The organism is Flavobacterium sp. 2755 (assembly GCF_031455715.1).
In the GTDB taxonomy this organism is placed as follows: Bacteria; Bacteroidota; Bacteroidia; order Flavobacteriales; family Flavobacteriaceae; genus Flavobacterium.
Map to the genome: position 1 here is coordinate 173,015 of NZ_JAVDTG010000003.1, position 115,343 is coordinate 288,357.

Below are 115,343 nucleotides of genomic sequence, written 5' to 3' on the forward strand. Positions count from 1 at the left end.
AGTTTTCCGTCCTCATACCATTGTCTTCCTAAATCTTCTCCTCCTCTAATGTGCGCAATTGCATAAACAAAACCGCGGTCTAATAACGAAAGTCTTGTTGAAGAAAAATAAGTATCCATCGTAATTCCGTATGAACCGTACGCATACAGCAATAACGGGTTTTTCCCATTTTTATTCAACCCTTTTTTATAAATCATCGAAATTGGCACTTTTACACCATCTCTTGCTGTTGCCCAAACGCGTTCTTCGACATAATTTTCTTTATCAAACTTTCCGCCTAAAACCTGTTGTTCTTTTAGAATTTCTTTGGTTTTAGTTTTCATATTAAAATCAATTACAGAGGACGGCGTAGCAAGCGATTGATAGCTGTAACGCAGAATATCGGTATCAAAATCAATATTTGTTGTCGTAAAAGCATTGTAAGTTTCGCTTCCAAAAGGCAGATAATAATCCGGCTCGTCGTTCCATGGCATAATTCTGATATGGTTTAAACCATTCGAGCGCTCTTCTACCACTAAAAAGTTTTTAAAGATCTCAATATCTTCTAATAAAACATCTTCTCTATGTGGAATTACATCAACCCAATTTTTTTTGCCTGTTTTATTTTCAGGCGTTTTCATTAACTTGAAATTGGTTGCTTTGTCTTTATTTGTTAAGATATAAAATGAATCTTCATAATGAGAAATGCTGTATTCTAAACCACGAACACGAGGTTGAAAAACTTCAAATTCTCCATCCGGATTATCTGAATTCAGTATTCTATATTCTGTAGTTAAAGTACTCGATGAACCAATTACAATATATTTTCTTGATTTTTCTTTGCTTATTGAAACATTAAAAGTGTCATCTATTTCGTCATAAACTAAAACATCATTTTTAGAATCTGTGTTTAATTTATGTCTGAAAATTTTATCAGCTCTTAAAGTTACTTCATCCTGTTTGGTATAAAAAATAGTTTTATTATCATTTGCCCAGACAGATCCTCCTGTTGCATTTTCGATTTTATCTGATAAAATTTCTCCTGTTTCAAGATTTTTGATTTGGATGGTATAAATTCTTCTACCCACAATATCAGTCCCAAAGCTGGCAAATTTATTATCAGGGCTTATGCTTAAACCTCCTAATTTAAAATAAGCGTGGCCTACTGCTAATTCATTACAATTAAACAGAATTTCTTCTTCTGCCGAAAGGCTTCCTTTTTTTCTGGAGAAAATTGGATAATCCTTACCTGTTTCAAAACGTGTAATATAATAATATCCGTTGTAGAAATAAGGAACTGACGAATCATCTTCTTTAATTCTGCCTTTCATTTCTTCATACAAAGATTCCTGAAAATCTTTAGTATGAGAGGTCATTTGCTGGTAGTATTCGTTTTCTTTATTCAGGTAATCAATAACTTCCGGGTTTTCTCTGTCATTCAGCCAAAAATAATTATCGATTCGGGTTTCTTTATGTTTTTTTAGTGTTTTTGGAATTTCCTTGGCTTTTGGAGCCTGTATATTTTCTTGCATTGATTGAGCATTTGTTTTTAAATACGAAGGAGCAAAAGTAGTACAAACGCAACAGAACAAAATTAATTTTTTCATAAAATATTCTATTGATTTAATACAGCAATATACTAATTTTGTATGAAATAATTTCAAAATCAACAAAAAATGGATTTAATGGGAATGATGGGTAAACTTAAAGAAACCCAGCAAAAAATTGAAGATACTAAGAAACGCCTTGATACTGTTTTAATTGACGAACAAAGCGCTGACGGATTATTAAAAATTACAATTACTGCCAATAGAAAAATAAAATCAATCTCTGTTGATGATTCTCTTTTAGAAGATAAAGAACAACTGGAAGATTATTTAATTGTAACGCTAAATAAAGCCATCGAAAGAGCAACAAGTGTAAACGAAAGTGAACTTGACGCCGTTGCGAAAATGGATATGCCAATGATTCCTGGGATGGATAATTTGTTTAAGTAAAGGTACAAAGATTCAGAGTTGCAAAGGTTCAAAGGTTTTTCTTTGTTGTAACTAAAAAAAAGACGCACAATTGTGCATCTTTTTTTTAAACCTTTGTCCCTCTGAACCTTTGCAACTTTGAACCTCTTTTCCTAAATTTTCGAAAACATCTCCAAAACATACGTATGCATTACTTCTTTGTAATCTAAATGCGTAACGATTCTTAGTTTGTTGTGTCCTAAGGAACTTATTAAAATATTTTTCTGTTTTAATTTTTCGATTAAAAGCTGGTCGCTGTAACCTTCGGCTAATGAAAAAATCAAAATATTTGTTTCTACGGGTTCTACAGATGCGATCCAGGATTTTGTGCTTAAAATTGCGCCTATTTCTTTTGCTCTGCGATGATCTTCTGCAAGACGTTCAATATTATTCGCCAATGCATATAATCCTGCTGCGGCTAAATAACCCACCTGACGCATTCCGCCGCCTAATATTTTTCTGATTCTTAGTGCTCTGTGAATATCTGCTTTGGTTCCTAATAAAACCGAACCAATTGGCGCGCCTAACCCTTTTGATAAACACACCGAAATCGTATCGAAAATAGCTCCAAATTCCTTCGGGTTTTGTCTTTTGGCAACCAATGCATTCCAAATTCTGGCTCCATCTAAATGGAATTTTAAATTATTGGCATCGCACACTTTTTTTATTTCTCTTAAATCTTCTAATTCGTAACAAGCTCCGCCGCCTTTATTAGTTGTATTTTCAACACAAACTAAACTCGTTAGCGGACTATGATAAAATTCGGGATCATTAATTGCGGCTGCCACTTGTGCAGCATTTATCATTCCGCGGTCTCCATCTAATAAGCAGCAGGAAACACCGCTGTTAAATGAGACCCCTCCTCCTTCATAATTATAAACGTGAGCATATTTATCGGCAATTAATTGTTCTCCGGGTTGAGTATGCAGTTTAATTGCGGTTTGATTCGCCATAGTTCCCGACGGAAAAAAAAGTCCAGCTTCCATACCAAAAAATTCGGCTATTCTTGTCTCTAATTCGATAACCGTAGGATCTTGTTTGTATACGTCGTCGCCAACCTGAGCGTTAAACATATACTGCAGCATCTCATAAGAAGGCTTGGTAATGGTATCGCTAATTAAATTTATTTCCATATAAAAACTATATCTATTTTGGACAGCAAAATTACGTATTACTGTTTGTTATTAATCCCAAGTTTTAATAAATTTTAACTTGTGAATTACTTAGAACCAAATTAACGTAATATTTATAAAAAACATATAAAACTAGCATTAATAATTTCAAAAATTGATCTCTGGTTTTCAAAAACAATTCTGTCTCCTTAAAAAGGCTTTTAGAGTTTATCTTATTTTGTATCATAATTTAATGCTGTATTCTAAAAACTAAATCTTATTTTTGTAGAACGAAATTACGCATTGGTTTTTTGAATAAACCAACGTAAAATCTGCAAAAAACAAATAAAACTACTTATTAATTTATGACAACAGCCGAACAAGTAAAAGGTATTGTGGAGCGCCTTGGTGCGTTGAGGAGGTATCTTTGACGTTGATGCCAAGCTAATCGAAATTGCAAACGAAGAAGAAAAAACTTTTGCGCCTGATTTTTGGAATAATGCCAAAGAAGCAGAAAACATCGTAAAAAATCTTCGAAACAAGAAAAAATGGATTGAGGATTATGACAAAGCTGTAACGCTTACAGATGAACTACAGCTTGCTTATGATTTTTATAAAGAAGGGGAACTTTCTGCAGATGAATTAGACGAACAATATGATACTACGCAAAGTCATATAGAAAACATCGAATTCAAAAACATGCTTTCTGACGAGGGCGACAGTTTAAGTGCTGTTGTGCAGATTACTGCCGGCGCCGGCGGAACTGAAAGCTGCGACTGGGCAGGAATGCTTATGCGTATGTACATGATGTGGGGCGAAAGTTATGGCTATAAAATAAAAGAACTTAACTTTCAGGAAGGTGATGTTGCGGGTATAAAAACAGTAACTTTAGAATTTGAAGGCGATTATTCTTTTGGATATTTAAAAGGAGAAAATGGTGTTCACCGTTTGGTTAGAATCTCTCCTTTTGACAGTAATGCTAAACGTCATACTTCGTTTGTATCTGTGTATGTTTATCCGCTTGTTGATGATAGTATCGAAATTGACATTAATCCTGCCGATATCGAAATTACAACGTCACGATCAAGTGGTGCCGGAGGACAGAACGTAAATAAGGTTGAAACGAAAGTTCAGTTAGTTCACAAACCAACCGGAATCCAGATTCAGTGTTCTGAGACAAGATCACAACAAGATAACAGACAGCGTGCTATGCAGATGCTTCGTTCTCAATTATACGAAATTGAGTTAAAAAAACAACAAGCGCAGCGTGCTGATATTGAAGCCGGAAAAATGAAAATCGAATGGGGTTCGCAGATTCGTAATTACGTAATGCAGCCTTATAAATTAGTAAAAGACGTTCGTACAGGTTATGAAACCAGCGATGTCGATGGCGTAATGAACGGTAATATCGATCCTTTCCTAAAAGCATTTTTAATGATGATGGGACAGAAGGAGGAAGAATAGTCACAGTGTTCAGTTTTTAGTATTCAGTCTCAGTTTACGGTCAAAGTAAACTTGAAACATGAAACATGAAACCTCAAACTAAAAAGAAAAGATCATGATAAAATGGGCAGATGTAATTCATTTTACAAATAAAGGAAATCCGGCTCCGGAAAAAAGAGTGGAGAAAACGGAAGAAGAATGGAAACAGCTTTTAACTCCGGAAGAATATCAGGTAACACGTTTAAAAGGAACTGAAAGATCTTTTAGCTCTGAACTATGCAGTTTATTTGATCCGGGAATTTACGAGTGTAAATGCTGTGGAACTGTTCTATTTGATGCAAGCGAAAAGTTTGAATCTGGAACGGGCTGGCCTTCTTTTACACAGCCAATTAAAGAAAATGCAATTGGTTATCATGCTGATAAATCATACGGAATGATTCGTGTTGAAGTTGTCTGCAATGTGTGCGATGCACATTTAGGGCACGTTTTCCCAGACGGACCAGAACCAAGCGGTTTACGATACTGCATTAACGCAGTTTCTCTATCGAAAATCAAAGAATAAATTCAAAAAGCGATTCCTTTTAAAGTGAATCGCTTTTTTTTTAATACCCACAAAGAGAAACAATTAACAAAAGAAATGTAAGCTGCTACTTACCAATTAAATATTTTATTTTTTATTAAAAAAAACTAAGATTATTCACCCAAAAATTCAGCACCGACAAACCTAGACATTAAAAAACCTGCAAAAAATTAATAGTTAAAATGTTAATTTTGTAATATTTAGACTTCTATTTTAAATAATTATTAAGAAACATAAAAATTTTATTAGGTAATTAAAATCTATTTTATTTTATTTGACGAAAATTAACCCTAAGTCGAATAAAATTTGTCAATGAGATCCTATTCAATTCAAGAAATTAATGAAGTAATTAATGGTGTAATTTACGGCACTACTTCACAGAGCGTTACCGCAACAGAGCAATTAGAAAAAGCTACAACTTCAGAAATTTCTTTTATAGGAAATAAAAAATATGAAAAGTACTGGTCGACCTCAAATGCTTCAATTGCTGTTGTAAACGAAGACATTTCGATTGAACCTGGAGAAAATCGCGCTTTTATTAAAGTAAAAAATGCAGATTTAGCTATGTCGCAGATCCTTGCGCTTTTTGCTCCGCCTACTCCAATTTTTCATAATAACATCCATAGAACCGCTACTATAGACGAAACAGCAATTATTGGCGAAGGTGCTAAAATTGGTGCCGGCTGTTATATTGGACCAAAAGTTGAAATTGGTGCCAATGCAGTAATTTATCCAAATGTTACTATTCTGGATGAATGTACGATTGGAAAAAACACCATTATTTGGTCTGGAACAGTTGTTCGTGAACGTTGCCATATTGGGAGTGATTGTATTATTCACCCAAATGCTACAATTGGTGCTGACGGTTTTGGATTTCGTCCTTGTTCTGAAAAAGGCTTAGTGAAAATTCCACAAATTGGAAATGTAATCATCGGAAACGGTGTTGAAATTGGAGCAAACTCTTGCGTTGACCGCGGAAAATTCAGCTCGACAATTCTTGGAGACGGCTGTAAAATTGATAATTTAGTTCAAATTGGACATAACAGTAAATTAGGCCGATTCTGTATTATGGCTGGAAACAGTGGTTTAGCAGGTTCTGTAACTTTAGGAAATGGTGTTATTATTGGCGGAAGTGCTTCTATAAAAGACCATACTACTATTGGCGACGGAGCTGTAATTGGAGCCGGATCTGGTGTTACCGGAGATGTTCCTGCAGGAAAAACAATGTTAGGTTATCCGGCTGTTGAAGCACGTGACGCTTTAAAACAATGGGCAATGCTAAAACGAATGGTTTGCGCCCCTAAAAAATAATTATACTTTGTTTTATATAAAAAAACATCCGCTGCAACGGATGTTTTTTGTTTTTATAAAGCTTCACATTCAAAGCCAATCACTTTCATTAAAAAAATTACCTTTTCGATAATATCATCTTTACATTCAAATCTTAGAATATTATCGCAATCCTCAAGATCAAAATTCCACTTTGAGTTAGGAAATAACCGATTTAGTTTTGGTGCAACCTTTTCCACTTTCGAAATATTATCAACATTTGTTTTGAATACAAAAATCATAACTAATGGTTTTGAATTTTACTTAAAATTTTAGAATCAATGTAAAAAGTACCAAACGGAATCACGCAGGCTAAAAGCACTTTCCATGTTGTCGTTGCAAATTTCCAGTTCTGCTCTACTCCAACGCTCAATGTATTAAAAATAAAAAGCAGAAATAAAGCACCATGAACTGTTCCAACTGGTCTGGTTAAAAATGGCATTTCAAAAATATATTTCATTGGCATTGCTATAAAAAGCAAAATCAAAAGTGAAGTTCCTTCCAGAAATCCAATAATTCGTAATCTTCCGGTATTTGTGTTCAATAAATTTTTCATAATTATCTAAAATAAGGTCGGTTTGCAAGAGGTGAAAATGGCCACGGAATGGCAATAAAAATGATTAATAAAGCAATAGAAAACCACATTAGCATGGTTCTGAATTTTTGATCATCAGAAAGTTTTCTTTTGGCTAAAGCCGAACCAATTGTAATAAAAACTATGGCGATTAACATTAAAGCAATGTGAATAATTCCGAAGAAAGAAGCATCTAAATTTTGAACTGCTTCTTTAAAATTTTTCCAGAAATACTTCACAATCGGACTTTGCACATAAACTAATATCCCGAAAATAAGCTGAATATGGGCAATTGTAGCCGTCCAATGCCGGATGAGGTTATCTTTCTTGGTAAAAGGAAGTTTTTGAGAATAACCTTTGTAAGCTGTATAAATAGAATATAACAAGCTTACCAATACGAGCCACCTTATAAATGAATGGCATACTAAAAGAGTTTGATACATTGTTTTTTGATTAAGACAATGCAAATATATTTAAAAACATACTAAGTAGTATGTTTTTGAAAAATAATTTTATTTCAAGCCATTTAAATAACCTCTAAGTTCTTTTAAATAAACAAGATATGATGAATTGTCATTTTGAAGTTTTCCGAAATTTCGTATTCCCCAATAGCCCGATAAGATAAAAAAGGCAACTTGTTCTCCCACTACATCTTTGCGAATCAAACCAGATTCTTTCCCTTTTTCGATTGAATCTATGATTGTTTTTTTCCATAAATCGACCAATTCTGCCAAAGCTTCACTAAACCTGTTATTCCACGGTGTCATTTCCTGCGTAAGATTTCCAACCGGACAGCCGTATTTAACCTGTAAAAAAGGATCTTCGAGCAATAAATACGAAATCATATTATAAAAATCCTCAACTGGGTTTTGTGAAGCCTCGGTCGGTTTTATAAAATTTTCCTGCATTGTCGGTTTTAGAATTTCTTCTATAATTGCAATTCCCATTTCATCTTTAGTTTTAAAATGGTAATAAAAAGCACCTTTTGTAACTTGGGTTGTTGCAATAATTTCATCAATACTAGTGGTTTGATAACCTTTAGTATAGATCAGTTCAAATGCTTTGTGAAGAATCGTAAGTCGGGTATTTGCAGCTTTAGACATAAAAAATACTAGTTAGTATGAAAAAGCAAATTAAAGAAAAATAATTGGTGTAATTAGTTTTAACACATAGAAACATAGATTTAGCAAGCCTAAAAAGACGTTTCACTTCCTTAAAACAAACATAGTCAAGCTATGTGTTAGAAACTATTTTCTTTTTACTCCCTTCTTTAAACTATAAATCCTATGTTTCTATGTGTTTAAATAAAAAACAGGACAACATAAACTTTTTCTTAATTCACAAAGCAATCGGTTTATTTCAATGGATTTTGTAAATTAGCCAACACTATTTTGTAAAATCAATATTATATCATGGATTTAAACTTCAATAAAAACGAAGATCACAATAAACTATTACTTTCAGAACTAAAACAAAAATTTGCCAAAGTAAAACTAGGCGGAGGCGAAAAACGAATTGAAAAACTACATGCCGAAGGAAAAATGACGGCTCGTGAACGTATCGCTTATTTATTAGATGAAAATTCAGAAAATATTGAAATTGGCGGTTTTGCCGGAGAAGGAATGTACGCTGAACACGGCGGATGCCCTTCTGGCGGAGTTGTTATTAAAATAGGATACATTAAAGGCAAACAATGCATTGTTGTTGCCAATGATGCAACGGTAAAAGCTGGTGCCTGGTTCCCTATTACAGGCAAAAAAAACCTGCGTGCACAGGAAATTGCAATGGAAAACAGACTTCCTATTATTTATTTAGTAGACAGCGCCGGGGTTTATCTGCCAATGCAGGATGAAATTTTTCCTGATAAAGAACATTTCGGACGCATCTTTAGAAACAACGCTCAAATGAGCAGTATGGGAATAACGCAAATCGCTGCCGTTATGGGAAGCTGCGTTGCGGGAGGTGCTTATCTTCCAATCATGAGCGATGAAGCTTTAATTGTAGACAAAACAGGGAGTATTTTCCTTGCAGGAAGTTATTTGGTTAAAGCCGCAATTGGCGAAACTATCGATAATGAAACTTTAGGCGGAGCAACAACCCATTGCGAAATTTCCGGAGTTACAGATTATAAAGCTAAAGATGATAAAGATGCCTTGGATAAAATCAAAAATATCGTTGATAAAATTGGCGATTTTGATAAAGCCGGATACAGCAGAATCAAAGCTGAAAAACCTGCTTTAGACCAAAAAGACATTTACGGAATTTTACCAAAAGCCAGAAACGAACAGTACGACATGATGGAAATCATCAATCGTTTGGTCGATAATTCAGAATTTGAAGCTTATAAAGACGGTTACGGTCAATCGTTAATTACAGGTTATGCACGAATTGACGGCTGGGCAGTTGGTATTGTAGCCAATCAGCGTAAAGTAGTAAAAACCAAAAAAGGCGAAATGCAGTTTGGCGGTGTAATTTATTCTGACAGTGCTGATAAAGCAACTCGTTTTATTGCTAACTGTAATCAAAAGAAAATTCCATTAGTATTTTTACAAGACGTTACCGGATTTATGGTTGGTTCAAAATCAGAACATGGCGGAATTATTAAAGACGGCGCCAAAATGGTAAATGCCGTAAGTAATTCGGTTGTACCAAAATTTACTGTAATTGTAGGGAATTCTTATGGAGCAGGAAACTACGCAATGTGCGGAAAGGCATACGACCCAAGATTAATATTTGCCTGGCCAAGTGCAGAACTTGCTGTTATGGGAGGAACACAGGCCGCAAAAGTTTTAGCACAAATCGAAGCTTCTTCGCTTAAAGCAAAAGGAGAAGTTGTTGACGAAGCCAAAGAAACAGAATTATTCAACAAAATAAAAGCGCGTTACGACGAGCAGACTTCGCCTTATTATGCTGCATCGAGATTGTGGACAGATGCCATTATTGATCCGCTTGATACCCGCAAATGGATTTCAATGGGAATCGAAGCTGCCAACCACGCCCCTATTCAAAAACCATTTAATCTGGGCGTAATTCAGGTATAATATTTCAGAATTACAGATAACGTGTTAAATAAATAGTAAAAAACTTATTTTCAGATACTTAAATTAAATATATCATTAAAAATTAGTAACTTTATATATGTAATTTTTAATCACGTAGTATCATGGAAAATGTCAAAAGCTTAAATAAGTGGGCAAATGCCCATACTTATTTACCAGTAGATTTAGTACGTATAATATTGGGTGTTTTTTTATTTATGAAAGGAGTTTCTTTTGTAACAAACGTTCAATATTTACATGATTTAATATCTCCAATTGATCGGTTCGGCGGCGGAATGTTTCTTCTGCATTATATCGCACCGGCACACATGATTGGAGGCATAATGATTGTTTTTGGGCTACTTACCCGCTGGGCAATTGCAGCTCAATTACCAATACTATTTGGAGCTGTTCTCGTAAACTTTATGGGACACATGCATTCTGAAAGCTTAATTCTTGCAATTGTAGTTTTACTCATTTGCATCTTCTTCTTATTTTACGGAGGAGGAAAACACTCTGCCGACTATTATTTTAAAATGCAGCAATAAAAATATTTTATCCTCAACTATTAAAAGTTGAGGATAAAATATTAAAGCCATTTTTAAGAAGTAATTAGCACTTAAAATTTTATTTATTGTGTTTTATGAACTAAATTCGCCACCATGAATTGGATTCGTAAAATCATACTTTTTGTATCACTTTTGATGATAGGACTTTTTGCCGCTCAGGCAAACGAATTTCCTGTGCAAAAAGTGGAAACTCAAAAAACGGATACCAATTTCTCTAAAGAAACTGCAGATTCATCTGCCTTTATTCAGCCTCAGGGAAGCTATCACTTTGCGGCAAATATCAAAACAGATCATCTCGCATCCATTAAATGGTTTGATTCCTTACTTATTGTTATTCCGCAGCATAAAGTAATACAATCAGCCTTTAACTTTACAAATCCATTTCCTGCACAGAGCAAAAAAATCTCATTAATGCTCTACGCCTTCCATTTTTTCTGGTAAATAAACCTTGAAATTTTAATTTGATGAAGCAATTCTTCATCAGCAATTAAACCGTTTTCTGTCCTAAAACTGTTTACTATTTCATATTATTTACCAAATTTAAAAAAAGAAACATGGAAACAAGTGTAACCATAATTGGTATTGTGATTGCGGTCATAGTAGCCATTCCAATATATTTTTCAGCACGATCGAGCAAAGCAAACAAAACAAAAATTTTAGATATCAAGAAGAAATTCAATCCAAATAATCCTCAGGAATTTGATTTGACGGAATCTCAAAGCAATAAAACGTTAACGATCGATCAAAAAAACAGAAAGTTTATTTTGATGAATTTCAATCCAAATCAACAAGAATCAACTTATGTCGATTTGAGAAGTGTTTCGTCTTGCAAATTAGTTTTAACTACAGAAGGAAACTCAGATACCATTGTAAAAATTGATTATGAATTTCAGGATAGGGAAACTTCTAAAAAAATTATAATTCCATTCTATGATTTTGATGACGACCGCATTAAACAAATAAGTGCGTATCAGGATCATATGTTTGCGAAAAAATGGCTTAAAATCATTCAGGATTCTATTTAGTGTTAATTATTTAATTCAGTAAAAAGAGGCTCATTTTGAGTCTCTTTTTTTTGTCTCATACATGATATTTGTCATTTTATGTCTGTAGTCCAAATAGTAATTTTGATGTAAACTAAATCCGTCTTTATGAAAATTTCATTGACCCAGAAATACAATGTACCTGGCCCAAGATACACAAGTTATCCTACGGTTCCTTATTGGAATGAAACCGCTTTCACAGTCGAAGAATGGAAAACATCTTTTCAAAAAGCATTCTCTGAAAGCAATTCAAAAAACGGAATTAGTCTTTATATTCATCTTCCTTTTTGCGAAAGTATGTGCACCTTTTGCGGATGCAACAAGCGAATTACAAAAAATCATTCTGTAGAAGAAAAATACATTCAGGCTCTTTTAAAAGAATGGAGTTTGTACTGCAAACAACTGCCCGAAAAACCTTTTATTAAAGAAATACATTTAGGCGGAGGAACTCCTACTTTTTTTTCAACTAACAATTTAGAACATCTTATTAATGGTATTTTCAGCTTCGCAAATAAAGCTGAAAATCATGAATTTAGTTTTGAAGGGCATCCCAATAATACAACTTACGAACAGCTAAAAAAATTATATGATTTGGGCTTTCGCCGAGTGAGTTTTGGCGTTCAGGATTATTCCGAAAAAGTGCAGAAAGCCATTAATCGAATTCAGCCATTTCATAATGTTGCCAAAGTTACTTTTTGGGCAAAAGAAATTGGTTATAAATCTATTGGACACGATATTATATTCGGTTTACCTTTTCAAACTTTAGATGATGTTGTAGATACGGTTGAAAAAACAAACTCTTTAAAACCAGACAGATTAGCTTTTTACAGCTACGCTCACGTTCCGTGGATTAAAGGAAATGGACAACGCGGATTCAACGATGAAAATCTTCCAAAAGATGCTGAAAAGAGACAGCTTTATGAAACAGGCAAACAATTGCTTTCAACAAATGGTTATCATGAAATTGGCATGGATCATTTCGCTTTATCTTCTGACAGTTTATTTCATGCTGCTCATAACAAAAAAATGCATCGAAATTTTATGGGCTACAGCGCTTCAAAAACACAGCTTATGATTGGCTTAGGAGTTTCTTCGATTAGTGACAGCTGGTACGGTTTTGCTCAAAATACTAAAAATCTGGAAGATTATTATCAGTTATTAGAATGGGATCAGCTTCCGGTTGTAAAAGGTCATATTTTAACTAATGAAGACCTTATCATTAGAAAACACATTCTAAATTTAACCTGCGATCTTGAAACTTCCTGGAGTAAAGATTCTTTATATTTTAAAGAATTGCCACAAGTTTTAATGGCTTTAAAAGAAATAGAAAACGATCAGTTAATTGTAATTGAAGAAAACAGAATCAAAATTACAGAAGCCGGAAGACCATTTGTCCGCAATATTTGTATGGCTTTTGATTTACATTTAAAAAGAAAATCACCGGAAACGAACTTGTTTTCGATGACAGTTTAATGACAATTAGGAGTTCCCTGAACAAACAAACTCATATTTGAAGGAGATAAATAGGGAATTCCTAATCCTAAACCTCTTAGAATAAATAATACTCCAATAATTACAGCAACATAAGGAATTGCTTTTTGAATTTTATTCCGAAACGGTAATTTTAATAATGAGTTGACGTACACTACAACGGTCATTAACGGAATAGTTCCTATTCCATACAATAACATATACAAAACTCCAAAGCCAGCACTCTGCATGGCAATTGCTCCAAACAAGGCAACATAGACCATTCCGCATGGCAGAAATCCGTTTAATAAGCCAATTGTAAAAAGAGATTTGTAGCTTTTCTTTTTAAACTGACTTCCTAGGCTTGATTTTATATTTGAAATTACTTTGTAAACGGGTTTCGAGAAATTGTATTTAGCGAATATTTTTTCGGGTATTAAAGCAATTAAAATCATGGCAATACCAATAAAAATTGACATTCTTTGCTGCATTCCTGCTAAGAAAAGTCCTCTTCCCATTAATCCGAAGATTAGACCAATTGTTGAGTAAGCGGTTAATCTTCCTAAATGATAGGTTATAATCTGCGTTATTTTTTTAGCTTCATTTTTATGATCAACAGGAAGCATCATAGCAATTGGCCCACACATGCCAACACAATGCAGACTGCTGATAAGACCTAATATGAATGCAGAAAATAACATTTTTATTAATTTACGTAGATAACTTCTTTTGTCAGGTATTTTTTACCCTCATACTGCCATTCCATATTAACATCCCAACGACCTTTGATTAGTTTTTTATGCGGAATCACTATTGAAGAATTAGTCAAAGCAATTTCAGTATTAAAATCAAACTTTTTGTTTGAAGGTCGGTACAACAAAATATTTCCTTTTATTTTATCACTTTCAAAAGTGGCAGGAAAAGTAACTTTTACACCATCTTCTTCAAGCTTTACTGAAGGTTTATGCTGTAAATCATGCGCGTTTTGAATTCTGGCCATTTCCTCCTGAAAATGTGTGTCATGTTTGTAATATTCTTCTACAACCAGTTCGTTATCGTATTTACTATTTGATTGTACTTCAAAAACAAAGTATAATATAAATGTCATAAACAAAGCAAATGCAATGACAATTCCGGTTCCCCAATTAATTTTCATAATACTGTATATTTTAATTAAAACTTCGTGGCCCTAAGAAATTTGTTGTAGTGGTTTCGAGCAGTTCTTTGCCATTATAAACCCCAATTTTCACATTGGTTTTGTCACTTTCCAGTAAAACTTCATCTATTTCTATAAATAAAGTTCCTTGCGAAATCGCTTCTTTTGCCACTTTAAAATGCTCTTGCCCTACATTGTTAATTTCACCTTTTTGATCGATTAATTCAAAATGAATATCGTTATAATCTTTCATGGTTTTATTGACAATTTTATAAGTATAAACATTGCTTATTTTATCTCCTTTATGCTGATAAAGCTGTCCGGGCAAACGCAGAATAACAGCCTGAACATCGGTTCGTAAAAACAACATCCCAATAAAAATGCCCATCAAAATAAAAAGAACAGCACTGTAACCTTTCATTCTGGCAGTAAACCTAAAAGGCTCTTTTTTAACGATTTCATCTTCTGATGCGTAACGAATAAGACCTTTTGGCAATCCTACACTTTCCATTATATGATCACATTCGTCAATACATGCGGTGCAGTTGGTACATTCTAACTGCGTTCCGTTTCTAATATCAATTCCCATTGGGCAGACGTGAACACATTGAAGACAATCAATACAATCTCCTTTTCCGGTTAAAGCTCTGTCTTCTTTTTTGTTGAATTTTGCTCTTCCTTCTTCTTTTTCTCCTCTCACAAAATCATACGCGACGTTTATAGATTTATTATCTAAAAGAACACCTTGCAGCCTTCCGTATGGACAGGCAATTATACAAACCTGTTCGCGGAACCAGACAAAAACAAAATAGAAAACTCCTGTAAAAATAAGTAGCGCAATAAAATTACTTCCCTGCTGAATTGGGCCTTGCTCCACCATTAATAGTAAAGAATCACTTCCTACTAAATAAGCCAGAAATACGTTTGCAATTCCAAAAGAGATCAAAAAGAAAATTGCCCATTTAGTCAATCTTTTTCTGATTTTTTCAGCATTCCATTCCATTCTTGCCAAGCGTGATTGTGAACCGCGGTCGCCGTCAATCCAATATTCGATTCGGCGAAAAACCAATTCGAGGAAAATGGTCTGCGGACAAATCCATCCGCAAAATATTCGGCCAAAAACAACGGTAAATAAAAGTACAAAGACAACGCCAATAAGCATTGAAATTACAAAGAGGTAAAAATCCTGCGGCCAAAAAGGAAAGCCGAAGATATTAAAACGACGTTCAATGATATTGAACATCATAAACTGGTTTCCGTTTACTTTTATAAACGGATTTATTATCAAAATTGCCAATAAAATATAACTGACCATTTTGCGGTAATCATAAAATTTACCAGACGGTTTCTTCGGAAAAATAAATTTCCTTTTACCACCTTCATCTATAGTTCCAATGGTATCTCTAAAAGCTTCGTCTGGTAAATTTGACATAATATTCTAATTATTTTTTAACTGCTGTGGTATCTTTTTTTGTAGCTGCTGCATCTGTTTTAGGCGCACTTTCGTCTACCCAAACATCTCCTTCCGGCGCTTTTGGATCTTTTGGATTCGATCCTTGCAGCGATAAAATGTAACTCGCCACTTTTTGAATCTCTTTTGGTTTCATACCATTTGTTTTCCAGGAAACCATCCCTTTTCCATCACGTCCACCATTGGTAATAGTGTGAAATACATTTTTAATTCCTCCACCTAAAATCCAATGATCATCTGTTAAGTTAGGTCCAATTTGTCCTCCTGCATCTGCTCTGTGACAAGCCGCACAATTCATTGCGAAAATTTCTTTTCCTGCAGCTAAACTTGCATCATCTGTCAACAGAACAACCGTTTTTTCATCCATTAAATCCGGAGCGGTTTTTAAGTATTCTTCGACATCAATTTTAGCTTGTGCCATTTCTTTTTTAAGTTCCATTTCCTGATCATCGGCTCCTAAAACATCGTAACGGACTACATAGATTACTCCAAAAATGATACAGATGTAGAATAAGTAAACCCACCATGGCGGTAAATTATTATCAAGCTCTTTGATTCCGTCATAATCATGATCCATCAATAAATCAGCTTCTTTAGACATTGGTTCTGTCTTAGTAAGCTTATGCATTAGTTCTTTAAACCAAGTGCTTTCCTGAAGACTCAAACTATTTTCGTAATCTAATTTTGCTTTTTCTTCTGGTGACAGTAATTGATACATTACTCGATTTACAGCACTAAGCGTAACTTCGATCGCTATCAAAATAAACAGAAAAGCAAGTAAAAAGACAGATAACATTGGGTATTTTATAAAAGCAGGTCTGTCGCCTGAATCTATACAATATTCCATCAAAGCGAATACGATGAAGAAAATCAACGGTACTCTAACATATACTGGGAAAAACTTTTTCATTTTATCTATCTTTTGAGATTATAACTTGTCCTTCTTCTAAAGGTATATTACTCATTTCCTGAATTTTATCTTTTTTATAAGAGAACACCCAAATGCCTAATCCTACGAAAAAGAAAAAGAAGATCAAGAGGGAAAGAATCGGGTAAATTTCTACACCCGATATCGTTTCCATATTGTGTTTTATTTGTTCAAACATAATGCTGTTATTTGGAAGTTTCTTTTACTTTAATATCAGTACCAAGTCTTTGAATATATGCAATCAAAGCAACAATTTCCCTTTCATTCATAGGAATGAATTTTTCACCTTTTGCAGCAGCTTTTTTACGGCTGTCTTCATAACTTTTTACAAAGTCAGGATCATTTTCAAGGCTTTTCTCTATTTTAACTGCCTGTTCTCTTAATGTTTTTTGTGCATTTGCAACTTCTTCTGCAGAATAAGGAACTCCAAGAGAAATCATTACGTTCATTTTCTTTTGAGTCAATGAAATATCTAAAGGCTTATTATCAAATAACCATTTATAACCCGGCATAATTGATCCTGCAGATGTACTTTGCGGATTCCACATATGGTTAAAGTGCCAGTTATCATTGTACTTACCACCTACTCTTAATAAGTCAGGGCCTGTACGTTTTGATCCCCATAAAAATGGATGATCGTAAACAAATTCTCCTGCTTTTGACTGAGGTCCATAACGCTCAACTTCACTTCTAAATGGGCGAACTGATTGTGAGTGACAGCCTACGCAGCCTTCTCTGATGTATAAATCACGTCCTTCAAGTTCTAACGGCGTATATGGTTTTACACTTGAAATAGTTGGAATATTTGATTTTACCATAATCGTTGGTACGATCTGAATAACTCCTCCAATTAAAATAGCGATTGTAGCTAAAATGGTTAACTGAATTGGTTTTCTTTCTAACCATGAATGGAATTTTTCTCCACTTAATCTATTGCTACTTATTTTTTGTAATGCCGGAGCTTGTGCTAATTCATCTTCAATTGTTTCACCAACACGAACTGTCATGATAATGTTGTAAACCAATGTCAGCATTCCTATTAGATACAAACTACCTCCAATTGCTCTCATCCAATACATTGGCATAATTGCAGTTACTGTTTCAAGGAAGTTACCGTAAGTTAAAGTTCCGTCTGGATTAAACTGTTTCCACATAGAAGCTTGTTGAAAACCTGCAACGTATAATGGAATTGTATAGACAATAATACCAAGAGTACCAATCCAGAAATGGAAATTTGCTAATTTCTTAGAGAATAATGCTGTTTTTGTCATTCGTGGAATCAACCAGTAAATAATAGCAAATGACATAAACCCGTTCCATGCTAATGCACCTACGTGTACGTGTGCAACGATCCAGTCTGTATAATGCGCAATAGCATTTACATTTTTAAGAGATAACATTGGCCCTTCAAAAGTTGCCATTCCGTAACCTGTAATTGCTACTACGAAGAATTTTAAAACTGGTTCTTCACGAACTTTATCCCACGCACCTCTTAAAGTTAAAAGTCCGTTGATCATACCTCCCCAAGATGGAGCAATAAGCATTATTGAAAATGCAACACCTAAATTTTGAGCCCAGTTTGGTAAAGCTGAATATAATAAGTGGTGCGGTCCTGCCCAGATATAGATAAAAATTAAAGACCAAAAGTGAATAATCGATAATCTATAAGAGTAAATAGGACGATTTGCAATTTTAGGAACGAAGTAATACATCAATCCTAAAAATGGCGTTGTTAAGAAAAATGCAACTGCATTATGTCCGTACCACCATTGTACCAATGCATCCTGAACACCGGCGTATACTGAGTAACTTTTTAATCCTGAAACAGGAATTTCGATATTATTGAAGATATGTAATACGGCAACCGTTACAAATGTTGCCAGATAAAACCAAATTGCTACATATAAATGACGCTCTCTACGGCGCAGCATGGTTCCTATCATATTAATTCCCATCACAACCCAAATTAACGCTATAGCAATATCAATAGGCCATTCAAGTTCTGCATATTCCTTCGAAGAAGTATATCCTAATGGTAATGTAATAGCTGCAGCGACAATGATTAACTGCCAGCCCCAAAAATGCAGATTACTTAAAAAGTCACTAAACATTCTGGCTTTCAGCAATCTTTGCATTGAATAATACATTCCTGCAAAAAAAGCATTCCCAACAAAGGCAAAAATAACGGCATTTGTGTGTAAAGGTCTTAAACGACCATAACTAAGCCATGAAATCCCATCTGTAATATTGGGAAAAAGGTACATAACCGCTAAGGTCAGCCCCACTAACATACCCACAACACCAAAAAGAATAGTGGCGTAAATGAATTTTTTTACAATTTTGTTGTCGTAATAAAACTGTTCCATTTCCATAATTTATACTTGTTTTTCTTCGATTGGTGAATTATTATTTGGGGAAATAATTTTGGTCTCGTCGTCAAAAAGAATTCTGACCGAGGGCGTATAATCGTCATCGTATTGACCTGATTTGACAGCAACGATAAAGGCAATAAAAAAGCCGATTGCCACGAAAATACTCACTGAAATTAAAAGATAAATAACACTCATACCGTAAATTTATGTTAACAAAATTACTAGGTCAGTGGCGTTTAAAATATGATAATTATCATGCTTGTAGAAGAATGTTAAAATTAAGTAAAATAATCTTACAAATTATTTAAAATAATTCTAAATTCTTACAACTGAAGTAGTTAGACATAAAAGTAACGAAGCTTACAATCGTAATTGTACTTAAAGGCATTATGATTGCAGCAACTATAGGAAGCAGATTTCCAGTAACAGCAAATGTAAGTCCTACAATATTATATAGAAGTGAGAGTCCAAAACTCATTTTAATAATCAAGATCGAATTATGAGAAAGTTTTAAGAAATAGTTTAATCTTGAAAATTCACCTGCATCGAGAATTGCATCGCAGGCCGGAGAAAATACATTTACGTTTTCGGATACAGAAATGCCTACATTACTTTGCGCCAGGGCTCCCGCATCATTCAGACCGTCTCCAACCATCATAACGTTCTTTCCTGTTTCTTGCAGTTTTTTAATAAATTCTAATTTCTGCTCTGGTTTTTGGTTAAAAACCAATTCGGTATTTTTGGGTAAAATAGCTTCGAGATTTTCTCTTTCGCCATCATTATCTCCAGAAAGTACTTTTATATTATATTCTTTGTTCAATGTTGCAAACAACTTTTCAAGTCCTTCTCTATATTGATTTTGGAAAATAAATTTTCCGTAGTATGTATTGTCGATTTTAATATGGAGCGAAGTTTTTTCTATTTCTGAAGAGTCTAAAACGGGGCTTTCAACAAATGAGGATGAACCTATTTTTACTTCTTTTTCTTCGGCGAAAGCCAAAATTCCTTTTCCGGTAATTTCCTGAAAATCATCAATTTTTATTCTGTCATATTCCGGTAAAAAGTCATACAGCATTCTGCTTAAAGGATGATTGGATCCTCGAAGCACGTTTTTTATTAATTGTAAATTTTCATCTGAAAAATCAATTCCTTCGTATAAAATATTAGATTTTTTATTGGTTGTAATGGTTCCGGTTTTATCAAAAACAATGGTATCAACTTTAGCCAATTGTTCGATTACTAAGGCATTTTTTAGATACATTTTTTGTTTTCCCATTATTCTGAGAATATTTCCAAAAGTAAACGGAGCTGTAAGGGCAAGCGCGCAGGGACAAGCCACAATTAATACTGCTGTAAAAACATTAAAAGCAATATTAGTATCGATAAATATCCAGTAACCAAATCCTGCAAAGGCAATTAGCAGTAAAATTGGTGTAAAATAGCGGCTTAAGGCATCTGTAATTGTTTTGTGTTTTTGTTCTACTTTTTTCTGAAAAATTTCGTTGCTCCATAATTGCGTCAGATAACTTTGTGAAACCGAATGCAGTACTTCCATTTCGATTACTTTTCCAATTTGTTTTCCGCCGGCGAATATTTTGTCTCCTGATTTTTTTGTAATTGGAACAGCTTCCCCGGTAACGAAACTATAATCAATTTCGGCCTTTTCGCTCATTAAAATCCCGTCTACCGGAATTAATTCCTGATTTCGAATCAACAGTCTGTTTCCTTTTAAAACATCATAAATTGGAACGCTTTCTTCTGAAAAATCAACATTGATTCTGGTTACTGCAATTGGAAAATAGGATTTAAAATCTCTTTCGAAACTTAAAAAACTATAGGTTTTTGTTTGAAACATTTTCCCCAGCAGCATAAAGAAAACCAAACTGGCCAAACTGTCAAAAAATCCCGGTCCGTGATCCATCAGCATATCATAAGTACTTCGGATGAACATTACAATAATTCCTAAAGCAATAGGAATATCAATGTTTAACATTCTGGTTCGAATGCTGTGATAAGCAGAAACGTAATATCCGCTTGCTGAATATAAAAAACTCGGTAAGGCTAAAAGAAAAATTAAAATCCTGAAAAACGGTTTATAGCTATCTAACCAGAATTCTTTGATTTCGAAATATTCAGGAAAAGAAAGCAGCATTATATTTCCGAAACAGAAAAAAGCAACGCCTACTTTATAAGTTAAACTTCTGTCTACTTTATTTTTGCCTGTTTCGTAATTTTCTAAACTAATATACGGTTCGTAACCTATTGAACTTAATAAGTATACAATTGATTTGAGAGAAACAGTTTCTGAATTGAAGGTAATTCGAACCTTTTTTTCGGGGAAATTAACTTGTGAAGCACTGATTCCGGGTTGTAAACGATTTAGGTTTTCAAGAATCCAAATACATGAACTGCAGTGAATATGCGGAATATTTAGTGAAACTATCGAAGTATTTCCTTCCTGAAATTCGAGAACTTTAGCTAAAATTGCTTCGTTGTCTAAAAAGTCATATTTGCCCTGAATGTCTTGTGGAGTAGCTCCAGGCGATTTTTCAAAATCATAATAGCAGGTTAAATCATTTTGGCTAAAAATTTCGTAAACTGTTTTACAACCAGTACAACAAAACTTTTTTTCATCAAAATTGATCTCTTCATTTTTAGGAATAGTCAGCCCGCAATGAAAACAACTCTGCTCGCTCATAATTTGTTTTTTAATTTGCAAAATTCAAAAAAGGCAGTGACTATAACTATGACATTTATCATGTTATAATGAAATCTAATCCTAAATTAATGAAATAATTTGTCAAATTGAAATAATACCTTTTTCTACGCATTTTTAGCCGTAAAAGTACTTTTAAACCGCAGGAATTGGTTAATTTTGCACCAAATTACTCCTGCTATGAATAAATGTGATCAATGTATTGTTCGTCAGCTTTCTTCTTTAAAAGCCCTGAATAAAGAGGAAGTTGTAAAATTGGCTAATAGCAAAACCACCTACACAATTAAAAAAGGCGAAGCTATTTTTGAAGAGGGCGAAGTTACGAATGGCGTTTTTTGCGTTAAAGACGGAGTTGGAAAACTTTCAAAATTAAGTGCCAACGGAAAGGATCAAATCGTTAAGCTTGTAAAATCCGGAGAACTTTTAGGACAGCGTTCGATGATTAGCAATGAACCTGCAAATTTATCGGCGAAAGCCATTGCTGATATGGAAGTTTGTTTTATTCCGAAATCTGAAATCATACATTTCTTTAATAACAACAATCAGTTTTCTTTGAATTTGATGCAGTCTGTATGCGAGGATTTGAAAGAATCTGAAAATGATAAAATTGCTTTAGTTCAAAAAACGGTAAAACAACGTTTAGCAGAAACTTTATTGCATTTGCATAATGAGTTTGGGGAGAATGAAGATAAAACTCTAAAAGTACAGCTTACCAGAGAAGAACTTGCCGGAATAATAGGAACAGCAACTGAAAGCTGCATCCGTTTATTATCTGACTTTAATAAACTGGAATTAATTGAATTAGTGGGTAAAAAAATAATGCTTAAAAATGTAAAGGCATTAAAACGAATGGCGGAATAAATTACTGTTTTTTAGCTTCGTTCCAAAAAACATCCATTTCTGCCAAAGTCATATCCATTAAAGGTTTTCCTAATTCACCTGCTTTACTTTCCAGATATTGAAAACGCTTGATAAATTTTTTATTTGTGCGTTCTAAAGCATCTTCCGGATTAACATTTAAAAATCTGGCATAGTTGATCATTGAGAATAAAACATCTCCAAATTCGGCTTCAATTTTATCCTGATCACCGGCTTCAACTTCAACCTGTAATTCGTTTAGTTCTTCCTGAACTTTATCCCAAACCTGATGCGGTTCTTCCCAGTCAAACCCTACTCCTTTTACTTTATCTTGGATTCTGCTTGCTTTTACTAATGCCGGTAAACTTCTTGGAACTCCTTCTAAAACAGATTTTTTACCTTCTTTAAGCTTTAATTTTTCCCAGTTTTGTTTTACTTCTTCTTCATCTTTTACAACAGTATCAGAATAAATATGCGGATGGCGGTGAATTAATTTATCGCAGATTTCGTTGCAGACATCTGCAATATCAAAATCATTGGTTTCTGAGCCTATTTTAGCATAAAAAACAATGTGAAGCAGTAAGTCTCCAAGTTCTTTTTTTACTTCGTTTAAATCGTTGTCTAAAATGGCATCGCCTAACTCGTAGGTTTCTTCAATCGTTAAATGCCTTAATGTCTGCAAGGTCTGTTTTTTATCCCACGGACACTGCTCACGAAGTTCATCCATGATAATTAATAATCTTTCGAAGGCTTTGAGTTGAAGTTCTTTGCTCATTTTTTTATTTTAAGATACCAAAATTAAAACAATTTGCGGATTAAATGACTCTTTCATAAACTAAAAAAGAAGACAAAATACCTTCTTTTAGTTTATATCGATTCTTTAATTTTTCTGCCATTTAATTCCTGAACGCTCCTAAAATTATTCAGTGGCATTATCTTTTTCAAATCTGTTATCATTTTAATAGAAACTTCTATTGGGGTTTTAAAAATAAACCATTGTACGCTTTCTGTACAAGGCGGTGTAGTCAATGAACCAGCATAAGTGTAATAGGATCTATTTTGAGGAAGAACTTTATTGATATTAAAATCGTTATTAACCTTTACAGTATCGTTAGCTTTTTTAGGCAGATACTTGTCAAGAAATTCAAAAGTTTCATTGCTTTTCTTGTCTTCCTGCGCCATAATAGAAACTACGGCAAATTTTCCGTCCTTATTTTTATGAACCATGTGAATTTCTAACGGATACCGCACGCCTTTTATAGTATGTTCTGCCGATTCATGAAAATGAAATTGTTTGAGTTCGTATTGCTCTCCGTTAATCACGATATAATCTCCGGGCTCAAAATCAAATTGAATGGTGTGCCCGTTATTGACAACATCGTGAATTTTTGTTTTTTGATTGTAATGAAAATCAATAGGTTTTATTGTTTTATCTTTTTCTGTTTCTACTATATCAATTGGAGATTGTGTTTTTCCTCCGCAATCATTCTGATCCATTTCTGACCAATGATCCGGTCCTGTTTCTCCTTCATAATTCCAATGTTTATGATGTTCTAAAGTTGTGGTTGTATCAGAGGAAGTTACAGATTGTTCTGTTTCTTTTGATTTGTTATTGCAGGCTATCGCCAATACTATAGCGGTTATTACAGCAAAATTTTTCATCTTCTTTTTCATTTTTCCTATCATTTAAAATTTGTTTTCAAACTCAAAATCATTCCAAAACAATATAAAAACACACATATTACACTTGCGTACAAACAGTTACAATTAAATCATAAATTATAAGCTGAATTTTTAGATTATTTTAAAATATTATTTTTCTTACAAAATTATATTTTAAAACTTAAATAGCAAGTGATTTTAAATAAAAAATCCCGTTAAGAAATATCTTAACGGGATTAATGTATTTGAATTCAGAAAAATTATTTTTCTTCTTTTTTAGCTTTTGGCTTTTTAGCAGCTGGTGCTTTTTTTGGTTTTTCTTCAACAGCTGGAGTTTCTTCCGGAGCTTCAGCAGCAGCCGGAGCTAAATCAGTAACTAAACCTTTAGCCTGAAGTGTGTTGTACCAGTTTAATACTTTTTTAATATCTGAAGGATAAACTCTTTCTTCATCATAATCCGGTAAAATTTCTTTAAAATAAGCAGCTAAAGTTGCATTATCTTCTTTGTGAGAAATCGCCTGACCTTTGTTTTCTTTAGCAGCAATTTTCTGCATTACTTCAGTCAATGGTTTTTCTCCTTCGTGTGTATAAATTGAAATTTCTGATAGTAAACTTACATTACTTTTTAAGTTTACTGTAATTTTTTTTCCGTCTAATAATGATTCTGCCACAAAACCTGTACGAGTCTGCACTTTCAATACATATAAACCTGGTTTCCCAGAAATGGCTAAAATTTTGTCTAAATTCATGTTTATTAAAATTAGTATTAAGAATTTTTGTCTTTTATTAATGTTCTAATTATTTAGAACTTTTTATCTCCCTTTCTTTGCTGCAGCAAATTTCATTCTGTACTCCTGAAAAGTCTTGCCTTCGGTGATGTTTTTTAATTTCTTTTGAATCAAACGCTTTTTTAAAGAAGATATTTTATCCGTAAATAAAATGCCTTCAATATGATCGTACTCGTGTTGAATAACTCTCGCAATTAAACCGTCAAAAACCTCTGTTTTTACTACGAAATCTTCTTCGCAATATTCAATCGTAACAGTTGGTTTTCTGTAAACATCTTCTCTAACGTCAGGAATACTCAAACATCCTTCATTAAAACTCCACTCTTCACCTTCTTCTTTAACGATTTTAGCATTGATAAAAGTTTTTTTGAAACCTTCTAAGTCTTTCTGTTCATTTTCTGGTAAATCCTCATCGTCGCTAAAAGGAGTTGTATCAATAACAAATATGCGAATAGGAAGGCCAACCTGCGGTGCTGCAAGTCCAACTCCTAAAGCATTATACATGGTTTCGTACATGTTTGCTATTGTCTCTTTTAAGTTTGGATAATCTGGCGTAACTGCCGTTCCTACTTTTCTTAAAACAGGATCACCATATCCTACAATTGGTAAAATCATTTGTAATTATTTAATGTTTTATCTAATGAAAACCTTATATTAGGGTTAACATATTTCAGCTGGCAAAAATAGTAAAAAATACTCAACGATTAGCTGTAAAGCCACATTATAACAATTTTTTATATGCTTTGGAAAACTCCGCTATAATTATGCCAAAATATTTCGTACAATTCTTAACTTTGCTAGTAAACCTCACGATATGCTTGATCGAATCTCAAAATTCACAAACAGTACTTCTTTTTTAAATGCATCAAAAGTTACTATTGCTTCGGTTGTACCTGTTATAATTTTGAATTTTTTGGGGCATTTTGAAATAGGTTTTACTATTGCGCTTGGTGCTTTTTATACCTATCCAAGTGATATTCCGAGCTCATTAAGCCACAAAATCAAAGGATTAATTGTTGCTTCTTTAATTGTTTCGGGTGTAAATTTATTAGTAAATCTCGCTTATCCCTTTCCTCTTTTATTTTATCCTTTTTTGGGATTTTTATTGTTTTTATGTTCGATGATTTCGGTTTACGGACAGCGTGCTACTTTGGTTTCGTTTTCTGCTTTATTATCGATTTCTTTATCATTTGGGCATTTGCACACCGGCTGGGAAGCTTTTCAATATGCAGGATTTATTTTTGCAGGAGGGATTTTATACCTTATAGTTTCGCTGGTTTTTCATTTTGTACAACCTTATAAATATGTAGAATTACAAATTGCTGAGGGCATAAAACTAACGGCAAAGTATTTAAAACTAAGAGGTGATTTATGGAGCCCGGCTGCTGATCGTCAAAAAATTATAGAAAAACAATTAGCGATACAAGTTGACCTGAATTTGATTCATGAGGATTTACGTAAAATGTTGATTGGGAATCAAAATACTTCAGCAACTACAACTCAGAATCGAAAAATGCTTTTGGTGTTTATTACTTTAGTTGAAATTCAGGAATTGGCGCTTTATACGTCATTTGACCACAGTAAACTTCATGAAAAGTTTGCTAAACATCCAGAAGTGCTGCGAACGTATCAAAATGTTGCTTACAAACTGGCTTCTACTCTTAAAAAACTTTCAAAAAACGTACATCATATTGCAGTTTATGTAGATAAAGATGATTTAAAAAATGAATTAGATGCGCTTGAATTTGCCATTTTTGATTACGAAAAAACTTTAGGTAAAGAAGAAGCTGCAGAAGGCGTTTTGATGCTGACCAATATGCTGAAATATGCCAAAAATCAGGTTGGGAAAATTAAAATTATTCAGCGTGCTTTTTCGCTTGCGATGCAGTCTTATAAATTAAAAGATAAGGACAAGGAATTAGAAAAATTCTTAACGCCGCAATATTATCCTATAAGAACTCTGATTGAAAATTTAAGTTATTCTTCGTCCATATTCAGGCATTCGCTTAGATTAACCATTACCATTTTAATTGGTTTTATAATTGGGAAATTTTTGCCGTTTCAAAATGTATATTGGATTTTATTGACCATTGTAGTAATCATGCGTCCGGGTTATGGTTTAACCAAAGAACGTTCTTACAACAGAATCTTCGGAACTATTTTGGGAGGTCTTCTCGCGTTTGGGATTGTTTCTGTAATTCAAAATCATGTTGCTTTGAGTATTTTCTCGATTGTGTGTATGCTTTTGGGAATTTCGTTTACACAGATTAACTATAAAATAAGTGCCACTTTTGTAACGATGTATGTGGTTTTTATTTACGGAATTTTAACGCCTAATGTGGTCGAAGTTATTCAGTTTAGAATATTAGATTCGCTTGCGGGAGCAACTCTGGCTTTTATTGCGAATCAGTTTTTATGGCCGGCTTGGGAGTTTATTAATACGCCAATTCATATCGAAAATTCGATTCGGGCAAATCGAAATTATCTTAAAGAAATTGCTGATTTTTATAATAAAAAAGGGGAAATACCAACGTCTTATAGATTGTCCAGAAAGAATGCTTTTGTTGAAATAGGAAATTTAATGACTTCTTTTCAACGCATGATGCAGGAACCAAAATCGAAACAGAAAACAATGCCTTTGGTTAATAAATTGGTGGTTTTAAATCATTCTCTTTTATCTGCTTTAGCTTCTTTATCGACTTATATTCAGTCGCATCAAACAACATCAGCATCAGAATCTTTCAATTACATTATAAAAACTATTTTACAAAATCTGGAACATTCGATTTCTATTTTAAGAAATGAAACAATTATAACGGATACTTTTTTTGATAAAGAAGATGTAACACTTCAATTTGAAGAGCTCAAACGTAAAAATTTCACTCGTCTTGCAACAGATGATGAACTGGATAAAGAAACGCGTCAGGCAAAAATGCAGGAGGCTTCGATGGTTATTGAGCAATTGATCTGGATGAGTAATCTTGCGGAGAAAATTTTAAAAATAACAAAAGAATTAAAAGCGGTAAACAACGATTAATATATTTTTTAGCCATAAAAAAAGGACTTAGATAACTAAGTCCTTTTTTATTTTAATGGAAGTTTTATTTAATTTTTAAAACTTCTGCTGTATGTTTTCTCATTTCTGCTAAAAGCTCTGGTTTATCATTCAGCGTTTTACCATAAGATGGAATCATTGTTTTCATTTTCGCTTCCCATTCAGGTGTTTTAATTTGATTTGTAAAACATCTGCTGATTAAATCAACCATAATGGCAACTGCAGTTGATGCTCCCGGAGAAGCTCCTAATAATACTGCTAAAGTTCCGTCGTGTGTTGTAATTACTTCTGTTCCAAACTCCAAAACTCCGCCGCCATTTTCACCTTTTTTAATTACCTGCACACGCTGACCTGCTTTTTCTAATTTCCAGTCTTTAGAACGTGCACTTGGCAAATATTCACGAAGTGCTTTCATTCTGTCTTTTGGAGACTGACGAACCTGCTCAATTAAATATTTTGTTAGTGGAATATTATGAAATCCGGCAGAAAGCATCGGAATCAAATTGTTTGCTTTTATTGATAATGGCAAATCTAAATAAGACCCATTTTTTAGGAAACGTGTTGAGAATCCTGCGAATGGTCCAAAAAGAAGTGCTTTTTCGCCATCAATTACACGTGTATCAATATGCGGAACAGACATTGGAGGTGCACCTACGCTTGCTTTTCCGTACACTTTTGCCTGATGTTTTGCAATAACTTCCGGGTTTGTACATTTTAACCATTGACCGCTTACCGGGAAACCTCCGTAACCGTCACCTTCGGGAACATTTGCTTTTTCTAATAAAGGCAATGAACCACCTCCTGCTCCAATAAATACAAATTGGGTATAGGCTTTTCTTTTTTGACCTGTAGCTAAATCGGTGATTTTAATTCTCCATGATTTATCCTCACGCTGTCTTAATTTTTGAACTTCGTGATTAAAATATAAAGTTACCCCGTCTAATTTTTCAAGATAATTAAACATGCTTCTGGTTAAGGCTCCGAAGTTAACATCGGTACCAATTTCCATGTGGGTTGCTGCTAATTTTTCTCCTTCTTCTCTGCCTTCCATTACAAGAGGCATCCATTCTTTCAGTTGATTAAAATCTGTACTGAAAGTCATTTCAGAAAAAATTGGATTACTTTGAAGTGCTTCGAATCTCGTTTTAAGATATTCTACGTTTTTTTCTCCCCAAACGAAACTCATGTGAGGAACACTTTTAATAAAATTTTCAGGAGAAGGAACTTTATTTTCCTGTACTAAATACGACCAGAACTGGCGTGAAATTTCAAAAGATTCTGCTATGCTGATTGCTTTTTTAGGATCGATACTTCCATCTGCTTTTTCTGGAGTATAATTTAATTCACAAAAGGCAGAGTGTCCGGTTCCTGCATTATTCCAGGCGTCTGAACTTTCGGCAGCTGCCACATCTAATCTTTCGTAAATTTCAATTTTTATATCGGGCTGCAGCTCTTTCAAAATTAATCCAAGAGTTGCACTCATAATTCCAGCTCCAATAAGCACTACTTCACTATTGGAACGTATTGTATTGTCAGGCATAACAGTAATTTGTTTTAAAATGCAAAGGTACTTTTTTCAATCGCAAAAAAAAACTAATTTTTACATGATAAAAGTTAGAAAATTATAAATTTTTCTAAAAAAGAAGATTTAGTCAGAAATAAACTTAAAAACGCTTAGACGAAAGGTAATCCTGCAGCATAATTGTTGCGGAAATTTCATCGATCAAGCCTTTATTTTGGCGTTGTTTTTTACTTAGTCCGCTGTCAATCATAGTTTGAAAAGCCATTTTTGAAGTAAAACGTTCGTCTCCGCGGATTACTTTCATTTCAGGAAAAATATTCGAGAAATGAGTTACAAAACCATTAATCACAGATGCACTTTCTGATGGCTGACCGTTCATTTGTTTTGGTTCGCCAATTAAAACTGCTTCTACTTTTTCTTTAGCAAAATAATCTTTTAGAAAATCAACTAAAGTATGAGTAGGAATTGTAGTTAAACCAGATGCTATAATCTGCATTTCGTCTGTAACAGCAATTCCAGTGCGTTTTTGTCCGTAGTCTATGGAGAGGATTCTTGGCATTTTATTTAAATTAACAATACAAATATAAACTTATTTAAATTTATACTTTTAAATTAAAAACAAAAGGCCCGTCTTGAAAACTCAAAACGGACCCGAACCTAAATATTTAAAACTAAAAATTATTCTCTTTTATCGGTTAAATAATCTGCCGAAAAAACCTCTGTGCTCCTCTTCTTCTTGCTCTTCTTCATAATGAGCAAACTTTGCCTGATTTTTTTCATGATCGTAAATCAACTCCTTTATATATTCAACATAAGATTTCTTTTTTTCTTCTAAAAAACCAATCAAATATTTCTCGCTAAACTCTACGCCGCTTGCCGCCTCAATTTGAAGCAACTTTTTATATAATGGCTCAATATGCATCGCAATCACTTCTTGCGGAACAGCTTGTCTTCTTCCAAAATAATTTACAATAACACCGTTTTCATCTCTTGCAATATCAAAATCTGTAATGACCCAATAATATCTTCCTGATTTTGCCAGATTTTTTACGATTGCATGAAAGTTTTTTCCGTTTTTAAGATTTTCCCAAAGCACTTTAAAAATAACTTTTGGCATATCGGGATGACGTATAATATTATGCGGCTGTCCCATTAATTCATAATCTTCGTAACCACAAACATCAACAAAAACTTCATTGGCATATTCAATAATACCAAAAGCATTTGTTTTACTCATAATTACCTGCGTTTTATCCCACGTAACTTCTTTATCGATTATTGTAACTGGGGTTCGAAGTTGATTTTCCTGATTCATGTTTAGTAGATTTTATATGTTTTGGATTGGATTTTTAATCCTGATTTCTCAGAATTAATCCGGCAAAAGTAGATGGAAGAAAAAGCAAAGAATCTGACATTTGTCATATTTTGATATAAAAAAAACTTTTAGCGGTATATTATTTAAATCGAAATTATATTCAGAAAACGTAATTTATCAAATTAAAAACAAAAAGTTATATTTATAACACTTTCAGCTCCGTTTACTTTTTTGCTTTTCCGTAAATACGTTATCTTTGCCAAAAATTTAAACTATGAATTCTTTACAGACTATAATTGAACAAGCTTGGGAAAACAGAGCTTTATTACAAGAAAAAACTACAACTGACGCTATTAGAGAAGTTATCGAATTAGTTGATGCAGGAAAATTACGTGTTGCTGAACCAGTTGGTGATGCTTGGCAGGTAAACGAATGGGTTAAGAAAGCGGTTGTAATGTATTTCCCAATTCAAAAAATGGAAACATGGGAATCTGGTATTTTCGAATATCACGATAAAATGTTGCTAAAAAGAGGTTATGCTGCAAAAGGAATTCGTGTAGTACCAAATGCTGTGGCACGTTACGGAGCTTACATTTCAAGCGGTGTTATTTTAATGCCGAGTTATGTAAATATTGGTGCTTATGTTGACGAAGGAACTATGGTTGATACTTGGGCAACTGTTGGCAGCTGTGCACAAATTGGTAAAAACGTTCACTTAAGCGGTGGTGTTGGTATTGGTGGTGTTTTAGAACCATTACAAGCTGCTCCGGTAATTATTGAAGACGGTGCTTTTATTGGTTCTCGTTGTATTGTTGTAGAAGGAGTTCACGTTGGTAAAGAGGCTGTTCTTGGTGCTAACGTTTGTTTGACTGCTTCAACAAAAATTATTGACGTTACGGGCGACGAACCAGTTGAAATGAAAGGTTTTGTTCCTGCACGTTCAGTGGTAATTCCTGGAAGTTACACTAAAAAATTCGCTGCTGGTGAATTTCAAGTTCCATGTGCTTTAATTATTGGTACTCGTAAACCATCTACAGATTTGAAAACTTCATTAAATAATGCACTTCGCGAATACGACGTTGCGGTATAATTTATAAAGAACAAATAAATTAAAAAATCCAAATTCCAATTGATTATGATTGGAATTTGGATTTTTTTTGCTTCAATTTGTAACCAATTAAAAGATTCCCTTTTTAGATGAAGATACTTGTTATTCAACAAAAAATGATTGGAGACGTTTTAGTCAGCAGTATTATTTGCAATAATCTGCGTACTGCTTATCCAGATGCTCAAATAGATTATTTGGTTTATGCTTCGACAACTCCGGTTTTAGAAGGTAATTCAAGCATTGACAACATCATTTTATTTGAAGAAAAACATCGAAAAAGCAAAAAAGAATTATTGAAACTTGGTTTTCAAATTCGAAATGAAAAATACGATCTGGTTATTGATGCGTATTCAAAATTAGAAAGCTGGATATTAGTATTTTTAAGCAACGCCAAAAGAAAAATCTCTTATAAAAAACCCGGAAGAAATTTTCTTTACACAGATAATGTTCCTTTTGCACCTTTTCCTAAAACCAATTTAGGTTTGGCAATTGAAAGAAGACTTTCATTAATTGAGCCTTTAGATTTAAAAGTTGAAATAGATCCAATTCCGAAATTATTTGTTTCCGAAAAAGAAAATCAGGAAGCTATATCGGTTTTTGAAAAACATAATGTTCGCAAAGACAGAAAAACAGTAATGATCAGTCTTTTAGGAAGCGAGAAATTAAAAACGTATCCGCTTGAATTCATGTCGAAAGTAGTGGATTATATTGCAGATAATGCCGATGTAAATATTCTTTTTAATTATTTCCCGAAGCAGATTGAAGATGCAAAAACTGTTTTTAACGCCTGCAAACCTTCCACTCAGGAAAAAATATATTTTGATTTATTAGGCGGCGATTTACGTTCGTTTATTGCGATTATGAATCAATGTGATTTAATTATCGGAAATGACGGCGGCGCCATAAATATGGCTAAAGCGCTTGAAAAACCATCGTTTATAATTTTCTCTCCTTGGATTGAAAAGAAAATCTGGGCTACATTTGAAGACGAAATCCACCATTTATCTGTGCATTTAAAAGATTATCGTTCGGATTTATTTGAGCAGAAATCTGAAAAAATGCTTAAAAAAGAAGCTTTGTCTTTGTATCAGGAATTTAACCCTGAATTTTTTAAAGACAAAATTGAATCATTTCTAGAAAAAAATATCCGCTAAAAATGATTTCGTCTCCAAAACAACTTTTATCGGCTTTACTAATCACTTATAACGAAGAATCTAACATACGTGAGGTTCTTGATAATCTGGCTTTCGCCGATGAAATAATTATAGTTGATTCTTTTAGTACCGACAAAACTTTCGAAATTGCATCGACGTACAAAAATGTAAAAATTGTACAGCGTGCTTTTGATAATTTTGCGATTCAGCGAAACTATACAATAGATTTAGCTTCCAATTCATGGATTCTTTTTATCGATGCCGACGAGCGAATAAGCCCTGAATTGCAGCAAGAAATTAGTACAGAAATAAATCAGCCAAAAAGTGCTTCAGCTTATTTTTTCCGTAGAGATTTTATCTTCGAAAACAAGAAATTATACTTTAGCGGCTGGCAGAATGATAAAATTATTCGTCTTTTTAGAAAAGAAAATGCACGTTATAACAACAATAAAATTGTACACGAAAAACTAATCGTAAAGGGAGAAACTAAAAAATTAAAGCACAAATTAACGCACCATTCTTATTCTAATTACGAGGATTATAAGCAAAAAATGATTTTCTACGGACAGTTAAAGGCGCAGGAAGAGTTAATAAAGAATACTAACCCTAACTTTTTTCATTTCTGTATTCGACCTGTTTATCAGTTTTTAAACCAATATTTATTGAGACTCGGATTTTTAGACGGAAGAAAGGGAATTATTATCTGTTACTTAAATGCTTTAAGTGTAGCGGTTCGTTTTAAGGAACTTAAAAAAATCCAGAGACAAATTAAGATTTCTTCCAGAACTTAAGTTTCTTTTTCAATCTTTTCTTTCTTGCAAATTCTTCCTGAAAAGTAGAAGTTGCCTGCCACATTTTTTCGAAAATTTCTTTTTCAGATTTATCCGTATAGAATTTAGAATATTCATTACTCATTACAGCGATCATTTCTTTTTTAGGCGTTAAACGGCTAAAATTGTTCATGCGCTGTTCAAAACTCATATTATCATGAAAATTCATTCGGTTTAAATCGACCAAAAAGAAACTATAAGTATTGTTTTCGTTCTTTTTAATCAATGTATTTCCCGGCGAATGATCAAGAAACTCTACTCCTTTTTCATGAAGATCAAAAGTGAATTTTATAAACTGTCTTAGAATATTATCATTATCAGGATATTCAGGAATTTCTACCAATTCTCTATAAGTCAACTCTGTAATTAAATGTTCGCTAGCATAATAACTGTCTTTTAAACCCACAAAATTAAAATTTTCAAGAAATGCAATTGGTTCTGGAGTTCCAATTCCTTTTTCTAATAAAATCGTGGCATATTCAAACGAACGTCTGGCTTTTGATTTTCTAAAGTATCGGTAAGCAATTTTGTTAACTATATTCGGAATTTTAAATGATTTGATATTGATTGTTTTTCCATCTAAATCAAACAATTTTATCTTATTACGATCTCCGTTTCCAAAAAGTTCGCCAGACGAGCCAAACGTTTTGATGGTATCCAGAATTGACGGAGCATTATTTTCGAAAGAAGGATTTACTTTAAAATTCATCAGTAGCTTTTTATAAGGGGACAAAAATACGGATACGATTTAAGACTTCAAATTATTATTGTACTTTCGTAAAAAAAGAAAATAATGTCCCAAAAAAGTATTTTTCTAGAAACGCATAATATCAACAACAGAGCATCGGGTTTAGGAACTTTTAATTATGAATTAATTAAAGGATTGTCTACGTTAGATTTTAATAATTATGAACTAACGCTGAACAGTGCAAAACCAGAACTTTTAAAAGACGAATTTAAGGATAAATTTAAATACCATAAATACAGCAGTCTTTCAAGACATCCGTTGTTTAGAATTCGAAAAAAATACGATTTATGGCATTCTGTAAATCAAAACATTAAAGTTGAGCCTTTTCACAAAATAAATTATCTGCTTACTGTTCACGATATTCATTTTGTAGAAGAAGTTTCAAACGATAAAAGCCCTAAATTAAAGAGGCTTTTTGCAGAAAAATTAGAAAGATCTAATGCAATTACTTATATCTCAGAATTTGCAAAAACACACACGCACGAACATTTTAATGTTCCAAATGTTCCCGAATATGTAATTTATAACGGAAACCCAATTTCGACGCTTTTAGATACTTCTGCTTTTGTTTCAAATGTTCCTGTTGACAAACCTTTCTTTTATTCTATTGGAGATTTTATAGAAAGAAAAAATTATGTTTCGATCATTAACATGATGAAATTAATTAAGGATTTTAATTTAATTATTTCCGGAAATAACAATAAAAAATACGGTGAAGAAATCAAGAAACTTATTTCTGATAATAATTTAGAAAATCAGGTTTTTTTAACCGGAAAAGTGTCTGATGAAGGAAAGCAGTTTTACATGAAAAACTGTACTGCGTTCCTTTTCCCTTCAATTCGAGAAGGTTTCGGACTTCCGCCAATTGAAGCGATGAGTTTTGGTAAACCTGTATTTTTATCTGATAAAACTTCGCTCCCTGAAATTGGAGGCGATGTATCTAATTATTGGAACAATTTTGATCCTGAATACATGAAAGATATTCTTTTTAACGGATTAACCAATTTTGACAATAACAAAACCGAAATCGAAAATCAGCTTAAAAAAAGAGCTGCAAGTTTCGATTGGAAAGTTGCAGCTGCTGAATATTTTAATGTTTACAAAGAGATCGTAAAATAAATTCTATTTATTTAAATGCTTAAACCACTGCCCGACATTTTTTTTCCAAATGAAAAAATCTGAGGGCAGAACTTTAAAAAAGTCAAGGTTATTTTTGATTTCATTAAAAGTTGAACCTTTAACAAACGCCAGCTTTTTCCATTTTTCTGGTTCCATATAAAAGAAGTTTCGCATGCTTTTATAGTTGCACTCGTTTACGGTTTCCCATTTATTCAGAAACTCTTCTTTATTGATATCGGTATCGTGTCCCCAATTGTTAAACTTCATTTCCAGTTCTTCTTTTGTTCTGGATATACATTCGTGTAAAATTGGTCCTTTAAAATAAATGATTCTTTTACGGGTTTGTCTTCCTATTTTATAACTAGGATAGTTTGTAGCCACCATAATTTTGGTTGGCTTTTTAACATACAAAACTCCCTTATCTAATCTTTTATAAAGATTTATAAGGCATGGAGAAATCTGAACCTGATTTTTTTCGGGATTATTCAAAAAATGATTTTTTGACTTCAAGAATTTTACAAATCCTTTGAAATCCAAAAAATATTCGTCTGCATCTAATTGAATGAGCCAGTTTCCTATTCCCATTTTTTCAGCAAGAATTTTTCTTTCCAAAACTTCGCATTGCATACTGGTCAGTTCCGGATGATAAAAATTATCTTCTAGTATTTCTATTTTAGAATCGACATCAATCGTCCTCAACCATTGAAAAAAATCATCTTCTATAACAAAAGATTCTCCTTTCCAGGTCTTTCTTTCCTTATCAATTGCTAAAAAAATTGAGTCAGATTCTTTATATACTTGTGGAATAGCAATTTTAAGCAATTCATAATCATACGAAACTAAAAATCCGACCTGAATTTTTTTCATTTATTTAAATTTGTTAGGGGCAAAGATAAAAACATTCCGAAATTATCTACGAAAATTGCTTTCGAATTTTTAAGATAATTTTAACTTAAACATTATCTTTGCCTTATAAAACAAAAACCATGCAAATTCTTCAATTTCCTGAAATTTCTGTGATAATTCCTGTGTTTAATGCTGCTTCATTTTTGCATGAAAGCATAGAAAGTATCTTAAATCAAACATTCTCAGACTTTGAACTTATCATATTAAACGATAAATCTACTGATGAAAGTTTAGAGATAATTAAAAAATTTCAAGCTAAAGATAATCGAATAATTATTATAGACAAAGAACAGAATGTTGGACCTGCAAACCTTAGGAATGAAGGTATTAACGCTGCAAAAGGCACTTATATTGCATTGATGGATGCTGATGATATTGCTTTACCAACACGTTTTGAGAAACAAATTGAAGTATTAAAAAACAATTCGGAAATTGGAGTTTGCGGAACATGGTTCACCTTTTTTGGATCAAAAAAAGATAAAATCATAAAGCATAATACAAATCCTGATGCTATAAAAGTATCTTTTTTACACAGTTGTAACATCGGAAATCCAACTGTAATGTTTAAGAAAGAGGTTTTAGGAGATTTAAAATTCGATAACGATTATGTTCCTGTTGAGGATTATGATTTATGGAGCAGATTATTGGCTAAAACTAACTTTTATAATATCCCTGAATCTTTATTAAATTACAGACAGCACAATAACAATATCAGTAAAACAAAAATTGATAATGTAAACCGATCTGTAAAAAGAGTAAAAGTAAATCAATTGGCTGCGCTTGAAATTGATCCTGCAAATCCAAAAATTGATTTTTACCTAAATGCTGTTTCGTTTAAAAAAGGGCTTTCGCCAGAAGAAATTATCGAAACTATTAATGCATCTAAATTTCTGCTTTCTCAAAATGAAAAGTTAGGCTATTTTAATCCTGAAATTTTTCAAAAACATATTACTAAAAATTTAATCCGCATTATTAGAAATGCGGAATCGTATAAACTTTCATTCTATAAACACTTGAAAAATAACGAAGACACATTATTCCAAAAAATAAACTTCGTTGATAAAGTGCTTCTTTATTTTAAATCCTTAACCGGGAAGTAATAATTAGATATTTGTTTTAATATATCGCCACAGATATTTTATTTTTAATGATAAACTGGCTTTGTCTAAAAATTCACTTATAGCTTTCTCCAGTTCTTCAATAGTTTTATATTGATCCGTTTTACGTAATTTTAAAGCTTCAAATGCTGAGGCTTTTAATAAAGTTGCCATAACTTTTTTCATGTTATTAGTTCTGGCCTGCGGAATATTATCAAGTATTTCTTTTATATTTAAATAAGAAGAATAACGCTGGAAAAAAGGTGTTTTTAAGGAATAAACTCCGCCCGGATGCCATCTGTAAACTGCGCCTTGAAAATTTAGAAACGCTCCTTTTCCATTGCAAAGTGCTAATGCATAAAGTGTGTTATCTTTTCCGTACTTGAATTTTTTATAATCTAAAGGATCAACGGCTTCTTTTCTAAAAAGACTTGTTAAGGTATAAGTGCAATAAGGTTGAAAAAGGGTATTAAAATCAATTGTGTAAACAGCTGGCAAAGTGCTACTGAAATCATTAGGAATTAATTCGTTTTCTTTTTTGGTAAGGAAATCTGTCCATGTAATTGCATAATCAAGATTGCTTTCTAAAAAGTCTACTTGTTTTTGCAGTTTTAATTCATCTATCCAATAATCATCTCCTTCACATAAAGCAATGTATTTTCCCTGCGCCATTGGAAACGTAATATCACTCCAAAAATTAATCTTTTGAGAATATTGATTTTCTTTCTGTAAAACGGTTTTAATAATTAAGGGATATTTTTTGGCAAATTCAGTAACAATACTGGCTGTATTATCTGTTGAAGCATCATCATGTACAATGATCTCAAATGGAAATGTCGTTTTCTGACTTAAAAAACCTTTTAAAGTTTCTGTAATAAATTTTTCATGATTAAAAGTATCGCATAAAATACTAACGATTGGTTTTTGTATATCGCCAGTCCAATTTAAAATAATGCTGTTTTGATCTCTCATGAAATATTATTTCGTTTTTTAAATTAATTTTGATTGTATTCTAAAAGTCTAATTTCTTTGCAGGAATACCAAAAACGGTAGTATTTTCTTTTACATTTTTAATCACAAGACTGCAGGCACCAACTGTCGCACCTTTGCGGACAGTTACATGCGGAAGCACAGTTGCACGAGTATTAAGAGTTGTTTCTTCTTCAAGAACAACAAAACCTCCTGTAAAAGAATACGAACTTAAATGTGCCCATTTACGAATTTTGGTATCGTGGCCCAGACCAACATATCCTTGTATCGTCACAAAATCTTCGATAATACAATCATTGCTGATGTTTGCATACATAAAAACCAGCAAACCGATACCAACAACAGCATTTGTATTCAATTTTGTAGAGGGGTGAATTAAATTAATAAAACTGCCTCCTTTTGACATAATCAGCTCGGCGTAATGTTTTTTCCATTTAACGGTTCCTAATGCGCAGACAAAAACATCGTTCTCCTGAATTACATAATCTTCTACAGAAGAAATAATTGAAGGATAATTTTCAAAACCATCAAGCGCATCTGCCTTATCGTCCAAAAAACCTTTGATTACATATTCGAGATTGTAACCTGAACATTGTGTCGCAAGGTCATAAACTTCACGTCCAAATCCTCTTGCACCAACTATTATTAAATTTTTCATTACTCTATAATTAAGTTACAGGCAGCCCAGGAATATCCTACTCCAAAACCTGCTAATATTAAATTTTTAATATCAGTTAGTTTTTCTTGTTTTTGAGCTTCGTATAAAGCGATTGGAATGGTTGATGAAACGGTATTACCACAATGTTCCATTGCAATAAAAAACTTTTCTTCAGGGATTTTTATCTTTTTTCTTAAGTGATTCAGCATGTATTTATTTGCCTGATGAAAAATAAATAAGTCTATATCCTCTTTTGATAAGTTTGATTTATCTAAAATTGCTTCTGTAAGTTTCGGAACAAACTCACCTGTGAAATTGAAAATTTCGGTTCCGTTCATGAACAAATTTTTATCGTTTCGAACGTTTCCAAATTCATCCTGAATATCTTCATTTTCATTGGAAACCGGAAAACGCATTCCGCCTTGTTTTACAATTAGGTTTTCTGCCCCTGTTCCATCAGTACCAAAAATAAAATTGCCTATTGAACAAAAACCTTTTTCACTGGTTATTAAAGTTGCCGCGGCGGCATCCCCAAATATGGTTTTGTTGCTTTTGTCTTTTGGATGAATGAATTTTGAATAGGTTTCTGAAGTAATCAGCAAAACATTTTTTGCCATTTCACCCGCAATTAAACCTTTTGCTAAACTTAATCCGTAAACAAAACCAGAACATCCTAAATTAAAATCTAAAGCTCCAATTGAAGTATTTAATCCTAATTTATCCTGAATAATACAAGCCGTTGTAGGCAAAAAGTAGTCAGGGCTTTGCGTACAAAACAATAAATAATCAATTGTAGACCGATCAATATTATGTTCTGCAAATAATTTTTCTGCAGCTTTAACCGCCATGTCTGATGAAAATTCATCACCAGCACTTATATGTCGGGAATTAATCCCCGTTTTTGAACTTATCTTTTCAATATCCCATTCTGGAAATGCCTGATTAATTAAATCGTTCGATAAAATTTCTTCAGGTAAATAATATGATATGGCTTTAATATTTGCTTTCATCTTCAAATTATATGGTTGAAGTCCTTCCGCCGTCTAATACCAAATTTTGTCCGGTAATCCAGCTGCTTGCATCAGATAACAAAAATACAATTGGGTTGGCAACCTGAACGGGATCTCCGTATCCTAAAGGATATTTTTTTTCGTCTTGCTGAATTACTTCTAAAGATAAATCTTCAATAGATTTTGACGTAATTTCCGTTTTTACCATTCCTGGTGAAACGCAGTTTACACGAGTTTTGCTTGATGCAAATTCGTTTGCCCAAACTTTAGAAATTGCAATTAATGCGCCTTTACTTGCCGCATAAATTCCATTTCCTTTCATACCAAATAAACCGGCAATTGAAGAAACTAAAACAATAGAACTTCCTTTATTAATTTTCTTCTTTTTAAAAACTAAATTAACCAAGTAAGCAATTGAATCAAAATTGATGCTTCGCATTTCATTCATTAATTCTTCTGAATAAAATTTAACAGGCGCCAAAGACACAATTCCTGCCGAATGTACAATTCCGTCAACATTTTCGATTGTATCAACAATAGATTTAATATCTTCCATTTGAGATAAATCTGCCGTTATGAAACTATTTTCATTTCCGCATTCTTCTATTAATTTTTCCAAAAAATCTTTACGTCTTGCAATTGCTATAAAACTTCCGCCCTGCCTTGCAATGGCCAAACAAGTTTCATAACCAATTCCCGAAGATGCTCCGGTTACTAAAATTTTTTTTCCTGATAAATCAAATGGATTCATTATATCTGTTTTTGTTCTTTTGTTTATTAAAATATTCATAAAACTTCAAAATTCTAAATTCTTCATTGCCAAATATTGGAGAATGGTCTTTAAAATTTTTTAAGTTAGACTGAATATTTTCTACAATTTTTTTATCTTCATTTAAAACTAAATCCAGAGAATCGTTTGAACTTGTATTTATAAAATCAATAATATTTTGTTCTGATTCGCTTAACTCTTTTTCAAATTTTGGAGCAAAATAGCGTACTCTTAAATTTGTTTTTGAAGGAGATTCCGGAAGCATAAATCCTAAATAAAACCCTTTTCCTTCAACTGAACTTACAAATGCATTTGGATACAGATAAAAATGTAAATATCCCTGCGTTTTAAAAGTTCTTCCTGCCAAGGATTTTTCGATAATTTTATTTGGTTTTACATCTTCACCTTTTGGAAATTCGCACCAGCTGTGTGCATCAAAAAAATCAAATTTCTCTGGTGGAACAGATCCAAATCCCATTTTTGCAAATGAATTTTCATGAACTGATGTACAGTGATAGCATTCCAGAACATTTTCTATTAAAAGTTTCCAGTTTACTTTGTGCTCAATTGTATAATCGATTGTTTTTGAACCAAAATGCTGGCTTATTTCTTCAAGCGGTGTAAAAATATTGCCTAAATACTGCTCTAAAGTTTTATCGAACTTATCATTAAGTTTTAAAAAGATAAAATCACCGCAAAAGGCAACTTCATATTCTTTAAGTCTTAACTCGTTTATGTGATCTCTTTCAAAAGAATTTCGGCACATTAATCCCACAACATTTCCTTTTTTGCCGTAAGTCCAGTTATGATACAAACAGGAAGAAACCCTGTTTCCAAAAGGTTCTTCGTGTATCGTATTAAATCTGTGAAGACAAACGTTTTGAAAAGACTTTATGGTGCCATTAAAATTTTGAATAAAAATTTTATCGCCGTAGTATTCAAAAGTTACAAAATCGTTGTTGTTTAAGAGTTCATTTTTGTGAGCTGCTAAAATCCAGGATTCATTAAAAAACAAGGATTTTTCTTTTAAATAAACTTCATCGTCTATATAATCCAGATTCTTTATCATATTTCTATTAAATCAGAAATCACAACATTATCCAGCTTAATTCTCGCTGTTCCCCAAGATAAACCAACTCCAAATCCGCAAACTATTAAATCTTTAGAAGCGTTTGTTAAACTCTCCTTCAATTCGGCAGCAATAGTTAAAGGAATTGTGGCAGAAGAGGTATTTCCAAATTCTTTTAATGAGTAAGGAACTTTTTCAACCGGTAGTTTTAATTTTTTGACAATCATTTTATTCATCATCAAATTAGCCTGATGAAATACGAAATGATCTATTTTATCAATATCAATCTCAAATTTTTCAACAAGTTTTTTTACGGTTTTAGGAGCTTGTGAAATTCCGAAACCAAAGACATCCATTCCGTCAAGAACCAAATTGCAGGCATTACGGCTGATTCCTTCTTCAATATCTTTTACAATAAGGGAATCTTCATTTATTCTGTTTCTTGACCCTCCGTCAGGAACAATAATAGCTTTATATCCAGAACCATCTGTACCTAAGTCAAAAAGTAAATTTTCTGCTTTTTCATCAAATTCAAATGCAGTGGCACTTCCTCCATCACCAAAAAGCGGAACTGTACTTTTATCTTTTTTAGACAATAGTTTACTGCTTGTATCTCCGGCTAAAAGCAAACCTTTTTTTAAACCAGCAGCTTTCATCATTCCCGCAATAATCGACATTCCGTAAACATAACCAGAACATCCCAGCGGAACATCAAAAGCAATACAATTAGTAGATAATCCTAATCTGTCCTGAAGTATTGCGGCAGAAACAGGTAAAATATAATCGGCAGTCTGAGAAACAAAAACCAGAATTTCAATTTCGTCTTTCTGCCAATTTAAATCTTTAATAAGCTTTTCGGCGGCTTCACAGCATAAATCAGATGTGCAAATTTCTTTTGTAGCAATACGTCGTTCTTCAACTCCGGTTGCTTCAATAAATTTTTGAATTTCTTCTGATGTTAATATATCTAAATCGACATTTAGTTCCTTATTTTTAGGAACGCAGCAGGAAATACCTTTTATTGCAATATCATTTACTGAAAAAGCTGCCATTTAATTATGCTTTATTTTTAATTATTTTGAAGATGTCATTTAATGAATTAGAAGATTTAATTTCATCTCCTGTTAATTTTACATCGTATTCTTCATCTGCCATTGCAATTAATGATAATGCAGTTAGCGAATTCCATTCGTCTAAATCTCTAAAAACAGTTTCCTGTGTGATTAAAGCTGCATCTGTATCATCTAAAATATCTGCAAAATTTTTCAAAAAAGCGTTGATTTCCATAGTAATCTTAAATTTATTTTGTGTTCATTTTTTACATTAATCATACCAAATATCAAAAACACATCCTTATTAATCGGATTAAAAACTTTAACTTCCTGTTTACCAATCAGGTTAACCAAAAGTTTTACTTCTTAAAATGTTATAATATTCAGTTATGTCAAAAATTAAGGTTTCTTTTCCTAATTTTACCCCGCAAATATAACAATAGTTTATCCGTAATGATAAATTAAACTCATTAAATCCATAATTAAATGATTCCTGTAACCAAAACTTTTTTGCCCCCGCAAGAAGAATATAATTCTTATGTAAAACGTGCATGGGATAAAGTTTGGCTAACAAATAGAGGCGAACTTACTTTAGAATTAGAAGATAAGCTTAAAAATCTTCTTGACGTTTCTAATTTGATAATTACTAATAACGGTACAATTCCTATCCAAATTGCCTTAAAACTTTTTGGAGAAGGCGGTGAAATTATCACTACACCATTTTCATATGTTGCCACATCTGCGGCAATTGTATGGGAAAACTGCAAACCTGTATTTGTAGATATCAATCCGGATTATTTAACAATTGACGAAACCAAAATTGAAGCTGCAATAACACCAAAAACAACTGCAATATTAGCAACACATGTTTTTGGAAATCCGTGTGATGTTATTGCTATCGAAAATATTGCAAAAAAACACAATCTAAAAGTTATTTATGATGCCGCACATTGTTTTGGAGTTAAATTCAACAATCAGTCTGTATTTAATTTTGGCGATGTAAGTACTTGTAGTTTTCACGCCACTAAATTATTCCATACGGGAGAAGGCGGTGCTATGTTTTGCAACGATGCTGCTATTTTTCATCAACTTTATTACAGTCATAATTTTGGTCATAATGGTCCTTTAGCTTTTCATGGTTTAGGAATAAATGCTAAAATTTCTGAACTGCAGTCGGCAATGGGGCTAGCGGTACTTCCTTATATGGATCATATCGTTTCTGAAAGAAAAAAAGTGGTTGATTTTTATAATAACAATTTAAATTTCAATACTGTAAAAACTTTAAAAATAAGAGAAAACACAGAATGGAATTATAGTTATTATCCAGTAATTTTAGATTCGGAAGAAACTTTATTACGCGTTTCAGAAGCTTTAGCAAAAGATGATATAATTCCTAGACGTTATTTTTATCCTTCTTTGAATACTATAGAATATACAAAAGGAGAAAAAATGCCTGTTTCTGAATCTATTGCATCAAGAATTTTATGTTTACCGTTATATGTGGGAATTTCTGAAGCCGATTTAAAAAATATAACTCAAATTATAAATACACAAACATCATAATTAACAGCTTTATGCTGTTACTATTTAAAAATATTTTAGGTCATGAATCAAGATATAAATACAGAAGTTCACAATGCTTATGAAGTGATTAAAGAAGGCGGCATTATTCTTTACCCTACAGATACTGTTTGGGGAATAGGTTGTGACGCTACTAATCCTGAAGCTGTTGCCAAAATCTACAAACTAAAACAACGCGCCGAAACACAAAGCATGATTGTTTTAATGAATGGAGAAAAAATGATGTACAACGTTTTTAAGAACATTCCGGAAGTGGCCTGGCAGATTATGGATTTATCTGAAAAACCAACCACTTTAATTTTAGATGATGCCAGAAATGTAGCTCATAATGTTATTTCAGCCGATAAATCTCTTGGAGTTCGATTGGTAAAAGAACCTTTTTGTTTCAAATTAATGGAAAGAATGAAAAAACCATTGGTTTCGACTTCTGCAAATATTTCAGGACAGCCTACTCCTATTTCTTTCAAAGACATTAGTCCCGAAATTATTAAAGGTGTTGATTATGTTGTAAAACTAAATCAGGATAAAATTGCCGGAAAACCATCAACAATCATCAAATTAACAAACGACTCGCAGGTAAAAGTTATTCGTAAGTAATTTTAGATTTTAGAGTGTAGATTTTAGAGTGTAGATTTTTTAAATAAAGAACCTAGAATCAAAGGCTTCGACTTCGATTAGCCTGACAGACCTATAATGTCATCCTGAGCGAAGTCGAAGGATATTTCAATTAGAACTTAGAATCTTAGCAACTCAGAACCTTAGCAACTTAACTCTGAACCTTTGCACCTAAAAACTAAACAACTTTTAAACTCTCAATCAACCAGTCGATATCTTCTTTTGTATTGTAATGACTAAATGAAATTCGGAGATTTGGTAATTTTAAATCATCCTCTGAGAGCATTTCTTTTAAAACATGCGAAGGTTTTATACTTCCGGACTGGCAGGCACTTCCTCTTGAAACTGCAATTCCTTTCATGTCTAAGCTAAATAAAAGCATTGAAGTTTTATCTGAAGAAAAAGGTAACGTGATATTTATGATATTATAAAAATCATCTTTCTTTCCGTTAATTTTAAAACCAGGGAAATTAAGTTCCAATTGTTCTATTAGATATTTTTTCAGGTCAGAAATATGATTTCTTTCTGCCTCTAAATTTTCATACGAAAGAGACAAAGCTTTTGCCATTCCTGCAATTTGATGCACAGCTTCTGTTCCGGCACGAAGACCTTTTTCTTGTTCTCCGCCAAAAATTAAAGGCTGCAAACCGGAGTTTTTTCGAATAAAAGCAAAACCAACACCTTTTGGTCCGTGGAATTTATGAGCACTTGCCAGAATAAAATCTACAGGAGCTTTTTGAAGATCGATTTCTGTTTTTCCAATTGATTGAACAGTGTCTGAATGAAATAAAGCATTGTATTGTTTACAGATCACACCAACTCTATCCAGATCTAAAACAGTTCCTGTTTCGTTGTTTACGTGCATTAAACTAACAATGGTTTTCTTTTCATCAGAAAGTAAATTAGAAAGATGCGTTAAATCAATACTTCCGTCTTGATTAACATTTACGTAATCAACCTGAATATTGTAATCAGACTGCAAGGCCAAAACACTGTATAAAACAGCATGATGCTCAATTTTTGTAGTTATGATACGCTCAACTTTAAGATCTTCAACTGTCGATCTTAAAATCCAGTTATTTGCTTCTGTTCCGCCAGAAGTAAAAATAATTTCCTGTGCTGAGCAGTTTAAATGTTTGGCAATACTTTTTCTTGAGAGTTCTAAAACTGTTTTTGCATTTCGCCCAAAACTATGCGTAGAAGACGGGTTACCAAAATCTTCTGCCATAATTTTAGTCATTTCCTGAATGACTTCAGGTCGCATAGCAGTTGTTGAGGCGTTATCGAGGTATACTTTTTTCATTGATGCAAAGTTATGAAATATCAATTGTCTAATCTAAAAGTTCATTTGCCAAATTTTTCACTATTTTTGACCCAAATAAAATTACGATGAAAAAATATGTAAGCCTTTTAATATTGGCTCTTTTGTTAAACGGATGCGACGACGGCGATTTAACTGTAGATACAATTAATTTTGAAGATATTCAGACTTCGGCAAGCTGTCCTAATTCAAGTACTGATGAGACTGCTCCAACTCTAATTTATAAATTAAAAACTCAGGAATCATTAGTAATCCAGATGCCGGCAAACAGTATTAAAACTGATGCCACACCAGTTGGCGATCCGCTTATTTACGATATTAACAATTCAACTTATCGTGTCCTTTACAGAGCTTACGACGGCAAAGTTGAAGTTAATAATATTTGTGGTACAATACCGCCAAGAACACCAAATGTAACAGAAGAATGGCAGGCTAAAGCAGGTATAATTGAAATTACATCGACACAGGTTACAGGTGATAAAAGTGCAACTGACGGAAGCACAAGAATTACAGGTTATAATCATCAAATTGTTTTTAGAAACATTACTTTCTTAAAACCTGCAGGTCCTCAAACAGAAGAAGAATTTGTTTTTGGAAATTATACTACTTCGGCAGATCCGATAAATTTAACTTTTACAAATGTACCAACGCAATGTACAGATAAGAAACAAGTTTTTAATTTTAACCCAACTTCTTATATGCAGGTTAATAATCTGGATCAGGATCTTATTAAACAAGTACCAGGTACAAGATCTAAAGCAATAACAGCAACAGCAAACAATATAAATTATACTACTTTTAAATCTAATACAGGGACTTTAACCAGCAATTATTTTTGTATAAGCCCTGCACCTTCAGCACCAGCTGTAAGCACAGTTTGGAATAGCGTAGCAGATAATAATGGTATCGTTGAAGTTACAACAACAGCAACAGGAACAACAAGTGTTGTTTACAAGCATACTATTACCATAAAAAATGTTACCCTTAAGAAAGGGAACAGCAGTTTTTATTTAGCAGATAATTTTGTTCTTGGTACAATAACTGATGCGCCGGTAACAGCGCCTACAGCTAAAAAATAGCAAAAAAATATTCTTACAAAAAACGCCTGTTTTTTGATCCGGTTTTTTTGTAAATCAGATTCAAAAAGCAGACGTTTTTTTATGCTTAAAAATAAAGGATTTCAAGTCTTAAAAATTCTTTTATTTATTGTTTTGGCGAATATAAACTTCGGTTGCACCTAAACCGTATTTTTGATAATTGGCATCCTGAAAATCAATTCCGTCATAACGGCCTAATAAAAAATCAAGTTCGGCTTTTAAAATTCCTTCACCGACACCGTGAATAAAAACGATTTTTGGAATGCGGTTTTTAATTGCAAATTCGATATGTCTTTTTGCAGTTTCTGTCTGCAGCGTCAGGATATCATAATTTGACATTCCGCGTTTATTAGGAACCAGTTTTTCGATATGCAAATCAAATTCCGGAGCCGAAATTTCGCGTTTATCTTTCTTTTCTTTCACAAAACTCCTCGGTTTTGGCTCTGTTTTCTCTTTCGTAACTTCATCTAAATCAATTCTTTTAATAGAATTCATTAAATTACTGGAATCCTGAATTTTAAGTAATTCATTGACAAAAAATGTCATCATAAATCCGTCTTCCGTTTCAATTAAAACTTCTTTATTTTTAACCGAAACCACTGTTCCGTTTATCGCTTCGTCTAATACCGAAACCTTATCTCCTTTAATCAACATCCTGCTCCTCTTTTTCTTGATTTTTACTTGGCGTTTTTGCACTTAACTGCATCATTCCATACATAAAAACGGCAATAGCAATTACCATTATATAGATATTTTTGTCATCAGAAACCTGCTCATATAATGCAACTGAAATGGCAAGAATCATAATTAAAATTTTAAAAGCTTTCATTTTCTAAAGTTTAAGAATCCAAAAGTATAAAACTTTAAAATAGAAGTTTCTTTCTTCTGAAATGTTATCGAATATTTTTTTGTAAAATTGTAAAAAATTACGCTGTGAATTTAGAGAAATATATGATCCCCTGCCTCTTCAAAAAACTCTTCGGAATTGAATGTCTGGGCTGTGGTTTTCAACGTTCTTTATTCTTACTTTTTCAAGGTGAATTTTCGGCCGCTTTTAAAATGTATCCGGCCATCTACACTACGCTGTTATTTTTAATTTTATTGGCTTTATATTTTTTGGATAAATCCAGAAACTATCAAAAAATCATCTGGAAAGCTGCCGGCATAAATATCATTTTTATGTGTTTGGGTTATTACTACAAACACTTTTATCTTTGATATTTTAAGTCCGTTTTACTTCTTAATCTGATTTAAAATATCATTCATCATCTCGATTTGTACTTTCTGAATTTCGATTAATTCCTGCTGTTGATGCATAATTAAATGATCAATTTTATCATGAATCATTCTTATTTCTAATTCAGATTTCAGGTTAATCATATAATCTTTTTTGGCACGGTTTCTATCTTTTTCTTCCTGACGGTTTTGGCTCATCATAATTACGGGCGCCTGAAGTGCGGCTATACAGGATAAAATCAAATTCAATAAAATAAACGGATACGGATCAAAACCTTTATCCAGTAAAAAATAAACATTGGAACCAATCCAAACGACGATAAAAGCTATAAACGAAATAATAAAAGTCCAGCTTCCGCCAAAATCTGCTACTTTATCGGCTATTTTTTGACCGAAACTTCTCTTTTCATCTTCATCTTCAACAATACTTACGATGGATTTATCTTCTTTTAAAGAAGAAATAACACTTTTTTCAAGGTCAGAAAGTGTTCCAATTTCAGCTGATAAATAATTAGATATATATTTTTGGCGGTATTCGTTTAATTCCTGAACCGAAATAGAGTCATCATCACAAAATGAAGGATGATCTTTTAAAATAAGGCCTAAAATGGGATCATGAATAGAATTACCGCTAATTTTCTCACTTTCAGGAAAAGAAATATCAGAAATCGAACTTTTAAAAGTTGAATTATTTTTCATTTTTGTAGATTTTATCCGCTAATTTACACAATTAACTTCTTAAGAATCATATAAAACAGAAGCATTTATTAACCTTTTATTTATCACAAATACAATTCTGAAACCAAAATTTCTTTCGTTAAATCGTGTCCTTATTTACAAAAAACGCCTTACTTTTAACGTTTTAAAATATCCACTCAATTTTACTATTGTGACTAAAGACAATATCATACAAAATATTAAGGCTTTAAAAAGCCATTCTAATATAAACTACGGTATCAAAACCAAAACTGAAGATTTTACCGAGAAGCTTTTTTACACTCTTTTTGATTCAAATGCACCTCTCGACGAAAGTATTGATGAACTTGAAATCCGTTTTAAGGAAATAGCAGTTTTAGCCTGCAAAAAACCTCAAAATTTATGCGAATCAATCTGGGACAGATTTGTGGCTAAACTTCCGGGCGTTTTAGAAAAATTAAATCAGGATGCCGAATATATTCTTGAAAATGATCCTGCATCAAACAGCATTGATGAAGTCTATTTAGCTTATCCGGGCTTTTACGCTATCGCTATTTACAGATTAAGCCACGAATTGTATCATTTAGATTTATTGCTTTTTTCGAGATTAATGAGCGAATATGCGCATAGAATTACCGGAACTGATATTCACGCCGGTGCCGATATTGCTTCGCCATTTTTTATAGATCACGCCACGGGAATTGTTATTGGTGAAACCAGTGTTATTAAAAAACATGTTAAGATTTATCAGGGTGTTACTCTGGGAGCTTTAAGCGTAAGTAAAGACATGAAAAATGCAAAAAGACATCCAACCGTTGAAGCAAATGTGTGCATTTATGCCAATGCAACGATTTTGGGAGGAGAAACCATCATTGGAAAAAACAGTATTATTGGCGGTAATTCATGGATTACGAAATCAATTCCCGAAGATTCGATTGTACTTAATACCACCACAACAGAAGTTAAAATAAAAGAAAAAAAATAAAATGGGTCCACAGAAGTTACTAAACCTAATTGGAAATACTCCATTAATGGAAACCGTCAATTTGGTTAAGAATAAAAACGTTAAGCTTTTACTGAAACTGGAAGGAAATAATCCAGGCGGAAGTGTAAAAGACAGAGCGGCATATAACATGATTGCCGCTGCTCTTGAAAGAGGAGAAATTAAAAAAGGAGATAAATTAATTGAGGCAACAAGCGGCAATACCGGAATTGCGCTTGCGATGATTGCACAATTATTTCAAATAGAGATAGAATTAATTTTACCGGAAGATTCTACAAAAGAAAGAACACAAACTATGCGTGCGTATGGCGCTACGGTTATTTTAACGCCTGCAGAAGAAGGAATTATTGGCTCAAGGGATTATGCCGGCAAAAAAGTCGCTGAAGGCGGTTATATCATGCTAAATCAGTTTGCGAATGATGACAACTGGAAAGCGCATTATAAAACTACAGGTCCGGAAATTTGGAATGATACTGATGGAACTGTAACACATTTTGTTTCGGCAATGGGAACAACTGGGACCATCATTGGAACTTCTACTTATTTAAAAGAAAAAAATCCTGCTGTTCAAATTATTGGCGCACAGCCAAGCGACGGATCTCAAATTCCGGGAATTCGTAAATGGCCTCAGGAATATTTACCTAAAATTTTTGATGCTTCAAAAGTCGATACAGTTATAGATGTAAGCGAAGAAGAAGCTCGAGAAATGACAAAAAGATTAGCGCTCGAAGAAGGTATTTTTGCCGGAATGAGCAGCGGCGGCTCTGTTGCCGTAGCACTAAAAATAGCAGAACAATTAGAATCTGGAGTTATAGTAGCCGTTATCTGCGATCGCGGTGATAGATATTTGTCTTCGGATTTATTTGACTAAAAAAGATGCTAAGGTTCTGAGTTGCTAAGATTCTAAGTTTAAAAAACTAAATATAAAAGCTTAACAACTTAGAACCTTAGTATCTCAGCAACTAAAAAAAACTTAGCATCTCAGAAACTTAGAAACTTAGTACCTTAAAAAAAATGCTCTACAGAAAACTAGGAAAAACAAACTTTAATATATCTGAAATCTCACTTGGAACCTGGCAGGTTGGAGGAAAATGGGGTTCTGGATTTAATGATAAAACTGCTGATGAACTTATCAATACAGCAATTGACAACGGCGTAAATTTTATTGATACTGCCGATGTTTATGAAAACGGATTAAGCGAAACTGCTGTTGGACGAGTGATTCGTTCACGCTCTGAACGTATTTATGTTGCAACAAAATGCGGACGTCAGATTAATCCGCATGTGAATGATGGTTATCAGCCAAAAGTACTTCAGAAATTTGTTGAAGACAGCCTTAAAAGAACCGGACTAGAAACTTTAGATTTGATTCAGCTGCACTGCCCGCCAACGGAAGTGTATTACCGACCTGAAATTTTCGAAATGTTTGACCGATTGAAAGATCAGGGAAAAATTTTGAATTTGGGCGTGAGTGTCGAAAAAGTCGAAGAAGCTTTAAAAGCAATCGAATATTCGAATGTAACGACTGTTCAAATTATTTTCAATTTATTTCGCCAGCGTCCGTCGCAATTATTTTTCTCAGAAGCCAAAAAGAAAGATATCGGGATCATTGCGAGAGTTCCTCTTGCAAGCGGACTTTTAACGGGCAAATTTGATGCAAAAACCACTTTTGACGCACAAGATCACAGGAATTTCAACAGAAACGGAGATGCGTTTGATAAAGGCGAAACTTTTTCTGGAATTGACTATGACTTAGGTTTAAAAGCCGTTGAGGAATTAAAAGCCTTATTTCCTGAAACTGCAAACCTTGCTCCTATTGCTTTGCAATGGATTTTGAGTTTTAACGAAATTAGCTGTATTATTCCCGGAGCTTCAAAAGAAAGTCATGTACTTTCTAATTTATCAGTATATGATTTACCAAAATTAAGCTCGGAAAAGATTTCGGAAATGAATAAAATTTACGAAAAGTATATAAAACAAGACGTACATCATCTTTGGTAAAACATAAATGAATAATCTCAAAAAAGGGAAGTTTTATTTAAATAAAACTTCCCTTTTTTTATACATCTACCCTATTTTATTGCTTAAATATCTTTAAACGGCTTTTGTAAAAGCTTAAAGTTCTCTTCTTTGCATAAAATATTATATAGTAGAATATTTTTTTCGTTTATTCGCGCAACCTTTTTAAAAAACAAACATCTTCATAACATAAAACTAACCAAATCATAACCATGAAAAATATAAGTTTCTATTTAAAAGTTGTATGCCTTTTAATTCTTTCCCGCGAAAGAGATGATGAAGAATTAATGGATGAGCAAATAAAAAATTAAGTTCAAAAAGAAAAAGCTTAGCACCTCAGAGCCTCAGTATCTCAGAACCTTAGAAACTTAGACCTCAAATTCAATTCTAAACTCAGCACCTTTATTTTTGCCTTCACTTATGGCAGTTAATCGGCCTTTATTTTTTTCGATAATTTTTTTGCACAAATAAAGTCCGATTCCGGTTGAGGATTCATTAGCAGTTCCTAAACGGCTCATTTTGGTGAATTTTTTAAATAATTCTTCCATCTGATTTTTATCAAAACCAATTCCCCTGTCTGCAACGGTAATAACAAGATTGGAATCTTCTTTATAAATCCTAACTTTAATATCACTGTCAAAATAAGAAAACTTAATTGCGTTACTAATTAAATTTACCAAAACCTGAACCAGCAAACCTTCATCAATCCAAAGTTTAGCTTCGTAGGTTTCGACACTTAAATTCAATACTATATTTTTATCTATTAATCGCTGTTCAACCTGTTCATTTATAAAAGGAAGAATATTTTCAAAATAAATGGTTTTGGTTTCCTGATTTACTTTTAGAACCTGATCTTGCTCTTTTAATAGTTTGATGAAGTTTTCGATGTATCGGAATTGCAGATTAGTCGATTCACAAATTAAATCGGCCAGATGTTTGACAGATTCCGAGGGATTTTCGCTTAAGATTAGTTTTGCCAAACCTTGCGGATTTCCGGCAAAGTTTTTTAAATCATGTGAAAGCATATAAATTAAATCCTGCTTTTCATTTATAAAACTTTCAGCCTCATAAATCGATTCCTGAATATTGCACATTAAAAGCCCTGCTTCATCGATATATTCTGTTGGGAGAATTGATAATCTTCTTTTGTTTCTATAATCGTCTAATGATCTTGAGGCAATAGAAATAGGTTTTATCAGCTGTTTTAAAACTAAAAGGGTTACAGCAGTTGCCAATAATGTCATTACTAATGAAAAAATCAGGATCGATGTGGGTGAAATAGTCTGTTCGAAAAAAAGAACAAAAAATAAAATTCCAATTAATGGAATATGTATTCCTATAAAAGCGACAAATAAAAATTTTAACGCATAACTTTTTTTCAAAAAGCTAATTTGTGAAAGATTATGATACAACTTCATAAAAACATAACAAAACTATTGATAATATATTGTAGCTTGGGGCTGAATATCAGGAACAAAGTTAACTTTTAAAGTTTATTAAACTAGTAAATTACACAATTTGATAAAATATTATGAAAATAAAATTTGTAAAAGTTTACAAACCCTTATTTTTGCGCTATGGGAAGAAAAAATACAGACAAAGTTGTCTTTCATCAAATTCAGGTTCTTGATGCCGGAGCAAAGGGAGTCTCAGTAGCAAAAGCTCCTGACGGAAAAGTAATCTTTATTCCGAATGTCGTTCCTGGCGATGTTGTTGATGTACAAACATTCAAAAAAAGAAAAGCATACTACGAAGGAAAAGCCGTGAAATTTCACGAATTATCGGAGCATCGTATTGATCCAATCTGCGATCATTTTGGTGTTTGCGGCGGATGTAAATGGCAAAACATGAAATACAGCCAGCAGCTGTATTACAAACAAAACGAGGTAAAAAATCATTTACAGCGTATTGGAAAAGTTGAATTACCGGAATTTGAAACTATTTTGGGTTCAGATAAACAATTTTTCTACAGAAATAAAATGGAATTTTCGTTTTCAAACAGCCGTTGGTTAACCGAAAAAGAAATTGGAAGTACAGAAGATTTAGGAAATAGAAATGCTTTAGGATTTCATATTCCGAAAATGTGGGATAAAATTCTTGATATCGAAAAATGTCATTTACAGGAAGATCCTTCAAATGCTATCAGAAACGAAATTAGAGCCTTTGCAAACGAGCATAATTTAGCCTTTTTTAATCCAAGAGAACATTCTGGGTTATTAAGAACTTTAATGATTCGTACGGCTTCGACAGGCGAAATCATGGTTTTAATTCAGTTTTTTGAAGATGATAAAGCAAATCGTGAATTGGTTTTAGATCATCTATATGAAAAATTTCCGCAGATTACTTCTTTACAATATGTGGTAAATGCGAAACCAAACGATACAATTTACGATCAGGATATTAAACTTTATAAAGGAAGAGATTATATCTTAGAAGAAATGGAAGGTTTAAAATTTAGCATTAACGCTAAATCTTTCTACCAGACTAACTCAGATCAGGCTTACGAATTATACAAAATAACTCGTGATTATGCCGGATTAACGGGAGAAGAAACTGTTTATGATTTATATACAGGAACGGGAACTATTGCACAATTCGTTTCTAAAAAAGCAAAAAAAGTAATTGGTGTTGAGAGTGTTCCTGAAGCAATTTTAGATGCTAAGGCAAATGCAGAACGCAATAATATTACGAATTGTGAGTTTTTTGTTGGAGACATGAAAGTGGTATTCAACGAAGCTTTTATTGCACAACACGGAAAACCTGATGTTATTATTACAGACCCGCCGAGAGATGGAATGCATGCTGCTGTAATTGATCAGATTTTAAAGATTGCTCCAAAAAAAGTAGTTTATGTAAGTTGTAACTCTGCAACACAAGCACGTGATTTAGCCTTAATGGACGAAAAATACAAGGTAACCCGCGTACGTCCGGTTGATATGTTTCCGCAGACGCATCATGTTGAAAATGTTGTACTTTTAGAACTTCGATAATTATAAAACACTAGATGAAAAAAATAATTTCTCTTTTATTAGTCTTTACATTTGGTTTATCCAGCTGTGAGAAAGATGATATCTGCGACGCAAACACACCTACTACTCCAAGATTAGTAATTAAATTTTACAGCAGTGCAGATCCGTCTACACCAAGAAGTGTAACCAATTTAAGAGTTGTTGGTATTGGCCCGGGTGCTGATCCTAACGGAATTGTTTTTAATGAAAGCGGTACATCTACAACAAAATATCTGGCAAACGGAAATACTATTTCTATACCGCTAAAAGTAGATGAAGACATAACAAGTTATAGATTTATATTAGATTCTGATGATCCAAATCCGGATGTAACGAACAGCGATATAATAACATTTAATTATGCGCGTCAAACCTCATATGTATCCAGAGCCTGCGGTTTTAAGACTATTTTTATGCTTAATGAGCAAAGTACTGCACAACCTGCTACTTCTGGCTACATACGTACAGATGATCCTGATACAGGAGATGGCGTTTGGATGAAGACTTTAAATTTAAAAACCCGTAACATTGAACTGGAAAATGAAACACACCTTGAAATATTATTTTAGTCTTTGTTTCGTTTTTGCAATGCTTTTGGGACATGCTCAGGAAATAAAAGATTCGACAGCAATAAAACCAATAGTTACCGAAAAACCAAAAGCCAAAACTGCAAAACCTGCTGTTCAGGAAGCTAAGACAGACACTATTGTTCCACCAAAAACAGATCGCTACGGTTTGCGTGTGGGTGTTGATTTATACAAATTAACGAGAGGTTTTTATGATAAGGATTATAAAGGTGTAGAATTTACCGGTGACTGGCGTTTAACAAAAAGATACTATTTAGCTGCCGAACTGGGTTTTGAAGACAAAACCACAGATGACGACAGATTAAACTCTACAGCTACAGGAACTTATATTAAAGGAGGTTTCGATTACAATTTGTACGACAACTGGCTTGATATGGAAAACCTTATAACAATTGGTATGCGAGGTGGTTTCAGTTCTTTCAGCCAAGATTTAAACAGTTATAAAATTTACAATTCAAATCCGTATTGGGGTGAAAAACCAGCAATTGAAGCAAATCAAAAAAACAGCGGTTTAAGTGCTGCCTGGATTGAAGTTGCAGGAGGAATTAAAGCGGAAGTTTTCGATAATCTATTCGTAGGTTTTGGTGTTCAGTTGAAACTTTTGGTGATGAACAATAAACCTTCTGGTTTTGACAACCTTTATATTCCGGGTTTTAACAGAACTTACGACGGAAGTTTTGGTGTAGGTTTTAACTATACCGTTTCATATTTCATTCCTATTTATAAGAAAAAGGTAATCGTGCCTGAAATTCAAAAACAAGCACCTAAAAAGAAATAGTTTTTACAAAAAAATAAAAGCCACAAATTCGTGGCTTTTTTTTATGCTTATTTTATTTAAGACAACTGAAATTCAACAGCTGCTTTTGCGTGTATTAAAGTTGTATCAAAAATAGGAACCGATAAATCTCCCTCTTTTATTACCAAAGGAATTTCGGTACATCCTAAAATAATTCCTTCTGCACCGTTTTTAATCAGTTCATTAGCAATTTCTATATAACGTTTTTTCATTTCATCGGTTACAATTCCTCTTCCTAACTCTTCGAAAATCGTATAATGAATAAAATCTTTATCATCTTCGCTGGTTGGAATTATGGCTTCGATACCTTGTGCAGCCAGTTTATCTTTAAAGAAATCAAGTTCCATTGTAAACTTAGTTCCCAATAAACCAACCTTTTTTAATTGCTGCTTTTGAATTTCAACTGCCGTTTCAACCGCAATATGAATAACAGGTAAATCGATCGCTTCCTGAAGTTTATCAGCAATTAAGTGCATCGTATTGGCACATAAAATAATAGCTTCTGCCCCGCCCGATTTTAAAAATTCACAGCCTTTAAAAAGCATCTTAAAAGTCGAATCCCAATCGTTATTATCATTATTCTTCTTAATATCAGCATAATTAAAAGAATAAACCAAACATTCAGAGAAGTTTAAACCTCCCAGCTTTTCGTTAATTCCAAGATTTATAAGTTTGTAATAATCTGTGGTCGAAACCCAGCTTATACCGCCAATAAGTCCAATTTTCCTCATATTGCTGATTTTAAAAATTTATCCAATAACTCTAATGCCTTTTATAAAAATCCATTTCATAAAAAGTTTTTCGCCGTCTTTTGTTTTTACAGCCTGAAATTTAGGCGCAATAATAGTCGCTGCCACAAACGATGTCATCGGAATCCATATTCCGGTTAATCCTGTATATTCAGCAATTATAAATCTGCCTAAAATAAATAGAATCGCGAAACTTCCTAATTGGTATAGAAACGCTCTTACTTGTAGTTTTGTCATTTTTTTTAAAGTTGCTAAGGTTCTGAGATTCTAAGATGCTAAGTTTTTTGCTTCTTAAACTCTTAAAAGCTTAATATTATTTTCGGTTAGGTTTTTGAGTAATTTTCACTAAAATTCTTAGCATCTTAGAATCTTAGCAATTCAGAACCTTAGACTTGAAATTTCGTTCTCTTACTTCCTTCATACATTTCGTATTTTACCAAACGTGCTTCAAGACTTCCGTTAAAAAGTTTGATTTTTCTTGACGGTTTTAATCCAACAAATTTTAAGGCTTCAAGATTTGCAGTAATAAACCAGGCGTTTGTTCCCGGATAATTTTTCTTTAAAGTATCACCTATGTTTTTGTAGAATTCTTCCATATGAATATCTAAACGTTCATCATACGGCGGGTTAAAAACAATATGAAGTTTTCCTTCAACCGCTTTTTCACTGTCAAAAAAGTTATTATCCTCAACAGTTACGTAATCTTCCAGATTCGCATTTCTAATATTATCTTTGGCTTTGCTTACCGCACTTGGCGCTTTATCAAAACCTTTTATAGTGTAATGAAACTCTTTTGTTTTCTTCATTAAACTGTTTACAATCTGATCAAATAAATCATTGTCCCAGTCTTTCCATTTTTCAAATGCAAACTCTTTACGATTAATGTTTGCCGGAATATTGCAGGCAATCATCGCCGCTTCTGCAAGGAAAGTTCCAGAACCACACATTGGATCTAAAAAGTGACTTTGTCCTTCCCAGCCCGATAATAATAAAATTCCCGCTGCTAAAACCTCGTTTATAGGCGCAATATTCGTTGCCGTTCTGTAACCACGCTGATGCAGCGAATTTCCTGAAGTATCTAACGCAACCGAAACCTGATCTTTATCGATATGAATATTGATTCTTAAATCCGGATATTGTTTATCAATGCTTGGTCTTTGTCCTGTTCTTTCTCTAAACTGATCCACAACAGCATCTTTACATTTTTGAGAGACAAATTCAGAATGGTTAAAATAAGTCGAATGCACTGTAGCATCAATCACAAAAGTTTGATTGGCATTCAATAATTTAGACCAGTTTATTCCCGAAATTCCTTTATATAGTGCCTGTTCGTTATTAGCTCTAAAAGAGTAAATAGGTTTTAGAACTTTTAGTGCCGTTCTAAGCGATAAATTAGCTTTGTACATAAAACCTTTATCCCCTTTAAAACTTACCATTCGTACCCCTTTTTCAACATCCTGAGCCCCAAGTGTACGCAATTCCTGTTCTAATATCTCCTCAAAGCCAAAAAAACATTTGGCTATCATTCTAAAATTTTCTTCCATCTTTATTTTTGTATTAAAAAACAACTCCAATCGCAGGCAGATGCCAACGTTTATTTAGGTATCGACGCGAAATAGTTATTTTTCGGCAAAAATACACTAAATTTGCGGGACTTTATATTAATTGAAATAGAATAAATGTCTGACGCACCCAACTCATCAACACCAAATCAGGATAGAAATACCGAAAACTGGTTTACATCATGGTTTGATACTCCATATTATCACATTCTGTACAAGGATAGAAACTATAGAGAAGCTCAGATTTTCATGGACAACTTAACGCATTATCTAAACCTGCCTGAAAAAGCAAAAGTGCTTGATTTAGCCTGCGGAAAAGGACGTCATTCTATCTACCTGAATCAATTAGGTTTTAATGTTTTAGGCGCTGATTTATCTGAAAACAGCATTGCCGAAGCCAATAAAAACAGCAACGAGCATCTTCATTTTAAAGTACACGATATGCGTGAACCTTTTGAAGAAAAATTCGATGCTATTTTTAACCTTTTTACTAGTTTTGGCTACTTCGAAAGTGACGATGATAACCTGACAACCCTTAAAGCCATCAGAGAAAGTTTATCTGAATACGGATTCGCCGTTATTGACTTTATGAACGTAAATCAGGTAATTGAAACTTTGGTTCCTCAAGAGGTTAAAACCGTTGACGGAATTGATTTTCACATCAAAAGATACGTTGAAGACGGTCATATTTTTAAAGAAATTGATTTTGAAGACCAAGGCAGAAAATTTCATTTTACCGAAAAAGTAAAAGCCCTGACTTTAAAAGATTTTCAGGATTTAATGGATGAAGCAGGAATTTATCTTTTAGATATTTTTGGAGATTACAAACTCAAAAAATTCCATAAAACCGAAAGCGAAAGATTAATCATGATTTTTAAATAGGTTTAATCGTTTAACTGTTAATTTGTTTAATCGCTTGGACAAATTGACCCCAAAAAACCGATTAAACGATTAAACAAAAAACCGATTAAACAACAAAATGAACTATTTACTACCCTTATTTTCTGTACTTTTAGGATATAGTGTGGCTTTGTTTTTAAAACCAACCAACAAAACCAATTTAAAATTACTGCTCGCATTTAGCGGTTCATTTTTGTTATCGCTAACCGTAATGCATCTGCTTCCAGAAGTTTACAGTTCTCACAATCATAAAATTGGTTTGTTTATAATGGTTGGAATTTTGTTTCAGATCGTTTTGGAGTTTTTCTCCAAAGGTGCTGAACACGGACATGTTCACGGCCATGCAAAAATGTCACAAATTCCCTGGCTTTTATTTATAAGCCTTTGTATTCATGCCTTTTTAGAAGGTTTTCCGGTAAGTCATCATCATGATTTAGCCGTAGGAATTGCAATTCATCATTTGCCAATTGCCGTGATTTTAACGACATTTTTCATTAATGCCGATTTAAACAAAAAAGCCATTTTTGCTTTCATGCTGACTTTTGCCATCATGACGCCGCTTGGAACTGTTGCATCTGAATATCTACCAATTTTAAACGATTATTATACCGAAATAACAGCAATAGTAATTGGTATTTTATTCCATATTTCATCAACTATAATCTTTGAAAGCAGCGAAGGACATAAATTTAATGTAGCCAAAATTTCCATGATTGTTTTGGGGATTTTATTGGCATTCTTTTTATAATCAGGGCGTGTCAGTATTTAAAAAAAGGCCCAATCAACTTTGCGTTCATTGGGCCTTTTCTTAAATACTGCCGGGCTATCCGCGCTACTTCGGTAGCCTGCTCCTATCCCTCACGCGAAAGGAAGTTTCAGGTTTCAGGTTTGAAGTTTCACGTTTCAAGTTTCACGTTTCAAGTTTACAACATCAACATTCACAATTCACAATTCATAATTCATAATTAACAATTAATTCCCCGTTCTCTTTTTCTCATCCTGATTTCCAAAAGCACGCTCTTTTATATTTATCTTCTTGTTTCCAAAATTATAAACAACAGACAAACGAACAAATCTGTTACTCTCATTTTGGCTGTAAACTTGTTTTACACCATTTACAACCGAAGTAAAATCTTTTAAATAAGACGTATTAAAAATATCATTTGCTAAAAATGTAATCTGCATTGTTTTATTAAACAAATCCTGTTTAAAACCAATATCAAAACTCGACGCATAACCTATTTCATACAAACCACTTTTAAAAGGCGAACTATAACTAAAATCAACTTGCAGTTTTGTTGTTTTACCTAATACAAAAGTATTATTTGTCGAAAAATCAATTTGTAAACTATTTGACGGAGTGGCATTAATATTCTTTATAAACTCTGTTTTTGCACCTAAAAAGTACAATGAATTTTCACTTGACCACCATTCTGCAAAATTGGCCGAATAACTTTCACCAATACCATAATTTAAGTTTTTAAAATAATTCTCACGCGTAACAATTTGTGTATTCGTTTCAGGATTTGAAGTAAACAAAACTCCGTAGCCGTTTGTAATTACATTTACAAAAACACTTGTTCTTAAGACTTCTTTATACGAATGAGCAAATTCAAAATTATCACTAAATGAAGGTCTTAAAAACGGATTCCCTTCAGAATAACTATTGCTGTTAATATAAACCTTAAACGGATTCAATAAGTCAAAACGAGGTCTGTTGATTCTTTTTCCATAATTTAAACTAAAAGTATTGTTTTCATTTTTCTTGTACGAAGCGTAAACTGTTGGAAATAATTTCAAATAATTATTTACTGTTTCCTGATTCATTGTTTCAGAAAATCCGTTTGTCTGTGTATTTTCTAATCTTAAACCCATTTGAAAATTCCATTTTGCACCCATTTTTTTATCTGCATTAATATAAACCGCCTGATTATTTTCAGTATATTTAAATCGGTTCGACTGCGCTGGATCTAATTCTGGAGTTCCGGTAATTGTATTATAATAAAGTACATCACTTATACTATTTGTAAAACTCATTTTGGCACCATAAGATAAATTTAAAGCTTGAAGCGGATGTTCCATATCGGCCTTAAAACTCCAGTTGTCGATATCCTGATTCGAGATATTTCTTCCCGACTGATTTACATCAACAAAAGTCATATCTGGTGTATAATTATTAGCAATAAAACTTCTATCGAATTTTGAATTGTAGTTAAAATAATCCACATCAAAAGATAACTTTCTATTTAAAGAATCTAATTTAGTAATCAAATGCGCATTATAAGTTTGATTCCCAGAGCCTTTATCTGTATAACTATCATTCAGCGTAACATTGTCTAATTGATTTTGAGTATTATACTTTTCAATTCTAATATCTGAACCAAAATCCGGATTATTCCTGTCATTCAAAAATTGAAAACCAACAGTTGTACGTTCCGAAAAATCATAATCTAAAGCCAATTTTCCAGAAAGATTTTCATTTTTTACTTTCGTTTCACTTTTCATAACCGAAAGTCCGTCGGGGAAATACATTTCCAAAGATTCATCTGCATTTTTGTAACCTGTTTTTCCATTTACACTGCCAGAAAATCTAAATTTATTTTTGTTATAATAGAAATTATCTCTCAAAGTATAAATTCCGTATTTATTCTGATCGTAAGAAACCGTCGTTGTATTTTTCCAGGAATCACGCATTCCTTTTTTCATAATAATATTGATTAATCCTCCCGTACCTTCCGCTTCATATTTTGCTGGCGGATTACTTATAATTTCAATATTTTTAATATCACTTGCCGAGATTGATTTCAAAAAATTATTCAATTCCTCGCCCGATAATTCAATCATTCTACCGTCAATCATAACTCTGGAAGTTCCTTTTCCTAAAATTGTAATCATGTCATTTTTTACCACAACTCCGGGCGCCGTATTAATAGCACTTAAAGCATCGCCGCCAACCGTTGTAACATTATTTTCAGGATTGTAAACCAAACGATCTGTTTTCTGCTCTACTGTTTTCTTTTTTGATTGAATAACAACCTCTACTAAATTAGTTGCACTTTCTTTCAAAATAATTATTCCTAAATCAGTATCCTTTTCAATTAAAAGTTCTTTTTCGTAATCTGTAAATCCCAAAAGATTAATTCCTATTTTATAAAAACCTTTTTTAAGATTAAACTCAAAATAGCCGTCTTGTTTAGTTGTCATTCCGTCAATAATTTTTCCTTCAGAATTTAAGATGGAAACATCTGCCCATTCTAATGAAGTTGTTTCATTAGTTATTTTCCCTTTCAATTTAAATGATGCTTGTGCTAAACAAAATAAAGGCAATAATAAAAAGATAAGGAGGTTTGTTTTTTTCATGATTTCTAATTTTTAAACTTGTTTCGATTAATTTGAAGCAAAGTTGCCTTAGAAAATCTCCATACGCGACCGACAAAAAAAAGTCGAACCAATTTCCTGAATAGAAATTGGTTCGACTTTATTAAGCTCGAAGTACGACTTTTCACAAACTGCTTATTATAAAGCGTTTCTGTAAGCCGTAGGCGTTAAATTTGTATATTTTTTGAAAGAAGTATTAAACGAAGATTTGGAGTTAAAACCAACTTCATATAAAATTTCTAAAACTGTCAAATTGCTTTTTAAAGGATTTTTTAAAATACTCATTGCTTTTTGAATGCGATATTCATTCACAAAATCAAAAAAATGCTGATCCATTTGATGATTAATCAAAATTGATAAATCCCGAACCGGAATATCAATTTGGTTTGCCAATTCCTGAATGGTAAGCGACGGATCCAGAAAGGGTTCTTTCTCCGTCATATATTCTTTCAAAGTCGTTATTTGAGTATTTATCAAATCATTTTGAGCATTTGCTAATTCTGGTTTTTCTTCAATTTCCGGCAGAATGTCTTTAGTTAATTTCAGTTTTGAATTAACCCCTCTAAAAAGTTCAGGATGATTTAAAGCTTTCATTATAAACCAACAAGTGATAAATAAAGCAATGGTCCCCACAAGAACATTTGCCCACAGAAATATTTCACTGAAACCACTGTAACGCAATAAATTTTTTAATGCTACAATAATATGTGCTGTTAGAAATACGCATGTAATTTGAAAAAGCCATTTATAAGTCGCTGAGCTTGCATTTGCATAGTTTTCTAAATAGATTTCTCTGTACTTTTTCACAATCAAAAAGACAGATACAATATAAAATGCATATTGACATTCAACTAAAATCTGGATAAAGTAAATTTCCGGCATTAAATTAAGTCCCGAAGCGAAAGTATCTTTGTCTACATCTACGCTTAGATAAATTCTCGGAATAAAAACTAAATTGACAATTATAAAAGGCAGTAAATGAAGTAAATGTTTCCATTTTAATCTAAAATCTGAATAACAGACAGCGAGTACAAAAAGGTAAAACAAAGGCATTTCAAACAAACAAGTTGTCGATCTAAAAATCTCAAAATTTAGTTCTCTACGAGTAGTCGCTTCAATGAAAAAGCCGCTAAGATCTACCGCAGAAAAAATAAAAAACCATGCAAATAAGCGGTTAGCCAATTTATTCTCTGTTTTGACTGTAAATAAAAAAAAGGCGAGCAATAAAGACACAAAAACCGAGATTCTGCCAATCCCCTGCAATAAATCTAATTTATCCATTTAACTTTCATTATTTAACAAATATAATATTTTAGTTCTTTTAACAAGATTTATAAATTGGTTTGATCTAAAACAAAATCACCTGAAAAAGTTTTTAAAACTTAGCGGCTTTACCGTCTAATTTTTTACCGATTTGCGATAAAAAAGTTTAATTTTGGAGGATAACTATTTCGACAAAAAATGACCTTTACAAAAACAACCGAACAATCTTCAAAATACGAACATTTAGAGAAAATGTCAGTTCACGAATTACTGACTAATATTAATAATGAAGACAAAACTGTTCCTAATGCTGTAGAAAAAGCGATTCCGCAAATTGAAGCTTTGGTAGCGCAAGTTGTTGCGAAACTAAAATTAGGCGGTAAAATATTTTATATTGGCGCGGGAACATCTGGACGTTTAGGCGTTGTTGATGCTTCAGAATGTCCTCCTACTTTTGGAGTTCCGTTTGATTTGGTTAACGGAATTATTGCCGGCGGCGACACTGCAATTCGCCGTGCCGTAGAAAATGCCGAAGACAACGCAACACAAGCCTGGATTGATTTACAAGCACATAATATTGATGCAAATGATGTCGTAATAGGAATTGCTGCTTCCGGAACTACTCCGTATGTTATTGGCGGTTTAGAAACTTGTAATCAAAATAATATTTTAACGGGATGTATTACAAATAATGCGGGAAGTCCATTAGCGCTGACAGCAAAATTCCCAATTGAAGTTGTGGTTGGACCAGAATTTGTTACCGGAAGTTCGAGAATGAAAGCCGGAACTGCTCAGAAACTCGTTTTAAACATGATTTCGACAGCAGCGATGATTCAGCTTGGAAAAGTAAAAGGAAACAAAATGGTCGATATGCAGTTGAGTAATATCAAACTGGTTGATCGCGGCGTGAAAATGATTATGGGAGAAATTCCGGTTTCATATGAAGAGGCATCAGAATTATTGAAGAAATACGGCAGCGTTAGGAATGCTGTTGATAATTATAAAGCTTAATTGCCGTATAATTTTACCGCAAAGATCGCAAAGGTTTTTTCGCAAAGTTCGCGAAGTTTAATAAGTATAAAAAAGGCTGAGTTCGCTAAGATAAAGTCAGAATGTTTTTAACTTGAAACTAAAAGAACTTGAAACCTGACACGAGGCTTTAGCCGAATTGGCGAAGCAAACAAAAAAAAGACTTGAAACAAAACAAATGAGTACAAACAAACAATTATTAGGAAAAGGAATTAAGTATTTAACAGGCGCTTTGCCTTTGATGTTTCTTGGTCCGTCATTGATTTATAATGCATTTATGAATCAGCATACTAATTGGCATTATTTAGTTCTTGGAATTGGGATTGTGGCTTGTTTGAGTTCTATGCTTTTGATTTTTTTAGGATTGAGAATCATTATGAAAGCTTTGTTTAATGACTAAAAAATCTTCTAAATAAACCAGTCGGGTTTGATCATCTCTACAATTTTAATCTTTATCCAAACAAAAAATGGAAGAAATAATCCACATTCAAAAAACATTCGAGAAAGTTATTTATATCGATAAAAAAATAAACAATCGGGAGTTTGAAGATTGTGTTTTTAAAAACTGTGATTTTTCGAACAGCAATTTTAATCAGAATAGTTTTTTAGACTGTGAGTTTATTGATTGCAATCTCTCCATGACAAGTTTGGCAGGAACGAGTTTGAAAAATGTAACTTTCAAAAACTGTAAACTTCTCGGAATCGCTTTCCACGAATGTGATGATTTTTTATTTCAGGTTCATTTTGAAGAATGTACATTGGATTATGCTATATTTTCAAACAAAAAAATGCCAAAAACTAAGTTTATAAATTCGTCTCTTCGCGAAGTAACTTTTGTTGGAACAAATCTAACAAGTTCTGTTTTTGATGATTGCAATTTAGATGGCGCTATTTTTAATGAAACGCAATTAGCAGCGGTCGATTTTAGAACAGCTTACAATTATAAAATTGATCCTGAATTTAATGCCATGCGAAAAGCGCAATTTTCGACTCAGGGAATTGTGGGGCTTTTAGATAAATATGATATTAAAATTGTTTAAAAAGAAGCCACGAATTCCACAAATTTACACGAATTAAAATTTAAACATTTTCTATAAAAAAATTTGTGACAATTCGTGAAATTCGTGGCAAAAAACCAAATAATTCCAGCTTATGAAAATTGATGAATCTTATTTAGAAAGTGTTAAAAAGCAGTTTTTGTATTATAAAATGCTTGGCGAAAAAGCAATTGAGCAATTAGAACAAGATCAGCTTTTTGTTTCTGTTAATGAAGATACCAACAGCATTGCAACAATTATAAAACATATTTCTGGTAATATGCTTTCACGATGGACTGATTTTTTAACTTCTGATGGTGAAAAAGAATGGAGAAACCGCGACTCTGAGTTTGAAAATGATTTACAGACAAAAGAAGAAGTTCTGGAAGTTTGGAACAAAGGCTGGGATTGTTTAGAAAATGCTTTGAACAGTTTAAAACCTGAGCAGCTTTCAGACATTATTTATATTCGAAATGAAGGTCACACTGTTATTGAAGCCATAAATCGTCAATTGGCACATTATCCTTATCATGTTGGGCAGATTGTTTTTTATGCCAAACAATTAAAAAAGAATTCTTGGGAAAGCTTATCAATTCCGAAGAATAAATCAGCAAATTATAACGCCGAAAAGTTTGCCAAAGAAAAAGAAATCAAGAACTTTACGGATGATGAATTAAAAAGATTGAAATGATAGAATATTATGCAAATTTTGGCGGGACATGTTGGTGGATCTTAATTAAATTCTGTAAAACAAATTTAACTGAAGAGCAGAGTTCTAAAAACAAAAAACGGAATTTGCTTTTTCTAACTTCTATAACACTTGTTATTTTCTTTTTATTCTTTAATTAAAAAACGGCTTCTGAAAACAAAAGCCCTAGCCCTGATGGAAGCGGTATCCTTTTGTGGCGGGGTTCGCCACAAAAGATATAGCGAACAGCAGGATTAGCTCCTAAAAAAACAACTTATTTAAAATGAAAAAAATACTATTCTTATTTCCGGTACTGGCTTTGGTATCCTGTTATAACGCTGAACACAATTGTAAAGATTTTAAAAATGGAAAATTCAAATTTGAGTTTGAAGTAAACGGTGTTAAAAAAACGACTTTTTTTGAACGTAAAGACAGTATCGAAATTGAAACTTTTGAAGGAAAAACAGATACCGCTACAATACGCTGGGTGAGTGATTGTGAATATATTCTACAGAAAAAGCATCCAAAAAATATGGCCGAAGAAAAAGCAATCAGCATGAAAATTTTAACGACTGCAAAAGACTCTTATACGTTCGAATTTGGAATGGTAGGCTCTGAAGAAAAACAACGAGGTAAGGTTTTCAAAGTTGAATAAAAAGTTAAAGTCCCACAGTTGGGGCTTTTTTTATGCCACAAAGACGCTAAGACACAAAGTTATTTATTTTCACAGTAAAAAACCTTTGTCTCTTTGAACCTATGTCTCTTTGTACCTTTTTCACAAAATAAACTTTAGTGTTTGTTTCACGTTTATATTTTTAAATAGTATTTTAGAACTCTAATCTAACCAAATGAAAAATACCATTTCGCAAAGAGTTGCCGACTTTTTAAAAAACTATCCGCCTTTTAATTTCCTGCATCCAAAGGATCTTGAGAAACTATCGGAGCAAATTTCTATTGTTTATAAAGATAAAGACGCTGTTATTTTTGCTGAAAATGATCAAACACACGATTCTTTTTATGTGGTACACAAAGGCGCAGTGGCGTTAAAGAAAAGCACAAAAAATACAGTTCTGGATATGTGTGACGAAGGTGATATTTTTGGATTGCGTCCGCTTTTGGCACAGGAAAATTATATAATGGAAGCTGTGGCACATGAAGAAAGCATTTTGTACGCTATTCCAATCGCGGTTTTCAAACCTTATGCATTAGAAAATAGAAATGTTGGTAATTTCCTGATTGAAAGTTACGCTTCGAATACCCGAAATCCATATTCAGATATTCATAAAGATAAATTATATGGCGATGATGATTTATTAAATGAAAATCGTCATTCGAGTAATGATTCATTTGATTTAGCACCAATTAAATATTCCAAGAAAATTGTGACCTGCAGTCCCTCAACAACCGTTAAGGAAATTGCCAGAATTATGAACAAGAAAAAAGTTGGGGCTATATTAATTGTTGATGAAATGCTTCCAATTGGTATTTTGACAGATAAAGATCTTCGAAATAAAATTGTTACTGGAGATTTCCCTATAACTACGACTGCCGAGACCATAATGACGAAACCTGTTGTTACGTATCCTAAAAAAATGACCGTTACTGAGGCGCAAATGGCAATGATGAAAAGCAGTATCAGCCATTTATGTCTTACCAAAGATGGAACTGTAAATACCAAAGCCGTTGGGATTTTATCGAAACACGACGTAATGGTGGCGCTTGGAAATAATCCTGCTGTTTTAATAAAAGCCTTGAAAAGAGCTAAAAAAACGAAGGAAATAAAGCCTATAAGAAACCGAATTATGCAATTGCTTCAGGGATATTTAGATCAAAATATTCCGATGACTTTGATTGCTAAAATCATAACGGAACTGAATGAAGCCTGCACTACACGTGTTATTGAAATTTGCTTAGAAAAAATGAGCAGTCCACCGCCGGTTAAGTTTGCATGGCTGGCGCTGGGAAGTCAGGGCCGAGGCGAACAAATGCTGCATACAGATCAGGATAATGCGATTGTTTATGAAAATGTAAATGAAGTTTTTAGGGATGAAACCCGAATTTATTTTTTAAAATTTGCTACACTTGTCAATAAAGGGCTTTTTGATATTGGTTATGATTACTGCCCTGCCGAAATGATGGCCTCAAACCCAAAATGGTGCATGAGCCTTGATGAATGGAAAAATCAGGTACATCATTGGATTACGAATCCTGGGAAAAATGAAGTTTTACTTTCCTTTATTTTCTTTGATTACAGTAGGACTTATGGAGATACTGAAATAGTGAGTCAATTATCAGATTCCATTTTTGAAAACGTAAAAGCAAATCCTATTTTTTATATGCATTTGGTAAGCGGTGCTCTGCAAAGCCCATCCCCTACCGGATTTTTTAGACAATTTTTAGTTGAACAAGACGGAGCAAACAAAGACAATTTTGATATTAAAAGAAGAGCCTTAATGCCTTTAACTGATGCCGCGCGTGTTTTAATTTTATCGCACTCCGTTAAATCGATCAGTAATACTGCAGAACGTTTTGAAAAATTAGCAGAACTGGAGCCAAATAATAGAGAATTGTATTTATCATGTTCCTATTCGTTTAAAGCTTTATTGAAATTTAGAACTAAGCAAGGACTTTTACATCATGATTCAGGACAGTTTATTGCTTTGGAATCTCTATCAAAAATGGAAAAAATTAAACTGAAACGTACTTTTAAAACGATTAAAGAACTTCAGGAACTTATTTCGGTACGTTTCAATATTTCAAATTTGGTATAGTGATGGGTTTATTTAATTTTTGGAAAAAGGAAGAAAACCTCTTCGATGAAGATATCACAATCGAAGAAACCCGATTTGTTGTTCTGGATACTGAAACGACGGGATTTGATTATGAAAATGATCGTATTTTATGTATTGGCGCTCTGGTTCTTCAAAATGGAATAATATCGGTTCAAAATAGTTTTGAGATGTATCTGCAGCAAGATCATTATGATAAATCTACAGCTCAGATTCATGGAATTTTAAGAGATTTTATTATCAAACGCCCTTCTGAATTAGAAGCTTTAGAACAATTTTTATCCTTTCTTGGAGATTCAATTATCATTGCACATCATACCATTTTTGATATTACCATGATTAATAAAGCACTGGAAAGAAATAATTTACCTCAACTTACAAACAAAACTTTAGACACGGCTTATTTGTACAAAAGAACTTTAATTAAATCACATTTGTTTGAGCGAAAAGATCATTATACACTTGATGATCTTGCAGATAAGTTTGATATTTCAAAGAAAGATCGTCATACTGCTTTGGGCGACGCTTATATAACTGCGATTGCGTTTTTAAAAATTGTGAAGAAGCTGCGGGAGAAAAAAGCAATTAATTTGAATTCTCTTTTTAAATAGAAAACTTGACTCCAAAAAGTCAAGTTTTCATCATCTTTAATTATCTATAAATAATCGATACGGAAATACGTTTGAAGATCTATTTTTTAAATTTTTCATAAAGCTATCACAGAGATAATCCCATTCTGACTTGGATAAATGTTGTTTTTCTTCAGAGTTTGACTTAATAAAAATGTCAACCGTTCTGCTGAAACCAGCTTTTACAGATATTTCTTTTCGAGTTCCTTTTTCAATCTTAATATCTTCAATTGAATTTTTAAAATGATTAAAACCAAATGCTTTAATATCTGCAAAAGTTACAATTCGGCCACGTGTTAATAATGCATTTCTGTAGGCAAGAATTCGGTCTTTATTATTCTGTTTGTTTAAACCCCCAACTGTATTTGTCATTAAAGTAACCGTTTTGCCAATGAAAAATAAATCATCTTTAGATTCTAAAGTTGTTCCAGCCTTAATATCATTTCCTTCTTCGGCACAAGTTGACCAATAACTAATCGTAAATGATTTTCCGGTTGAATCTTCTGCTGTAGGCTTAATCATTAAATAAGGATCATTATTTTTAGAAAAACTGCTTTCTTTAGCTTGTTGCTCAACCGAAGCTAGCAATTGGTTAATTTCAACTAACGAGCTGTTCATAAAATCCTTTCCTAAGCCAGCAAAAGAAGAGCTTTCATCTTTTAATAAATCTAATACATTTTGCAATAATTCGGAAGCGCTTCTTGAGTCAAATCTAGAAACTCCTCCAGTTCTCAACACCGCATTTCCTTCTTCCAGAATTCCATCCTTAAATTCTTTTATCTCATAGTGTTTATGTAATCCATCGACAACTGAATCAATATCCAGGAAAATATCATTTTTACTGTCTAAGGCAACATACGACAGAAAACTATCAAGTGTCTTGATAAAAACATGCTTTTTTTTGTTAATTGCAGGAAAACAATTTGCAGTAAAAGAAACGTTATCAATAATTTGCGGAACCAAAGATTCTGGAAATATCATTTTTATCCAAATAATTGAATTCCCGTCCTTATTTACTACATCGTCAAAATGTTTATATTCTGTAGCATATTCTTTTATATTTTTATATTTTAAAATTCCTTTTAAAGTATAAAAATTATCAAAATAATATTCATTTACCTCCTGCATTACTTCACTAAGGTTGGCATAATTACGATTAATAATACTTTCGATATCAAGATGATTAAGAGGCACATTATAACCTTCCTCGACTTTTATTTCTTTATCATCATGAAAACATTTCATTTGTTTTAAATAGTAATGAAACATTTCTTTCTGATGTATATTTTTAATATCAATATACAACATTAGATCTTCAAGCTCCATTACTTTTTCATTACTTAATTCAATTCCTAAAACAATCTCTCCAGCAGGTAAAGTGTGATTATAATCTCTAACCCTATCTTTATAAAAAAGATTCGATATTTGATATAAGTTTCTCTCATATGCAATATATTTTACCTCACAAGCAGATAACTTTACCTCGAGAGTTGGTGCAAGTGCAATCTCTTTTGTAATAGGCGCCAACGGATTATAAATATTATGAATTCTCCTGTTTGTCATCATTTGGTTTTGCAATGAGACTTTTATATTATTTTCGATTGGTAAAGCATGTAAAATAGCTCTTGCAGGTTTCGCACCAGAAGCAACCTCAGGAAACATAATCTCTAAGACTCTCTCTACAACACGAGTTTTAGAATCTTCCAGTTCATGCGCTACTTTTTCCAGTTCATATGACAGTGCATTTAGCATCATGGCTACAACCGGGTCAAAAGAAGTTTCCATTTCATTATAGATCTTCACATTTACTCAAAGCCATTTTAAATAGAGATTTATCGCTTTTAAAACGTCTTGAAAAAATGGGCAAAGATGTTTATTTTCTGGATGAATGGGCAGAAGTAAGAATTGAAGAAGAACCAAAAGCTTCTCATATTTTAAATGCTGAACCTGATGATAGTATAGATCTAATAATTAAAGAAGCCGATTCAGTAAGAGATTTATTAAATGAAGATGAAATTAGTATTTACAGTATCTTAGTCGCTTTAAGTTCTCCTGGCGTAGGATTTAATTTTGATCAAATGAAGAGTTTTCCAATTTCAAGAAACGAATTACTGGAAAATGAAAATATTGTTGAGCCTCAACTTTCAAACGACCAAAAAGAAGTAAAAAAAGGCTTTTTAACCAAATATTGTATTCATAAAAACATTGAAAAAAAGGCAAATAGAATTACTGCTATTGGCCGTGAAGCTGAGCTAAATGCTATAAAAGAAATTCTGTGCCGTTTCTCAAAGCCAAATGTTTTATTAATTGGAGATCGTGGCGTAGGAAAATCCATTTTGATTGATTCTTTAATTCAAAATGTAATTGCCAACCAAGTGCCAGATGCCCTAAACAAAGTACAATTGTTTGAATTGGATTTATCATCTCTAATTGCAGGTGCATCTTACAAAGGAGAAATTGAAGATCGACTAAAAAACTGTATTCAAGAATTACGGCAATTCCCAAAATCTATTCTTATTATTGAAGAAATTCATACGTTATTAGACAAAAATGGTGGTGATTCGGGCGTGTCTAACATTCTAAAAAGTGAATTAACAAAAGGATTAAATATTATAGCAACCTCAACAATTGATGAATTTTCAAAAAGAATTGAAAAAGAACAAGGGCTTTCAGGAATGTTCGAAATTGTCAAATTAGAAGAATCAAATGATGAAACGTTATTCCGAATGATTCGCGAGTCTATAAAAATTTATCAAGAACATCATAAAATACAAATTGACGATGAAACCATTTCAGAATCCATTAGATTATCGCGACGATATTTGAAAGAAAAAAGTTTGCCTGAATCAGCCATAAACTTAATCGATCATACAATGTCGGTTTTAAAAACTTCAGGAGAGTCTTTTCTAAAAAGTAAATCGGAACTTGAAAATAAACTAGCTGTTCTAAAGCAAAATGATGCTGATTTTTCTGAAGAACAATTAATAAAAGAATGCAATTGGTTTTTAAATGATATTATACAAAAAACCAGTTTTTTAATGATTGTTGACGAAGATGATAAATCTTTATCTTCTTCGTCAACAATCATAAATCATATAGAAAAGCTTTTAATTACGCTTGAAACAAGAGCGTTAGACAAACGAAGTCATATTGAAGCATTTGATCTATCTCTAATTATTGCACAAAAAACCGGAATTCCAGCAGGAAAATTAAATGAAGAAGAAAAGCAGAAATTAAGTAATATTGAGGAGGTTTTAAACCAAAGAGTTATTGGTCAAGATCACTGTATTTCAACAGTTGCGGGATCCATTTTAGAGTCTAGATCAGGATTAAGCAAAGCGGGTCAGCCCATAGCTTCGTTTTTTTTTCTCGGGCCAACAGGAACTGGTAAGACAGAATTAGCAAAATCTTTAGCGGAATTTCTTTTTCAGGATGAAAATGCTATTATACGCTTTGACATGTCAGAATTTAAAGAAGAACACTCCGCTGCATTATTACTTGGATCACCTCCAGGCTATGTTGGTTATGAAGCTGGAGGAGTGTTAGTAAACAAAATTAGACAGAAGCCCTACTCCATAGTTTTATTCGATGAAATTGAAAAAGCGCATCCTTCCGTTTTTGATATTTTTCTTCAGATTATGGACGAAGGAAAATTACATGACCGCTTAGGAAAGGAAGGCGATTTCTCTAACGCGATTATACTTTTCACTTCAAATATTGGAGCAGATCATATTGTAAATACTTTCAATAACGGCGAAATTCCAACTTCAAATTCTTTAATGGAAATCATGGGAAATTATTTCAGGCCTGAATTTTTAGGTCGTTTGACCGAAATAGTACCTTTTGCGCCTATCATTAAAGAAAATGCATTGAAAATCTTCGAAATCCATCTTAAAAAAGAGTTTATGGATTTATTGAAAAACATTAATATTCAAGTCGAAATTCCGATGGAAGCCAAACTTTATCTTGCCGAAAATGGTTACAATGCCAAATATGGAGCTAGGCCAATTAAAAGCATTATTAGAACACATTTAAGAAGACCTTTAGCAAAAAAAATAATTTCAGGAGAAGTAAAAGACGGAGATATTATTTCTGTTGCTATTGAAAATAATGAAGTAAAATGGATTAAGGGAAAAGTCCTTTAAACCCACGAAAATTAAATTCGAAACTATAAAAAAACGCTAAGATTAATTTTCTTAGCGTTTTCATTTTTAGTCTAAAACCAACCCTATCTGGCCATCATCATCTAATTCTGTTTCTACAGGATCATCTTCTGATACTTCTGGTTTTTCAGGAACTTCTTCAACCGGTTCTTCGTAAGGAAGCGGGTCTAATAAATTAACCTGTTTTAGCTTATCTGTTGTTAATTGATTTCCTAAAGCTTTAAAACCTTTTACAGCTATAAAATCTTCGACATCAATATGTAAATCTTCTTTTTGAACTCCTTTTACTTTCGCAAAAACCAATTGTGCTACCGGACGATAATCTGTTGAGACAATTTCTAATTGCGAATTTGGATGGTCTGTAATAAAACTTTCTTCTTTACCTTCGTTTTCAACAAGGAAACGTTTTAAGAAATAACGCTCTTTTTCCCCATCATAATAAATAGCCGAAATTGGTTTTTTAGGTTTCCATTTCTCCAAAATAATCATATCTTCCTCAAAATGAGTTGACAATTCCGGAATAATGACTTTTAATTTACCCGTTTGGCTTATAACTAAGATTTTATCGCTTGGTTTAAATTCACCTAGCAATTCACCTCTTGCATCAACATTTAAACGTTTTACGGTATCATCAAACCAAACTTTTCTTGGCAGTAAAGTTGAAATTCCTTTTTCCTTTAATTCAATTTTTTTGATTGGATATTTCGTAACCAAATTCCCTTTTGATGCACGTCCTTTAATCGCCAGTTTAGCAAAATCAATATCGAATTTTAGTTTTTTGATTGTTCCTACCTGACGTAATAATATCGTTACTACCTCAGCTTCTCCGTTTGGATTATGTGAAAAATAAACAACCTGCGAACCATTTGTTCCGTTTGTTAAATCATAAGCTTTATCACGCGTTACTCCGGTAACGTTGAAACGTTTTATATACGAAGGGCCTGATTTACCATCACGGTACATCATATTATAAATGGTACGTTTATCACTCTTATCAAAAACAGCAACGTGTATAATATCTTTTCCAATAAAAGTTTTGGCATCGACTTTAGTAATCATCAATGTACCGTCGCGTAAAAACACAATTACATCATCAATATCAGAACAATCGGCTACGTATTCGTCTTTCTTTAAACTAGTTCCTACGAAACCTTCTTCACGGTTTACAAACAATTTTGTATTACGCAAAACTACTTTTGTAGCTTCAACATTATCAAAAACACGAAGTTCTGTCTGACGTTCACGGCCTTTTCCGTATTTCTCTTTTAATTTGGTGAAATAGGCAATTGCAAAATCTGTTAAATGTTCCAGATTATGCTCTACTTCTTTCATTTCTTCTTCTAACTTGGCGATAAAATCATCGGCTTTGTCAGAGTCAAAACGAGTAATACGAATCATTGGAATTTGAGTCAAACGTTGTAAATCATCATCGTTAATTTCTCTGACGAATGATTTTTTGAAAGGCTCAAAACGGTCGTATAAATATTTATAAAGTGATTCTCTGTCAGAATACAATTTGAAATCAATATACATTTCTTCACGAATGAAGATTTTTTCTAAAGTAGAAAAATGCCATTTATTTTTTAATTCTTCTAACTGAATCTCTAATTCCTGACGAAGTAAATCAACCGTTCTGTGTGTTGAAATTTTCAACATTTCAGAAACTCCAATAAATAATGGTTTGTTGTCTTCAATAACGCATCCTAAAGGTGCAACTGATGTTTCGCAGGCTGTAAAAGCAAACAAAGCATCGATCGTTTTATCCGGTGAAACGCCAGGAAAAAGATGGATTAAAATTTCAACATCAGCAGCGGTATTGTCTTCAATTTTCTTGATTTTGATTTTACCTTTATCATTGGCTTTCAAAATACTGTCAATTAAAGTCGATGTGTTGGTAGAGAACGGAATCTGCGTAATCACCAATGTATTTTTATCTAATTGTGAAATTTTAGCACGCACACGCACACGTCCGCCTCGAAGTCCGTCGTTATAATTTGAAACGTCGGCAATACCTGCAGTCATAAAATCAGGATAAAGCGTAAAGGCTTTTCCCTTTAAAATCTTGATAGAAGCGTCGATTAATTCATTGAAGTTATGAGGAAGCACTTTTGTAGAAAGTCCAACCGCAATACCTTCTGCTCCCTGTGCTAAAAGCAATGGAAACTTTACAGGAAGATTGTTTGGTTCTGCACGACGACCGTCATACGAAACACCCCAGTCTGTGATTTTTGGAGAATATAAAACCTCCAAAGCAAATTTAGATAAACGCGCCTCAATGTAACGCGAAGCTGCCGCTCCGTCACCTGTTAAAATATTACCCCAGTTTCCTTGGCAGTCAATTAATAAATCTTTTTGACCAATCTGCACCATTGCATCACCAATACTTGCATCTCCGTGTGGGTGGTACTGCATAGTGTGACCTACAACATTGGCAACTTTATTGTAACGACCATCATCCAGCTCTTTTAAAGAGTGCATAATACGACGCTGAACAGGTTTAAATCCGTCCTCGATAGCAGGAACTGCACGTTCCAGAATTACGTATGAAGCGTAATCCAAAAACCAGTCTTTGTACATTCCGGTTACTTTGGTAATAACGTCTTCTCCTTCTTCTTCCTGATTTTCGTAAAAATGCTGTCCTTCAAAATGCTTAGCATCTACGTTGATAATCTCATCGTCATCTCCATCCTGATTGTCATCAATCGGGTTTTCATCTTGATTATTCTCGTCGTCGTTTGGAATTATGTTATCGTCTTCTTCGTCTTTCATTTATTTATATTCGAAATTATAAATTTGTATTTTTTTATTCTGAAAAATTTGATTGTCTAATTAAATCAAAATTAGCTTATTATTAATTCGAATTATATTTATCCAGAATAGTATTTTTTAAAATATATGGTTTTAATTCATCGTAGCTAAGAAAAATATGTGGTTCTCCACCTGCAAAACCTACTAATTCATATGGAGCATAAGAAAATGTAATTCCTGTTGGCAAAATATAAAAAGTATTAGCAAATGGTATTGTAGATGGCACAGCATCACCATAATCTGATCTTATTTTATTTTCATAAAACTCAATAAAATTTTCATCCTTTGTGTTCAGAATTTGAGTAATTTCTATTTTTTTTCCTGTACTTACTTCATAATTATCATATGATGTATGATATAAACCGTGTGCTCCACCCATATAGTGGTACCAGTAACCAGAAACTACATAAATATTTGAATCAATAAAAATAGGTGAACTAGTATATAGGGTTTCTGACTTATAATTATTATCATCACTTACTGACTTTTTAATGCCAAAATTATGTTTCCATTTTTTATGATCTTTTATAGTCAGTGAATCTATATACAAATACTTTAAATTAGAACTCAAAGCTTCAAAACTTTTATCATTTAAAATTTCTCCAAAGAAAATATAATCCCTTGACGGCGTATAATCTCTTGCATTACCTTTTTTATAAGCTTCTCTAGTATCAAATAATGTATAATCTATTTTATCATAGCACTTATAAGATGGAAATTTTTTACTGGGATAAATTTTATACGTTTTTTTATTGTAGATACATTCTATAAACATTTCTTCAGTAGCTAAATTGTATAATTTAAGAGTGCAAATGGTTTTATCACTATCATTACTATCATAATATGCTTTTCCCGTATAGAAATTATCTTTGTTATTTTTTATAAGTCCGAAACCAAAAACTTGCTCTTCCCCATCAATATAAAGATCACCTGATTTCCAATATCCACCATATTCTTCAGTCAATTTATTAGAAATATGAATTTGAATTTTTTTATCATCATCAAGTGTTCCTTCAAAAGAATAAATAAAAGGAGCTTCTATTTTTAAAGTATCTCCTCCGATTACTATTGAATCTTCTGAAATTTTATAAATTAAACTATCATTACTTTCTTCAATTTCAACTTCATTAACTTTATTTGCAACAATAAGTTCTTTCTTATCTTCCTTTTTATTAGACTGGCACGAAACAAGTAATAAAATCAATAAAACAAAAAGATATTTTTTCATTAACGAAATTAAGTTAGTAATCATTAAAATTTATTTTAAACTTCTTCAAGCTCATCAATCTCCACTTTCAAATTCTTGATAATAAACTCTTGTCTGTCTGGTGTATTTTTACCCATATAGAAAGATAATAACTGCTCAATCGAAGTATGTTTATCCATCATAACCGGATCAAGGCGAATGGTATCTCCAATAAAGTTTTTAAACTCATCTGGTGAAATCTCTCCCAAACCTTTAAATCGGGTGATTTCTGGTTTTGGTTTTAGCTTTTCGATCGCGTCTTTTCTTTCTTCTTCAGAATAGCAATAAATCGTTTCTTTTTTGTTTCTAACCCTGAAAAGCGGTGTCTGTAAAATATACAAATGCCCTTCTTTAATTAATTCTGGGAAAAACTGCAAAAAGAAAGTAATTAAAAGCAAACGAATGTGCATTCCGTCTACATCGGCATCGGTTGCGATTACGATATTGTTATAGCGTAATTTTTCTAAACCGTCTTCGATATCTAGCGCTGCTTGCAATAAGTTGAATTCTTCATTTTCATACACGATTTTTTTCGTCATTCCGTATGAATTCAAAGGCTTACCACGTAAACTGAAAACAGCTTGTGTATTTACGTCACGCGACTTTGTAATCGATCCGGAAGCCGAATCTCCCTCGGTAATAAAAAGCGTACTTTCTAAGTTTCTTGGGTTTTTAGTATCTGGAAGATGCGCACGGCAGTCTCTTAATTTTTTATTGTGAAGATTGGCTTTTTTAGCACGATCTGTCGCCAGTTTTCTAATTCCTGATAATTCCTTTCTTTCGCGTTCTGCCTGAAGAATTTTGCGTAACAAAGCTTCTGCAGTCGGCGGATTTTTATGCAGATAATTATCTAATTTGGTTTTAATAAAATCGTTTACGAAAGTACGAACAGAAACCGCTGGTGTTCCATCATCAGAACCCATATCTGTAGAACCTAATTTTGTTTTGGTCTGAGACTCAAAAACCGGTTCCATAACTTTAATACTAATCGCACTTACAATCGATTTACGAACATCTGATGCTTCGAAATTCTTATTGTAAAACTCACGAATTGTTTTTACAACAGCTTCACGATACGCCGCTAAGTGCGTTCCTCCCTGCGTTGTATTCTGACCGTTCACAAAAGAGTGATATTCTTCACTGTACTGCGTTTTGCTGTGTGTTAACGCAACCTCAATATCATGATCTTTTAAGTGGATAATTGGATATTCTAAATCTTCTTCGCTGATTGTTTCTTCTAATAAATCACGAAGTCCGTTTTCTGAATAATATTTTTCTCCATTGAAAATAATTGTCAAACCATTGTTTAAGTAACAATAGTTTTTAACCATTTTAATAACGTATTCTAAACGGAATTTATAGTTTTTAAAAATCGTTTCGTCTGGCGTAAAAGTTACTTTCGTTCCTTTTCTCTTTGTGGTTTCAATTATGTCTTCTTCAAGAACTAAATTCCCGGCAGAAAACTCTGCTCCTTTTTGTTTATCATCACGAACAGATTCTACACGAAAATAATTGGAAAGCGCATTTACTGCTTTTGTTCCGACACCATTCAAACCAACTGATTTCTGGAAAGCTTTAGAATCGTACTTTCCACCCGTATTCATTTTCGAAACTACATCTACAACTTTCCCTAACGGAATTCCACGTCCGTAATCACGAACTGAAACCGTTTTATCCTTGATAGTCACTTCAATAGTTTTTCCGGAGCCCATTACGAACTCATCGATACAGTTATCTAAAACCTCTTTTAAAAGAATGTAAATACCATCATCTGGAGAAGAACCGTCTCCCAATTTTCCGATATACATTCCCGGACGCATACGGATATGTTCTTTCCAATCGAGTGATCGGATATTATCTTCGGTATATTGATTTTGCTCTAGCATAAGGTGAATTGGATTTTTGGCTAATGTACCATTTATCGGCAAAAAATGAAAGCGTATTTCTTTTTTGTTACGAATAATAACAGCTTTTAAATCTATTTAAATTGATTTTAAAAAAATACGACCGTTAAAAATAAAAAAAAACAGTGATCAAACAAAAAAATACTATTTGATTCCGAGTACTTCCTTCGCCAAATCAATCATTTCGGGAGTTCCCGTATTTTTGTTTTTTTCGTCAGAAAGTTTGACTACACCTTGCCAATGTGTATTATCAGGTTTAGTTTCTGTTAATTTAATGACCATATTCATGGCCGGAAGCCCAACATCGTTAGTAAAATTTGTTCCAATTCCGAACGACATTTTTATTTTGTCCTGACAGAAGTCGACTATCGTTTTTACTTTATCAAAATTTAAAGAATCAGAAAAAACAATGGCTTTCGATTTTGGGTCAATTCCCATTTTGGTATAATGCGTAATCACTTTTTTGGCAAATTCAATTGGGTCGCCGCTGTCATGTCTAACACCGTCAAAAAGCTTGGAGTATTTTTTATTAAATTGATTGAAAAATATTTCTGTAGTATAAGTGTCTGTTAAGGCAATTCCTAGATCACCGCCGTAAACTTGTGTCCAATGTTCCAGACTTATGGAATTTGCCATTTTAAAACCATATTGCGCCGCATGAAACATAAACCATTCATGTGCGTGCGTACCTAAAGGTCTTCGGTTATTAACCATAGCAAAATGCACATTGCTTGTTCCTATAAAACTTTGTCCACCATTAATTTTCAATGTTTCATTTACCAAATTATGAACATCATAAGAATGTCGGCGTCTTGTGCCAAACTCTAAAATAGATACACCTAATTTATTGTAATTATCGATTTTATCTTTCGTGAGATTTTTAATAGCTTCATCATTTAAGCGGATTAAATGATTTGACTTATAAAAAAGTTCTGAAATTAAAGCCATTAATGGAACTTCCCATAAAATAGTTCTGTACCAGAAGCCTTCAACCGTAACTTTAATTTCTGATCCTTCCTGACTAATTTGTACTTCTGACGGATCATAACTATATCCCTGTAAAAAATCTAAATAAGTTGGATCAAGATAAGGGCAGTAATGTGACAGATAATGTTTTTCCTCTTTGGTTAAACGAAGATCTGCCATTGCATCTACAGAACGTCGAAGTAAATCTGCAAAACCAGCCGGGAATTTGTGTTTTCCACGGTTTATAAATCCGTATCGAACCTTTGCCTTAGGAAAAAGCCTTATTACAGCATGCTGCATTGTAAATTTATAGAAATCATTGTCTAAGATCGATTTCAAAAAAGTTGTCTCCATATCGCATTAATTCAATTCCTGAATTGCTAAGATACGCCAATTCAATAAAAGAAGAAAATCTGCAAACAAACAATGTTGACTTTATTTTGGAATAACTTTAAAAGAAACAATACTATTTGTGTTTACAAAAACTGTAACGTATTCACCAATATTATTGTCATAGGGAATTTGAAATTCTAAACCGCCTCTTTTCTCTTTTGCGTTTTTAATCAAAACGGGCTGATTTCTTTTATTTAAATAAAGAATCTGATCTGATTTTTTTACATTTTTAATTTCAACATCAATTTTATCTCCGTATTTAGCTTCGATAATTCCGGTAGTTGGAGATTTAATTTTAAAATCGTTCTCGATCGTTTTGTTGTAAATTAAAGGTCCGTCAAGAAAAGCATCTTTATCTAATCTATATCCCAAATAAGAGCCGGAATCAGGGAAATGCTTAGCGAAGAAATAATCGGGATCTGTATCAAAGTAAACAGATGAAAAATCATTTACCATTCTGCCTTTGCTATTATCAAAATAACCCTGTCCCCAAGTCACATCAATCAAACGCCATTTTCTGTCAATCAAAACAATATTCCATGCATGATTTGAAGAAGTATTTTTTCGGCCAATATCTCTTAATGAAATTTTAGAATCTCCTCTGATAATTTCAGATTTTAAGTCTGTTAGTTCTGCTAAATGTTGGTATAAAGCAGTAAAACCTTCGCAGACAGCTTTCTTCGAACTAAAGGCTTTTTGCCATAATCTGTCATTCAGTTCTTTAATTTTGTGTTGTTTTTCGGCTTCAGTAGAATAACTAAATCCCTGCGTTCTCGGCGGATTCAAAAAAGCATTAAAATCATACTTTATATTGAAGGCAATCCAGCTGTAAATAGCTCGTGCCTTGTCATAATCAGAACTGAAGTCTTCTTCAATTCTTTCCGCTAATTTTTCTGTGGTTGCAAAACTTTTTGGATATTTTGCAACGATTTTATCTACTTCACTAATTTTTTGTGCGAAAGTATAATTCAAAAAAATACTATTCAACAAAAGGAATATAAAAGCAATCTTTTTTTGTGGCATTTAAAAATTTAATTTGATGATATCTTTGAGTTCTTTATCTAACTCAACGTTAGAAATTTTATTTTCTAGTAAATCAAAATTCGCGCCAAATGTTGGTAATGAAAAAGTTCCTTTAATTTCAGCTCCGTATCTTGGCAAAGCATTTCGTGCAATTTCTAAAACAGAAGCACCTCCTCTTGATCCAGGCGAAGTTGCCAGTAATAACATTGGTTTTTGCTGAAAAACTTCTTTCGTAATCCTGGAACTCCAATCGAATAAATTTTTGAATGCTGATGAATAATTATTGTTATTCTCAGCAAGAGAAACGACTAAAATATCTGCGCTGGCAAGTTTAGCAAGAAATGCTTTTGCAAGTTCGTGCTGTCCTACTTCTTTTTCAAGATCAACACTAAATAATGGCATTGCGTAATCGTTTAAATCTAAAACTTCGACATCGGCATTTTCAAATAAACCTGCTGCGTAAGCGGCTAATTTTTTATTGATCGAATGCTGACTGTTACTTCCTCCAAAGGCGATAATTTTCATGGTTTTTCTTTTTGTAATTTTTCTTCTATTGGTTCTTTTTTTGTCTCGTCGATTTCGTAAATTTCTTTTGCTATTTCTACCGAGTACTCATTTGGATAAATTTTACCTCCGTAAGATTTTGCATATACTTTGGTAAATTCTGCTCCAAAATACAGAATAATTGCCGAATAATAAACCCAAACTAAAATAATTATCACAGATCCTGCAGCACCGTAAACAGAGGCTACTGTTGAACTTCCTAAATAAAAACCAATGGCAAATTTACCAATCATAAAAAGTATAGCCGTAACTCCTGATCCTATAAAAGCATCTTTCCACTTGATTTTTCCGTCTGGTAATGTTCTAAAAATAATAGCAAAAAGAGTAGTAATACTTGCCAGTACAATAATTATATTAACTATATAAAATAAATAAACCGTACTCTCTGGAAAATAAACTTTTAAACGTGAACTAAGTAAGTCTAAAGTTGTACTTATAAAAAGACTGACCAGCATTAAAAAACCAACTGAGGCAATCATTGAGAATGACATTAAGCGGTTTTGAATAAATTTCTTAATTCCTTTATCTGGTTTCGCACGTAATCCCCAAATAAAATTAATAGAACTTTGTATTTCGGCGAAAACTCCTGACGCCCCAATTAATAACATTATGATTCCAAATACGGTTGCAAAAACATTATCGCCAGATAATTGTACATTTTTAATAGCTTCCTGAATTTGACTTGCTGCGCCGTTACCTACCAAACCATTAATTTGTCCGTACAATTCTCCCGTTACAGCTTCCTCTCCAAAAAAGAAACCACAAATTGTAATGATAATAATTAATAAAGGCGGCAATGCAAATATGGTATAGTATGCAAGTGCCGCACTAAGCTTAATGGCATTATCATCGTTAAATTCTAAAAAAGTATTTTTTAACAGAAACCATGTCTTGGAGAATATATTTTTGATTTTCATTTGTTGCTTTTTAGATATTCTCTCAAATTTACGCAATAATGAAAAATTTTGGATTCTTGCTTTTTAACCAGATTTTATATTTTTTCCATGTTAATTATCCAGAACCTTATCATATTCCTGATCAGTTCCTATTTTTTTTATTTTTAGAATATTTTTAAATTCACGTCGTGTAGGCTTTATTAAATATGAAGTTGAATCTAACATTTTGCCTTTAATTAAAGTAACTGAATCAAGCTTAGATAAATCTTCACGTAAATAAATATGCTTAATTTTAAGTATATTTTTTTCTAAAGCAATGGTTTTTATATCCCAAAATATCGAATCTCTTGTACTTAAAACTAACTGCCCGTCAATACGTTTTGCTTTTTGATTAAGCGAAAACCTAAAAATGGTATCAATACTTTTTTCTACCATTTCTATGGAATCTCCTTTAAAATAAAAATCAATTTTTTCCTTTGTTTCTTTATCTATCAATTGATCATTGACAACCTCATACTTCTGTTTTAAAGAGTCTAAAAAGTATTTATGAAATCTATATTTATAAAAATACTCCCTTAAGATCCTATCTTCTTCAATTCTAATGTAAGTAGAATCGTTATTCATATATAATCCTTTAAATTTAGATGGAAATCCTCTTAATTCAGAATCATTAATAGGTTGCGGATTTTCAAAGTAAAAAGTCAAACAACCATCACAAACTTCTACTGCTTCCGCATCTGCTTTTTTACAAGAACTTAAAACAGTTATTAAAGCGAATATTAAAATTAGCTTTTTCATATCCAGTTTTATTTATAATGACAAAAAATCCCTTTATCATAAACAGTCCACAAACTTGCTTTTTGGTTTGCAGCTTTTAAAGCATTGTTTGCCCAGGTATTACAAGTATAAAAAAGACTGTAACTTCCTTTTGCTTCGTAAAAAGCATCTTTCTTCCCGTAACTGTGACCTTCTATCCATTCCGGATGAATTGGATCGCTGAAACTATCCGAAATATAATTAACCAGACTTTGATAGTTTTCTTTTGAAATCAAAATGCGTTTGCAGTCCTCGCCTTCTCTCAATTGTTTGAAAAATGTAGTATGCATTGCCGATGAACTGATTCCGAATGCAGCTTTACAAGCTGTACTTGCTTTTAAATCTGACCATTCTGGCGTATCAAGATAAAAGCCTTTGTCACCCCAGCCAAAAGCGATAAAATTCATTAATGAATCTTTTGATTGGGTTTGGCTAAACTGAATTTCGTTTCGCCAGTCTTTGATTTCATTTTTTATCGGAACGACAATATCTGTATGAACTCCGTTTGAAAGAATGTAAATAGGAACTGCATTTTGCTCTTCGACCTGAACAACATCTGAATTAACGGTAATTTTAGAAATCAGATAAACAGATAATACATAAAGGACAAGAAAACTAAAGATTCCGATAAATGTCCATTTTAAAATTTTGAAAGTTTTTTTTAGCATTTTGATTAGTTTATTTTAGATTAGTAATTGGTAATTTTTCTGTAACCAATTTTTGAGCCAAAAATTTTCAAACTGTAAATTTGCTTACGAAATGGCACGCGGATTTTACGGATTCGCTTTCGCGAAAGCGCGGATTTAAACGGATTTTTTATTCTCATTTTTGTCAGGCTGAGCGAAGTCGAAGCCCACGCAAAGATTAGCAATACTATATGGAGCTTCTTACGTGGGCTTCGACTTCGCTCAGCCTGACAGTAGAGAACTCAAGTTTTAGAGCATAAAAAAACTGCTGAATTCCTCCAGCAGTTTTAGTCTATTTTCTATAATTTTTATTCTATCTTCTTAAAAAAAATTAAACGTTAAAACGGAAATGCATTACATCACCATCTTTTACAACATATTCTTTTCCTTCAACTTTAAATTTTCCAGCTTCTTTTGCTTTTGCTTCAGAACCGTATTGAACGTAATCTTCATATGAAATAACCTCTGCACGGATGAAACCTTTTTCGAAATCAGTATGGATAACTCCTGCTGCTTGCGGTGCAGTTGCTCCAATATTAATTGTCCAAGCACGAACTTCTTTTACACCAGCTGTAAAATAAGTTTGCTGTTTTAATAATTTGTAAGCAGCACGAATTAAAACTGACGCTCCCGGCTCTGTTAATCCCATATCTTCAAGGAAAACCTGACGCTCTTCATAGCTTTCTAATTCTGTAATATCAGCTTCTGCTCCTACTGAAAGAATAATAACTTCAGCATCTTCATCTTTTACTAATTCACGAACCTGATCAACATATTTGTTTCCGTTTACAGCAGAACTTTCGTCAACATTACAAACGTATAAAACTGGTTTTGCAGTAATTAATTGAAAAGATTCCATTAAAACTTCTTCGTCATTACTCTGAGGTATAATAGTACGTGCAGATTTAGCTTGTAATAATGCTTCTCTGATTCTGTCTAAAAGTGCTTTTTCAGTTTGCGCTTCTTTATTTCCGGTTTTTGCAGCACGATTTACTTTTTCCAAACGTTTTTCAACCGTTTCTAAATCTTTCAGCTGCAATTCGATATCGATCGTTTCTTTATCACGAATTGGATTTACGTTTCCGTCAACGTGAACAATATTATCATTATCAAAACAACGTAAAACGTGAATGATAGCATTACATTCTCTAATGTTTCCTAAAAACTGGTTTCCAAGACCTTCACCTTTACTTGCTCCTTTTACCAAACCTGCAATATCAACGATATCTACAGTTGCCATTTGTACGCGTTCTGGTTTTACTAATTCTTCTAATTTGTTGATTCTTGGATCCGGAACGTTTACAACACCAATATTAGGTTCGATTGTACAAAACGGAAAGTTCGCACTCTGCGCTTTTGCATTAGATAAACAATTAAATAATGTTGATTTTCCAACATTTGGTAATCCTACAATTCCTGCTTTCATCTGTTGTTTCTATTTATTTTATTGGACTTTGAGCTTATCAAAGCCCCACCATTAACTCTCTATTTTAATGGATTATGATTTACGTGTGTTTTTTTGTTTCTGCCAAAATGATATTTTTTGGCTTTAAAATTTTGCAAATATAAGATTTAATACCTCGTGAGCGAAGTAAAAATGTGCATTAATATAATTTTAAGGTTATTCTTAAAAATTTTTAAACTTATTATTAAGTTTTTGTTAAAAAATATTACTTTTATAAAAGTAATCAACAAAAAACCAAACAAAAAACCAACAACCATGAAAAAGATTGCATTATTTTTATTACTGCTGAATTCAGCGTTTCTTTTTGCTCAAAAAGAAGTCTCGGGCGTCGTTAAGGATAAAACCGGAACACCACTTCCTGGTGTTAATATTGTCGAAAAAGGAACTTCGAATGGTGTTTCTACTGATTTTGAAGGTGGTTATAAAATCAAAGTTAAAGAAGGCGCTACTCTTGTTTTTAGCTATGTAGGCTTTGGAACAGTCGAAAAATCAGCTTCGGGCGATAAAGTAGATGTAACTTTAGACGAAAGCGGCGGACAGGTTTTGAGCGATGTAGTCGTGACAGGTTCCAGAAGTACTAAAAGAACTGTTGTAAATTCTGCCGTTCCTATTGATGTTATTAATGTAAAAGATGTTACAACACAAAGTGGTAAAATTGAAATTAATCAGTTATTGCAATACGTTGCTCCATCTTTTAATGCTAATAAACAATCTGGATCTGATGGTGCTGACCACGTAGACCCTGCTTCTTTAAGAGGTATGGGACCAGACCAGACTTTGGTTTTAATTAACGGAAAAAGAAGACATCAATCGTCTTTAATCAATTTATTTGGAACAAGAGGACGTGGAAATACAGGAACTGACTTAAATGCAATTCCGGCTGCTTCTATTAAAAGAATCGAGATTTTACGTGACGGTGCTTCGGCGCAATACGGTTCTGATGCCATTGCCGGAGTTATTAATATTATTACAAATGATAATGTAAACGAACTTACAGGATCTGTAACTTATGGTGTTTTTAATACGCATGCAGATGGTGATTTCGTTCCTGGAACACCAAATACAAAAGGATACCGATTAGATAAAAACGGAAATGGAAATTCATACGGAAAAGATCAGGATTTTGATGGAGGTTCTGTAAGAGTTGCCGCTAATTATGGTGTTGCATTAGGAACCAAAGGCGGATATGCAAACTTTACTGGTGAATTTATAAATAAAAATAAAACTTTAAGACCTGCTTATGATTTTAGAAAAGGTTTTGGTGATGCCGAAATGCAAGGGGTAAATTTGTTTGCCAATTTTGCAGTTCCAATTGCTGACAAAACGGAGTTTTATGCTTTTGGAGGAAGTAATTTTAGAGATACAGATGCGTATGCTTTTACCAGAAATGATGGTGAAAGAGTTGTAGAGTCTGTTTATCCGGGTGGTTATACACCTAGAATTACATCAAAAATTAATGACAATTCAATTGCTGCGGGAATTAAAACTGAATCTGGCGGAGGATGGAAATTTGATTTGAGTAATACTTTTGGAAAAAATAAATTCCAGTATGACATTAAAGGAACTATAAATGCTTCTCTTGAAGAAAAATCTCCACACGAATTTGACGCGGGAGGACACAGTTTGCTTCAAAATACAACTAATTTTGATATTTCTAAAAATTACGACAGTGTTCTTAGCGGTTTCAATATCGCTTTTGGAACTGAGTTTAGAGTAGAGAAATTCGAAATTTTTGCAGGAGAAGAAGGTTCTTATACAACTTATGATACTAATGGAGTGCCAATTACGGATCCAACAACACAAAGTGCCCCAATTGATCCTATTTCAGGGAATCCAAGACCGGGAAGTTCTCAAGGTTTTCCAGGTTACAGTCCTGCAAATGAAGTTAACGAAAGCCGTACCAACTTCTCTTTATATGCTGATGGAGAATTAGACGTAACTAAAGCTTTTATGGTAAACGCAGCTGTTCGTTTTGAAAATTACAGCGATTTTGGAAGTACTGTAAACGGAAAATTAGCCTCTAGATTAAAACTAGGTGATCATTTTAACTTAAGAGGTTCTGTAAGTACAGGTTTCCGTGCGCCTTCTTTAGCTCAAATTTATTATAACTTACGTTTTACAAACTTTAATGCAAGCGGAGCAACTGAGGTTTTACTGGCACCAAATGACAGTGAAATTACAAGAGCTTTTGGAATTGGTAAATTAAACGAAGAAAAAGCCGAAAATGCTTCTTTAGGTTTTACAGCTTCTTTTGGAGATTTTACAGCAACAGTTGATGGTTATTATATTAAAGTAAAAGACCGTATTGTTCTTACCGGATATTTTGATGCAAGTGCTTTAAATCTTGGTGTTTCTGAAGCGCAGTTTTTTGCTAACGGAGTTGATACAAGTACTCATGGTCTGGATTTAGTTTTATCATGGAAAAAAACATATGATTTTGGAACTTTTGGAGCAACATTGGTTGGAAACATCAACGATATGAAAATTGACAGAGTAAAAAATGGGCCTTTATTAGATGAAGCTACTTTCTTCGGAAAACGTGAGAAAGCATTCTTATTAGCTTCTGCACCAGACAATAAATTTGGTTTAAACTTAAATTATTCTAAAAGTAAGTTTGATGCAGGTTTAGCTTTTACTCGTTTCAGCAAAGTGGTTTTGGTTGATTATGCTGATGAAGATGATGTTTACAACCCAAGATTAGTTACCGATTTAACTGTAGGTTATCAATTTACAAAAAGTTTAAAATTAAGTCTTGGAAGCAACAACTTGTTTAATGTTTATCCAACAAAACAAGACGAGCTAGGAAACACAGAAGCTGGTGGATATTGGGATGCTGTACAAATGGGTTTCAGCGGAGCTTATTACTACGCAAGACTTGGATTTAATTTCTAAAAGAAAAGGGCTTCGACTTCGCTCAGCCTGACAATACTAAAAACAAAAAATCCTGAACAATAGTTCAGGATTTTTTTATACTAATAAAAATAAACTAATAACAGCTCACTCTTTACTCTTTACTCTTTACTCATTACTCTCTCACAATTTATAATCCAAAGAAGCAATAATTGCCTTTTCTTCATCAGTTGCAACAAATCCTGAAATATCCCAGTAATTGGTCAATATTTTATTTCTTTTATTGAAAAGCGATTTCTCTTTAAAAACATCACTTTCTTTATATGTAAAATTTTGTCTGTTGAAATTTGTCGTAATAAAACTATTTCGAACCTGAATTTTCTTTACCTGATCTTTCAAAATAAGATTATAAGCTATTTCTTCATTTGAACTCAATAAATAATAATTCTCCCCGTCTACCCTATAATCAACATTAATAAATGATCTTGTAATATTTTTAGAATTCACCTCGGTCTTTTCTTCAAGTTTATCAAGATTCTGCGGTGTAATATCAATTTTAAATTCAATAATCAGTTTCTTTTCAGGATCATAAATAATCTCAAAATTATCAATAGCCTCTTTTGCTTTATCCAGAGGCGTAATATACATTACATAATAATCCTTATTTTTAGCATGGCCTCTTATAACAAAATCATATTCTTTTTTTGCTTTCGGATCTAAAAGCGGATCAAAATATTTAAAATCATTATAATTTTTCATGATATTATTCAAATCATAACCTCTTAAATCTGCGCTTACATCCGTTTCCAGCAAACCATAAGATCTGTTTTGTTCTACCAAAAGTGTTGTCGAAGGACTTCCTGAAAATTGAAAATTAACCAATCCGTCATTAAAATAAGAATATTTATTATCCAGCATAAAAAACTCTCTCACATATACTTTTAGTCTGTAAGATGATGCCAGTTTTTTTGATGAATTATCTACAAGTTTTTGAAGTACTTTTTGCGGAGACTGCTTAGAAAGAACAATTTCATCTAGTTTGTTATTATTACTTTTTAGATAAACAATAAATTTTTGATCTCCGTTTAAAGATGTCCAGCGTACCGTCAGAGTTTCATAATTGGTTTCTGATACCTGTACATTAGAACCGCCGGTAAGCATAAAAGTAACTTTACCTTCTTTATTGCTGGATAATATTTGTTTTGTTTTTAGAATAACAACTGTAGCATTTTCAATAGGAAGCTGTGTCTCTATATCTTTTACTACAATAGAATATTGTTCTTCCTGCGAAAAAACTGTCAAACTAAATAAAACAAAAAATAAAAGTATGAATTTCCTCATATGCTTATTGAATTTTCAACTAAAGTATTAAATTTTTATTAAAAAAGTAAGCACTAAAATATAAAATATTATAAGCCAACGCAATAAGTTTTTAAGATTTCGAATAAAGCAAAAAAAATCCCGAGTTTGAGCTCGGGACTTTTAATATCTATATTACAAAGATTATTCATCTCCATGTAAAAACGCTTGTCTGTTCAACAAGGTTTCTTCATCTTCTACATGATTATCATCCGGCACACAACAATCAACAGGACAAACAGCAGCACATTGAGGTTCATCATGAAAACCTTTACACTCTGTACATTTTCCAGGAACGATATAATAAATTTCATCAGAAATTGGAGTTTGTGCATCATCAGCATCAACCTCAGTTCCGTCAGGTAAAATTACAGTTCCTTTTAGGCTAGTTCCGTCTTTATATCTCCAATCATCTGCTCCTTCATATATTGCTGTATTTGGGCACTCTGGTTCGCAAGCCCCACAGTTTATGCATTCGTCAGTTATAATAATTGCCATCTTTTTATTTTTCTTAAAGTTAAAAGTCTAAAGTCTTAAAGTAAAATAAAGTACATCAAAGACATTTCTCCCTTTTGACTTTAAGACTTTTGACTTTCGACTTAATTATGCTTATTTTTGTGCAAAATTACAATCAAAACAATTCATAAACAAACATTATGACATTAGAAACAAAAAAAAGTGTTTTTGTTGAATTAGGAAAATTTCTAAGTCAGTTTTCAGAAGAGCATTCTGTACAGAAATCTGACATTTTATATAACGATATCTTTTTTGATGATTTCGAAAAACTAATACATTTATCACAATCTCATAATGGCTGGTACACTCCGGAACAAGTATATTTTGCAGTAAAATCCTGGGCAGATGCTTTAACAGAAGAAAACATAAGCAAATGGATTTCTCAATATTCTTCTGACTTCGCTCAGAATGATAAAAAAGAAAAGACTGTTGCGTTGATTCTGGCAGGAAATATCCCGCTTGTTGGTTTTCACGATTTTCTGTCCGTTTTAATTACCAGAAATAAAGCATTAGTAAAAACATCTTCAAACGATCAGCATTTACTGCCATTTTTAGCAAAGTATTTAATTGCTGTTGATGAAAATTTAAAAGATAAAATCACTTTCGTGGATGGGAAACTGGAAAATTTTGATACCGTAATCGCCACCGGAAGCAACAACACGGCACGTTATTTTGAATATTATTTTAAGGATAAACCTTCCATCATCCGAAAAAACAGAAATTCGGCTGCCGTTTTAAACGGAAAAGAAACACACGAAGAATTAGAAGCTCTTGGCGAAGATATTTTTAGATATTTTGGTTTAGGATGCCGAAATGTATCTAAACTTTTTGTTCCGAAAGGCTATTCATTCGATGCTTTTTTTCAGGCCATTTTTAAATATCAGGACGTAATTCATTACGAAAAATACGCTAATAATTACGATTACAATAAAGCTGTTTTCTTAATGAGTAATTTCAAATTATTAGATAACGGATTTTTAACTTTAAAAGAAGATTCGAGCTACGCCTCGCCTATTTCGAGCGTTTTCTATGAATATTATGAAAACCTGGAAGATTTAAAATCGCGTCTGGAAACCGATGCAGAGCAAATTCAATGCATTGTAAGCAGCAATTTAATAGAAAATAGTGTTGCATTTGGTCAAACCCAAAATCCTCAATTGTGGGATTATGCAGATAACGTTGATACTATAACGTTTTTGTTAACAACAAAGTAAAAAAATGTTTAATTATTTCGAATTATTTATCGCTTTTTCAGCTCCTATTGCCGAAATTTGCGTTTTTAAAATTTCGACTATTAACAACAACCATGAAAAAACACAACTACAGCGCAGGACCAAGTATTTTACCTCAGGAAGTTTTTGAGAAGGCATCAAAAGCAATTTTAAATTTTAATGATTCAGGATTATCTATTCTTGAAATTTCGCACCGAAGCAAAGATTTTGTTGCTGTTATGGATGAAGCTCGTTCGCTGGCTTTAGAATTATTAGGTCTTGAAGGAAAAGGATATCAGGCTTTGTTTTTACAAGGTGGTGCAAGTACTGCATTCTTGATGGCTCCTTATAACTTATTGAAAGAAAACGGAAAAGCAGCTTATTTAGATTCAGGAACGTGGGCAACTGCGGCTATTAAAGAAGCAAAACTTTTTGGAGAAACTATTGTTGTAGCTTCTTCAAAAGATGATAATTATACACATATTCCAAAAGGTTACGAAATACCAGCCGATGCTGATTATTTTCACTGTACAAGTAACAATACCATCTTTGGAACTCAAATGCAGGAATTCCCGTCAACTAACATTCCGGTAGTTTGCGATATGAGTTCTGATATTTTTTCTCGTCAATTAGACTTCTCTAAATTTGATTTAATCTATGCCGGAGCTCAAAAAAATATGGGACCTGCAGGAACTACTCTTGTTGTAGTTAAAGAAGAAATTTTAGGTAAAAACGGAAGAACAATTCCTAGTATGTTAGATTATGCTAAACATATCAAAGCAGAAAGTATGTACAATACGCCGCCTGTTTTTTCTGTATATGTTTCATTATTAACGTTACAATGGATTAAAGAAAAAGGCGGAATCGCTGCTGTTGAAAAATTAAACAACGCAAAAGCAGATTTACTTTATGCTGAAATCGACAGAAACCCATTATTTAAAGGTGCTGCTGCGGTAGAAGACCGTTCTAAAATGAACGTGACTTTCTTACTAAACAACCCGGATCATACAGAAACTTTTGATGCTTTATGGAAAGCTGCAAATATTTCTGGATTACCAGGACACCGTTCTGTAGGTGGTTACAGAGCTTCTATTTACAACGCTATGCCTATCGAAAGTGTTCAGGTTTTAGTTGATGTAATGAAAGCATTGGAGTCTAAAGTTTAGTTCTCAGTCTCAGTTTTTAGTTTTCAGTTTACCAAAAATGTGAATTGAATCCCGAGATCCTAGCCCCGATAGAAGTGGAAATCCTTTTATTTTTTTTCTTTAAAAAAATAAAAGATTGGAACGGATAGCGGGATTAGCTCCTAAATCAAAAAAGAAAATTAATATTGAGGATGAGATTGCTTCGTTCCTCGCAAAGACATACACACAATGAAAGTATTAGCAAATGACGGAATTTCTAAAAGTGGAATTCTAGCCTTAGAAAAAGGCGGATTTGAAGTTATAACTACAAAAGTAGCTCAGGAACAAGTAGCTAACTTTATCAATGAAAATAATGTAAGTGTAATTTTAGTGCGCAGCGCAACTAAAGTTCGTAAAGATATTATCGATGCTTGTCCTGGTATCAAAATCATCGGTCGTGGTGGTGTTGGTATGGATAATATCGATGTTGATTATGCTAAAAGCAAAGGAATTCATGTAATTAATACTCCGGCTTCATCTTCAGAATCTGTTGCTGAATTGGTATTTGGACACTTATTTTCTGGTGTTCGTTTCTTGCATGACTCAAACAGAAACATGCCTCTTGAAGGAGATTCAAACTTTGACGGTTTGAAAAAAGCATACGCAAACGGAATTGAATTAAGAGGAAAAACGCTTGGTATTGTTGGTATTGGTCGTATTGGACAAGCTACAGCAAAAATGGCTCTTGGTTTAGGAATGAAAGTTATCGCAGCTGATAGTTTTATCCCTCAGGTAGATGTAAAAGTTGAGTTTTTCGACGGACAATCTATCACAACTACAATTGTTTCTCAATCTTTAGAATCTTTATTTAAAGAGTCTGATTTCATTACATTACACGTTCCTGCTCAAGATGGTTACATCATTGGAGAAAAAGAATTTGAACTTTTGAAAGACGGAGTTGGAATCGTAAACTGTGCTCGTGGAGGTGTTATTGATGAAGTAGCTTTAGTAAAAGCTTTAGATTCAGGAAAAGTTGCTTTTGCAGGTTTAGACGTTTTCGAAAGCGAACCAAAACCAGAAATGACAATTTTAATGCACCCAAAAATTTCATTGACGCCGCACATTGGAGCTGCAACTGGAGAAGCGCAAGACAGAATTGGTACTGAATTAGCATCACAAATTATTACTTTGTTAAGCTAACAAACTATATTTAAATTATTTAGAAGGGATTTATTAACATCGTTTAATAAATCCCTTTCTTTTTTTAACTAAATTTGAGTTCTAATCCCTAATTATCAAAAATCATGTTTGAACAATTAACCCAATTAGTACAGCAATACGGAGGCGATGCTGTTGTAAACAACAATGCAGTCCCAAATGAGCATAACGAAGCCGTAATAAGCGAAACAAGCAATTCTATTTTTGAAGGCTTAAAAAAGATTGCTTCAGAAGGCGGAGGTGAACAATTAGCCGGTTTATTCAACGGAAATTCCCCTATAGACAATTCAAATCCAGTCGTACAGCAAATCTCGCAGCAATTGTCTGGAAGTTTGGGAGAAAAATTTGGTTTAAGCAGTGCCGATTCTTCTGGTGTAGCTTCAAACTTAATTCCGCAGATTTTAGGTTCATTAGTAAATAAAGCAAAAGATCCAAATGACAGCAGTTTTCAGATTTCGGATATCATCAATTCGATTTCAGGAAACAGCGGACAAGCATCTGGAATTATGGATACCATTTCAAAATATGGAACTCAATTTGGCCTTGACCAAAACAACGACGGAAAACTAGACGTTGCCGATGTACTTGTAGTTACCAAAAGCAAAGGCGGTATCGCCGGGTTTATTGGGAAATTGTTTGGAAGTAAATAGTCTAGTTACAAAGGTTCAAAGTAACAAAGTAACAAAGACCTTAAGAAAAATTCTAAAAACTGATTACAAATTTGTAATCAGTTTTTATTTTTATGAGTAAGAAGTTAAACCTTTGTTACTTTGAACCTTTGCCCCTCTGAACCTTAAAAAAAAATCGTAACTTTATGGTTATGAAAAAGTGTATTTCCATATTGATCATATTATTGACAATAATTGCTTGTTCTACAGCTTCACAGAACATTGCGAGTGCAGATAATACTGCTTCAAACAAAAAACTAAACGATACCGTTAGAATTGCAAACGATTCTCTGGAATACGAAGTAATAATTATAGATAACGGTTTTAGCACCTGGCTTCAATCAAGAGCTTATCCACGAAATTATCATTCATTAGAATATCTTGAAAACAAAAATAACTTGTATGTAACCGAATGGAACAGCCGTGTTTTACAACCGCAGCGTTATAGTCCTAACTTATATGAAATGTCTATTAACTATCGTCCTGACATTCATTACGGATACGAAGTAAATTACTTAATTTACAATTACATGATTTATTTTCAAAATACTTACAAACAAAAACTTTGGGGGTATGTTCCTTCAAGATAATTACTATATTTGTAATCATTACAAATAGCAATGAATAAACTAAAAGAACGCTGGGGAATCACCTCAAATTTACAAGCCATTATAATACTTACCGTTTTTGCCATCACAGGATCGGCTTCTGCCTGGCTGTCTAAACCATTTTGCGTTTGGCTGGGAATCACCAAAGAAGATTTTGGAGGCTGGTTTACCTTAATTCGACTGCTTATAATTTTTCCTATTTATCAGGTTCTGCTGGTCGCAATAGGAACCGTTTTTGGGCAGTTTAAATTCTTTTGGAACTTCGAAAAGAAAATGCTCAAAAATATGGGATTAGGATTTTTGTTCAAAAACTAAATTTATTCTCTTACTCTCTCACTGGAAAAGAAATAAGTATAAATCCATGTCAATGTAAAAGAAGGAATGATATCCGTAAACGGAATTACTTCTTCAATAAAAGTTAAAACACTGGCTACTTTTCCAACTCTACCTTTATACATTCTGGTCATAATTATAGCCGCTATTGGCGCCCAAATTACATCTGAAAATTCGCCAAGAAGCGGAATCGAAAAAGAAATCATACCAATTCCGTCCAAAATTAATCCAATAATTAATTTTGACATTCTATTGTCATCTACAACTTTTAGGTCTTGCATTTTAAGTTTGATTTGAGTTTGTTCCGAAATTAAAAATAAATCATCAAATTCATTTTATTTGAATATTAAATTTAATTTCAAAATTTCCACCTTTTAATTATTTCTTGTCACAGCAAATAACGCACCAAAATCTCCATCGGTTTGAATCCAGTTTTGTGACGGGAGATACGCACGGGACACAAATCCGTCAAGGTAAAGCGCATTTTTACAGCCTAAAGTTTTAAAATAATTCGCAAAATCGTAGAAATTAATCTCTTTTTTAGACAACACAAAAACTACATTTCCATTAGGCAAAATGCCTACTCCGTTCCTAATATTTAGATTTTTCGACCCTTCTTTAAAAGCAGAATGAATCTGACCATCAATAACTAACATTGGACCAGACTGTGTCGCAAATTCAATTTCTTTATTATTCTTAAAATTTTCAGTCGTACAAATTACCGCCGTTTTTTTAGTCGTAATATAAAATACGCCATTTGGTTTCAAATAAAAATTTCCGTCTGCTTTTGTGTTATCTAAAGGAGATAATACTTTTTGTTTTTCAATATAAAGTCCTTGCGGAGAATGATCTACTTTATACATTCCGGCATTCATGGCAAAATCTAATTTAAGATTTTTTGAAGCAGTATAAAGTTTAAGATTCTCGATACTTTCAAATCGTTTTCCTTTTTCATCTTTCCAAAACAATCTTAAATGCTGTTTTTTAACATCAACTTTATAAGTTAAAAATAAATCATCCGAATATTGTTCAGCACTAACAAAAACAGCAGCAAGCCCAATTATAAATACAAACAGAACTATTTTTAATCTCATTTTTCAAATATTGAATTATTAAAAGTAAACGTAAAATTACTTCATAAAATTCTGTTACAACACATTTTTATATCGATAGATTCTTCGTTTCTTTGTAAAAACAGTTTCACTAAATGATACACGCAAAAAACATACATAAATTCTACGACAAACTTGAAGTTTTAAAAGGAGTTGATTTACATATTAAGAAAGGCGAAATTGTTTCGATTGTTGGAGCTTCCGGTGCCGGAAAAACGACTTTACTACAAATTTTGGGAACTTTAGACACACCCGAAAGAAACTCAGCATCATCATTAAGCATTAATGGTGAAAATATTTTGAGACTGCAGGATATTGAAAATGACAATTCAAAAGAAGAAAAAACATTTAAAATCGTCACTTGGTCTGGTATAATTTACATTATAATTTTGGTTGTTTATTTATTGTTTTTCAGAACAAAAATCTTGGATGAAACATTAAGGTTAGTAACCCTTGGCGTCTTATTTTTACCAATAGTTTCCATGTTTGTGTACTACAACAGATATTTCAAAAAGAAAAGCAAGCAAGACAAAATACTATCTGAATTTAGAAATTTAAATCTCGGTTTTATTTTCCAGTTTCACCAATTATTACCAGAATTTACAGCTTTAGAAAATGTTTGCATTCCTGCTTTTATGGCCAATAAACCAAAAGCACAAACCGAAAAAGAAGCTAAAAAAATTCTGGAATATCTAGGTTTATCACACAGAATTCATCACAAACCAAACGAGCTTTCGGGCGGAGAACAACAGCGCGTTGCAGTTGCAAGAGCCTTAATCAACAAACCCGACGTGATTTTTGCTGATGAACCGTCTGGAAATCTTGACACACATTCTGCCGAAAATTTACATCAATTGTTTTTCAAGCTTCGCGATGAATTCGGACAGACTTTTGTAATTGTAACCCACAACGAAGAATTAGCCAATATGGCCGACAGAAAATTAATTATGGTCGACGGGCAGATTAGTAATTAATATTTATAGGAGCTATTTCCTGCTGTCCGCTATATTCCCGATAAACAAAAACTACAGCTAAAAAGCCTTGTTTTTCTAAATCGGGAGATGCCGCTCCCTTCAGGGCTAGGACACTCAAATAAACAAGAACATTTCATTTCAAATGAACCAAAAAGAACTCAAAGAATTTCTCGACGAGAAAGTCATTCAATATAACAATCAGGATTTTATCGAAAGTGATCCCGTGCAGATTCCGCATTTGTTTTCTCAAAAAGAAGATATCGAAATTGCAGGATTTTTAAGCGCTTCAATCGCCTGGGGAAATCGCAAAATGATTATCAAAAATTCGCATAAAATGATGGAATTGATGGGCAATACGCCTTACGATTTCGTTATGTCACACTCTAAAGATAATTTAGCCGATTTAGAAAATTTCGTTCACCGAACTTTCAACGGAAAAGATTTCGGCGGATTCATTAAAGGTTTACAGCACATCTATAAAAACCACAACGGACTTGAAGCTGTTTTTGCTAAAAATCAGGAAAAAGACAGTTTACAGAAAAGCATAAGCGAATTCAAAAAGATCTTTTTCGAAATCGATCATTTACCACGAACTCAAAAACATATTTCAGATCCTCTGAATAATTCTGCCGCAAAACGCATCAACATGTATTTACGCTGGATGGTTCGCCAAGATACAAAAGGTGTCGATTTAGGAATCTGGAAAACAATTTCCCCTTCCGCATTATCTTGTCCGCTTGATGTACATTCCGGAAACGTTGCCCGCAAACTAGGAATTCTTTCGCGAAAGCAAAACGACGCAAAAGCTTTATTGGAATTAGATACACAACTCCGCAAAATGGACGCTGCAGATCCTGTAAAATACGATTTTGCTTTGTTTGGTTTAGGTGTTTTTGAAGGGTTTTAAAATTTAAAGTTATTAAATGTCAGGCTGAGCGAAGTCGAAGCCCGCGCTCCAATTGGTACGTCCCTTCGACTTCGCTCAGGGTGACAATTCAGTATCAAAAAAACAAAATCAACAAAAAACCATCATTTTAACGTACATTTGCACAAAATTTAATGCAAATGAGCACTTTCGAAAAATTCAATCTCCCAAAATCATTACAAAAAGCTGTTGACGAATTAGGCTTTGTTACGCCTACTCCTATTCAAGAAAAATCTTTCTCTGTAATCATGTCTGGACGTGATATGATGGGAATTGCGCAAACCGGAACCGGTAAAACATTTGCCTATTTACTGCCTCTTTTAAAACTTTATAAGTTCACTAATACCAATACACCTAAAATTGTTGTACTTGTTCCAACCCGTGAATTAGTTGTTCAGGTTGTTGAAGAAGTGGAGAAATTAACCACATACATGTCGGTTAAAACATTGGGTATTTATGGAGGTGTAAACATCAATACACAAAAAAAAGCCGTTTACGAAGGTGTCGATATTTTAGTTGGAACTCCGGGTCGTACAATGGATTTAGCACTTGATGCTGTTGTTCGTTTTGATGAAACTCAAAAATTAGTAATCGACGAATTTGACGAAATGCTGAATCTTGGTTTCAGGCCACAGCTGACTTCACTTTTAGCGATGATGAAAACCAAACGTCAAAATATATTATTCTCTGCAACAATGACAGATGAAGTTGATGATATATTAAACGATTATTTTGATTTCCCCGAAGAAGTTACACTTGCAGCATCTGGAACGCCGCTTGAAAAAATTACCCAAGTTACATACAACGTTCCAAACTTTAATACAAAAGTAAATCTGTTAAAGCATTTATTGCAGAACGACGAAAGCATGGATCGTGTTTTGGTTTTCGTAAACAATAAAAAGATTTCAGATATGCTTCATACACGCATTGAAGAAGATTTTGAAGGTCAGTTTGGTGTAATTCACTCAAATAAATCTCAAAATTACCGTTTAAGTACAATGGCTGAATTTCAGGAAGGAAATCTTCGCGGTTTAATCACAACTGATATTATGGCGAGAGGTTTGGATATTTCTAATATCTCGCACGTAATCAACTTCGAACTTCCGGAAGAACCAGAATTATACATGCACAGAATTGGTCGTACTGGACGTGCAGACGCAACTGGAACGGCTATTAGTTTTGTAACTCCAAGAGAAGAGGAATTTAAAATTGAAGTAGAGGTTTTAATGAACCAGGAACTTGATATTACTGATTTTCCTGAAGAAGTTGAAGTTTCAACAAAACTAATCGAACCTGAAAAAGACAAACAGCCTATTAAGTTTTTAATGAAAAAAGTAAAACTCGAAGGAGACGGAGCTTTTCATGAAAAATCTAAAAAGAACAAAAAAGTCAATTTAGGAGGCCCTTCAAAAACAAAAAAGAAAACCCACGGTTCTGTCAATCGAAATATGTTGAAAACGAGAGATAAGAAGAGAAAAGATGGGAATAAGTAAGATAATAAGGTTCTAAGTTACTAAGATTCTAAGTTTTTTAAAAATTTAAAAGGCTCAAATATTCTTTGAATATTTGAGCCTTTTTTCTTAGCATCTTAGTTCCTTAGAACCTTAGCAACTTAGATTAAATTTTCGTAAAAACCAGCCCTACAGGCGAACACAATTGAATTCTTTTTCCTGTATCTGTAATTTTTCCTGTTGCGATATCTCTTTTAAAAATAACAATGTCATTTGTGTATTGATGACCAACTAAAAGGTAATTTCCTGTTGGGTCAATAGAAAAATCTCTTGGGCCTTTTCCTAAAGTGCTTTGCTGTTCTACTAATTCAATACTTCCATTTTTAAGGATTTTATATATTGAAATTGCATTAGCATCAACACGGTCTGAAACATAAAGAAAATTTCCATCAGGTGAGATTTTTATGGCTGCTGCTCCAGTTCCGCCTTTAAAGCCTTTTGGTAAAATACTGGTTTCGGCAATTACTTTTAGACTTCCGGTTTTATCATAGCTAAAAGTTGTCAGCGTACCATCTAATTCCTGAACTAAATAAACAAATTTTCCATCTTTGCTAAAAGTCAAATGTCTTGGGCCGCTTCCCGGTTTAACATCAACACTTCCTTTTAAAGTCAGAATTTCATTTTTAGACGCAGGATTGTATTTGTATATAAAGACTTTATCTAAACCTAAATCATTAGAAAGTACAAACTTTTTATCTGGAGAAAAAACCACCATGTGCACATGCGCTTTTTCCTGACGTGCTGCGTTTGGCCCTTTTCCTTCGTGCTGAATCAATTGCTGTACTTCAGAAATACTTCCGTCTGCATTCTTTTTATAAACTACTATATTTCCGCCAGAATAATTGGCAACAATTACATTTTTATCATCATTTATCAAGTGGCAAGGATCTGCTCCCAATGCATCATTTTTATTCAAAAAATTAATTTTTCCTGATGCAGAATCATAACCAAATGAACTTACCGTACTTTGTGTTCCGTTTTCGTTTACTGCATAAATAAATTTATTATCTGCCGAAACCGATAAATAACTCGGACTCACTACATTTTCTGAAGAGCTTTTCAATTTAAACTCGCCCGAATTTGCATCAAATTCATAAACATAAATTCCATTACTCTGGCATGTATTCGTATAAGTTCCAACCAAAAGGTTAAATTTATTTTGAGCTTTGACAGTGGTTAATGCTAAAGCTGAAAATAATATTAGAGATATTTTTTTCATAGTTTGTTTTTTTGAATACGCTAAAATACGTAATAATATCTTTTAGATCATTACAAATAAAAACAGAAAAGTTACATTTTTCAAAATGGATTTTCAGCATATAAGTGATATAAGTTCATTTAATAAAAACGCATAACCTCCTGCTTATAATCTCTTATATAACTTATATGGTTTAACTAAATATTGCCTATCTGGTTTAATTAAAAATTTGTATTTTTGACCAGCATCTTCGTGAAAAATAAAAGTAGCGAAGTAAATCGAAGCCAGAATGCACTTTAAACATCCCGAAATTCTATACTTTCTTTTTTTATTGATTGTTCCAATTTTGGTTCACTTATTTCAATTACGAAGATTTAAAACTTCTTATTTTACAAATGTTCGTTTCCTAAAAGAACTGGCAATCCAGACTCGTAAAAGCTCAAAAATCAAAAAACGATTATTGCTTGCTACCCGTCTTTTATTGCTTACCTGCGCCATTATCGCATTCGCACAACCTTTTTTTGAAGCAAAAGACAGTAAAAATGCTTCAAACGAAATGTATATTATTTTAGACAATTCGTTTAGTATGCAGGCAAAAGGCAAAAAAGGAGAATTGCTAAAACGTGTTGTTCAGGAATTACTCGAAAACACTCCCGAAACAGCTCAATTTTCATTGCTGACAAACACAGAAAATTACTGGAATACAGATATCAAGTCAGTTAAAAGCTCGTTACAAAATCTAAATTACAGCGCAACACCATTTGAACTTTCGTCGATTATGGCAAAAGTAAAAGCGCATAAATCGGCACATAAAAAAGATATTGTCATTATTTCTGATGCTGTAGGTTTAACTGAAAATGATATTAAAAACATTGATTCTGAAGAAAAACCCTATTTCATAATTCCGGAAGCGGAACAAAAAAATAATGTTTCTATTGACAGCGTTTACATCAATCAGACTTTAGAAAATTTCTACGAAATAAGCGTTAATCTTTCAGGTTACGGAGAAGATTTTAAACCAATTTCGACTGCTTTATACAATCAAAATAAACTGATTGCCAAAACAATCATCAATTTTGATGCGAAGAAAAAGAAAATCAACTTCACAATTCCAAAAGAAGCTTTTCACGGATATGTTTCTATCGAAGACAATGGTTTAACTTATGATAACAAATTGTTTTTCAGCATTTCTAAAAACAAAAAAACAAATGTAATCAGCATTGGCGAACCTGAAAAAAGTAATTTCCTATCGAGAATTTACACTTCTGCGGAATTCAATTACAACAATTATTCTATCAACTCTTTAGATTACAATAGTTTAGAAAAACAAAATACGATAATCTTAAATGAATTAGTTGAAATTCCGCAAGCTTTACAAACGACTTTAAAAGCGTTTGTTTCTAAAGGCGGAAACTTAGTTGTAATTCCTTCTGAAAAAAGTTCTATTTCAAACCTGAATTCATTTTTAGGAAATTTTGGAAAAGTTCAGTTCAACAATCTTAAAACTGAAAGCAAACTCATTACCAAAATTAATTTTGATCATCCGTTATTTTCGGGAGTTTTTGAAAATAAAATCACGAATTTTCAGTATCCAAAAACAAACAGTTCATTTGATATTTCAAGTCCATATCCAGCCGTTTTATCTTATGAAGATCAAAGTACATTTGTAACGGCAATTCAAAACCCAACTGCTGGAATCACGGTATTTTCTGCACCAATAAATGCAGTAAATTCAAACTTTCAGCAATCACCTTTAATTGTTCCGTTGTTTTATAAAATGGCGCAGAACAATCAAAAAACAGGTGTAAATGCTTTAACGATTGGAAATAATCAACCTTATTTTGTTGATGTTTTGCTGACGAAAGATGCAATTCTGGAAGTAAAAGGAATAGAAGATTCGTTTATTCCGATTCAGCAAATTTTGAATAATAAAGTTAAATTAACGTTTAATAATTTCCCTGAAACAGCTGGAAATTACAGCATTTTTGACAAAAAAGAATGGGTTGAAAATTTGAGTTTCAATTACAAAAGAACCGAAAGCGATTTGAATCAGGTAAACACAAATGTAGTTTCTGATTTTAAAACCGCAGATACGATTTCGACCATTTTTAACACCTTACAAACTGAGCGGACTGACAGCCAAATTTGGAAATGGTTTGTTATCTTTGCACTGTTATTTTTAGCATTAGAAATGGCGATTATAAAATTCGTGAAGTAATTTTTTCACCATTAAGAATATTAAGTTTTAATGTTTTAAAATAATTTCATTGTTTCAATTAAAATAAATTTCTCTACATATGAAAATAATCATCAAAAGCGCCAAAATTATCGACTCAAAAAGTCCGTTTCATAACCAGACCGTTGATCTTTTAATTGCAGATGGTTTAATTGAAAAAATAGGAGTTTCTCTTCCAAATGATGATGCAGAAGTAGTAAGATTCGATGATCTTCATGTTTCTCAAGGATGGTTTGACAGCAGCGTTTCTCTTGGAGAACCAGGTTACGAAGACAGAGAAACTATTGCAAACGGATTAAATGTTGCAGCAAAAAGCGGCTTTACAGCAATTGCACTGCAACCAAACTCCTTTCCGATTATTGACAATCAATCTCAAGTCAATTTTGTAAAAAATAAAGCAAATAGTTTTGCTACAGAAATTTTCCCAATTGGTGCTTTAACAAAAGCCAGCGAAGGAAAAGATATGGCAGAACTTTACGACATGAAAAAAGCCGGAGCAATTGCTTTTGGAGATTATAACAGAAGTATTGATAATGCTAATTTGCTAAAAATTGCATTGCAATATGTTCAGGATTTTGATGGTTTGGTTATTACTTATTCGCAAGATCCAAATCTAAAAGGAAACGGAGTTGCTAATGAAGGAATCGTTTCTACAAGATTAGGTTTGAAAGGTATTCCAAATCTAGCCGAAGAACTTCAAATTTCGAGAAACTTATTTTTATTGGAATATACAGGCGGAAAACTTCATATCCCGACAATTTCTACAGCAAAATCGGTTGAATTAATTAGAGAAGCTAAAGCAAAAGGTTTAAACGTAACGACAAGTGTTTCTGTACATCATTTGGTTTTAACCGATGAAAAACTAGACGGTTTTGACACGCGTTTTAAAGTGACGCCGCCATTACGAACCGAAGTTGACAGACAGGCTTTACTAAACGGAATTGCCGACGGAACTATCGATACAATTACTTCTGACCACAATCCCATTGATATTGAATTCAAGAAAATGGAATTTGATACTGCTAAAAACGGAACAATTGGGCTTGAAAGTGCTTTTGGAGCATTATTAACGGTTTTACCTCTGGAAACTGTAATTGCAAAACTAACTTCGGGAAGAACTGTTTTTGGTCTTGAAAACAACACAATCGAAGAAGGTGCAAAAGCAAACTTCACTTTCTTTACTCCAGAAGGAAAATCAACTTTTACGAAAGAAAATATTCTTTCAAAATCTAAAAATTCTGCTTTTTTAGGAACTGAACTTAAAGGTTCTGTTTACGGAATTTTAAATCAAAATCAACTTGTTACAAAATAATACAATGAACAATACAATCGAAGAAGGAAAATCAATTGCCATTACGAGTTACATATTAATCATTGGCGTTTTGATTGCAATGTCTATGAATTCTGAAAACAAAAATAGTTTTGCTTCTTTTCATATTCGTCAGGCTTTAGGTTTATCGCTGACTTTTATTTCTTTCGGAGCTATAATCAGTAATTTTGACAGCTTTTTTATCACTTTTCCAATGTGGATTTGTATTTCAATTCTGTGGACTTATGGAATTTTCAGCGCTATTCAAGGCCAGATGAGACCAATTCCTTTAGTTGGAAATGTGTTTCAAAAATGGTTTAAATCTATTGGATAGATTAAAAGAAAATTCGAAATTAAAAAAAAGAAATCCGTTGAAATCAGCGTTTTCGCTTTAGCGAATCTGTTTTATCAGCGTATAAATTTAGAACACGGATGACGCAGATTTGCAAGCAAAAACGCGGATAAAAACAGATTTTTTATTATCTAATCGCTTTGTCAAAGTTTAAATCTTTCACAAAGTTTAAAATTTATAATTCACAACTTACAATTCACAATTAAAAAATGAATCTATCTTTAGAATATAAAATACAAGAACCAAAAGTAATTTTAGATAAAAATCCGTTATTGCTTTTATTACACGGATATGGCAGTAACGAAGCTGATTTATTTTCGTTTGCTTCTGAACTTCCAGATAATTACTATATCATTTCTGCAAGAGCGCCTTATGATTTGCAATATGGTGCTTATGCCTGGTATGCGATCAATTTTGATGCAGATCAGAATAAATTTTCAGATAATGAACAAGCTAAAACTTCGAGAGATGTAATTGCTTCTTTTATTGATGAATTGGTTGCTAATTACCCTATTGATGCAAATAACGTAACTTTAATTGGATTTAGTCAGGGTTCTATTTTGAGTTACTCTGTTGCGCTTTCGTATCCTGAAAAAATTCAGAGAGTTGTAGCAATGAGTGGTTATTTTAATGAAGAAATTATTAAAGAAGGTTTTGAGAAAAACGACTTCAAAAACTTAAAAATATTCGCTTCTCATGGAACTGTAGATCAGGTTATTCCAATTGAATGGGCGAGAAAAACTCCTGCAATTTTAGAAAAATTAAATATTCCGGTTACTTACAAAGAATATCCTGTTGGTCACGGTGTTGCTCCACAAAATTTCTTTGATTTTAAGAATTGGCTGATTAGTTAGTTTTCAGTGTTCAGTTTTTTAGTGTTCAGTTGCAGTTTACAGCTAGAACTTTGTCAAAGTTCGAAACTTTGACAAAGTTTTTTTGATTGCGCAAATCACTGAACACTAAAAAACTGAACACTGAATACTAAAATTATTCTCCTGTATAAATAATCTTCCCTCCTTTTTTCAGGACATATCCTTTCCAGGGAATTAATTGATAATCATCTTTATTCCACGAATCTCCTTCAGATTTTCTTTCTAAAATAATGGATTCTTTTTGAGTGTCCAGAAAAAGCTCCGCTTTGTTTCCATCAAAAATTACGTAAGCAGCGGTTGTATACGTTTTACCTGTTTCTTCTGCATGCGACAGTTTTGTTCCTTCAAAAATTCGGATACATTCTTTTTTAAGCGTTGACCAAGTGTAACCTGCAGAACCTTTACATCCGTGTGCATCAGAGTCTCCTCCCACTAGTTTCTTTTCCTGTGGTTCTTTAACGGTTGTGTTTTCCTGAGAAACTTTTTTAGCACAAGAAAATGTCGCAGCAGCGATAATCGTAAACAAAAACATCTTTTTCATAATCCTCATTTTTAATTATTAGTCAAAAAAAAATAGGATTAAAAAATCCTATTTTTGATATAACCAAGTTTGATTTACTTCAAAGGTAATATTATCATTATTATCAACAAAGTATTTTAACAAGACTTCTCCCCATAATTCGCCATTACTATAATCTGCAATGATCCAGCGGTGATTTAAAATTTTCACTTTATTGATGATAAATTTATTTGGTCCAATTTGATCTTGCCCAGTGTATGGGTTCCCTTTTGGATTTGCATTGAAATCTAAAAGTTTTTCGGTTACAACCGGAATTAGTTTTTCAAATAAAATTACTTTTCCTCCAGAAGCACTATTATCAAAATAATTTTGTGCATTTTCATTGTGTTCCAAAGAAAAATAATCTGCATCGGCTAATTTAGCTGACATCAAATTAATACTATCTCTTAGCTTTTTAGTTGTTTTCTCATATCTTTTTTCGCCAAATTGCACTTCTCGGCTGTAAAACATATAAGTAAAAACATTCATTAATATCGCAAGGATAAAAAGGTAAAGCATTAAGGATTTTTTCATTTTGTGGTATAATTAAATTGTAATTTCTAAATTATCGTAGGCCAGATAAACATTTTCAGGAAGTTGTTTCTGCACTTCTTCGTGAAAACCTAAAACATGGCTAATGTGAGTTAAATAAGCTTTTTCAGGTTTTACCAGATTAATAAAATCAAGTGCTTCCTGCAAGTTAAAATGAGTATCGTGAGGTTCAACGCGCAAAGCATTTACAACCAAAACTTTTAAACCTTTAAGTTTTTCAACTTCAATTGGTTCGACTGTTTTTACATCAGTTAGATAAGCAAAATCATCGATTCTATATCCAAAAACCTGTAAATCACCGTGCATAACATTGATTGGAATCGCGATTTTATCTCCAGCTGCAAAAGGTTCGTCGTTTTTAACTTCAATAGTTTTTACACTCGGAGCGCCCGGGTATTTATTTACGGTTTCAAAAACATAATCAAAACGTCGTCTTAAATTATCAAGTACACGTTTATGTCCATAAATAGGAATTTCGCCTTGACGGAAATTAAACGGACGAATATCATCTAAACCGGCAGTATGATCTGCATGTTCGTGTGTAAATAAAATGGCATCGAGTTTACGGCATCCGCAGGAAAGCATCTGCTGTCTAAAATCGGGACCGCAATCGATTACAAATGAATGCTCGTCCCATGTAATCCAGATGGAAACGCGGAGCCTTTTGTCCTTAGCATCAGTGCTTTTACAAACGGGATGATCGATTCCGATGATCGGAATGCCTTGAGAAGTACCAGTACCTAAAAAATAGACCTTCAATTGAACTTAATTTTTTTACAAAAATAGGATTATTTCTCTTTCATTAGAACCCTAATTTACTAACTTTGTAACAAATCTATTTAAAATAAAATGGGTACAGAAATAAAACTCAAAGGTGACAAGGTCATCGAACAGATTCCTTCTATAAAAGACAAAGCTTTACGCATTAATTTAAACGAGAATATTTACGGAACATTTGCTGAAATTGGCGCTGGACAAGAGACAGTTAGACATTTTTTCAGATCCGGAGGTTCTTCAGGAACTATTGCAAAAGCGATGTCGGCTTATGACAAAGATTTTAGTGATGCTGTTTACGGGATTGAAAGTGACGGAAGATACGTTACCGAAAACAGACTTAAAAAAATGCTTACGTTTGAAGGAGAATTGATCGAAGAACGTTTGAGCAGAGAAAAACACCCAAATAAACTTTTCTTCAGCTACGCTAATACAGTAGCAACCATAGATTTTGCCAAACAGTTTAAAGGACACGGCTGGGTTGGAATTCGATACCAGATTGAACCAGACGAGGCATATAACGAAATTATTCTTCATATTCGTTTTAAAGAGACTGATGCCAGATTACAACAAGAAACACTCGGGATTTTAGGTGTAAATTTAATTTACGGTGCTTTCTATAAATATAATGATCCAAAACGTTTATTGCGTTATTTGTACGATCACTTAGATAAGGATCAATTAGAGATCGATACGATCAATTTTTCAGGACCTCGTTTTGCTGATGTTGACAATCGTTTGATGAGTTTACAGCTGGTTAAAAACGGAATGACGGATGCCGTAATGTTTAATCCGGAAGGAAAAAATGTTTTACCGGCAGCTGTTTTATACAAAAAGAACCTTCTTGCTTTTAGAGGAAGTTTCCGCCCGGTTACAAATGTGAATCTTGATATGTACGAGAAATCATTAAAAATGTTTCTCGAAGAAAATAAAGTAGAGAAAGATAATACATTAGTAGTTTTTGAAATTACACTTTCGAATTTACGTTCGGATGGTGAGATTGATGAGCGTGATTTTATGGATAGAGCCGAGCTGCTTTGTTCACTTGGTCAAACGGTTATGATTTCAAATTTCCAGGAGTATTACAAAGTTGTGGAGTATTTCTCTAATTATACCAAAGCCCGCATGGGATTAGCAATGGGTGTAAACAATCTTGTTGATATTTTTGATGAGAAATACTACCGTCATTTAAGTGGTGGAATTCTGGAAGCTTTCGGAAAATTATTCTACCGCGATATGAAAGTATTCTTATATCCAATGTTAGGCGATAATGGCGAAGTTATTACTTCTGACAACCTGAAAGTTCATCCTAGAATGAAAGAATTATACAAATTCTTTAAATTTAACGGTAAAGTTGTTGACATTAAAGATTACAACCCAAACATATTAAATGTTTTCTCTCGAGAAGTTTTAAAAATGATTGGACAAGGAAAAACCGGCTGGGAACCAATGCTTCCGTCTGGTGTTGCAGAGATTATAAAAGAACATCATCTTTTTGGATATCATCCGCAGAAAGAACTAGAGCAAAAAGCTTAATATAAAAAGTCCCTTAATTTGGGACTTTTTTTGTTTCAGGTTTGAATGAATGTTTTTTTTAACGCAAAGCACGCTAAGGTTTTCTATTATAGATTGCATTTACAATACCTAAAGTTCGCAAAGCTTTGTGTTGATTAAGCTTTGCGAACTTTGTTTTTTTATAAAAACTTACATACAAAAAACCTTAGCGTACTTTGCGTAAAAACTTAGCGTGCTTTGCGCTAAAATTACACGCAAAGCAACCTGAAACTTGAAACAAAGAAAACCTGAAACAAAAAAACTTATTTCAAAATCTGTGCTGCGTGTTCTTTTGTTTTTACATTTTCGATTACTTCTTCGATGATTCCTTTTTCGTTGATTACGAAAGTTGTTCTGTGGATTCCGTCGTATTCTCTTCCCATGAACTTTTTTGGTCCCCAAACACCAAATGCGTTGATAACAGATTTATCTTCATCGGCTAATAATGGAAATGGTAATTCGTATTTTTCTTTGAATTTGGTTTGCGCCTTTTGACTATCAGCACTTACACCAAGAAGTTCGTAATTATTTGCCTGAAAACGGTGAAAATTATCTCTTAAATCACAAGCTTCGGCTGTGCAGCCCGGCGTACTTGCTTTTGGATAAAAGAATACCACTAATTTTTTTCCAGCATAATCTGCCAGTTTATGTGTATTTCCGTCTTGATCAGTTCCTGAAAAGTTTGGTGCTTTATCTCCGGCTTTTAATGTTGTCATATCTTTTTATTTTAGATTTCAGATTGTTGATTTTAGATTTAAAACAAAGATAGCTTATAAGTTATAAATCGCTATTTTTACACTTTAAAATTACGGAAATGAATAAAGAAGCTCGCGTACAATTTGTTATAAATACGTTAAAAGAACTCTACCCTACTATACCTGTCCCGCTTGATCACAAAGACCCATATACCTTATTAATTGCTGTTTTACTTTCAGCACAATGTACTGATGTTCGAGTAAACCAGATTACGCCGCTTTTATTTGCAAAGGCAGATAATCCGTATGATATGGTAAAGATGTCAGTGGAAGAAATTAAGGAAATTATTCGTCCGTGTGGTTTATCACCAATGAAATCAAAGGGAATTCACGGTTTGTCTGAAATTTTGATTGAAAAATATAATGGTGAAGTTCCGCAGAGTTTTGAAGCGCTTGAATCTTTGCCGGCTGTTGGACATAAAACAGCAAGTGTTGTTATGTCTCAGGCTTTTGGAGTTCCGGCTTTTCCAGTTGATACACATATTCACAGGCTGATGTACAGATGGAATCTTTCGAATGGAAAAAATGTTGTACAGACTGAAAAGGATGCTAAAAGATTATTTCCGAGAGATACATGGAATGATCTGCATTTACAGATTATTTGGTACGGACGTGAATATTCGCCCGCTAGAGGCTGGAGTTTAGAGAAAGATATTATTACGAGAACAATTGGTAAAAAATCTATAATAGAAGAAGCTGCTAAAAAGAAAGTTTAGCAGCTTCTTTTTTATTTTACATACTGCTTTTTAGAGCATTGTATTCGTTTGTCATATCAAGTGATCGATATACTCCCAAAAGTGTTTTTGTAGCTTCTGGATTTTTTGGTTCAATAATAAGCGCTTGTTTTAGATACGGGATTGCACTGCGGGCAATGTCATCTTTTTTAGCGTTTAGTTTGTCATATTTTTGCATTTCAGATGGTGAAGTTCCTAAAGAAGCTATTTCATCAGCTAAATCTTTTTTGACTTGCAGTTTCAAATATGCCATATTTATATAGGCATCGAGGTAATTAGGGTTAAGTTCCAAGACATAATTATAAACTGCTTCGGCTTTAGGATAATCTCTTTTCTCTAAATAAGCGTAAGCTAAATTATTGTTAACCTCTATTTTTTTTGAAGGAACTAGCTCGTTTCTTGGTCTTTCATAAAACCCTTGTTCTATAGCAGATTCTCTGGCTTTTGTAGAAACAAAAAAATCTTCTTCTTTTGTTTTCTTGTTTGTAGCGTAATACATCATTCTCTTTCCGGAAAAATTTATCTTCTTTAAGATTTCATAATATTTTACTGCCGACTCGTAATCCTTAGCATTTATAGAAGATGCTGCAGCGTTAAATAAGTTCAATGTGTCTTTTTTATCAAATAAATAAACTTTATAACTTTTCTCAGCACTTTCTTTGAATTTTCCAGCATTAAAATCGGTCATTGCACCATTAACAAGAGTAGATTTCATAGCTTTTAAAGCAGCATTTGCTTTAACTGTAAATTTAAACTTTCCTGATTCGTTTTCGTACAAAAACACATCCTGATAAGCTTGTGAGGCCAACGTAAAATTATTAGCTGCATCTATATTTTTCCCAGCTAAATCTTTATATACATTTCCTTTTAAAAAATAATAATCAGATTTGGCTTCATCTGACGCATTAAGGATAAGGTATTCTGTTTTGTTTAAAATCGCCAATGCTTCCTCGCTTTTTCCTTTATCGTATAAAGACTGCGCTTCTTTTATTTGATCATTTTGAGCAAATGCTGCGACATTTATCAATAACAGCATTGATAACATCTTTAGGTTCGTTTTCATATTTCGGTTGGGTTTTGGTTGTTAAAATAGATTTAGTTTTTTGAATGAATTTTGCTGCAAAGCTGATAGTTTAGCACTTCAGCCTGCGTTTAAATGAAAAATAAGTTTTAGAGATCAAAATTGCCATAAATCTCTAAATTTAATCTCTCAAAAAATCAAACTTCTTAGTAAATAACTAAGGGGTATAACAAACAAAACGAAATAAGGCAGAGTAGTTTTTTTTCATAGGTTTTTGGTTATTGGTTGGACAAATTAGGGTGATTGAAATGTTTTAATACGAAAAATTCTTATGTTTTTATGAAATAATAGTTATTTTTTAACTAAAATAAAATTAATTATTGAATAAAGAAATATTTTGATTAAAAATATTAAATTTTAACAAAAACATAATTTTAAATCAAAATCATATTTTAGATAAAACGAAGAAATACAATAAATAATTAGAAAAAACTGTTCTGGAAAAACATGCTTTTGAATATATCATAACAGAGTAAAATTTAGGATTTAAGACATAAAAAAAACTCACTATCTGTATTTGCATACAAATAGTGAGCTTTC

Annotated in this window: 112 protein-coding genes and 2 pseudogenes (1 of these 114 cut by a window edge); 53 read left to right on the forward strand and 61 right to left on the reverse strand. The window is 32.9% G+C overall.

The genetic code is table 11. From position 1 onward, the window contains the following. Nucleotides 1-1,586, reverse strand: partial view of a S9 family peptidase gene (locus J2Y38_RS08005; protein WP_409025134.1) — the 5' portion only. The gene continues 550 nt to the left of window position 1, outside the view; only the first 1,586 of its 2,136 coding nucleotides appear in the window; its start codon is at nucleotides 1,584-1,586; the stop codon falls past the left edge of the window. A 69-nt stretch (nucleotides 1,587-1,655) separates the two neighbouring features. On the opposite strand from J2Y38_RS08005, the gene J2Y38_RS08010 reads away from it, so the two are divergent. Continuing rightward, nucleotides 1,656-1,976 (forward strand): YbaB/EbfC family nucleoid-associated protein, encoded by a 321-nt coding sequence (locus tag J2Y38_RS08010; protein ID WP_053473588.1) that lies wholly within the window; start codon nucleotides 1,656-1,658, stop codon nucleotides 1,974-1,976. A gap of 131 nt (nucleotides 1,977-2,107) precedes the next feature. On the opposite strand, the gene J2Y38_RS08015 is transcribed toward J2Y38_RS08010, so the two are convergent. Further along, entirely contained in the window at nucleotides 2,108-3,127 is a 1,020-nt protein-coding gene (locus J2Y38_RS08015; RefSeq protein ID WP_291153145.1) for a low specificity L-threonine aldolase, read from the reverse strand. Between the two features lie 344 nt (nucleotides 3,128-3,471). Here J2Y38_RS08015 and prfB point away from each other — a divergent pair. From prfB to lpxD, 3 genes are all read left to right on the forward strand, one after another. Further along, nucleotides 3,472-4,570, forward strand: a protein-coding gene (prfB, locus tag J2Y38_RS08020) for a peptide chain release factor 2 (protein ID WP_143055988.1) whose coding sequence is annotated in 2 segments (ribosomal slippage) — nucleotides 3,472-3,534 and nucleotides 3,536-4,570 — 1,098 coding nt in all. Because the reading frame shifts where the segments join, the coding sequence is not laid out codon by codon here. Between the two features lie 94 nt (nucleotides 4,571-4,664). Continuing rightward, nucleotides 4,665-5,111, forward strand: a complete 447-nt coding sequence (gene msrB, locus J2Y38_RS08025; RefSeq protein WP_073483034.1) for a peptide-methionine (R)-S-oxide reductase MsrB — start codon at nucleotides 4,665-4,667, stop codon at nucleotides 5,109-5,111. A gap of 330 nt (nucleotides 5,112-5,441) precedes the next feature. Then, nucleotides 5,442-6,440 carry a UDP-3-O-(3-hydroxymyristoyl)glucosamine N-acyltransferase gene (lpxD, locus tag J2Y38_RS08030; RefSeq protein ID WP_073482426.1) on the forward strand — a complete coding sequence of 333 codons (999 nt, stop codon included), beginning with the start codon at nucleotides 5,442-5,444 and terminating at the stop codon, nucleotides 6,438-6,440. Nucleotides 6,441-6,493: 53 nt separating this feature from the next. Here lpxD and J2Y38_RS08035 read toward each other — a convergent pair whose 3' ends face one another. The 4 genes from J2Y38_RS08035 to J2Y38_RS08050 form a co-directional block, all read right to left on the reverse strand. Then, on the reverse strand, nucleotides 6,494-6,700 hold the full coding sequence (locus tag J2Y38_RS08035; RefSeq protein WP_309841128.1) for a hypothetical protein: 207 nt from the start codon (nucleotides 6,698-6,700) through the stop codon (nucleotides 6,494-6,496). A 2-nt stretch (nucleotides 6,701-6,702) separates the two neighbouring features. Beyond that, nucleotides 6,703-7,014 (reverse strand): DUF3817 domain-containing protein, encoded by a 312-nt coding sequence (locus J2Y38_RS08040; protein WP_309841129.1) that lies wholly within the window; start codon nucleotides 7,012-7,014, stop codon nucleotides 6,703-6,705. A 2-nt stretch (nucleotides 7,015-7,016) separates the two neighbouring features. Beyond that, entirely contained in the window at nucleotides 7,017-7,475 is a 459-nt protein-coding gene (locus tag J2Y38_RS08045; RefSeq protein WP_309841130.1) for a hypothetical protein, read from the reverse strand. Nucleotides 7,476-7,544: 69 nt separating this feature from the next. Further along, entirely contained in the window at nucleotides 7,545-8,135 is a 591-nt protein-coding gene (locus J2Y38_RS08050) for a TetR/AcrR family transcriptional regulator (RefSeq protein WP_309841131.1), read from the reverse strand. Between the two features lie 309 nt (nucleotides 8,136-8,444). On the opposite strand from J2Y38_RS08050, the gene J2Y38_RS08055 reads away from it, so the two are divergent. From J2Y38_RS08055 to hemN, 5 genes are all read left to right on the forward strand, one after another. Further along, nucleotides 8,445-10,073 (forward strand): carboxyl transferase domain-containing protein, encoded by a 1,629-nt coding sequence (locus J2Y38_RS08055; protein ID WP_309841132.1) that lies wholly within the window; start codon nucleotides 8,445-8,447, stop codon nucleotides 10,071-10,073. A 122-nt stretch (nucleotides 10,074-10,195) separates the two neighbouring features. Next, nucleotides 10,196-10,618 carry a DoxX family protein gene (locus J2Y38_RS08060; RefSeq protein ID WP_053473598.1) on the forward strand — a complete coding sequence of 141 codons (423 nt, stop codon included), beginning with the start codon at nucleotides 10,196-10,198 and terminating at the stop codon, nucleotides 10,616-10,618. Between the two features lie 114 nt (nucleotides 10,619-10,732). Further along, entirely contained in the window at nucleotides 10,733-11,080 is a 348-nt protein-coding gene (locus tag J2Y38_RS08065) for a hypothetical protein (protein WP_309841135.1), read from the forward strand. Between the two features lie 113 nt (nucleotides 11,081-11,193). After that, nucleotides 11,194-11,664: a hypothetical protein gene (locus tag J2Y38_RS08070; RefSeq protein WP_309841137.1), complete on the forward strand. Its 471-nt coding sequence runs from the start codon at nucleotides 11,194-11,196 to the stop codon at nucleotides 11,662-11,664. A 126-nt stretch (nucleotides 11,665-11,790) separates the two neighbouring features. Next, nucleotides 11,791-13,155, forward strand: coding sequence for an oxygen-independent coproporphyrinogen III oxidase (hemN, locus tag J2Y38_RS08075; RefSeq protein ID WP_309841139.1), 1,365 nt, complete (start codon nucleotides 11,791-11,793; stop codon nucleotides 13,153-13,155). Here the strand turns inward: hemN and J2Y38_RS08080 are convergent. The 8 genes from J2Y38_RS08080 to J2Y38_RS08115 all read right to left on the reverse strand — a co-directional run bounded on the left by J2Y38_RS08080 (nucleotide 13,152) and on the right by J2Y38_RS08115 (nucleotide 21,777). Then, nucleotides 13,152-13,853, reverse strand: coding sequence for a sulfite exporter TauE/SafE family protein (locus tag J2Y38_RS08080; RefSeq protein WP_309841140.1), 702 nt, complete (start codon nucleotides 13,851-13,853; stop codon nucleotides 13,152-13,154). The two genes, hemN and J2Y38_RS08080, sit on opposite strands and share 4 nt — an antisense overlap. Nucleotides 13,854-13,858: 5 nt before the next feature. Further along, nucleotides 13,859-14,308, reverse strand: a complete 450-nt coding sequence (locus tag J2Y38_RS08085) for a FixH family protein (protein ID WP_309841141.1) — start codon at nucleotides 14,306-14,308, stop codon at nucleotides 13,859-13,861. Between the two features lie 13 nt (nucleotides 14,309-14,321). Beyond that, the gene (gene ccoG, locus J2Y38_RS08090) at nucleotides 14,322-15,740 is read right to left on the reverse strand and encodes a cytochrome c oxidase accessory protein CcoG (protein WP_309841142.1); all 1,419 of its coding nucleotides are present in this window, start codon (nucleotides 15,738-15,740) and stop codon (nucleotides 14,322-14,324) included. A 10-nt stretch (nucleotides 15,741-15,750) separates the two neighbouring features. Then, nucleotides 15,751-16,689, reverse strand: a complete 939-nt coding sequence (locus tag J2Y38_RS08095) for a cbb3-type cytochrome c oxidase N-terminal domain-containing protein (protein WP_309841143.1) — start codon at nucleotides 16,687-16,689, stop codon at nucleotides 15,751-15,753. A 1-nt stretch (nucleotide 16,690) separates the two neighbouring features. Next, nucleotides 16,691-16,885: a CcoQ/FixQ family Cbb3-type cytochrome c oxidase assembly chaperone gene (locus J2Y38_RS08100; RefSeq protein WP_053473606.1), complete on the reverse strand. Its 195-nt coding sequence runs from the start codon at nucleotides 16,883-16,885 to the stop codon at nucleotides 16,691-16,693. Nucleotides 16,886-16,892: 7 nt separating this feature from the next. After that, nucleotides 16,893-19,079: a cytochrome-c oxidase, cbb3-type subunit I gene (ccoN, locus tag J2Y38_RS08105; protein WP_309841146.1), complete on the reverse strand. Its 2,187-nt coding sequence runs from the start codon at nucleotides 19,077-19,079 to the stop codon at nucleotides 16,893-16,895. Between the two features lie 3 nt (nucleotides 19,080-19,082). Further along, on the reverse strand, nucleotides 19,083-19,274 hold the full coding sequence (ccoS, locus tag J2Y38_RS08110; RefSeq protein ID WP_309841148.1) for a cbb3-type cytochrome oxidase assembly protein CcoS: 192 nt from the start codon (nucleotides 19,272-19,274) through the stop codon (nucleotides 19,083-19,085). A 109-nt stretch (nucleotides 19,275-19,383) separates the two neighbouring features. Beyond that, nucleotides 19,384-21,777, reverse strand: coding sequence for a heavy metal translocating P-type ATPase metal-binding domain-containing protein (locus J2Y38_RS08115; protein ID WP_309841149.1), 2,394 nt, complete (start codon nucleotides 21,775-21,777; stop codon nucleotides 19,384-19,386). Between the two features lie 198 nt (nucleotides 21,778-21,975). On the opposite strand from J2Y38_RS08115, the gene J2Y38_RS08120 reads away from it, so the two are divergent. Beyond that, nucleotides 21,976-22,656: a Crp/Fnr family transcriptional regulator gene (locus J2Y38_RS08120; protein WP_309841151.1), complete on the forward strand. Its 681-nt coding sequence runs from the start codon at nucleotides 21,976-21,978 to the stop codon at nucleotides 22,654-22,656. A gap of 1 nt (nucleotide 22,657) precedes the next feature. Here J2Y38_RS08120 and mazG read toward each other — a convergent pair whose 3' ends face one another. The 4 genes from mazG to def form a co-directional block, all read right to left on the reverse strand. Continuing rightward, nucleotides 22,658-23,428 (reverse strand): nucleoside triphosphate pyrophosphohydrolase, encoded by a 771-nt coding sequence (gene mazG, locus J2Y38_RS08125; protein ID WP_232682439.1) that lies wholly within the window; start codon nucleotides 23,426-23,428, stop codon nucleotides 22,658-22,660. A gap of 92 nt (nucleotides 23,429-23,520) precedes the next feature. Then, nucleotides 23,521-24,327: a carbonic anhydrase family protein gene (locus tag J2Y38_RS08130; protein ID WP_309841154.1), complete on the reverse strand. Its 807-nt coding sequence runs from the start codon at nucleotides 24,325-24,327 to the stop codon at nucleotides 23,521-23,523. A gap of 248 nt (nucleotides 24,328-24,575) precedes the next feature. Next, the gene (locus J2Y38_RS08135) at nucleotides 24,576-25,064 is read right to left on the reverse strand and encodes a DUF5606 domain-containing protein (RefSeq protein WP_056206213.1); all 489 of its coding nucleotides are present in this window, start codon (nucleotides 25,062-25,064) and stop codon (nucleotides 24,576-24,578) included. A gap of 63 nt (nucleotides 25,065-25,127) precedes the next feature. Continuing rightward, nucleotides 25,128-25,718: a peptide deformylase gene (def, locus tag J2Y38_RS08140; RefSeq protein WP_309841156.1), complete on the reverse strand. Its 591-nt coding sequence runs from the start codon at nucleotides 25,716-25,718 to the stop codon at nucleotides 25,128-25,130. A gap of 199 nt (nucleotides 25,719-25,917) precedes the next feature. Here def and J2Y38_RS08145 point away from each other — a divergent pair, with 199 nt between their 5' ends. Next, nucleotides 25,918-28,140: an FUSC family membrane protein gene (locus J2Y38_RS08145; RefSeq protein ID WP_309841157.1), complete on the forward strand. Its 2,223-nt coding sequence runs from the start codon at nucleotides 25,918-25,920 to the stop codon at nucleotides 28,138-28,140. A 64-nt stretch (nucleotides 28,141-28,204) separates the two neighbouring features. On the opposite strand, the gene J2Y38_RS08150 is transcribed toward J2Y38_RS08145, so the two are convergent. The 3 genes from J2Y38_RS08150 to J2Y38_RS08160 all read right to left on the reverse strand — a co-directional run bounded on the left by J2Y38_RS08150 (nucleotide 28,205) and on the right by J2Y38_RS08160 (nucleotide 30,995). Further along, nucleotides 28,205-29,698, reverse strand: coding sequence for a malate:quinone oxidoreductase (locus tag J2Y38_RS08150; RefSeq protein WP_309841158.1), 1,494 nt, complete (start codon nucleotides 29,696-29,698; stop codon nucleotides 28,205-28,207). 124 nt (nucleotides 29,699-29,822) lie between these two features. Further along, the gene (gene ruvX, locus J2Y38_RS08155; RefSeq protein WP_073482460.1) at nucleotides 29,823-30,239 is read right to left on the reverse strand and encodes a Holliday junction resolvase RuvX; all 417 of its coding nucleotides are present in this window, start codon (nucleotides 30,237-30,239) and stop codon (nucleotides 29,823-29,825) included. 129 nt (nucleotides 30,240-30,368) lie between these two features. Continuing rightward, nucleotides 30,369-30,995: a PAS domain-containing protein gene (locus tag J2Y38_RS08160; protein WP_309841160.1), complete on the reverse strand. Its 627-nt coding sequence runs from the start codon at nucleotides 30,993-30,995 to the stop codon at nucleotides 30,369-30,371. A 274-nt stretch (nucleotides 30,996-31,269) separates the two neighbouring features. On the opposite strand from J2Y38_RS08160, the gene J2Y38_RS08165 reads away from it, so the two are divergent. From J2Y38_RS08165 to J2Y38_RS08175, 3 genes are all read left to right on the forward strand, one after another. Continuing rightward, entirely contained in the window at nucleotides 31,270-32,085 is an 816-nt protein-coding gene (locus J2Y38_RS08165) for a 2,3,4,5-tetrahydropyridine-2,6-dicarboxylate N-succinyltransferase (protein ID WP_309841163.1), read from the forward strand. Nucleotides 32,086-32,192: 107 nt separating this feature from the next. Then, a complete protein-coding gene (locus J2Y38_RS08170) occupies nucleotides 32,193-33,257 on the forward strand; it encodes a glycosyltransferase family 9 protein (RefSeq protein ID WP_309841165.1) in 1,065 nt (354 codons plus the stop codon). 2 nt (nucleotides 33,258-33,259) lie between these two features. Continuing rightward, nucleotides 33,260-34,048 carry a glycosyltransferase family 2 protein gene (locus J2Y38_RS08175; RefSeq protein WP_309841167.1) on the forward strand — a complete coding sequence of 263 codons (789 nt, stop codon included), beginning with the start codon at nucleotides 33,260-33,262 and terminating at the stop codon, nucleotides 34,046-34,048. On the opposite strand, the gene J2Y38_RS08180 is transcribed toward J2Y38_RS08175, so the two are convergent. Beyond that, nucleotides 34,026-34,796 (reverse strand): Kdo domain containing protein, encoded by a 771-nt coding sequence (locus J2Y38_RS08180; protein WP_309841169.1) that lies wholly within the window; start codon nucleotides 34,794-34,796, stop codon nucleotides 34,026-34,028. The genes J2Y38_RS08175 and J2Y38_RS08180 overlap by 23 nt on opposite strands. Nucleotides 34,797-34,880: 84 nt before the next feature. On the opposite strand from J2Y38_RS08180, the gene J2Y38_RS08185 reads away from it, so the two are divergent. After that, nucleotides 34,881-35,954, forward strand: a complete 1,074-nt coding sequence (locus tag J2Y38_RS08185) for a glycosyltransferase family 1 protein (protein ID WP_309841171.1) — start codon at nucleotides 34,881-34,883, stop codon at nucleotides 35,952-35,954. A gap of 3 nt (nucleotides 35,955-35,957) precedes the next feature. Here J2Y38_RS08185 and J2Y38_RS08190 read toward each other — a convergent pair whose 3' ends face one another. After that, entirely contained in the window at nucleotides 35,958-36,821 is an 864-nt protein-coding gene (locus tag J2Y38_RS08190) for a hypothetical protein (protein WP_309841173.1), read from the reverse strand. 119 nt (nucleotides 36,822-36,940) lie between these two features. Here J2Y38_RS08190 and J2Y38_RS08195 point away from each other — a divergent pair, with 119 nt between their 5' ends. After that, nucleotides 36,941-37,960: a glycosyltransferase gene (locus J2Y38_RS08195; protein WP_309841175.1), complete on the forward strand. Its 1,020-nt coding sequence runs from the start codon at nucleotides 36,941-36,943 to the stop codon at nucleotides 37,958-37,960. 3 nt (nucleotides 37,961-37,963) lie between these two features. Here J2Y38_RS08195 and J2Y38_RS08200 read toward each other — a convergent pair whose 3' ends face one another. From J2Y38_RS08200 to J2Y38_RS08230, 7 genes are read right to left on the reverse strand one after another with little or no spacing between them, the layout of a single operon-like run. After that, entirely contained in the window at nucleotides 37,964-38,929 is a 966-nt protein-coding gene (locus J2Y38_RS08200) for a glycosyltransferase (protein ID WP_309841177.1), read from the reverse strand. A gap of 40 nt (nucleotides 38,930-38,969) precedes the next feature. Continuing rightward, a complete protein-coding gene (locus tag J2Y38_RS08205) occupies nucleotides 38,970-39,605 on the reverse strand; it encodes an acetyltransferase (protein WP_309841178.1) in 636 nt (211 codons plus the stop codon). Continuing rightward, the gene (locus tag J2Y38_RS08210; RefSeq protein ID WP_309841180.1) at nucleotides 39,605-40,615 is read right to left on the reverse strand and encodes a ketoacyl-ACP synthase III; all 1,011 of its coding nucleotides are present in this window, start codon (nucleotides 40,613-40,615) and stop codon (nucleotides 39,605-39,607) included. The genes J2Y38_RS08205 and J2Y38_RS08210 overlap by 1 nt, the downstream gene beginning before the upstream one ends. A gap of 7 nt (nucleotides 40,616-40,622) precedes the next feature. Beyond that, nucleotides 40,623-41,366, reverse strand: coding sequence for an SDR family oxidoreductase (locus J2Y38_RS08215; protein ID WP_309841182.1), 744 nt, complete (start codon nucleotides 41,364-41,366; stop codon nucleotides 40,623-40,625). Next, entirely contained in the window at nucleotides 41,353-42,453 is a 1,101-nt protein-coding gene (locus J2Y38_RS08220) for an SRPBCC family protein (protein WP_309841183.1), read from the reverse strand. The genes J2Y38_RS08215 and J2Y38_RS08220 overlap by 14 nt, the downstream gene beginning before the upstream one ends. Further along, complete coding sequence (locus tag J2Y38_RS08225) at nucleotides 42,450-43,505, reverse strand: ketoacyl-ACP synthase III (RefSeq protein ID WP_309841184.1); 1,056 nt, start codon at nucleotides 43,503-43,505, stop codon at nucleotides 42,450-42,452. The genes J2Y38_RS08220 and J2Y38_RS08225 overlap by 4 nt, the downstream gene beginning before the upstream one ends. Nucleotides 43,506-43,509: 4 nt before the next feature. Next, nucleotides 43,510-43,740 carry a phosphopantetheine-binding protein gene (locus J2Y38_RS08230; protein WP_309841187.1) on the reverse strand — a complete coding sequence of 77 codons (231 nt, stop codon included), beginning with the start codon at nucleotides 43,738-43,740 and terminating at the stop codon, nucleotides 43,510-43,512. A gap of 251 nt (nucleotides 43,741-43,991) precedes the next feature. On the opposite strand from J2Y38_RS08230, the gene J2Y38_RS08235 reads away from it, so the two are divergent. Both J2Y38_RS08235 and J2Y38_RS08240 read left to right on the forward strand, forming a co-directional pair. After that, nucleotides 43,992-45,068 carry a DegT/DnrJ/EryC1/StrS family aminotransferase gene (locus tag J2Y38_RS08235; RefSeq protein WP_309841189.1) on the forward strand — a complete coding sequence of 359 codons (1,077 nt, stop codon included), beginning with the start codon at nucleotides 43,992-43,994 and terminating at the stop codon, nucleotides 45,066-45,068. A gap of 42 nt (nucleotides 45,069-45,110) precedes the next feature. After that, nucleotides 45,111-45,683, forward strand: a complete 573-nt coding sequence (locus tag J2Y38_RS08240; RefSeq protein ID WP_309841190.1) for an L-threonylcarbamoyladenylate synthase — start codon at nucleotides 45,111-45,113, stop codon at nucleotides 45,681-45,683. A 196-nt stretch (nucleotides 45,684-45,879) separates the two neighbouring features. Here J2Y38_RS08240 and J2Y38_RS08245 read toward each other — a convergent pair whose 3' ends face one another. Beyond that, the gene (locus J2Y38_RS08245; protein WP_309841192.1) at nucleotides 45,880-47,004 is read right to left on the reverse strand and encodes a cysteine desulfurase family protein; all 1,125 of its coding nucleotides are present in this window, start codon (nucleotides 47,002-47,004) and stop codon (nucleotides 45,880-45,882) included. Between the two features lie 86 nt (nucleotides 47,005-47,090). Between J2Y38_RS08245 and J2Y38_RS08250 the strand changes: the two genes are divergently transcribed. Then, nucleotides 47,091-48,101, forward strand: a complete 1,011-nt coding sequence (locus J2Y38_RS08250) for a hypothetical protein (RefSeq protein ID WP_309841194.1) — start codon at nucleotides 47,091-47,093, stop codon at nucleotides 48,099-48,101. Nucleotides 48,102-48,221: 120 nt separating this feature from the next. Here the strand turns inward: J2Y38_RS08250 and J2Y38_RS08255 are convergent, their stop codons facing one another. Together J2Y38_RS08255 and J2Y38_RS08260 are read right to left on the reverse strand one after the other, a co-directional pair. Next, on the reverse strand, nucleotides 48,222-48,773 hold the full coding sequence (locus J2Y38_RS08255) for a Smr/MutS family protein (RefSeq protein ID WP_309841195.1): 552 nt from the start codon (nucleotides 48,771-48,773) through the stop codon (nucleotides 48,222-48,224). Beyond that, nucleotides 48,763-48,948, reverse strand: coding sequence for a hypothetical protein (locus tag J2Y38_RS08260; RefSeq protein WP_053473640.1), 186 nt, complete (start codon nucleotides 48,946-48,948; stop codon nucleotides 48,763-48,765). Before J2Y38_RS08260 ends, J2Y38_RS08255 begins: the two co-directional genes overlap by 11 nt. A gap of 122 nt (nucleotides 48,949-49,070) precedes the next feature. Between J2Y38_RS08260 and J2Y38_RS08265 the strand changes: the two genes are divergently transcribed. Next, nucleotides 49,071-49,337, forward strand: a complete 267-nt coding sequence (locus J2Y38_RS08265; RefSeq protein WP_309842061.1) for a DUF2752 domain-containing protein — start codon at nucleotides 49,071-49,073, stop codon at nucleotides 49,335-49,337. Nucleotides 49,338-49,352: 15 nt separating this feature from the next. On the opposite strand, the gene J2Y38_RS08270 is transcribed toward J2Y38_RS08265, so the two are convergent. After that, nucleotides 49,353-50,054: a DUF1003 domain-containing protein gene (locus J2Y38_RS08270; RefSeq protein ID WP_309841197.1), complete on the reverse strand. Its 702-nt coding sequence runs from the start codon at nucleotides 50,052-50,054 to the stop codon at nucleotides 49,353-49,355. 190 nt (nucleotides 50,055-50,244) lie between these two features. Here J2Y38_RS08270 and epsC point away from each other — a divergent pair, with 190 nt between their 5' ends. The 3 genes from epsC (at nucleotide 50,245) to J2Y38_RS08285 (ending at nucleotide 53,055) form a co-directional block, all read left to right on the forward strand. Then, nucleotides 50,245-51,036, forward strand: coding sequence for a serine O-acetyltransferase EpsC (epsC, locus tag J2Y38_RS08275; RefSeq protein WP_309841199.1), 792 nt, complete (start codon nucleotides 50,245-50,247; stop codon nucleotides 51,034-51,036). Nucleotide 51,037: 1 nt separating this feature from the next. Next, a complete protein-coding gene (gene cysM, locus J2Y38_RS08280) occupies nucleotides 51,038-51,925 on the forward strand; it encodes a cysteine synthase CysM (RefSeq protein WP_309841201.1) in 888 nt (295 codons plus the stop codon). A gap of 143 nt (nucleotides 51,926-52,068) precedes the next feature. Then, on the forward strand, nucleotides 52,069-53,055 hold the full coding sequence (locus J2Y38_RS08285; RefSeq protein ID WP_309841202.1) for an aldo/keto reductase: 987 nt from the start codon (nucleotides 52,069-52,071) through the stop codon (nucleotides 53,053-53,055). A 386-nt stretch (nucleotides 53,056-53,441) separates the two neighbouring features. Here the strand turns inward: J2Y38_RS08285 and J2Y38_RS08290 are convergent, their stop codons facing one another. After that, nucleotides 53,442-54,455: a HAMP domain-containing sensor histidine kinase gene (locus J2Y38_RS08290; protein ID WP_309841203.1), complete on the reverse strand. Its 1,014-nt coding sequence runs from the start codon at nucleotides 54,453-54,455 to the stop codon at nucleotides 53,442-53,444. 195 nt (nucleotides 54,456-54,650) lie between these two features. Here J2Y38_RS08290 and rlmD point away from each other — a divergent pair, with 195 nt between their 5' ends. Genes rlmD through J2Y38_RS08305 form a run of 3 tightly spaced genes read left to right on the forward strand, consistent with a single transcriptional unit; the run spans nucleotide 54,651 to nucleotide 57,446 of the window. After that, nucleotides 54,651-56,063, forward strand: a complete 1,413-nt coding sequence (gene rlmD, locus J2Y38_RS08295) for a 23S rRNA (uracil(1939)-C(5))-methyltransferase RlmD (RefSeq protein ID WP_180861284.1) — start codon at nucleotides 54,651-54,653, stop codon at nucleotides 56,061-56,063. A gap of 14 nt (nucleotides 56,064-56,077) precedes the next feature. Next, entirely contained in the window at nucleotides 56,078-56,650 is a 573-nt protein-coding gene (locus J2Y38_RS08300) for a DUF6452 family protein (protein ID WP_309841205.1), read from the forward strand. After that, nucleotides 56,622-57,446 carry a DUF6048 family protein gene (locus tag J2Y38_RS08305; protein ID WP_309841207.1) on the forward strand — a complete coding sequence of 275 codons (825 nt, stop codon included), beginning with the start codon at nucleotides 56,622-56,624 and terminating at the stop codon, nucleotides 57,444-57,446. The genes J2Y38_RS08300 and J2Y38_RS08305 overlap by 29 nt, the downstream gene beginning before the upstream one ends. A gap of 56 nt (nucleotides 57,447-57,502) precedes the next feature. On the opposite strand, the gene J2Y38_RS08310 is transcribed toward J2Y38_RS08305, so the two are convergent. The 3 genes from J2Y38_RS08310 to J2Y38_RS08320 all read right to left on the reverse strand — a co-directional run bounded on the left by J2Y38_RS08310 (nucleotide 57,503) and on the right by J2Y38_RS08320 (nucleotide 59,757). Then, nucleotides 57,503-58,195, reverse strand: a complete 693-nt coding sequence (locus J2Y38_RS08310; RefSeq protein WP_309841208.1) for an aspartate/glutamate racemase family protein — start codon at nucleotides 58,193-58,195, stop codon at nucleotides 57,503-57,505. 18 nt (nucleotides 58,196-58,213) lie between these two features. Continuing rightward, on the reverse strand, nucleotides 58,214-58,450 hold the full coding sequence (locus J2Y38_RS08315) for a hypothetical protein (RefSeq protein WP_053473652.1): 237 nt from the start codon (nucleotides 58,448-58,450) through the stop codon (nucleotides 58,214-58,216). Between the two features lie 149 nt (nucleotides 58,451-58,599). Next, the gene (locus J2Y38_RS08320; protein WP_309841210.1) at nucleotides 58,600-59,757 is read right to left on the reverse strand and encodes a THUMP domain-containing protein; all 1,158 of its coding nucleotides are present in this window, start codon (nucleotides 59,755-59,757) and stop codon (nucleotides 58,600-58,602) included. 135 nt (nucleotides 59,758-59,892) lie between these two features. Between J2Y38_RS08320 and J2Y38_RS08325 the strand changes: the two genes are divergently transcribed. Together J2Y38_RS08325 and J2Y38_RS08330 are read left to right on the forward strand one after the other, a co-directional pair. Then, nucleotides 59,893-60,657 carry a class I SAM-dependent methyltransferase gene (locus tag J2Y38_RS08325; protein WP_309841212.1) on the forward strand — a complete coding sequence of 255 codons (765 nt, stop codon included), beginning with the start codon at nucleotides 59,893-59,895 and terminating at the stop codon, nucleotides 60,655-60,657. A 97-nt stretch (nucleotides 60,658-60,754) separates the two neighbouring features. Further along, complete coding sequence (locus tag J2Y38_RS08330; protein WP_309841213.1) at nucleotides 60,755-61,423, forward strand: ZIP family metal transporter; 669 nt, start codon at nucleotides 60,755-60,757, stop codon at nucleotides 61,421-61,423. 224 nt (nucleotides 61,424-61,647) lie between these two features. Here J2Y38_RS08330 and J2Y38_RS08335 read toward each other — a convergent pair whose 3' ends face one another. After that, nucleotides 61,648-64,035, reverse strand: coding sequence for an outer membrane beta-barrel family protein (locus J2Y38_RS08335; protein WP_309841214.1), 2,388 nt, complete (start codon nucleotides 64,033-64,035; stop codon nucleotides 61,648-61,650). A gap of 156 nt (nucleotides 64,036-64,191) precedes the next feature. Then, nucleotides 64,192-65,334, reverse strand: coding sequence for an AraC family transcriptional regulator (locus J2Y38_RS08340; RefSeq protein ID WP_309841215.1), 1,143 nt, complete (start codon nucleotides 65,332-65,334; stop codon nucleotides 64,192-64,194). 180 nt (nucleotides 65,335-65,514) lie between these two features. Between J2Y38_RS08340 and murQ the strand changes: the two genes are divergently transcribed. The 7 genes from murQ (at nucleotide 65,515) to J2Y38_RS08375 (ending at nucleotide 71,470) form a co-directional block, all read left to right on the forward strand. Further along, complete coding sequence (gene murQ, locus J2Y38_RS08345; RefSeq protein WP_309841217.1) at nucleotides 65,515-66,327, forward strand: N-acetylmuramic acid 6-phosphate etherase; 813 nt, start codon at nucleotides 65,515-65,517, stop codon at nucleotides 66,325-66,327. A 196-nt stretch (nucleotides 66,328-66,523) separates the two neighbouring features. After that, nucleotides 66,524-66,745 carry a DUF6095 family protein gene (locus J2Y38_RS08350; RefSeq protein ID WP_053473765.1) on the forward strand — a complete coding sequence of 74 codons (222 nt, stop codon included), beginning with the start codon at nucleotides 66,524-66,526 and terminating at the stop codon, nucleotides 66,743-66,745. A gap of 67 nt (nucleotides 66,746-66,812) precedes the next feature. After that, nucleotides 66,813-67,385: a pentapeptide repeat-containing protein gene (locus J2Y38_RS08355; RefSeq protein WP_309841218.1), complete on the forward strand. Its 573-nt coding sequence runs from the start codon at nucleotides 66,813-66,815 to the stop codon at nucleotides 67,383-67,385. Nucleotides 67,386-67,497: 112 nt separating this feature from the next. Then, nucleotides 67,498-68,073, forward strand: coding sequence for a DUF1572 family protein (locus tag J2Y38_RS08360; protein ID WP_309841219.1), 576 nt, complete (start codon nucleotides 67,498-67,500; stop codon nucleotides 68,071-68,073). Between the two features lie 280 nt (nucleotides 68,074-68,353). Next, on the forward strand, nucleotides 68,354-68,725 hold the full coding sequence (locus J2Y38_RS08365) for a DNA topoisomerase IV (protein WP_309841221.1): 372 nt from the start codon (nucleotides 68,354-68,356) through the stop codon (nucleotides 68,723-68,725). 193 nt (nucleotides 68,726-68,918) lie between these two features. Next, the gene (locus J2Y38_RS08370) at nucleotides 68,919-70,841 is read left to right on the forward strand and encodes a DUF294 nucleotidyltransferase-like domain-containing protein (protein WP_309841223.1); all 1,923 of its coding nucleotides are present in this window, start codon (nucleotides 68,919-68,921) and stop codon (nucleotides 70,839-70,841) included. A gap of 2 nt (nucleotides 70,842-70,843) precedes the next feature. Then, a complete protein-coding gene (locus J2Y38_RS08375) occupies nucleotides 70,844-71,470 on the forward strand; it encodes a 3'-5' exonuclease (protein ID WP_309841225.1) in 627 nt (208 codons plus the stop codon). A 36-nt stretch (nucleotides 71,471-71,506) separates the two neighbouring features. Here J2Y38_RS08375 and J2Y38_RS08380 read toward each other — a convergent pair whose 3' ends face one another. Then, the gene (locus J2Y38_RS08380; protein ID WP_309841226.1) at nucleotides 71,507-73,273 is read right to left on the reverse strand and encodes a type VI secretion system baseplate subunit TssF; all 1,767 of its coding nucleotides are present in this window, start codon (nucleotides 73,271-73,273) and stop codon (nucleotides 71,507-71,509) included. On the opposite strand from J2Y38_RS08380, the gene J2Y38_RS08385 reads away from it, so the two are divergent. After that, entirely contained in the window at nucleotides 73,222-75,633 is a 2,412-nt protein-coding gene (locus tag J2Y38_RS08385) for an AAA family ATPase (protein WP_409025135.1), read from the forward strand. The two genes, J2Y38_RS08380 and J2Y38_RS08385, sit on opposite strands and share 52 nt — an antisense overlap. A 66-nt stretch (nucleotides 75,634-75,699) precedes the next feature. Here the strand turns inward: J2Y38_RS08385 and J2Y38_RS08390 are convergent, their stop codons facing one another. From J2Y38_RS08390 to ychF, 10 genes are all read right to left on the reverse strand, one after another. Then, nucleotides 75,700-78,420 (reverse strand): DNA gyrase/topoisomerase IV subunit A, encoded by a 2,721-nt coding sequence (locus J2Y38_RS08390; protein WP_309841227.1) that lies wholly within the window; start codon nucleotides 78,418-78,420, stop codon nucleotides 75,700-75,702. Between the two features lie 82 nt (nucleotides 78,421-78,502). Next, complete coding sequence (locus tag J2Y38_RS08395) at nucleotides 78,503-79,711, reverse strand: hypothetical protein (RefSeq protein WP_309841233.1); 1,209 nt, start codon at nucleotides 79,709-79,711, stop codon at nucleotides 78,503-78,505. An 11-nt stretch (nucleotides 79,712-79,722) separates the two neighbouring features. After that, complete coding sequence (locus tag J2Y38_RS08400) at nucleotides 79,723-81,591, reverse strand: DNA topoisomerase IV subunit B (protein ID WP_053473766.1); 1,869 nt, start codon at nucleotides 81,589-81,591, stop codon at nucleotides 79,723-79,725. Nucleotides 81,592-81,753: 162 nt separating this feature from the next. Continuing rightward, complete coding sequence (gene pncB, locus J2Y38_RS08405; RefSeq protein ID WP_309841237.1) at nucleotides 81,754-82,929, reverse strand: nicotinate phosphoribosyltransferase; 1,176 nt, start codon at nucleotides 82,927-82,929, stop codon at nucleotides 81,754-81,756. Between the two features lie 81 nt (nucleotides 82,930-83,010). Next, nucleotides 83,011-83,991: a transglutaminase domain-containing protein gene (locus J2Y38_RS08410; protein WP_309841240.1), complete on the reverse strand. Its 981-nt coding sequence runs from the start codon at nucleotides 83,989-83,991 to the stop codon at nucleotides 83,011-83,013. Beyond that, nucleotides 83,992-84,516 (reverse strand): NAD(P)H-dependent oxidoreductase, encoded by a 525-nt coding sequence (locus tag J2Y38_RS08415; protein ID WP_309841242.1) that lies wholly within the window; start codon nucleotides 84,514-84,516, stop codon nucleotides 83,992-83,994. Further along, entirely contained in the window at nucleotides 84,513-85,472 is a 960-nt protein-coding gene (locus J2Y38_RS08420; protein ID WP_309841243.1) for a YihY/virulence factor BrkB family protein, read from the reverse strand. The genes J2Y38_RS08415 and J2Y38_RS08420 overlap by 4 nt, the downstream gene beginning before the upstream one ends. A gap of 90 nt (nucleotides 85,473-85,562) precedes the next feature. Then, complete coding sequence (locus tag J2Y38_RS08425) at nucleotides 85,563-86,249, reverse strand: hypothetical protein (protein WP_309841244.1); 687 nt, start codon at nucleotides 86,247-86,249, stop codon at nucleotides 85,563-85,565. An 8-nt stretch (nucleotides 86,250-86,257) separates the two neighbouring features. Further along, on the reverse strand, nucleotides 86,258-86,935 hold the full coding sequence (locus tag J2Y38_RS08430) for a TIGR02117 family protein (RefSeq protein ID WP_309841245.1): 678 nt from the start codon (nucleotides 86,933-86,935) through the stop codon (nucleotides 86,258-86,260). Between the two features lie 349 nt (nucleotides 86,936-87,284). After that, nucleotides 87,285-88,379, reverse strand: a complete 1,095-nt coding sequence (ychF, locus tag J2Y38_RS08435) for a redox-regulated ATPase YchF (RefSeq protein WP_309841246.1) — start codon at nucleotides 88,377-88,379, stop codon at nucleotides 87,285-87,287. A 294-nt stretch (nucleotides 88,380-88,673) separates the two neighbouring features. Here ychF and J2Y38_RS08440 point away from each other — a divergent pair, with 294 nt between their 5' ends. After that, complete coding sequence (locus J2Y38_RS08440) at nucleotides 88,674-91,310, forward strand: TonB-dependent receptor (RefSeq protein ID WP_309841249.1); 2,637 nt, start codon at nucleotides 88,674-88,676, stop codon at nucleotides 91,308-91,310. 141 nt (nucleotides 91,311-91,451) lie between these two features. Here J2Y38_RS08440 and J2Y38_RS08445 read toward each other — a convergent pair whose 3' ends face one another. Both J2Y38_RS08445 and J2Y38_RS08450 read right to left on the reverse strand, forming a co-directional pair. After that, nucleotides 91,452-92,609, reverse strand: coding sequence for a hypothetical protein (locus J2Y38_RS08445; protein WP_309841251.1), 1,158 nt, complete (start codon nucleotides 92,607-92,609; stop codon nucleotides 91,452-91,454). A 162-nt stretch (nucleotides 92,610-92,771) separates the two neighbouring features. Then, complete coding sequence (locus tag J2Y38_RS08450) at nucleotides 92,772-93,125, reverse strand: 4Fe-4S dicluster domain-containing protein (RefSeq protein WP_056206329.1); 354 nt, start codon at nucleotides 93,123-93,125, stop codon at nucleotides 92,772-92,774. A 158-nt stretch (nucleotides 93,126-93,283) separates the two neighbouring features. On the opposite strand from J2Y38_RS08450, the gene J2Y38_RS08455 reads away from it, so the two are divergent. The 6 genes from J2Y38_RS08455 to J2Y38_RS08480 all read left to right on the forward strand — a co-directional run bounded on the left by J2Y38_RS08455 (nucleotide 93,284) and on the right by J2Y38_RS08480 (nucleotide 98,287). Further along, nucleotides 93,284-94,357, forward strand: a complete 1,074-nt coding sequence (locus J2Y38_RS08455; protein WP_309841253.1) for an acyl-CoA reductase — start codon at nucleotides 93,284-93,286, stop codon at nucleotides 94,355-94,357. A 92-nt stretch (nucleotides 94,358-94,449) separates the two neighbouring features. Continuing rightward, nucleotides 94,450-95,520 (forward strand): 3-phosphoserine/phosphohydroxythreonine transaminase, encoded by a 1,071-nt coding sequence (gene serC, locus J2Y38_RS08460; RefSeq protein ID WP_309841255.1) that lies wholly within the window; start codon nucleotides 94,450-94,452, stop codon nucleotides 95,518-95,520. Between the two features lie 207 nt (nucleotides 95,521-95,727). Beyond that, nucleotides 95,728-96,678, forward strand: coding sequence for a D-2-hydroxyacid dehydrogenase (locus tag J2Y38_RS08465; protein WP_309841258.1), 951 nt, complete (start codon nucleotides 95,728-95,730; stop codon nucleotides 96,676-96,678). Between the two features lie 104 nt (nucleotides 96,679-96,782). Then, complete coding sequence (locus J2Y38_RS08470; protein ID WP_056206335.1) at nucleotides 96,783-97,346, forward strand: DUF937 domain-containing protein; 564 nt, start codon at nucleotides 96,783-96,785, stop codon at nucleotides 97,344-97,346. Nucleotides 97,347-97,516: 170 nt separating this feature from the next. Beyond that, nucleotides 97,517-97,954: a DUF6146 family protein gene (locus tag J2Y38_RS08475; protein WP_073483042.1), complete on the forward strand. Its 438-nt coding sequence runs from the start codon at nucleotides 97,517-97,519 to the stop codon at nucleotides 97,952-97,954. A 30-nt stretch (nucleotides 97,955-97,984) separates the two neighbouring features. Beyond that, complete coding sequence (locus tag J2Y38_RS08480) at nucleotides 97,985-98,287, forward strand: DUF6787 family protein (RefSeq protein WP_053473691.1); 303 nt, start codon at nucleotides 97,985-97,987, stop codon at nucleotides 98,285-98,287. 2 nt (nucleotides 98,288-98,289) lie between these two features. Here the strand turns inward: J2Y38_RS08480 and J2Y38_RS08485 are convergent, their stop codons facing one another. Both J2Y38_RS08485 and J2Y38_RS08490 read right to left on the reverse strand, forming a co-directional pair. Further along, a complete protein-coding gene (locus tag J2Y38_RS08485; RefSeq protein WP_053473692.1) occupies nucleotides 98,290-98,586 on the reverse strand; it encodes a hypothetical protein in 297 nt (98 codons plus the stop codon). Between the two features lie 93 nt (nucleotides 98,587-98,679). Beyond that, a complete protein-coding gene (locus J2Y38_RS08490) occupies nucleotides 98,680-99,399 on the reverse strand; it encodes a phosphodiester glycosidase family protein (RefSeq protein ID WP_309841260.1) in 720 nt (239 codons plus the stop codon). 113 nt (nucleotides 99,400-99,512) lie between these two features. On the opposite strand from J2Y38_RS08490, the pseudogene J2Y38_RS08495 reads away from it, so the two are divergent. The 4 genes and pseudogenes from J2Y38_RS08495 to J2Y38_RS08510 form a co-directional block, all read left to right on the forward strand. Beyond that, nucleotides 99,513-99,725 (forward strand): annotated as a pseudogene (locus J2Y38_RS08495) (ATP-binding cassette domain-containing protein); the annotation flags it as partial. A 216-nt stretch (nucleotides 99,726-99,941) separates the two neighbouring features. Beyond that, nucleotides 99,942-100,391, forward strand: a pseudogene (locus J2Y38_RS08500) (ABC transporter ATP-binding protein); the annotation flags it as partial. A 142-nt stretch (nucleotides 100,392-100,533) separates the two neighbouring features. Beyond that, on the forward strand, nucleotides 100,534-101,298 hold the full coding sequence (locus tag J2Y38_RS08505) for a TIGR02757 family protein (RefSeq protein WP_309841262.1): 765 nt from the start codon (nucleotides 100,534-100,536) through the stop codon (nucleotides 101,296-101,298). 158 nt (nucleotides 101,299-101,456) lie between these two features. Further along, nucleotides 101,457-102,809: a DEAD/DEAH box helicase gene (locus tag J2Y38_RS08510; protein ID WP_309841263.1), complete on the forward strand. Its 1,353-nt coding sequence runs from the start codon at nucleotides 101,457-101,459 to the stop codon at nucleotides 102,807-102,809. Nucleotides 102,810-102,933: 124 nt separating this feature from the next. Here the strand turns inward: J2Y38_RS08510 and J2Y38_RS08515 are convergent, their stop codons facing one another. Continuing rightward, nucleotides 102,934-104,046: a lactonase family protein gene (locus J2Y38_RS08515; RefSeq protein WP_309841265.1), complete on the reverse strand. Its 1,113-nt coding sequence runs from the start codon at nucleotides 104,044-104,046 to the stop codon at nucleotides 102,934-102,936. Between the two features lie 268 nt (nucleotides 104,047-104,314). Here J2Y38_RS08515 and J2Y38_RS08520 point away from each other — a divergent pair, with 268 nt between their 5' ends. The 4 genes from J2Y38_RS08520 (at nucleotide 104,315) to J2Y38_RS08535 (ending at nucleotide 108,776) form a co-directional block, all read left to right on the forward strand. After that, nucleotides 104,315-106,243: a BatA domain-containing protein gene (locus J2Y38_RS08520; protein ID WP_309841266.1), complete on the forward strand. Its 1,929-nt coding sequence runs from the start codon at nucleotides 104,315-104,317 to the stop codon at nucleotides 106,241-106,243. 79 nt (nucleotides 106,244-106,322) lie between these two features. After that, nucleotides 106,323-107,573, forward strand: a complete 1,251-nt coding sequence (locus tag J2Y38_RS08525) for a dihydroorotase (protein WP_309841268.1) — start codon at nucleotides 106,323-106,325, stop codon at nucleotides 107,571-107,573. Nucleotides 107,574-107,577: 4 nt separating this feature from the next. Then, complete coding sequence (locus J2Y38_RS08530; RefSeq protein WP_309841270.1) at nucleotides 107,578-107,904, forward strand: hypothetical protein; 327 nt, start codon at nucleotides 107,578-107,580, stop codon at nucleotides 107,902-107,904. 227 nt (nucleotides 107,905-108,131) lie between these two features. Continuing rightward, a complete protein-coding gene (locus J2Y38_RS08535; protein ID WP_309841272.1) occupies nucleotides 108,132-108,776 on the forward strand; it encodes an alpha/beta fold hydrolase in 645 nt (214 codons plus the stop codon). A 133-nt stretch (nucleotides 108,777-108,909) separates the two neighbouring features. Here the strand turns inward: J2Y38_RS08535 and J2Y38_RS08540 are convergent, their stop codons facing one another. Genes J2Y38_RS08540 through J2Y38_RS08550 form a run of 3 tightly spaced genes read right to left on the reverse strand, consistent with a single transcriptional unit; the run spans nucleotide 108,910 to nucleotide 110,664 of the window. Then, nucleotides 108,910-109,335, reverse strand: a complete 426-nt coding sequence (locus J2Y38_RS08540) for a hypothetical protein (RefSeq protein WP_309841274.1) — start codon at nucleotides 109,333-109,335, stop codon at nucleotides 108,910-108,912. A 48-nt stretch (nucleotides 109,336-109,383) separates the two neighbouring features. Beyond that, nucleotides 109,384-109,887, reverse strand: coding sequence for a hypothetical protein (locus tag J2Y38_RS08545; protein ID WP_309841276.1), 504 nt, complete (start codon nucleotides 109,885-109,887; stop codon nucleotides 109,384-109,386). A 12-nt stretch (nucleotides 109,888-109,899) separates the two neighbouring features. Next, entirely contained in the window at nucleotides 109,900-110,664 is a 765-nt protein-coding gene (locus J2Y38_RS08550; RefSeq protein WP_309841277.1) for an MBL fold metallo-hydrolase, read from the reverse strand. A 90-nt stretch (nucleotides 110,665-110,754) separates the two neighbouring features. On the opposite strand from J2Y38_RS08550, the gene J2Y38_RS08555 reads away from it, so the two are divergent. Then, nucleotides 110,755-112,215: a nicotinate-nucleotide adenylyltransferase gene (locus J2Y38_RS08555; protein ID WP_073482627.1), complete on the forward strand. Its 1,461-nt coding sequence runs from the start codon at nucleotides 110,755-110,757 to the stop codon at nucleotides 112,213-112,215. Nucleotides 112,216-112,496: 281 nt separating this feature from the next. On the opposite strand, the gene bcp is transcribed toward J2Y38_RS08555, so the two are convergent. Then, entirely contained in the window at nucleotides 112,497-112,949 is a 453-nt protein-coding gene (gene bcp / locus J2Y38_RS08560; RefSeq protein ID WP_309841278.1) for a thioredoxin-dependent thiol peroxidase, read from the reverse strand. Between the two features lie 98 nt (nucleotides 112,950-113,047). Between bcp and nth the strand changes: the two genes are divergently transcribed. After that, a complete protein-coding gene (nth, locus tag J2Y38_RS08565) occupies nucleotides 113,048-113,704 on the forward strand; it encodes an endonuclease III (RefSeq protein WP_056206362.1) in 657 nt (218 codons plus the stop codon). Between the two features lie 16 nt (nucleotides 113,705-113,720). Here the strand turns inward: nth and J2Y38_RS08570 are convergent, their stop codons facing one another. Beyond that, a complete protein-coding gene (locus J2Y38_RS08570; protein WP_309841279.1) occupies nucleotides 113,721-114,785 on the reverse strand; it encodes a tetratricopeptide repeat protein in 1,065 nt (354 codons plus the stop codon). Between the last annotated feature and the right edge of the window lie 558 nt (nucleotides 114,786-115,343).

What these genes read in the sequence shown, in the direction of transcription:
- J2Y38_RS08010 (WP_053473588.1), top strand. Translation starts at nt 1,656, where the DNA reads ATGGATTTAATGGGAATGATGGGTAAACTTAAAGAAACCCAGCAAAAA.
- J2Y38_RS08015 (WP_291153145.1), bottom strand. Translation starts at nt 3,127, where the DNA reads ATGGAAATAAATTTAATTAGCGATACCATTACCAAGCCTTCTTATGAG.
- msrB (WP_073483034.1), top strand. Translation starts at nt 4,665, where the DNA reads ATGATAAAATGGGCAGATGTAATTCATTTTACAAATAAAGGAAATCCG.
- lpxD (WP_073482426.1), top strand. Translation starts at nt 5,442, where the DNA reads ATGAGATCCTATTCAATTCAAGAAATTAATGAAGTAATTAATGGTGTA.
- J2Y38_RS08035 (WP_309841128.1), bottom strand. Translation starts at nt 6,700, where the DNA reads ATGATTTTTGTATTCAAAACAAATGTTGATAATATTTCGAAAGTGGAA.
- J2Y38_RS08040 (WP_309841129.1), bottom strand. Translation starts at nt 7,014, where the DNA reads ATGAAAAATTTATTGAACACAAATACCGGAAGATTACGAATTATTGGA.
- J2Y38_RS08045 (WP_309841130.1), bottom strand. Translation starts at nt 7,475, where the DNA reads ATGTATCAAACTCTTTTAGTATGCCATTCATTTATAAGGTGGCTCGTA.
- J2Y38_RS08050 (WP_309841131.1), bottom strand. Translation starts at nt 8,135, where the DNA reads ATGTCTAAAGCTGCAAATACCCGACTTACGATTCTTCACAAAGCATTT.
- J2Y38_RS08055 (WP_309841132.1), top strand. Translation starts at nt 8,445, where the DNA reads ATGGATTTAAACTTCAATAAAAACGAAGATCACAATAAACTATTACTT.
- J2Y38_RS08060 (WP_053473598.1), top strand. Translation starts at nt 10,196, where the DNA reads ATGGAAAATGTCAAAAGCTTAAATAAGTGGGCAAATGCCCATACTTAT.
- J2Y38_RS08065 (WP_309841135.1), top strand. Translation starts at nt 10,733, where the DNA reads ATGAATTGGATTCGTAAAATCATACTTTTTGTATCACTTTTGATGATA.
- J2Y38_RS08070 (WP_309841137.1), top strand. Translation starts at nt 11,194, where the DNA reads ATGGAAACAAGTGTAACCATAATTGGTATTGTGATTGCGGTCATAGTA.
- hemN (WP_309841139.1), top strand. Translation starts at nt 11,791, where the DNA reads ATGAAAATTTCATTGACCCAGAAATACAATGTACCTGGCCCAAGATAC.
- J2Y38_RS08080 (WP_309841140.1), bottom strand. Translation starts at nt 13,853, where the DNA reads ATGTTATTTTCTGCATTCATATTAGGTCTTATCAGCAGTCTGCATTGT.
- J2Y38_RS08085 (WP_309841141.1), bottom strand. Translation starts at nt 14,308, where the DNA reads ATGAAAATTAATTGGGGAACCGGAATTGTCATTGCATTTGCTTTGTTT.
- ccoG (WP_309841142.1), bottom strand. Translation starts at nt 15,740, where the DNA reads ATGTCAAATTTACCAGACGAAGCTTTTAGAGATACCATTGGAACTATA.
- J2Y38_RS08095 (WP_309841143.1), bottom strand. Translation starts at nt 16,689, where the DNA reads ATGAAAAAGTTTTTCCCAGTATATGTTAGAGTACCGTTGATTTTCTTC.
- J2Y38_RS08100 (WP_053473606.1), bottom strand. Translation starts at nt 16,885, where the DNA reads ATGTTTGAACAAATAAAACACAATATGGAAACGATATCGGGTGTAGAA.
- ccoN (WP_309841146.1), bottom strand. Translation starts at nt 19,079, where the DNA reads ATGGAAATGGAACAGTTTTATTACGACAACAAAATTGTAAAAAAATTC.
- ccoS (WP_309841148.1), bottom strand. Translation starts at nt 19,274, where the DNA reads ATGAGTGTTATTTATCTTTTAATTTCAGTGAGTATTTTCGTGGCAATC.
- J2Y38_RS08115 (WP_309841149.1), bottom strand. Translation starts at nt 21,777, where the DNA reads ATGAGCGAGCAGAGTTGTTTTCATTGCGGGCTGACTATTCCTAAAAAT.
- J2Y38_RS08120 (WP_309841151.1), top strand. Translation starts at nt 21,976, where the DNA reads ATGAATAAATGTGATCAATGTATTGTTCGTCAGCTTTCTTCTTTAAAA.
- mazG (WP_232682439.1), bottom strand. Translation starts at nt 23,428, where the DNA reads ATGAGCAAAGAACTTCAACTCAAAGCCTTCGAAAGATTATTAATTATC.
- J2Y38_RS08130 (WP_309841154.1), bottom strand. Translation starts at nt 24,327, where the DNA reads ATGAAAAAGAAGATGAAAAATTTTGCTGTAATAACCGCTATAGTATTG.
- J2Y38_RS08135 (WP_056206213.1), bottom strand. Translation starts at nt 25,064, where the DNA reads ATGAATTTAGACAAAATTTTAGCCATTTCTGGGAAACCAGGTTTATAT.
- def (WP_309841156.1), bottom strand. Translation starts at nt 25,718, where the DNA reads ATGATTTTACCAATTGTAGGATATGGTGATCCTGTTTTAAGAAAAGTA.
- J2Y38_RS08145 (WP_309841157.1), top strand. Translation starts at nt 25,918, where the DNA reads ATGCTTGATCGAATCTCAAAATTCACAAACAGTACTTCTTTTTTAAAT.
- J2Y38_RS08150 (WP_309841158.1), bottom strand. Translation starts at nt 29,698, where the DNA reads ATGCCTGACAATACAATACGTTCCAATAGTGAAGTAGTGCTTATTGGA.
- ruvX (WP_073482460.1), bottom strand. Translation starts at nt 30,239, where the DNA reads ATGCCAAGAATCCTCTCCATAGACTACGGACAAAAACGCACTGGAATT.
- J2Y38_RS08160 (WP_309841160.1), bottom strand. Translation starts at nt 30,995, where the DNA reads ATGAATCAGGAAAATCAACTTCGAACCCCAGTTACAATAATCGATAAA.
- J2Y38_RS08165 (WP_309841163.1), top strand. Translation starts at nt 31,270, where the DNA reads ATGAATTCTTTACAGACTATAATTGAACAAGCTTGGGAAAACAGAGCT.
- J2Y38_RS08170 (WP_309841165.1), top strand. Translation starts at nt 32,193, where the DNA reads ATGAAGATACTTGTTATTCAACAAAAAATGATTGGAGACGTTTTAGTC.
- J2Y38_RS08175 (WP_309841167.1), top strand. Translation starts at nt 33,260, where the DNA reads ATGATTTCGTCTCCAAAACAACTTTTATCGGCTTTACTAATCACTTAT.
- J2Y38_RS08180 (WP_309841169.1), bottom strand. Translation starts at nt 34,796, where the DNA reads ATGAATTTTAAAGTAAATCCTTCTTTCGAAAATAATGCTCCGTCAATT.
- J2Y38_RS08185 (WP_309841171.1), top strand. Translation starts at nt 34,881, where the DNA reads ATGTCCCAAAAAAGTATTTTTCTAGAAACGCATAATATCAACAACAGA.
- J2Y38_RS08190 (WP_309841173.1), bottom strand. Translation starts at nt 36,821, where the DNA reads ATGAAAAAAATTCAGGTCGGATTTTTAGTTTCGTATGATTATGAATTG.
- J2Y38_RS08195 (WP_309841175.1), top strand. Translation starts at nt 36,941, where the DNA reads ATGCAAATTCTTCAATTTCCTGAAATTTCTGTGATAATTCCTGTGTTT.
- J2Y38_RS08200 (WP_309841177.1), bottom strand. Translation starts at nt 38,929, where the DNA reads ATGAGAGATCAAAACAGCATTATTTTAAATTGGACTGGCGATATACAA.
- J2Y38_RS08205 (WP_309841178.1), bottom strand. Translation starts at nt 39,605, where the DNA reads ATGAAAAATTTAATAATAGTTGGTGCAAGAGGATTTGGACGTGAAGTT.
- J2Y38_RS08210 (WP_309841180.1), bottom strand. Translation starts at nt 40,615, where the DNA reads ATGAAAGCAAATATTAAAGCCATATCATATTATTTACCTGAAGAAATT.
- J2Y38_RS08215 (WP_309841182.1), bottom strand. Translation starts at nt 41,366, where the DNA reads ATGAATCCATTTGATTTATCAGGAAAAAAAATTTTAGTAACCGGAGCA.
- J2Y38_RS08220 (WP_309841183.1), bottom strand. Translation starts at nt 42,453, where the DNA reads ATGATAAAGAATCTGGATTATATAGACGATGAAGTTTATTTAAAAGAA.
- J2Y38_RS08225 (WP_309841184.1), bottom strand. Translation starts at nt 43,505, where the DNA reads ATGGCAGCTTTTTCAGTAAATGATATTGCAATAAAAGGTATTTCCTGC.
- J2Y38_RS08230 (WP_309841187.1), bottom strand. Translation starts at nt 43,740, where the DNA reads ATGGAAATCAACGCTTTTTTGAAAAATTTTGCAGATATTTTAGATGAT.
- J2Y38_RS08235 (WP_309841189.1), top strand. Translation starts at nt 43,992, where the DNA reads ATGATTCCTGTAACCAAAACTTTTTTGCCCCCGCAAGAAGAATATAAT.
- J2Y38_RS08240 (WP_309841190.1), top strand. Translation starts at nt 45,111, where the DNA reads ATGAATCAAGATATAAATACAGAAGTTCACAATGCTTATGAAGTGATT.
- J2Y38_RS08245 (WP_309841192.1), bottom strand. Translation starts at nt 47,004, where the DNA reads ATGAAAAAAGTATACCTCGATAACGCCTCAACAACTGCTATGCGACCT.
- J2Y38_RS08250 (WP_309841194.1), top strand. Translation starts at nt 47,091, where the DNA reads ATGAAAAAATATGTAAGCCTTTTAATATTGGCTCTTTTGTTAAACGGA.
- J2Y38_RS08255 (WP_309841195.1), bottom strand. Translation starts at nt 48,773, where the DNA reads ATGTTGATTAAAGGAGATAAGGTTTCGGTATTAGACGAAGCGATAAAC.
- J2Y38_RS08260 (WP_053473640.1), bottom strand. Translation starts at nt 48,948, where the DNA reads ATGAAAGCTTTTAAAATTTTAATTATGATTCTTGCCATTTCAGTTGCA.
- J2Y38_RS08265 (WP_309842061.1), top strand. Translation starts at nt 49,071, where the DNA reads ATGATCCCCTGCCTCTTCAAAAAACTCTTCGGAATTGAATGTCTGGGC.
- J2Y38_RS08270 (WP_309841197.1), bottom strand. Translation starts at nt 50,054, where the DNA reads ATGAAAAATAATTCAACTTTTAAAAGTTCGATTTCTGATATTTCTTTT.
- cysM (WP_309841201.1), top strand. Translation starts at nt 51,038, where the DNA reads ATGGGTCCACAGAAGTTACTAAACCTAATTGGAAATACTCCATTAATG.
- J2Y38_RS08285 (WP_309841202.1), top strand. Translation starts at nt 52,069, where the DNA reads ATGCTCTACAGAAAACTAGGAAAAACAAACTTTAATATATCTGAAATC.
- rlmD (WP_180861284.1), top strand. Translation starts at nt 54,651, where the DNA reads ATGGGAAGAAAAAATACAGACAAAGTTGTCTTTCATCAAATTCAGGTT.
- J2Y38_RS08300 (WP_309841205.1), top strand. Translation starts at nt 56,078, where the DNA reads ATGAAAAAAATAATTTCTCTTTTATTAGTCTTTACATTTGGTTTATCC.
- J2Y38_RS08305 (WP_309841207.1), top strand. Translation starts at nt 56,622, where the DNA reads ATGAAACACACCTTGAAATATTATTTTAGTCTTTGTTTCGTTTTTGCA.
- J2Y38_RS08310 (WP_309841208.1), bottom strand. Translation starts at nt 58,195, where the DNA reads ATGAGGAAAATTGGACTTATTGGCGGTATAAGCTGGGTTTCGACCACA.
- J2Y38_RS08315 (WP_053473652.1), bottom strand. Translation starts at nt 58,450, where the DNA reads ATGACAAAACTACAAGTAAGAGCGTTTCTATACCAATTAGGAAGTTTC.
- J2Y38_RS08320 (WP_309841210.1), bottom strand. Translation starts at nt 59,757, where the DNA reads ATGGAAGAAAATTTTAGAATGATAGCCAAATGTTTTTTTGGCTTTGAG.
- J2Y38_RS08325 (WP_309841212.1), top strand. Translation starts at nt 59,893, where the DNA reads ATGTCTGACGCACCCAACTCATCAACACCAAATCAGGATAGAAATACC.
- J2Y38_RS08330 (WP_309841213.1), top strand. Translation starts at nt 60,755, where the DNA reads ATGAACTATTTACTACCCTTATTTTCTGTACTTTTAGGATATAGTGTG.
- J2Y38_RS08335 (WP_309841214.1), bottom strand. Translation starts at nt 64,035, where the DNA reads ATGAAAAAAACAAACCTCCTTATCTTTTTATTATTGCCTTTATTTTGT.
- J2Y38_RS08340 (WP_309841215.1), bottom strand. Translation starts at nt 65,334, where the DNA reads ATGGATAAATTAGATTTATTGCAGGGGATTGGCAGAATCTCGGTTTTT.
- murQ (WP_309841217.1), top strand. Translation starts at nt 65,515, where the DNA reads ATGACCTTTACAAAAACAACCGAACAATCTTCAAAATACGAACATTTA.
- J2Y38_RS08350 (WP_053473765.1), top strand. Translation starts at nt 66,524, where the DNA reads ATGAGTACAAACAAACAATTATTAGGAAAAGGAATTAAGTATTTAACA.
- J2Y38_RS08355 (WP_309841218.1), top strand. Translation starts at nt 66,813, where the DNA reads ATGGAAGAAATAATCCACATTCAAAAAACATTCGAGAAAGTTATTTAT.
- J2Y38_RS08360 (WP_309841219.1), top strand. Translation starts at nt 67,498, where the DNA reads ATGAAAATTGATGAATCTTATTTAGAAAGTGTTAAAAAGCAGTTTTTG.
- J2Y38_RS08365 (WP_309841221.1), top strand. Translation starts at nt 68,354, where the DNA reads ATGAAAAAAATACTATTCTTATTTCCGGTACTGGCTTTGGTATCCTGT.
- J2Y38_RS08370 (WP_309841223.1), top strand. Translation starts at nt 68,919, where the DNA reads ATGAAAAATACCATTTCGCAAAGAGTTGCCGACTTTTTAAAAAACTAT.
- J2Y38_RS08375 (WP_309841225.1), top strand. Translation starts at nt 70,844, where the DNA reads ATGGGTTTATTTAATTTTTGGAAAAAGGAAGAAAACCTCTTCGATGAA.
- J2Y38_RS08385 (WP_409025135.1), top strand. Translation starts at nt 73,222, where the DNA reads ATGACAGTGCATTTAGCATCATGGCTACAACCGGGTCAAAAGAAGTTT.
- J2Y38_RS08380 (WP_309841226.1), bottom strand. Translation starts at nt 73,273, where the DNA reads ATGGAAACTTCTTTTGACCCGGTTGTAGCCATGATGCTAAATGCACTG.
- J2Y38_RS08390 (WP_309841227.1), bottom strand. Translation starts at nt 78,420, where the DNA reads ATGAAAGACGAAGAAGACGATAACATAATTCCAAACGACGACGAGAAT.
- J2Y38_RS08395 (WP_309841233.1), bottom strand. Translation starts at nt 79,711, where the DNA reads ATGATTACTAACTTAATTTCGTTAATGAAAAAATATCTTTTTGTTTTA.
- J2Y38_RS08400 (WP_053473766.1), bottom strand. Translation starts at nt 81,591, where the DNA reads ATGCTAGAGCAAAATCAATATACCGAAGATAATATCCGATCACTCGAT.
- pncB (WP_309841237.1), bottom strand. Translation starts at nt 82,929, where the DNA reads ATGGAGACAACTTTTTTGAAATCGATCTTAGACAATGATTTCTATAAA.
- J2Y38_RS08410 (WP_309841240.1), bottom strand. Translation starts at nt 83,991, where the DNA reads ATGCCACAAAAAAAGATTGCTTTTATATTCCTTTTGTTGAATAGTATT.
- J2Y38_RS08415 (WP_309841242.1), bottom strand. Translation starts at nt 84,516, where the DNA reads ATGAAAATTATCGCCTTTGGAGGAAGTAACAGTCAGCATTCGATCAAT.
- J2Y38_RS08420 (WP_309841243.1), bottom strand. Translation starts at nt 85,472, where the DNA reads ATGAAAATCAAAAATATATTCTCCAAGACATGGTTTCTGTTAAAAAAT.
- J2Y38_RS08425 (WP_309841244.1), bottom strand. Translation starts at nt 86,249, where the DNA reads ATGAAAAAGCTAATTTTAATATTCGCTTTAATAACTGTTTTAAGTTCT.
- J2Y38_RS08430 (WP_309841245.1), bottom strand. Translation starts at nt 86,935, where the DNA reads ATGCTAAAAAAAACTTTCAAAATTTTAAAATGGACATTTATCGGAATC.
- ychF (WP_309841246.1), bottom strand. Translation starts at nt 88,379, where the DNA reads ATGAAAGCAGGAATTGTAGGATTACCAAATGTTGGAAAATCAACATTA.
- J2Y38_RS08440 (WP_309841249.1), top strand. Translation starts at nt 88,674, where the DNA reads ATGAAAAAGATTGCATTATTTTTATTACTGCTGAATTCAGCGTTTCTT.
- J2Y38_RS08445 (WP_309841251.1), bottom strand. Translation starts at nt 92,609, where the DNA reads ATGAGGAAATTCATACTTTTATTTTTTGTTTTATTTAGTTTGACAGTT.
- J2Y38_RS08450 (WP_056206329.1), bottom strand. Translation starts at nt 93,125, where the DNA reads ATGGCAATTATTATAACTGACGAATGCATAAACTGTGGGGCTTGCGAA.
- J2Y38_RS08455 (WP_309841253.1), top strand. Translation starts at nt 93,284, where the DNA reads ATGACATTAGAAACAAAAAAAAGTGTTTTTGTTGAATTAGGAAAATTT.
- serC (WP_309841255.1), top strand. Translation starts at nt 94,450, where the DNA reads ATGAAAAAACACAACTACAGCGCAGGACCAAGTATTTTACCTCAGGAA.
- J2Y38_RS08465 (WP_309841258.1), top strand. Translation starts at nt 95,728, where the DNA reads ATGAAAGTATTAGCAAATGACGGAATTTCTAAAAGTGGAATTCTAGCC.
- J2Y38_RS08470 (WP_056206335.1), top strand. Translation starts at nt 96,783, where the DNA reads ATGTTTGAACAATTAACCCAATTAGTACAGCAATACGGAGGCGATGCT.
- J2Y38_RS08475 (WP_073483042.1), top strand. Translation starts at nt 97,517, where the DNA reads ATGAAAAAGTGTATTTCCATATTGATCATATTATTGACAATAATTGCT.
- J2Y38_RS08480 (WP_053473691.1), top strand. Translation starts at nt 97,985, where the DNA reads ATGAATAAACTAAAAGAACGCTGGGGAATCACCTCAAATTTACAAGCC.
- J2Y38_RS08485 (WP_053473692.1), bottom strand. Translation starts at nt 98,586, where the DNA reads ATGCAAGACCTAAAAGTTGTAGATGACAATAGAATGTCAAAATTAATT.
- J2Y38_RS08490 (WP_309841260.1), bottom strand. Translation starts at nt 99,399, where the DNA reads ATGAGATTAAAAATAGTTCTGTTTGTATTTATAATTGGGCTTGCTGCT.
- J2Y38_RS08505 (WP_309841262.1), top strand. Translation starts at nt 100,534, where the DNA reads ATGAACCAAAAAGAACTCAAAGAATTTCTCGACGAGAAAGTCATTCAA.
- J2Y38_RS08510 (WP_309841263.1), top strand. Translation starts at nt 101,457, where the DNA reads ATGAGCACTTTCGAAAAATTCAATCTCCCAAAATCATTACAAAAAGCT.
- J2Y38_RS08515 (WP_309841265.1), bottom strand. Translation starts at nt 104,046, where the DNA reads ATGAAAAAAATATCTCTAATATTATTTTCAGCTTTAGCATTAACCACT.
- J2Y38_RS08520 (WP_309841266.1), top strand. Translation starts at nt 104,315, where the DNA reads ATGCACTTTAAACATCCCGAAATTCTATACTTTCTTTTTTTATTGATT.
- J2Y38_RS08525 (WP_309841268.1), top strand. Translation starts at nt 106,323, where the DNA reads ATGAAAATAATCATCAAAAGCGCCAAAATTATCGACTCAAAAAGTCCG.
- J2Y38_RS08530 (WP_309841270.1), top strand. Translation starts at nt 107,578, where the DNA reads ATGAACAATACAATCGAAGAAGGAAAATCAATTGCCATTACGAGTTAC.
- J2Y38_RS08535 (WP_309841272.1), top strand. Translation starts at nt 108,132, where the DNA reads ATGAATCTATCTTTAGAATATAAAATACAAGAACCAAAAGTAATTTTA.
- J2Y38_RS08540 (WP_309841274.1), bottom strand. Translation starts at nt 109,335, where the DNA reads ATGAAAAAGATGTTTTTGTTTACGATTATCGCTGCTGCGACATTTTCT.
- J2Y38_RS08545 (WP_309841276.1), bottom strand. Translation starts at nt 109,887, where the DNA reads ATGAAAAAATCCTTAATGCTTTACCTTTTTATCCTTGCGATATTAATG.
- J2Y38_RS08555 (WP_073482627.1), top strand. Translation starts at nt 110,755, where the DNA reads ATGGGTACAGAAATAAAACTCAAAGGTGACAAGGTCATCGAACAGATT.
- bcp (WP_309841278.1), bottom strand. Translation starts at nt 112,949, where the DNA reads ATGACAACATTAAAAGCCGGAGATAAAGCACCAAACTTTTCAGGAACT.
- nth (WP_056206362.1), top strand. Translation starts at nt 113,048, where the DNA reads ATGAATAAAGAAGCTCGCGTACAATTTGTTATAAATACGTTAAAAGAA.
- J2Y38_RS08570 (WP_309841279.1), bottom strand. Translation starts at nt 114,785, where the DNA reads ATGAAAACGAACCTAAAGATGTTATCAATGCTGTTATTGATAAATGTC.